Origin of the sequence: Roseiflexus sp. RS-1, from assembly GCF_000016665.1 — a bacterium.
In the GTDB taxonomy this organism is placed as follows: Bacteria; Chloroflexota; Chloroflexia; order Chloroflexales; family Roseiflexaceae; genus Roseiflexus.
This window is the reverse complement of record NC_009523.1, coordinates 2189400-2304742: the sequence shown is the minus strand read 5'-3', so window position 1 is coordinate 2304742 and position 115343 is coordinate 2189400. Positions and strand designations below refer to the sequence as shown.

Annotated in this window: 92 protein-coding genes, 3 tRNA genes and 1 pseudogene (2 of these 96 cut by a window edge); 59 read left to right on the top strand and 37 right to left on the bottom strand. The window is 59.6% G+C overall.

All coding sequences use genetic code 11. The features are described from left to right. The 8 genes from ROSERS_RS09650 to ROSERS_RS09615 all read left to right on the top strand — a co-directional run. Nucleotides 1-40, top strand: partial view of a CRISPR-associated ring nuclease gene (locus ROSERS_RS09650; protein ID WP_011956599.1) — the 3' portion only. 854 nt of this gene lie to the left of the window's left edge; only the last 40 of its 894 coding nucleotides appear in the window; the start codon falls outside the window, past its left edge; its stop codon occupies nt 38-40. Nucleotides 41-213: 173 nt separating this feature from the next. Next, nucleotides 214-1971 (top strand): hypothetical protein, encoded by a 1758-nt coding sequence (locus tag ROSERS_RS09645; protein ID WP_011956598.1) that lies wholly within the window; start codon nt 214-216, stop codon nt 1969-1971. Between the two features lie 21 nt (nt 1972-1992). Further along, the gene (locus ROSERS_RS09640; protein ID WP_011956597.1) at nt 1993-3630 is read left to right on the top strand and encodes a Cas10/Cmr2 second palm domain-containing protein; all 1638 of its coding nucleotides are present in this window, start codon (nt 1993-1995) and stop codon (nt 3628-3630) included. Further along, the gene (locus tag ROSERS_RS09635) at nt 3627-6092 is read left to right on the top strand and encodes an RAMP superfamily CRISPR-associated protein (RefSeq protein WP_011956596.1); all 2466 of its coding nucleotides are present in this window, start codon (nt 3627-3629) and stop codon (nt 6090-6092) included. The genes ROSERS_RS09640 and ROSERS_RS09635 overlap by 4 nt, the downstream gene beginning before the upstream one ends. 2 nt (nt 6093-6094) lie before the next feature. Next, nucleotides 6095-7879, top strand: coding sequence for an RAMP superfamily CRISPR-associated protein (locus ROSERS_RS09630; protein ID WP_011956595.1), 1785 nt, complete (start codon nt 6095-6097; stop codon nt 7877-7879). Continuing rightward, nucleotides 7876-8463: a type III-D CRISPR-associated protein Csx19 gene (gene csx19 / locus ROSERS_RS09625; RefSeq protein WP_011956594.1), complete on the top strand. Its 588-nt coding sequence runs from the start codon at nt 7876-7878 to the stop codon at nt 8461-8463. The genes ROSERS_RS09630 and csx19 overlap by 4 nt, the downstream gene beginning before the upstream one ends. A gap of 1 nt (nt 8464) precedes the next feature. Further along, nucleotides 8465-10600, top strand: a complete 2136-nt coding sequence (locus tag ROSERS_RS09620) for a TIGR03986 family type III CRISPR-associated RAMP protein (RefSeq protein ID WP_011956593.1) — start codon at nt 8465-8467, stop codon at nt 10598-10600. A gap of 4 nt (nt 10601-10604) precedes the next feature. Continuing rightward, a complete protein-coding gene (locus ROSERS_RS09615; protein ID WP_011956592.1) occupies nt 10605-12743 on the top strand; it encodes a TIGR03986 family type III CRISPR-associated RAMP protein in 2139 nt (712 codons plus the stop codon). Nucleotides 12744-13156: 413 nt separating this feature from the next. Here ROSERS_RS09615 and ROSERS_RS09605 read toward each other — a convergent pair whose 3' ends face one another. Further along, a complete protein-coding gene (locus ROSERS_RS09605) occupies nt 13157-13660 on the bottom strand; it encodes a ferritin (RefSeq protein ID WP_011956591.1) in 504 nt (167 codons plus the stop codon). A 238-nt stretch (nt 13661-13898) separates the two neighbouring features. On the opposite strand from ROSERS_RS09605, the gene ROSERS_RS09600 reads away from it, so the two are divergent. The 4 genes from ROSERS_RS09600 (at nt 13899) to gap (ending at nt 18194) form a co-directional block, all read left to right on the top strand. Beyond that, the gene (locus ROSERS_RS09600; RefSeq protein WP_011956590.1) at nt 13899-14780 is read left to right on the top strand and encodes a hypothetical protein; all 882 of its coding nucleotides are present in this window, start codon (nt 13899-13901) and stop codon (nt 14778-14780) included. 215 nt (nt 14781-14995) lie between these two features. Then, complete coding sequence (locus ROSERS_RS09595) at nt 14996-15955, top strand: GDP-mannose 4,6-dehydratase (protein ID WP_011956589.1); 960 nt, start codon at nt 14996-14998, stop codon at nt 15953-15955. Beyond that, nucleotides 15952-17064: a sugar phosphate nucleotidyltransferase gene (locus ROSERS_RS09590; protein WP_011956588.1), complete on the top strand. Its 1113-nt coding sequence runs from the start codon at nt 15952-15954 to the stop codon at nt 17062-17064. Before ROSERS_RS09595 ends, ROSERS_RS09590 begins: the two co-directional genes overlap by 4 nt. Nucleotides 17065-17150: 86 nt before the next feature. Then, entirely contained in the window at nt 17151-18194 is a 1044-nt protein-coding gene (gene gap / locus ROSERS_RS09585; RefSeq protein ID WP_011956587.1) for a type I glyceraldehyde-3-phosphate dehydrogenase, read from the top strand. A 56-nt stretch (nt 18195-18250) separates the two neighbouring features. On the opposite strand, the gene ROSERS_RS09580 is transcribed toward gap, so the two are convergent. The 4 genes from ROSERS_RS09580 to ROSERS_RS09565 all read right to left on the bottom strand — a co-directional run bounded on the left by ROSERS_RS09580 (nt 18251) and on the right by ROSERS_RS09565 (nt 22714). Then, complete coding sequence (locus tag ROSERS_RS09580; protein WP_011956586.1) at nt 18251-19045, bottom strand: sigma-70 family RNA polymerase sigma factor; 795 nt, start codon at nt 19043-19045, stop codon at nt 18251-18253. 212 nt (nt 19046-19257) lie between these two features. Then, nucleotides 19258-19797, bottom strand: a complete 540-nt coding sequence (locus ROSERS_RS09575; protein WP_011956585.1) for a hypothetical protein — start codon at nt 19795-19797, stop codon at nt 19258-19260. 226 nt (nt 19798-20023) lie between these two features. Continuing rightward, nucleotides 20024-22006, bottom strand: a complete 1983-nt coding sequence (locus ROSERS_RS09570; protein WP_011956584.1) for an AAA family ATPase — start codon at nt 22004-22006, stop codon at nt 20024-20026. 63 nt (nt 22007-22069) lie between these two features. Next, on the bottom strand, nt 22070-22714 hold the full coding sequence (locus ROSERS_RS09565) for a hypothetical protein (RefSeq protein WP_011956583.1): 645 nt from the start codon (nt 22712-22714) through the stop codon (nt 22070-22072). Between the two features lie 192 nt (nt 22715-22906). Between ROSERS_RS09565 and ROSERS_RS09560 the strand changes: the two genes are divergently transcribed. Further along, a complete protein-coding gene (locus ROSERS_RS09560) occupies nt 22907-23740 on the top strand; it encodes an ABC transporter substrate-binding protein (protein ID WP_011956582.1) in 834 nt (277 codons plus the stop codon). 270 nt (nt 23741-24010) lie between these two features. On the opposite strand, the gene purQ is transcribed toward ROSERS_RS09560, so the two are convergent. Further along, nucleotides 24011-24817 (bottom strand): phosphoribosylformylglycinamidine synthase I, encoded by an 807-nt coding sequence (gene purQ / locus ROSERS_RS09555; protein ID WP_011956581.1) that lies wholly within the window; start codon nt 24815-24817, stop codon nt 24011-24013. A 3-nt stretch (nt 24818-24820) separates the two neighbouring features. Further along, nucleotides 24821-26209 (bottom strand): protein kinase domain-containing protein, encoded by a 1389-nt coding sequence (locus tag ROSERS_RS09550; protein WP_041333403.1) that lies wholly within the window; start codon nt 26207-26209, stop codon nt 24821-24823. Nucleotides 26210-26517: 308 nt separating this feature from the next. On the opposite strand from ROSERS_RS09550, the gene ROSERS_RS09545 reads away from it, so the two are divergent. From ROSERS_RS09545 to ROSERS_RS09535, 3 genes are all read left to right on the top strand, one after another. Then, on the top strand, nt 26518-27780 hold the full coding sequence (locus ROSERS_RS09545; RefSeq protein ID WP_011956579.1) for a vWA domain-containing protein: 1263 nt from the start codon (nt 26518-26520) through the stop codon (nt 27778-27780). A 104-nt stretch (nt 27781-27884) separates the two neighbouring features. Beyond that, the gene (locus tag ROSERS_RS09540) at nt 27885-28175 is read left to right on the top strand and encodes a putative quinol monooxygenase (RefSeq protein WP_011956578.1); all 291 of its coding nucleotides are present in this window, start codon (nt 27885-27887) and stop codon (nt 28173-28175) included. A 44-nt stretch (nt 28176-28219) separates the two neighbouring features. Continuing rightward, a tRNA-Ile gene (locus tag ROSERS_RS09535) sits at nt 28220-28294 on the top strand. 154 nt (nt 28295-28448) lie between these two features. On the opposite strand, the gene ROSERS_RS09530 is transcribed toward ROSERS_RS09535, so the two are convergent. The 10 genes from ROSERS_RS09530 to ROSERS_RS09485 form a co-directional block, all read right to left on the bottom strand. Then, nucleotides 28449-29966, bottom strand: coding sequence for a glycosyltransferase family 39 protein (locus ROSERS_RS09530; RefSeq protein WP_011956577.1), 1518 nt, complete (start codon nt 29964-29966; stop codon nt 28449-28451). A 55-nt stretch (nt 29967-30021) separates the two neighbouring features. Then, nucleotides 30022-32514 carry a hypothetical protein gene (locus ROSERS_RS09525; protein WP_011956576.1) on the bottom strand — a complete coding sequence of 831 codons (2493 nt, stop codon included), beginning with the start codon at nt 32512-32514 and terminating at the stop codon, nt 30022-30024. A 28-nt stretch (nt 32515-32542) separates the two neighbouring features. Beyond that, complete coding sequence (locus ROSERS_RS09520) at nt 32543-33331, bottom strand: hypothetical protein (protein WP_011956575.1); 789 nt, start codon at nt 33329-33331, stop codon at nt 32543-32545. 383 nt (nt 33332-33714) lie between these two features. Further along, nucleotides 33715-35853 carry a hypothetical protein gene (locus ROSERS_RS09515; RefSeq protein ID WP_011956574.1) on the bottom strand — a complete coding sequence of 713 codons (2139 nt, stop codon included), beginning with the start codon at nt 35851-35853 and terminating at the stop codon, nt 33715-33717. A gap of 9 nt (nt 35854-35862) precedes the next feature. Further along, a complete protein-coding gene (locus ROSERS_RS09510) occupies nt 35863-36654 on the bottom strand; it encodes a class I SAM-dependent methyltransferase (protein ID WP_232282806.1) in 792 nt (263 codons plus the stop codon). Nucleotides 36655-36857: 203 nt separating this feature from the next. Then, the gene (locus ROSERS_RS09505) at nt 36858-38180 is read right to left on the bottom strand and encodes a DUF58 domain-containing protein (protein WP_011956572.1); all 1323 of its coding nucleotides are present in this window, start codon (nt 38178-38180) and stop codon (nt 36858-36860) included. 632 nt (nt 38181-38812) lie between these two features. Further along, nucleotides 38813-39760 carry an AAA family ATPase gene (locus ROSERS_RS09500; RefSeq protein WP_011956571.1) on the bottom strand — a complete coding sequence of 316 codons (948 nt, stop codon included), beginning with the start codon at nt 39758-39760 and terminating at the stop codon, nt 38813-38815. A 60-nt stretch (nt 39761-39820) separates the two neighbouring features. After that, a complete protein-coding gene (locus tag ROSERS_RS09495; RefSeq protein ID WP_011956570.1) occupies nt 39821-40795 on the bottom strand; it encodes a hypothetical protein in 975 nt (324 codons plus the stop codon). A gap of 21 nt (nt 40796-40816) precedes the next feature. Beyond that, nucleotides 40817-41980, bottom strand: a complete 1164-nt coding sequence (locus ROSERS_RS09490) for a DUF4350 domain-containing protein (RefSeq protein ID WP_011956569.1) — start codon at nt 41978-41980, stop codon at nt 40817-40819. Further along, nucleotides 41977-42957 (bottom strand): DUF4129 domain-containing protein, encoded by a 981-nt coding sequence (locus ROSERS_RS09485; protein ID WP_011956568.1) that lies wholly within the window; start codon nt 42955-42957, stop codon nt 41977-41979. The genes ROSERS_RS09490 and ROSERS_RS09485 overlap by 4 nt, the downstream gene beginning before the upstream one ends. 345 nt (nt 42958-43302) lie before the next feature. Here ROSERS_RS09485 and ROSERS_RS09480 point away from each other — a divergent pair, with 345 nt between their 5' ends. From ROSERS_RS09480 to ROSERS_RS09470, 3 genes are all read left to right on the top strand, one after another. Continuing rightward, nucleotides 43303-44460, top strand: coding sequence for a 6-phosphofructokinase (locus tag ROSERS_RS09480; protein ID WP_011956567.1), 1158 nt, complete (start codon nt 43303-43305; stop codon nt 44458-44460). Between the two features lie 12 nt (nt 44461-44472). Then, on the top strand, nt 44473-45513 hold the full coding sequence (locus ROSERS_RS09475; RefSeq protein WP_011956566.1) for a tagatose 1,6-diphosphate aldolase: 1041 nt from the start codon (nt 44473-44475) through the stop codon (nt 45511-45513). 210 nt (nt 45514-45723) lie between these two features. Then, complete coding sequence (locus ROSERS_RS09470) at nt 45724-46842, top strand: 6-phosphofructokinase (RefSeq protein WP_011956565.1); 1119 nt, start codon at nt 45724-45726, stop codon at nt 46840-46842. Nucleotides 46843-46868: 26 nt separating this feature from the next. On the opposite strand, the gene ROSERS_RS09465 is transcribed toward ROSERS_RS09470, so the two are convergent. After that, nucleotides 46869-48200 carry an amylo-alpha-1,6-glucosidase gene (locus tag ROSERS_RS09465; protein ID WP_157041022.1) on the bottom strand — a complete coding sequence of 444 codons (1332 nt, stop codon included), beginning with the start codon at nt 48198-48200 and terminating at the stop codon, nt 46869-46871. 134 nt (nt 48201-48334) lie between these two features. Between ROSERS_RS09465 and ROSERS_RS09460 the strand changes: the two genes are divergently transcribed. From ROSERS_RS09460 to ROSERS_RS09390, 16 genes are all read left to right on the top strand, one after another. Continuing rightward, nucleotides 48335-48709, top strand: coding sequence for a hypothetical protein (locus ROSERS_RS09460; protein WP_011956563.1), 375 nt, complete (start codon nt 48335-48337; stop codon nt 48707-48709). Nucleotides 48710-48738: 29 nt separating this feature from the next. Beyond that, a complete protein-coding gene (locus ROSERS_RS09455) occupies nt 48739-50121 on the top strand; it encodes a site-specific DNA-methyltransferase (protein ID WP_011956562.1) in 1383 nt (460 codons plus the stop codon). A gap of 538 nt (nt 50122-50659) precedes the next feature. Continuing rightward, nucleotides 50660-51391, top strand: coding sequence for an alpha/beta fold hydrolase (locus ROSERS_RS09450; RefSeq protein WP_011956561.1), 732 nt, complete (start codon nt 50660-50662; stop codon nt 51389-51391). Beyond that, nucleotides 51388-51993, top strand: a complete 606-nt coding sequence (locus tag ROSERS_RS24095) for a magnesium transporter MgtE N-terminal domain-containing protein (RefSeq protein ID WP_049767498.1) — start codon at nt 51388-51390, stop codon at nt 51991-51993. The genes ROSERS_RS09450 and ROSERS_RS24095 overlap by 4 nt, the downstream gene beginning before the upstream one ends. A 3-nt stretch (nt 51994-51996) precedes the next feature. Further along, nucleotides 51997-52752: a magnesium transporter gene (mgtE, locus tag ROSERS_RS24090; RefSeq protein WP_049767497.1), complete on the top strand. Its 756-nt coding sequence runs from the start codon at nt 51997-51999 to the stop codon at nt 52750-52752. A gap of 162 nt (nt 52753-52914) precedes the next feature. Continuing rightward, nucleotides 52915-55506, top strand: coding sequence for an FHA domain-containing protein (locus ROSERS_RS09440; RefSeq protein ID WP_011956560.1), 2592 nt, complete (start codon nt 52915-52917; stop codon nt 55504-55506). Nucleotides 55507-56060: 554 nt separating this feature from the next. Continuing rightward, nucleotides 56061-56798, top strand: coding sequence for a gamma-glutamyl-gamma-aminobutyrate hydrolase family protein (locus ROSERS_RS09435; protein WP_011956559.1), 738 nt, complete (start codon nt 56061-56063; stop codon nt 56796-56798). 21 nt (nt 56799-56819) lie between these two features. Next, a complete protein-coding gene (gene purE, locus ROSERS_RS09430; protein WP_011956558.1) occupies nt 56820-57317 on the top strand; it encodes a 5-(carboxyamino)imidazole ribonucleotide mutase in 498 nt (165 codons plus the stop codon). 8 nt (nt 57318-57325) lie between these two features. After that, a complete protein-coding gene (locus ROSERS_RS09425) occupies nt 57326-58441 on the top strand; it encodes a 5-(carboxyamino)imidazole ribonucleotide synthase (protein WP_041333397.1) in 1116 nt (371 codons plus the stop codon). After that, nucleotides 58435-60150, top strand: coding sequence for a signal peptide peptidase SppA (sppA, locus tag ROSERS_RS09420; protein WP_011956556.1), 1716 nt, complete (start codon nt 58435-58437; stop codon nt 60148-60150). The genes ROSERS_RS09425 and sppA overlap by 7 nt, the downstream gene beginning before the upstream one ends. Before the next feature lie 37 nt (nt 60151-60187). Beyond that, nucleotides 60188-61069: a tetratricopeptide repeat protein gene (locus ROSERS_RS09415; protein WP_011956555.1), complete on the top strand. Its 882-nt coding sequence runs from the start codon at nt 60188-60190 to the stop codon at nt 61067-61069. Nucleotides 61070-61076: 7 nt separating this feature from the next. Further along, nucleotides 61077-61730 carry an ABC transporter permease gene (locus tag ROSERS_RS09410; RefSeq protein WP_011956554.1) on the top strand — a complete coding sequence of 218 codons (654 nt, stop codon included), beginning with the start codon at nt 61077-61079 and terminating at the stop codon, nt 61728-61730. 30 nt (nt 61731-61760) lie between these two features. Then, on the top strand, nt 61761-62711 hold the full coding sequence (locus ROSERS_RS09405) for a glycine betaine ABC transporter substrate-binding protein (protein ID WP_083763282.1): 951 nt from the start codon (nt 61761-61763) through the stop codon (nt 62709-62711). A 4-nt stretch (nt 62712-62715) separates the two neighbouring features. Then, on the top strand, nt 62716-63696 hold the full coding sequence (locus ROSERS_RS09400; RefSeq protein ID WP_011956552.1) for an ABC transporter ATP-binding protein: 981 nt from the start codon (nt 62716-62718) through the stop codon (nt 63694-63696). Beyond that, nucleotides 63680-64321 carry an ABC transporter permease gene (locus ROSERS_RS09395; RefSeq protein WP_011956551.1) on the top strand — a complete coding sequence of 214 codons (642 nt, stop codon included), beginning with the start codon at nt 63680-63682 and terminating at the stop codon, nt 64319-64321. The genes ROSERS_RS09400 and ROSERS_RS09395 overlap by 17 nt, the downstream gene beginning before the upstream one ends. Nucleotides 64322-64587: 266 nt before the next feature. Next, entirely contained in the window at nt 64588-65451 is an 864-nt protein-coding gene (locus ROSERS_RS09390; protein ID WP_011956550.1) for an alpha/beta fold hydrolase, read from the top strand. Nucleotides 65452-65898: 447 nt separating this feature from the next. Here ROSERS_RS09390 and ROSERS_RS09385 read toward each other — a convergent pair whose 3' ends face one another. After that, complete coding sequence (locus ROSERS_RS09385; protein ID WP_011956549.1) at nt 65899-67443, bottom strand: hypothetical protein; 1545 nt, start codon at nt 67441-67443, stop codon at nt 65899-65901. A gap of 266 nt (nt 67444-67709) precedes the next feature. Between ROSERS_RS09385 and ROSERS_RS09380 the strand changes: the two genes are divergently transcribed. Next, nucleotides 67710-69185 carry a phytoene desaturase family protein gene (locus tag ROSERS_RS09380; protein WP_041333394.1) on the top strand — a complete coding sequence of 492 codons (1476 nt, stop codon included), beginning with the start codon at nt 67710-67712 and terminating at the stop codon, nt 69183-69185. A gap of 890 nt (nt 69186-70075) precedes the next feature. Continuing rightward, nucleotides 70076-70999 carry a hypothetical protein gene (locus ROSERS_RS09375; RefSeq protein ID WP_011956546.1) on the top strand — a complete coding sequence of 308 codons (924 nt, stop codon included), beginning with the start codon at nt 70076-70078 and terminating at the stop codon, nt 70997-70999. A gap of 61 nt (nt 71000-71060) precedes the next feature. On the opposite strand, the pseudogene ROSERS_RS27360 reads toward ROSERS_RS09375, so the two are convergent. Both ROSERS_RS27360 and ROSERS_RS09365 read right to left on the bottom strand, forming a co-directional pair. Further along, a pseudogene (locus ROSERS_RS27360) lies at nt 71061-71886 on the bottom strand (IS5 family transposase). A gap of 267 nt (nt 71887-72153) precedes the next feature. Further along, nucleotides 72154-72903, bottom strand: a complete 750-nt coding sequence (locus ROSERS_RS09365) for an SDR family NAD(P)-dependent oxidoreductase (RefSeq protein ID WP_011956544.1) — start codon at nt 72901-72903, stop codon at nt 72154-72156. Between the two features lie 256 nt (nt 72904-73159). Between ROSERS_RS09365 and ROSERS_RS09360 the strand changes: the two genes are divergently transcribed. Continuing rightward, nucleotides 73160-73699 carry an RNA 2'-phosphotransferase gene (locus ROSERS_RS09360; protein ID WP_011956543.1) on the top strand — a complete coding sequence of 180 codons (540 nt, stop codon included), beginning with the start codon at nt 73160-73162 and terminating at the stop codon, nt 73697-73699. Nucleotides 73700-73930: 231 nt separating this feature from the next. Here ROSERS_RS09360 and ROSERS_RS09355 read toward each other — a convergent pair whose 3' ends face one another. After that, entirely contained in the window at nt 73931-74707 is a 777-nt protein-coding gene (locus tag ROSERS_RS09355) for a transposase (RefSeq protein WP_232282803.1), read from the bottom strand. A 112-nt stretch (nt 74708-74819) separates the two neighbouring features. Continuing rightward, nucleotides 74820-75095 carry a helix-turn-helix domain-containing protein gene (locus ROSERS_RS26780; protein ID WP_041333390.1) on the bottom strand — a complete coding sequence of 92 codons (276 nt, stop codon included), beginning with the start codon at nt 75093-75095 and terminating at the stop codon, nt 74820-74822. Between the two features lie 135 nt (nt 75096-75230). On the opposite strand from ROSERS_RS26780, the gene ROSERS_RS09345 reads away from it, so the two are divergent. The 9 genes from ROSERS_RS09345 to ROSERS_RS09305 all read left to right on the top strand — a co-directional run bounded on the left by ROSERS_RS09345 (nt 75231) and on the right by ROSERS_RS09305 (nt 84599). Next, a complete protein-coding gene (locus ROSERS_RS09345; protein WP_011956541.1) occupies nt 75231-76574 on the top strand; it encodes an apiosidase-like domain-containing protein in 1344 nt (447 codons plus the stop codon). A 631-nt stretch (nt 76575-77205) separates the two neighbouring features. Further along, nucleotides 77206-78072, top strand: coding sequence for a transporter substrate-binding domain-containing protein (locus ROSERS_RS09340; RefSeq protein WP_011956540.1), 867 nt, complete (start codon nt 77206-77208; stop codon nt 78070-78072). Between the two features lie 6 nt (nt 78073-78078). Continuing rightward, complete coding sequence (locus tag ROSERS_RS09335; protein WP_011956539.1) at nt 78079-78729, top strand: amino acid ABC transporter permease; 651 nt, start codon at nt 78079-78081, stop codon at nt 78727-78729. A gap of 31 nt (nt 78730-78760) precedes the next feature. Further along, nucleotides 78761-79513 carry an amino acid ABC transporter ATP-binding protein gene (locus tag ROSERS_RS09330; RefSeq protein WP_011956538.1) on the top strand — a complete coding sequence of 251 codons (753 nt, stop codon included), beginning with the start codon at nt 78761-78763 and terminating at the stop codon, nt 79511-79513. Nucleotides 79514-79543: 30 nt separating this feature from the next. Beyond that, complete coding sequence (locus tag ROSERS_RS09325) at nt 79544-80218, top strand: amino acid ABC transporter permease (RefSeq protein ID WP_011956537.1); 675 nt, start codon at nt 79544-79546, stop codon at nt 80216-80218. 283 nt (nt 80219-80501) lie between these two features. After that, entirely contained in the window at nt 80502-81818 is a 1317-nt protein-coding gene (locus ROSERS_RS09320) for a DUF362 domain-containing protein (RefSeq protein WP_011956536.1), read from the top strand. A 122-nt stretch (nt 81819-81940) separates the two neighbouring features. Next, nucleotides 81941-82747 (top strand): molybdate ABC transporter substrate-binding protein, encoded by an 807-nt coding sequence (gene modA / locus ROSERS_RS09315; protein WP_011956535.1) that lies wholly within the window; start codon nt 81941-81943, stop codon nt 82745-82747. Continuing rightward, the gene (gene modB / locus ROSERS_RS09310; RefSeq protein ID WP_011956534.1) at nt 82744-83421 is read left to right on the top strand and encodes a molybdate ABC transporter permease subunit; all 678 of its coding nucleotides are present in this window, start codon (nt 82744-82746) and stop codon (nt 83419-83421) included. Before modA ends, modB begins: the two co-directional genes overlap by 4 nt. Then, nucleotides 83418-84599 (top strand): ABC transporter ATP-binding protein, encoded by a 1182-nt coding sequence (locus ROSERS_RS09305; RefSeq protein WP_011956533.1) that lies wholly within the window; start codon nt 83418-83420, stop codon nt 84597-84599. The genes modB and ROSERS_RS09305 overlap by 4 nt, the downstream gene beginning before the upstream one ends. Here ROSERS_RS09305 and ROSERS_RS09300 read toward each other — a convergent pair. The 4 genes from ROSERS_RS09300 to ROSERS_RS09285 are packed head-to-tail and all read right to left on the bottom strand — an operon-like array spanning nt 84568 to nt 91211. Continuing rightward, on the bottom strand, nt 84568-85188 hold the full coding sequence (locus tag ROSERS_RS09300) for an FmdE family protein (protein WP_011956532.1): 621 nt from the start codon (nt 85186-85188) through the stop codon (nt 84568-84570). The two genes, ROSERS_RS09305 and ROSERS_RS09300, sit on opposite strands and share 32 nt — an antisense overlap. A gap of 45 nt (nt 85189-85233) precedes the next feature. Further along, complete coding sequence (locus ROSERS_RS09295) at nt 85234-86406, bottom strand: TorD/DmsD family molecular chaperone (protein ID WP_232282802.1); 1173 nt, start codon at nt 86404-86406, stop codon at nt 85234-85236. 19 nt (nt 86407-86425) lie between these two features. Further along, the gene (locus ROSERS_RS09290; protein WP_011956530.1) at nt 86426-89470 is read right to left on the bottom strand and encodes a molybdopterin-dependent oxidoreductase; all 3045 of its coding nucleotides are present in this window, start codon (nt 89468-89470) and stop codon (nt 86426-86428) included. Between the two features lie 43 nt (nt 89471-89513). Next, entirely contained in the window at nt 89514-91211 is a 1698-nt protein-coding gene (locus tag ROSERS_RS09285) for a 4Fe-4S dicluster domain-containing protein (RefSeq protein WP_011956529.1), read from the bottom strand. 174 nt (nt 91212-91385) lie between these two features. Here ROSERS_RS09285 and ROSERS_RS09280 point away from each other — a divergent pair, with 174 nt between their 5' ends. Beyond that, nucleotides 91386-92258, top strand: coding sequence for a LysR family transcriptional regulator (locus tag ROSERS_RS09280; RefSeq protein ID WP_011956528.1), 873 nt, complete (start codon nt 91386-91388; stop codon nt 92256-92258). Nucleotides 92259-92288: 30 nt separating this feature from the next. Then, entirely contained in the window at nt 92289-94319 is a 2031-nt protein-coding gene (locus ROSERS_RS09275; RefSeq protein ID WP_011956527.1) for an alpha-L-rhamnosidase-related protein, read from the top strand. Between the two features lie 186 nt (nt 94320-94505). Here the strand turns inward: ROSERS_RS09275 and ROSERS_RS09270 are convergent, their stop codons facing one another. The 4 genes from ROSERS_RS09270 to ROSERS_RS09255 all read right to left on the bottom strand — a co-directional run bounded on the left by ROSERS_RS09270 (nt 94506) and on the right by ROSERS_RS09255 (nt 97784). Next, nucleotides 94506-95684 carry a M24 family metallopeptidase gene (locus tag ROSERS_RS09270; protein WP_011956526.1) on the bottom strand — a complete coding sequence of 393 codons (1179 nt, stop codon included), beginning with the start codon at nt 95682-95684 and terminating at the stop codon, nt 94506-94508. A 207-nt stretch (nt 95685-95891) separates the two neighbouring features. Then, a complete protein-coding gene (locus ROSERS_RS27170) occupies nt 95892-96104 on the bottom strand; it encodes a type II toxin-antitoxin system HicA family toxin (RefSeq protein WP_011956525.1) in 213 nt (70 codons plus the stop codon). Continuing rightward, nucleotides 96101-96307, bottom strand: coding sequence for a type II toxin-antitoxin system HicB family antitoxin (locus ROSERS_RS09260; protein ID WP_011956524.1), 207 nt, complete (start codon nt 96305-96307; stop codon nt 96101-96103). Before ROSERS_RS09260 ends, ROSERS_RS27170 begins: the two co-directional genes overlap by 4 nt. Before the next feature lie 88 nt (nt 96308-96395). Further along, the gene (locus tag ROSERS_RS09255) at nt 96396-97784 is read right to left on the bottom strand and encodes an alpha/beta fold hydrolase (RefSeq protein ID WP_011956523.1); all 1389 of its coding nucleotides are present in this window, start codon (nt 97782-97784) and stop codon (nt 96396-96398) included. 322 nt (nt 97785-98106) lie between these two features. On the opposite strand from ROSERS_RS09255, the gene ROSERS_RS09250 reads away from it, so the two are divergent. Beyond that, nucleotides 98107-99099, top strand: coding sequence for a dihydroorotate dehydrogenase-like protein (locus ROSERS_RS09250; protein WP_011956522.1), 993 nt, complete (start codon nt 98107-98109; stop codon nt 99097-99099). Nucleotides 99100-99214: 115 nt separating this feature from the next. On the opposite strand, the gene ROSERS_RS09245 is transcribed toward ROSERS_RS09250, so the two are convergent. Beyond that, entirely contained in the window at nt 99215-102211 is a 2997-nt protein-coding gene (locus ROSERS_RS09245) for a hypothetical protein (RefSeq protein ID WP_011956521.1), read from the bottom strand. A gap of 495 nt (nt 102212-102706) precedes the next feature. On the opposite strand from ROSERS_RS09245, the gene ROSERS_RS09240 reads away from it, so the two are divergent. The 4 genes from ROSERS_RS09240 to ROSERS_RS09225 all read left to right on the top strand — a co-directional run bounded on the left by ROSERS_RS09240 (nt 102707) and on the right by ROSERS_RS09225 (nt 106824). Next, a complete protein-coding gene (locus ROSERS_RS09240; RefSeq protein ID WP_011956520.1) occupies nt 102707-104431 on the top strand; it encodes an IS1634 family transposase in 1725 nt (574 codons plus the stop codon). Nucleotides 104432-104548: 117 nt separating this feature from the next. Further along, nucleotides 104549-105493: an alpha/beta hydrolase gene (locus ROSERS_RS09235; RefSeq protein ID WP_011956519.1), complete on the top strand. Its 945-nt coding sequence runs from the start codon at nt 104549-104551 to the stop codon at nt 105491-105493. 105 nt (nt 105494-105598) lie between these two features. Next, nucleotides 105599-106324: an FhaA domain-containing protein gene (locus ROSERS_RS09230; protein ID WP_011956518.1), complete on the top strand. Its 726-nt coding sequence runs from the start codon at nt 105599-105601 to the stop codon at nt 106322-106324. Beyond that, complete coding sequence (locus tag ROSERS_RS09225; RefSeq protein WP_232282801.1) at nt 106321-106824, top strand: FHA domain-containing protein; 504 nt, start codon at nt 106321-106323, stop codon at nt 106822-106824. The genes ROSERS_RS09230 and ROSERS_RS09225 overlap by 4 nt, the downstream gene beginning before the upstream one ends. A gap of 86 nt (nt 106825-106910) precedes the next feature. On the opposite strand, the gene ROSERS_RS09220 is transcribed toward ROSERS_RS09225, so the two are convergent. Both ROSERS_RS09220 and ROSERS_RS09215 read right to left on the bottom strand, forming a co-directional pair. After that, a complete protein-coding gene (locus ROSERS_RS09220) occupies nt 106911-107378 on the bottom strand; it encodes a hypothetical protein (protein WP_011956516.1) in 468 nt (155 codons plus the stop codon). Nucleotides 107379-107489: 111 nt separating this feature from the next. Then, the gene (locus ROSERS_RS09215) at nt 107490-108914 is read right to left on the bottom strand and encodes an MFS transporter (protein ID WP_011956515.1); all 1425 of its coding nucleotides are present in this window, start codon (nt 108912-108914) and stop codon (nt 107490-107492) included. Nucleotides 108915-109064: 150 nt separating this feature from the next. Between ROSERS_RS09215 and rpe the strand changes: the two genes are divergently transcribed. From rpe to proS, 3 genes are all read left to right on the top strand, one after another. Then, nucleotides 109065-109757, top strand: coding sequence for a ribulose-phosphate 3-epimerase (rpe, locus tag ROSERS_RS09210; protein ID WP_011956514.1), 693 nt, complete (start codon nt 109065-109067; stop codon nt 109755-109757). A 53-nt stretch (nt 109758-109810) separates the two neighbouring features. Next, nucleotides 109811-110599 carry a hypothetical protein gene (locus ROSERS_RS09205; RefSeq protein WP_011956513.1) on the top strand — a complete coding sequence of 263 codons (789 nt, stop codon included), beginning with the start codon at nt 109811-109813 and terminating at the stop codon, nt 110597-110599. A 201-nt stretch (nt 110600-110800) separates the two neighbouring features. Then, on the top strand, nt 110801-112243 hold the full coding sequence (proS, locus tag ROSERS_RS09200; RefSeq protein ID WP_011956512.1) for a proline--tRNA ligase: 1443 nt from the start codon (nt 110801-110803) through the stop codon (nt 112241-112243). Nucleotides 112244-112969: 726 nt separating this feature from the next. On the opposite strand, the gene pcp is transcribed toward proS, so the two are convergent. Next, complete coding sequence (pcp, locus tag ROSERS_RS09195) at nt 112970-113581, bottom strand: pyroglutamyl-peptidase I (RefSeq protein ID WP_011956511.1); 612 nt, start codon at nt 113579-113581, stop codon at nt 112970-112972. A gap of 116 nt (nt 113582-113697) precedes the next feature. Between pcp and ROSERS_RS09190 the strand changes: the two genes are divergently transcribed. Continuing rightward, a complete protein-coding gene (locus ROSERS_RS09190; RefSeq protein ID WP_011956510.1) occupies nt 113698-114297 on the top strand; it encodes a disulfide oxidoreductase in 600 nt (199 codons plus the stop codon). 44 nt (nt 114298-114341) lie between these two features. Here the strand turns inward: ROSERS_RS09190 and ROSERS_RS09185 are convergent. Next, nucleotides 114342-114418 (bottom strand) — tRNA-Pro (locus ROSERS_RS09185). Nucleotides 114419-114439: 21 nt separating this feature from the next. Continuing rightward, a tRNA-Leu gene (locus ROSERS_RS09180) sits at nt 114440-114525 on the bottom strand. 169 nt (nt 114526-114694) lie between these two features. Here ROSERS_RS09180 and ROSERS_RS09175 point away from each other — a divergent pair. Continuing rightward, a protein-coding gene (locus tag ROSERS_RS09175) for a hypothetical protein (protein WP_011956509.1) crosses the window boundary here: on the top strand, nt 114695-115343 show its 5' portion. The gene runs 47 nt beyond the window's last position; the window shows 649 of its 696 coding nt (coding positions 1-649); the start codon lies at nt 114695-114697; the stop codon falls past the right edge of the window.

Below are 115343 nucleotides of genomic sequence, written 5' to 3'. Positions count from 1 at the left end.
CCTGCGCGAGCGTTTTGCCGGTTTCCTTGAGCGAGTATAGCAGAGCGCACGAGACGCACAATCACAGGAAGAGGTGATTGTTCTTCAGCAGCGGTGGTGAGGTGTATGGTGAGGGGATGGGGTAGGATGGGGAAAACTCGTGGTACACCAGTTGTATTGGTGCGTAACAAAGGTGTATTGCGAAACCTTGCTGAGAAAGAGGGGAGTGGGGAGATGACCACACGACTGACGAAACAAGGCTTGAAAGAACGTACACAAGAGTACTGGAAGGAGAAACCAGGATTTGAAGTCTATATAAACGAGTTGTTGGGGAGAGAACTCCAAGCTATCTCACAACCAAATGGCTCGACACGTGTGCGAGGAGCAGGCAAGCCGGTGCATACGCTTGCGCTCACTGTCGGCGAGTCGTTTGAACCGCTACTTCAGGTTATCTGTGTGCTACGCCCCAGGCGTGTCGTGTTGATCCTGAACCAGTTCTACAGTGGAACTCCTGGCTACGATCATGGTCGTGAGTTGCAAGATTTGATCGAGAAACTCCCTCATGTTCCCGATCTGCCTCAGGATGTGCGCCCTGAAGTGCAGGACGTTGAGCTTATCGAGCTCAAGAATGACTCTCCCACCCAAGTGTTCCGTGCGCTACTTGATACAATGCGGAAGCCTGAGGCTCAGCCGCCGGACGGTCACGTCAATGTGGTGGACATTACCGGCGCCAAGAAGAGCATGGTGGTGGGTGCGTTCCTGTATGCAGCCCATTCGGGGTTGCCCATTACGTATGTGGACTTTGATGAGTACGACAAAGATTGGGGCAAACCTTACGGCTATACCTGTCGGATCGGCGAGATTGCCAACCCATATGAAGCGTTCCGCCTGCGTGACTGGGAACAGGTACGGCGATTGTATGAGAGTTACAACTTTCGCAGTGCACGTGCGTTGTTGGGTCAGGCTGGCAATAGTGGAACGTCAGGTTCTGGCATTCTCGGCGCAATGTCGCAAACTATCGACAATGCCGACGATGGAGAAACGCTGTACGATCAGCGGGATATTAATAAAGTACAACGTCTGGCAACCCTCTTCGAGATGTACGAGGCATGGGAGAATGGCGATTATACCCACGCCAGAGCGATTGCCGATGGACTTACCCCGCCACTGCCTGACGATGCTATCCCCTGGAGTGTCGTCGAATTGGGCGATGTCTGGCCAAGCGCGGCACATATCTCTAATGCTCGATCTGCCGCTGATAGCTTGCTGAAGGCGCATATGGCGCTCAAGCAGGGAACCTCGCATCCGTCCGACTCGCTATTCACACATCCCACGAAGCTGCTGGCATATGTGCGTGATGAACTGGCGAAAATCGAACGCCTCATCGACAAGAACGAGGACTATCGTTCGGCTTATTTGCGGGCAGCCGGACTTCACGAGTTTCTGCTCAAAGCACGCCTTGCGCTATGCTGGCTACATAATGCCCTTGAGGCAAAGCCCAAAGGCGGATCGACGTGGCAGTCGGTGGCTACTGCGTTTGGTAATACGGAAAGGGATGCCTTCGCCTCTCTGATGGACGAGTCGAGCGAAGGGAAGTTCAGAAGGGCATTGCAGAACCAGGAAGAGATGAATGTCAGGGGAGGTAACGTCCGTCGCTCCAGTACAGCACCCTCATTGCAGCCCTATTACGACAACTTATCACTAGATCTGGCAGGAGCGGTCTATACCGATGCCAGCGGCAACACGACACCGCTCTTTGTGAAACTCCGAGGTGAAGCCATCCACACCCATCTGTACATCCCCAGAAATGTAGCAGAGGCGGCGTTGGAATTGGTGCAGGCTGCCGTCAAAGAGTTCGAGACCAACTGGCTGGAACATTTCCATCCAGGCATCTGCGCTCAGGCTGAGGGCAAGCGGGTGGAATCGCCATCCTGGTCTCGTCTGTGCGAAATCTGTGAGCTCGATTTTCTGCCGCCCAGGTTGCGCGAGTGATACAACTCAGGAGGTCTGACCATGCCCTATTTGCTGGCTGCTGAAGCCGACAAAATCCAGGATTTCATCTTCCGCTCCTCTCGTCTGCGCGAAGTGGTGGGCGCCAGCCAGTTGTTAACGCGCTTTTGTCGCAGTATTGACGATACACTGGCAAAGAAACACGGTGGTCAAGTTGTGGTCAACGACGGCGGCAGTTTTCGCGTGATCTTCGACGACCTGGCAAAGGCGCGCGCCTTTGGCGCCGATCTGGCTGAGCTCTATCGCCTGGCGTTGGGTGGAAGCCTGACTGTAGCCGAGCCGGTTAGGCTAGACGGCGACTTTCGCAAAGCCAACGAGCAGGCAGGGGAAAGGCTGCGCTGGGCAAAAAGCCGCCGACAGGGCGCAATCGCCGAAGTGCATATGCCGTATGTGGCGTTCTGTGCATCGTGTGGAGTGGCGCTTGCCAGGAAGCGTGAACGACTAACAGGAAGGCGCGCTACAAACCGGTCTTCCTACATATGTGAAGCATGCCGGGCGAAGGCTGCGGAGCGTGATCGGAAACCACGCGCAATCCTCGATGAGTTGTATGAAGCATATTGCACGTCGCTCGGAACTCAACCGACAATAAATCTCGATTGGCCCGAAGATGCCGATGATATTGCCAGGTTAGATTTACGCCAGCGCAATTATGTCGCCTATCTCGTCGCCGACGGCAATGGCATGGGTCGCACGTTCGGCATGTGTGGTCAGGAGCAGCTTACAAAGCTTTCCGAAGGGTTATCGCCCATTCTGCAGGACAGCCTGGCAGCGGCAGCAGCCAGTTTTCGGAACGTTGTTTCAGAACAGGCGCACATGATCCCCATGATCCCGCTCATCCTTGGCGGTGATGACTTGTTTGCTCTTATCCCGGCGCCGTATGCTCTCGACTTCACCCGACGATTCTGTCTGGAGTGGGAGCGGCGTATGAAGAAACTGGCGGATGAGATTGGACTGACTGACCTTCCGCGCCCCACTGTGGCTGCCGCTGTCGTCATCTGCAAGGGAACATACCCATATGCGCTGGCGCATCGTCGGGCTGAAGCGTTGCTTAAGGAGGCGAAGCGCCAGAGCAAGCTGCTGGCTGCAGAGACGGGTGAGCATCTTTCCGCTGTCAACTTTGAAGTCATCCTGGGGAATCGCCTGGCTGGTCAGGAAGATGACGACGCTGAACACTCTAGGATCGTCCGTCTCACGCTGCGACCGTACTGGGTGTGTGATGGCGACCTTTCTCAAAACGCAAAAGAACGAGGGTTGGAAATCAAAACCCTTCTCGATCAACGTCTGACTCTTAAGGATATTCCGAGCAAGCGTCTGGCGGAACTGCGGCGCTGCTTTGAGGATGTGCCGACGTCGATAACCATTCGAGATCGCAATCAGACAATGCAAACCTGGACGAACCGCCAGCTGGATAACGTGCTGCAGCGGCTCAGCACAACATCAAGAGCAAAACTGGAGACAGCCCTGACAACGCTGGGCAAGTCCAGAAACGACAGCAACAGTGACCATCACTGGCGAGAAATCCGTCGGGGCGACGCCACACCGTTTGCGCATGGCATGCTGGATCTCCTGGAGTCCTGGGATTTTGCTCAGGACCTGGAGTATCGTCCGGATGATTACGAGCCGCAGGAGGAAGAAGCATGAGCATCCGCCTCGAATTCGACATTGCATTCAAGAGCGACTACCACGTCAGTGCCGGGCATGGTCTCGGATTGCAGGTGGACTCGGCACTATTGCGTGACCCCGACAACGTGCCGGTGATCCGTGGCACGGTGCTGGCTGGTCTCCTGCGTGAAAGTCTGGCGAACCTGTTATCACTCGATCCCTTCGCTGGCGAACAGCGCTGTCAGGCTTCCGGCGGCGACGCATCAAAGCCCGTGTACTGTGGCCAGTTTGCAACAAACCATGGTTCCGAATGCCCGGTCTGCACTATCTTTGGGTCTACCGGGCGACGAAAACGCTGGCGCATTGCATCGGCTCGACCAGCGGGACTGACAACACCTCAGACATCATCTCGTGAGTGGCGGGCAGGCGAAACAGCTGCACAGATCACAACACGCGTGCGCGTTAATCCTCGCACACGCCGTGCCGAAGAGAACAAACTCTTCACCCGTGAAGAAGGGGACGGTAGCCTCCATTTTCGCTTCATCGCCGAATGTATGGATGAGAGTGAGGATGCCTGGCGTGAGGCCGAGTGGCTGGTGGCGGCGGCACGGCTGCTGCGCAACCTGGGCGCAGGCAAACGTCGGGGCTATGGTGAATGTGAGATTCACCTGGCGGACCTCTCACAAGAGAACAGACTGCTTCAGCGGCTGGAACAGCGATTGAAGAATGAGCCAGTCGCGTCTGCAGGCGCCGCTCAGAGAGCAAACATTCAGCCACTGACGCTTCCGGCAGATCCAGGCCAGCACACCTATCGCCTTCAGGTGCTTGTACGCCTCGACGAACCGCTGCTCGTCGCCCGTCGCGCCGAGGCGGGCAACCAGTTCGAGACGCTTGAAACCATCCCTGGCGCTGTTCTGCGCGGTGCGCTGGCCTGGCGCATTGCCCAGCATCTGGGCGCCCAACTCGAAGATCACAGCAGCACAGCGTATCGGAACTTTGTCAACCTGTTCTTTCACGATACTGTGCGCTTTTCGATGCTCTTGTCTGTAGAAATACAGCGAGAGAAGTCTGGCTATCCAACCATTGTTGCCCCACGCGACCTTTTCACCTGCGAATTGTATCGCGGTTATGGGACGCAGAGCCAAGATCAAGGGCGGGCACAGAGCAAAGAAGGGCATGGCGTATGGAGTCTCCTCCAGGACAACGCGCCGCAGGAATGTCCAATCTGTGCCCAGCCTGATGCCGTCAGCGGAAGACAGGCCGCGTCGGTGAAGCTGGAGACGTTGAGTGGGTTTATCTCGTTAGTGAAGGACGCACCACGGTCGAAGCACAAGCCGAAGCAGACTGTAGAAATGCACATCCGCATCGATCCGAAGAGCGGCCGCGTGCGCACTGGCGACCTGTTCGGTTATGTGGCGCTGGAACCAGGTCAATATTTCCTGGGTGAGATCACGTGCAGCAATGAGCAAACCTGGAAGACGTTACAGACAATGGCCAATCTTCGTCCAAACGGCGATGTAAACGAGCTGACGCTCGGTAAGGCGGGTCAACGTGGCTACGGTGAGGTCAGTGCTGTCTTTCGACCACAGTCAACGCCGCACCTGCATTTCAGCAGTGTGCAGAAGCGGGTTTCAACAACAGAACGAATCACGCTGCTGCTGCTGAGCGATGCCATTGTGCCGGATCCGTGGGGCCGTTTCTGGCGTGGGTTCGATGCCGACTGGCTGAAGCAGGAACTGAAGTTGCCGAAAGGCGCCAATGTAGCCATTGATCGCAACCAGCATGGCGAGCTTTTGGCTTTCTCGACAACGCGGGCGGTGGATGCCTTCAATGCAAAGCTGGGGTTGCCACGAGCGCGCGACATCGCCATTGTGGCCGGCTCCAGTGTGCGCCTGACCTTCACCGGCATTGCGTTGCGAGACCTGTTGTCGCTGCTGGAGGCCGCAGAAGCGCAGGGTATTGGTCTGCGTCGTGATGAAGGGTTCGGTCGCGTGGCATTCAACCATCCGATCTATCAACAGCTTGACCGACAACTGCTTGATGTGCAAACCACCGCTGCCGAACTGGCGCCGCTTGCCTTGAGTAACGCGCATACCGCACACTTCTCTGCCCGCGTGTTGCAATTCTGGTTAGAATGGGCCAGGAAACTTGACGAAGAGTTCCAGACAGAACTGATAAGAGACGGACGCTTCGAGGCAGTTGCTCGCCTGCTCTTCACATCGCAGCAGACCTCGCTGGAAGCCATCAAGAGCGATCTGCAACGGATGGGACGGCAAGATACATTGCTTAGCGCGCCATTGTCGGGCCGCGATAAGCCAAACTTCTTCGAAACCGATGGAAAGCAGGGCCTGGAGATGATTCAGCGCATGCTCGATGCCCTGGCAACGTTGCTCAAGGAGAACGAGCTAGAGCAGGAAGCACAAGCGTGGTGTGTCGGGCTGCGATTGCTGGCTGATCGCATCGCCGGTCCCGCCCGTCAGAAAGCCATGGAACGGAGGTAGTCATGACATTTCGAGCAGTTACGGCCACTCTGAGGCTGCGCACGGCGCTGCACATTGGCACGGGTCAGGACAGCGAAACCACTGATGACCTGCTGCGCCGCGATGCACGTGGTCGCCTTCTCATCCCTGGCACGGCTATTGCCGGTGCACTGCGTAGCCTCGCTACCCGTCTGGCGCCACGTTTTAGGGGCGAGCAGCTTTGCCAGGCGCTGAAAGGCCCAATGACAAACCAAGCATGTCAGTGCCTTGTCTGCCGACTGTTTGGTGATGTGAACCCCAGCGAGGAGAACGAAGAAGCCAGCGCTGCCCGCGTTCTTGTGTACGACGCAGTTCTGGCGGATGTCCCCGGACTGCAGATCCGCGACGGCGTTGGGATAGACCGCGTTACCGGCGCGGCAGCGCGACGAGAGCGTATTAAGTTTGATTATGAGGTGTTGCCGGCGGGAACGATCTTCAAACTGCGTCTGGAGATTGACCCTCGACTGCCTGATGAAGAGAAGACATTGCCGCTCCTTGCATCTGTTCTTGCCGAGTGGGAACAGGGGCGTGGCGTGGTTGGCGGACGTGTCGGTAGAGGATTGGGCGCGTTTGATTTGACCGACGTGCAATGGATCGAACGCGATCTCAATCAGCCCAACGTGCTGATCGATTTCCTGCGCAATGGACCACCCTGGGACACAACGGACGGCGACCGCAACTGGCTTCGTAAACAGGTCGAGGATGCACGACAGCGTGTGACCACAAACCATCGAGACCTGTCAGCAGTTGCACGCTCCTGGGCGCTGGCTGAGTTCACTCTGGCTGCGACCGGACCCTTTCTCACCCATGACCTGATGCAGGCGGGACGCAGCGGCTTCGACCATGCGCCGCTGCTGGCAACCTATGACAGGGGGGCAAAACCGGTGCTGCCCGGCTCCGGCTTGCGCGGCGTGCTGCGCAGTCAGGCTGAGCGCATTGCTCGCACACTGGCGACGCTCAAGGCGTGGGATGACGGTCATGATAGCCAGACCAGGAAGGAGAAGTTTCTTACTACATGCCCTGCCTGCAATCCATTGACAACCAGAACCGATGATCCAGTGGCAAGTTGCAATAGCTTTATCAAGACACTTCCCCGCGCTGAGCGCACGACACTCGAGCATGAAGGCGCCGACGACAAACTGTGTCTTGCCTGCCAGCTTTTCGGCAGCCCCTGGAACGGAAGCCGATTGCGGGTTGAAGATGCACCCTTTGTCGGTGAGAAGGTCGAACTCAAAGCACTCGACTTCCTTGCTATTGACCGCTTCACCGGCGGTGGCCGCGATACCGCCAAGTTTGACGCTGTGGTGCTATGGAAGCCGAAATTCCGTGTGCGACTGTTTCTGGAAAACCCCGAACCCTGGGAGTTGGGCTGGCTGGCGCTGGTGCTGCGCGACCTGCACGATGGACTGACGACCGTGGGATTCGGCGCCGCGAAAGGTTTCGGGCGGTGCGTTATCGAGAGTCCCAGATTAACCTTCGGTATCCTGCACGACGACGACTTTCCTCTGCCCGATAGCAATACTCACAACCAGGCTGTCGTCGCCGGACGACGATTGTTACAATCCAAAAACGGTTTCAGCGGCATCTACCATACGTTAGTTTACGAACAGGCTACCAATGAATTGAAAACCCTGGCTGAGGGTTGGGTGAGAGCGTTCAACAATCTCGTTGACGAGCACCGGCATCGCTTTACGTTGCAACGCGACAGTTACTTCGAGCAGGTCAACGGTTCCTGGCTATCTGATCTGTATCCTGCGAGGGTCTCATGAGCGACAACAGCATAAACTTCGACCAACTGATTGAGAAAATGCAGAAGGCACAGGTGACCGACGCTGACCGACCTACAATTCTGGGTGGTCAATTCGCTGCCGACCGTTTGACGGACTTCCTGAAGACCTGGCAGAACCAATGGAGCCAGATGCCATTTCGCCTGTGGGAACACGTCAGCCACATTGAGTTCGCCGATGCGCCTGGTGAGCCAGAGTTTCTCCAACGCGCCGAGATCTTTGGCAAGGGCGGGCATCTCTCGCTGCGCCGTGACGCTGGACGCTGGTTGTGGCATTACGTGGGTGAGAAGATTAATGTGTCGGTGGATGATTTTGGCGCAAAGGACTTCTGGGCGGCTCATCCTGGCTGCACACTGCGGCGCTATGAGGAATCGGTGATTCTGTGGGGTGAACGCAAGGAGGGTCACAAACTCTGGTTTGATGACCGCGTCGCAGCCGCCCGACTGGACTATCCCGTCAATGCTCATGGTCGCGTCTACCTCCATTTCTGGCGCTACACCGAAAACGGGCAGACGGCGTTTGTCTGGTATCGCGAGTTGAGCAATCAACCGTTGCAGGAGCATTAAGATGGGCAAAGCAAAACCCAAACGCAAGATGGCGTCACACTCATCACAGAGAGGGTATCGCTTCCTCAACCCCTATAACTTTGTGCGCACGCTGGAAGTCCGTCACCTCCACGCCGCACCGTTGCTGGGCCGTTGTGCACCGCCGCCGCACGACCGTTATGTGGGATTGACGGGACGCATTCGCTGTTGTCTCACAGCGACGACACCGATCTTCGTTTCGGATAGCGAAGGGATTAAAGAGGATACAGTCAACAGCAAGGTTCATCGCCACTATCGCTTCTTCCGCGACCCCAACGGCAATGTCGCCATTCCTGGTACAAGCCTGCGCGGAGCAGTGCGCTCAATCTTCGAGGCGGTGACCAACTCGTGTTTTGCCCATTTCGCAGGTGAGAAACGATTGAGTTATCACCTGCCAGCAGGAGACGCCAGCAAGTTAATCCCCGCCCGCGTTCGCATAACTGAACAACAGGAGTGGGTGCTTGACTTGCTTCCAGGCACCAAGAAGAACCCTTTAGACGGTCTGGAACCTGATGATCGAATGTATGCAGCCTGGATCAAGCGATATGCCCCATTGCGTTCAAGCCCTACCGAACAAGCAAATCCTGGCTCTCCATACGCCCGACGAACGAAGGTTTCTTTGCCCCAGTCGAAAGGGCATGGAGATAAATGCTGGGCTCTTATCGAGGAGATGGAACATCCTCCTCGCAGGGTTCGAGGACGTGAACAAGGGTATTTCCTCTTTTGGAATGTGATTCAACTCGCCTCACAGAAAGATGACCTGCCATCTCCTAAAAAGGGACAAAAGATAGTAGAGGGCTATCTATGCTTGACTAATCAAAACATCGAAAACAAGCACGACGAGCGCTTTTTCTTTGCTGAGCATCAGGTAACGTCAATTCAGTTACCAGCGGATGTTCGTAAGCATTACGAAGAACTGATCGCCGACTACCAGGAGCGCCACAGCGACGCGGTGCGCAAGCGCCAGCATCCTGATCAACCCCAGGGTGGAGAACCTGCCTTCAGTCGCTTTATCCTGGAGCGCACTGGCCGCAACGAGGCAAAACTGCGGGATGGCGATCTGGTGTATGCGATGTTGGAAAGCGCTTCTGGAGGCTACCGCGTCAAATTTATCGTGCCGGTCTCTGTTCCGCGTGTAGGCTTTGAGCGCAAGATCGGTGATCTGCTGCATCCGTCTGATCTGGCAAAATGCGAAGACTACGACAGGCTCTGCCCCGCCTGCCGCACCTTCGGTTGGGTATGGGGCGATGATCTAGAGCAACAGCGCCCTGAGCTATCCAAACCCACTGCCTGCGCCGGCCGCGTGAGGTTCAGTCATGCCCGATTGACACACGATGCAGGCACGTTCGACGCCACACTGGCGATCCTGTCTACACCCAAGCCAACGACCTATCGCTTTTACCTGCGGCCTCGTAGTGGCAAACCTCAGGATGGATTGTGCGATCAGCAGGTAGGCTACGACAACCCCGCACAAATCTTGCGTGGTCGCAAAGTCTATCGGCATCACGGCAGCCGTCTCGATCCGCAGGAATACCAGAGTGTAAACGGGAACAAGAGTGACCAGAACCGAACTGTGCACGGCGTCCAAAAGGCAGGCAGCCGCTTTGAATTTACCGTAGAATTTGAGAACCTGGCGCCGGTGGAGTTAGGTGCGCTGCTGTGGAGTCTGCGCCTGGAGGGATGGCATCATCGTATCGGCTATGCCAAACCCCTGGGCTTCGGCTCTGCCCGGATCGAAGTTCTGTCGGTCAGCATCCTCAACCCTGAGGTGCGCTACGCCTCGTTGTCTGATACAGCCGATGGCTGGATTGATCGAACCGACCAGATAGATGTCTGGATCGATAATTTCAAACGGGCAATGGCAGCGCGCTACGGCGCCGCGTTTGATCAACTGGCAAACATCCGCGACCTGAAAGCGCTGCTGGCTGATACGCCGCCCCTGCCTGTCCACTACCCACGTCCAACACGACAACCACAGGCACAAGGAAAGCAGTACGAGTGGTTCGTCGGCAACAAGCGCGGCGGTCAGAGTCCAGCACCAAGGCTTGCCCTGTCTCTTGCCGACGACGATCAGACAGGTCTACCGTTGATTGACAAAGATGGCAACGTCGTGGAGTAAAGCAATGGCGAAGCACAAAGGCAAACCCAACAACCAGAATCGTCAGCGCCAGAAAGAAGCGGCTCAGAAATTCAGACTTCCAGAGGTGGCGAAATCCGGACACACCAGAGAACATCAACGCCAGGAGGCAGTGTCCAAACAGGCTCAGGCCGTCAAAGCACAGAAAACGCTAAAGATTCCCTGGCCCGCGCCCCGGCAACCGACTGAGACAAGAGAGAACTATCGCTTTCTCAACCCGTACAACTTCGTGCGTTACTTGCCCGAACCAGCTATCCCCCCTGGCGATGTCGATGCTCAGTTGCTCGGTCGCTGTGCACCACCGCCCCATGATCGCTATATTGGCTTAACGGGGCGCATCGTTTGCACACTGGAGGCGGTGACACCGCTGTTTATCTCTGATAGTCACGATATCAACGTGACTACCACTCTCCGTGATGGCAGAGAAGTCCAGTACAAAAGCTACCGCTTCTTCCAGTACGAGGGCAGAGACGCTATCCCGGCCGCCAGTCTGCGCGGGATGATCCGCTCCACGTTTGAGGCTGTTACCAACTCACCCTTCGGCGTCTTCAACGGTGACGAACGTCTGGAGTATCGCATCGACCCGGCCGAGGCGCGTCGCTTCAGGCCAGGTATTGTGGAGAGTCTGCCAAATGGTGATCAGCCGGGCGTCATTCTGCTCTGTGAAGAGGCGAAAATCGGTGCGTATTATGAAGACAGAAAACTCAATGTTCTCAAAGGAAACTGGCGGTGCGGTGAGGAGGCGTATGCGATCATTACAAAGAACAATACAGCAAAGGTCAAAGCGCTTGCCCGTCGACCCGAAGATTTGCCTGCTGATGGAGAAATATATCACGGCTGGGTTAAAGTCACCGGTCAGACCATTGAAACGAAGCGCAATGAAAGTTTCTTTTACTTCAAACACGGCGACCGCACGAAAGCGCAGAGAGTTTACTTCGACGTTGAACGGGAAGCCGACTTCAATGCTGTGCTTCACGCCCAACTGTACGAACGCAGAGAGAATTTCCACAGTCAGGTGCAGAGCGAAAGACTGGAACCGAACAATCTGGTCTACGTCGAGCTTGAGCCAGAGGATGCCGGTCGCGTGCGCAATATCGCGCTGGCACGGGTAGCACGGCTGCGCTACCGTAACGCTATCGGCAATTTGCTGCCCGATCACCTGAAGCCTGGTGAGGACTATGAACACCTGGATATTGCCTCGCGCGTCTTTGGCTGGGTCAAGGCTACACCAACCGAAGACTACAAGGTGCGCATTGCTTACGCCGGGCGAGTGCGCTTCAGCCACGCTGTGCTGACAGAGGACGGAGATAAGGGCGTCTATGATGGTGAGATGCCGCTGGCAATCCTGGGATCGCCCAAGCCAACGACAACCCTCTTCTACCTGCGCAAGCGCGAAGGTGAATGGAGTGAAGCGGAACGTAAGCAACCCGGCGCTGCCACCACAATCGGCTATGATGGTCCCAACATACTGCGTGGGCGCAAGTTCTACCGCCACCACGGAAAAGCCCTCAACCGTCTGGAATATGAGCGTGCTGGACGTCGCCAAGATCACCAAAACCGCACGGTACGCGGAGTGCGGGCGCCGGGAAACGTCTTCGAGTTCACCATTGACTTCCACAACCTGGCGCCGGTGGAGCTGGGAGCACTGCTATGGACACTCAATCTGAGCGACAACGAACAATGTTTCTTCCGGTTAGGATACGCCAAACCGTTGGGATTTGGCAGCGTCAGGCTTTCCGTGGTTCAGGTTGAACTGCTCGATCCAGGTACTCGCTACCGATCATTGCAAACATCTGGCTGGCGTACTGCTACATTCTCAGAGCGTAGTCGGTGGCTGGAGCGTTTCGCAACGGCAATGCGACGTTGCTACGGGAAACCACTCTATGAATTGCCCAATATCGTCGACCTGATCAAACTGCTCAGGGGTCCTGAAAAGGGTCAACCGCAGCATATCCACTATCCGCGTACCAATCTGCAACCTGATCCAGACGGAAAGAACTTTGAGTGGTTTGTGGCGAACAAAGCCAAATCGACCAAAGTGGATCAGGCCGGACCAAACTTAACGCTGGAAATGCCGGATGTGGAAAAAGGACTGGTATTGCTGGAAAAGGACAGACAGGCATAATAGAGCTGTGGCCTGTTTGCGTGTGGTTAAGATATCCAGCTAAAGGGGGGCTATTACGGTAACTTCGAAGCACGCGATCAGTCGGTGACTCCAAATCAAACACCGGTTATCGATCTGACACACTTCGTAGATCTGCTTGACTGGACAGTGGGCGCTGACCACTTCGTGCGCTTTGAAGATGCAAGCGAATGAGCACGGTTGTTAAGGTTTTTTGGCAATCCCCTGCATGCTATCTCTCGTTCCAGCCATCAGGACGCCCAAACTCCCCCTTCTCCCCTTGTGGGAGAAGGGGGCAGGGGGGATGAGGGGGCAAAGGGCAGGTTCTCCCCTTGTGGGAGAAGGGGGCAGGGGGATGAGGAGCAACAGCGCGTCAGAACACACCAGGGGGAGCAGCACGAGCATCACCCCCGCACCTACTCCTCCTCTTCCTCCTCGCGCTCCGCCAGACGCCGGTCGAGCGCCAGCAAGCCAGGACCATCGTCGCCGATGAGTTTCAGGTGCTGGATGATCTCCTGGGCGCTCTTCTCCTCTTCGACCTGCTCATCGATGAACCACTGAAGCATGCTGAGGGTGGGGTAATCATTCTCCTGCGCAGCGAGGGCGTAGATGGCATGAATGGCGGCAGTGACCCGCTGCTCGTGCGCCAGCGCGTGCTCGAACACGTCGAGCGGCGATGCGAACTCGTTCTGCGGCTCGTCGATAGCGCCGAGGGTCACGCGCCCGCCACGGTCGTTCACGTAGTCGAAGAAGCGAAGGGCATGTTCACGCTCCTCCTCGCTCTGCAACCGAAACCAGTGGGCAAACCCGGTCAGTGACAGCGACTCGAAGTAAGCCGCCATTGCCATGTAGGCGTGGGATGCGGAAAACTCGTAGGTGATTTGCTTGTTAATCGCCTGCTGAATGCTCTCGCTGAGCATATGGATACTCCTTTCCGCTACGGCATGGTAGCATTATATCAGGTTCCGACTGGAACATGGGTAGGCGGCAGGTTGGGGGCGACAGACGGTGCGCAGGTCGCTCCTGGCGGACGCTGCGGTTTGAACAAGGCTGACACCCTTGCATCCGCTGCTTGACGATCTGTGATATACTGAAAATATGACGCACCGCGTTACACCTGCGACTCGTGCGCAGGAGGAGCATACAGGAGGCATACATATGCTCGATACAACCCGCGATGTCGTGCGCAAGAGCCTGCTGGCGATGCTGGGCGCCATCACGCTGGCGGATGATGAACTGGAGCAACTCCTTGATCGCCTGGCAGCGCGTGGCGAACAGGTTGCGCGCGACCGCTTCAGTCATATCGAAGCGTTGCGCAACCGGTTGACCGGGAGCGAAGGAGCGGCTCGTGAAGGGCTGTACGAAGGCGCGCTGCTCCGGCAGACGCTTCGGGAAGAGATTGAACGGCAGGGGCGTTTGCTCGCCGCAGCGCTCGATCTGCCGACCCGTGATTCGATCAATCTTCTGCGTGAGCAGATTGAACAGATCAGTCTGGCTATCGACCAGATCGTCACACAGCACACGCCGGTTATCGCCCCGATAGACAATGGACAGACGCCTGCTCCAACGCCCGCTGCCGCTGTCCCCCAACCCGATGCGGTCGAAGCGCCCGCCGCCGCTGTCCCCCAACCCGATGCGGTCGAAGCGCCCGCCGCCGCTGTCCCCCAACCCGATGCGGTCGAAGCGCCCGCCGCCGCTGTCCCCCAACCCGATGCGGTCGAAGCGCCCGCCGCCGCTGTCCCCCAACCCGATGCGGTCGAAGCGCCCGCCGCCGCTGTCCCCCAACCCGATGCGGTCGAAGCGCCCGCCGCCGCAACCGCTGTCACTCAACCGGAGGTGAGTGAGCCGTCTGCATCCACGATGACTGCCCCGGTTGCCGGGTACGACGCGCTCAATGCAAAACAGGCAGCTGCAATTGTCGCCGAACTTGAGGAAGCCGATCTACTCGCACTTTATCAGTATGAACAGGCGCATCGCAACCGCATCACCGTGCTGCGCGCTATCGAAGCGGCGCTTGCCCGCCATCGCGGTGAGTCGTAACTGCCTGCCCCTACTCGCAGGGCGCTCTTCCTGTTGTCCGTCTCCAGAGATCACCGCAGTATCAAGCCCCCAAACCTGGGGGCTTGATGTTGCCTTCCCCAGGCTTACCAACGTGTCATCACCGGATGACAGGATTGCTATCCTCGCATCTTGCGCGATACCGCGCCTTCCGCTATAGTAGCGCAAGGAGAAACCATTGAGCAGACTCTGGTCCTATGCGCGCGCTGATCACCGGCATCAATGGATTCGTTGGCGGGCACCTGGCTGAGCATCTCCTCTCCAGTGGCTTGTGGGAGGTCGCTGGCATTGCGCGGCAGCCAGCGCTCGCCCTGGAAACCCTCACCGGACGGGTGACCTATGTCGCCGCCGATCTCAGCGACCGCGAACAAACCCTGAGAGCGCTTGCCAGTATCCGACCCGACGTCATCTTCCACCTCGCCGGTCAATCGAACGTCCCGCACGCATTCGCCGACCCGCACACCACGGTTCAGATGAATATCGGCGCACAGCTCAACCTGTTTCTCAGTGTGCTGCAACTGCGGATCGACCCGCTGATCATCGTTGCCAGCAGCAACGAGATCTATGGGTTGGTGCGCCCTGAAGACCTGCCGGTCAACGAACAAACGCCGCTGCGCCCGGTTAACCCATATGCCGTGAGTAAAGCGGCGCAAGACCTGTTTGCCTACCAGTACCATATCAGTCACCGGATGCGCACCGTCCGCCTCCGACCGTTCAACCATATTGGTCCGCGTCAGACGGAAGCGTTCGTTGTACCGGCGTTCGCCGCGCAGATCGCGAGGATCGAAGCCGGACTGCAACCACCGGTGCTGCGCGTCGGCAATCTGGCGGCGGAACGTGATTTCAGCGATGTGCGCGATATTGTCCGCGCCTATGAACTCGCTGCACTGCACGGCGAAGTCGGCGCGGCGTACAACGTCGGCAGCGGGCAGGCAGTCGGCGTGCAGCGCATTCTGGACATTCTGCTGACCTTCAGCACGCACGATATTCAGATCGAACCGGATCCATCCCGGATGCGCCCCTCCGATGTGCCGCGCGTGGTGTGCGACGCATCGCGATTCCACGCCGATACCGGATGGACGCCGCGCATTCCGCTGGAACAGACCCTGTTCGACACGCTTGAGTACTGGCGTTTCCGGGTACAGGAGCAGTTATGAAGGCAGTCATTCTGGTTGGCGGGCTTGGCACCCGTTTGCGACCGCTCACGTGCAACACACCCAAGCCGATGATCCCGGTGGTCAATCAACCGTTCATCGTCCACGTCCTGGAAAATCTGCGCAATCAGGGGATTGAAGAGGTCATCCTGTGCGTGCAGTACCTCGCCGGGCGGTTCCGTGAGGCGCTTGGCGATGGTTCGGCGCTTGGTCTGAGGATCCACGTGATCGAAGAACCGGAGCCGCTGGGGACTGCTGGCGCAGTGAAGAATATCGAACACATGCTCGATGGATCGACCTTCGTCTTCAACGGCGATGTGCTGACCGACCTCGACCTGCAGGCGATGATGGCGTTCCACCGCGAGCGCGGCAGCAAGTTGACCATTGCGCTGACACCGGTCGAAGACCCGACGGCGTATGGTCTGGTCGAAATGGACGAAACGGGACACATCCGCCGGTTTACCGAAAAACCGCGCGTCGATGAAGTGACCTCGAACCTGATCAACGCTGGCACCTACATCATCGAGCCGGAACTGTTCCGCTATGTGCCACCCAAACAACACTACATGTTCGAGCGCGGGTTGTTCCCTGTCGTCCTCCAGACCCGCGATCCCATGTACGGCTACCCGTCGTCCGCCTACTGGACCGACATCGGCACACCGTCGGCATATCTGGAGGTGCACCACGACATCCTGGTCGGCAAGGTGCGTTACCGCTTTCACGGCAAAGAGATCGGCAACCGGGTATGGCTGGTCGGCGATGCCGACATTCACCCGCGCGCCCAGATCATCGGTCCTGTCGTCATCGGTCCGGGAGTGAAGATCAGCGCTGGCGCGCAGATCATCGGACCGACCGTTATCGGTGCAGGATGCATCATCGGCGCGAATGCGCGGATCGAGGGTGCCGTCCTGTGGGAAGAAAACCAGATCGAAGAAGGGGTCGCGTTGCGGTCGTGCGTTGTTGGCAGTCGCAATCAGATCGGCGCGCGCACCCACATCAGCGACGGCGCAGTCGTCAGTGATGCGTGCACTATCGAAGCCGACAATCGCCTGGAGCGCGGCATCCGCGTCTGGCCCGAAACCCATCTGAAAGAGCGCTCGATCTCCTTCTGAAAAGGCATGGCGGGAGCCATGCTATAATGACACGGCGCGCTCCGAACGCCGGAGCGCACCGGTACAGATGCGGAAGGAGCACGACGATGGCACGTGTCGCAATCAACGGCTTCGGTCGGATCGGCCGCCAGAGCTTCAAAGCAATGCTCGAGCACTACCCGGACGACCTGGAGATCGTGGCAATAAACGACCTGACCGATAATGAAACACTGGCGCATCTGTTGCGCCACGACTCGACGTATGGCGCGTTCGATGGCGATGTCAGCGTAACCAGCGACCGGATCAGCGTAACGTTCTACAGCGAAGAAGGGGATGAACGTCAGATCGACATTGTGGCGCTGGAGGAGCGTGACCCGGCGAAACTGCCGTGGCGCGACCTGGGCATCGACATTGTGATCGAGTCGACCGGGCGCTTCACCGAGGCGGAGAAGGCGCGTGCGCACCTCCAGGCGGGCGCGCGCAAGGTTATCATCACGGCGCCTGCTAAGGGCGAGGACATTACCATCTGCCTGGGCGTCAACGAAGATCGCTACGATAACGCTGTCCACCATATCATCTCCAACGCCTCCTGCACCACCAACTGTCTGGCGCCGGTGGCAAAGGTGCTCAACGACAATTTCGGCATCCGTCGCGGGATGATGACAACGGTTCATTCCTATACCATGGATCAGAACCTGCAGGACAATGTGCACAAAGACCTGCGACGTGCGCGGGCGGCTGCAATGAACATCGTACCGACAACTACCGGTGCAGCGCGGGCGGTGGCGCTCGTGATTCCCGAACTCAAAGGCAAGTTCGATGGGTTTGCCGTGCGCGTGCCGACGCCAACCGTCTCAATGATCGACTTCGTGGTCGAACTGGAGCGCACCGTCTCGGTCGATGAAGTGAACGAAACGTTCCGCGAAGCGGCGCAGAGTAAGGAACTGGAAGGCATTCTGGAAGTGACCGACGAGGAACTGGTATCGAGCGACTTTATCGGCTCCACTGCGTCGGCGATTGTCGATCTGCCGCTCACAATGGCGCTGGGGGGCAATCTGATCAAGGTCATTGCCTGGTACGATAATGAGTGGGGGTACGCAACCCGTGTCGCCGACCTGACAGCGTTCATCGCCGATGAAATGGAGGTGTAGCGGCATTCCCGCAGAAAAGGGAGAGACATTGCACGGCAACGTCTCTCCCCCGACCCCTACGAAGACGCTGGCATCCCCGCCAGGCGACGCAGCTCACGATTACGGCTCAGGCGCCCCAGAATATTCCGCTTGACGTTATACACTTCTGCAACGCTGCCGAACAGATCACGGCGCATCTTGTAGATTTCCCCCGGTTTGCGCCCCATAATGAACGAGTGGTAGAGCACGAACCGCTCGGCGTCGCACATCAGCAGCGCGTCGATTGAGCGCCAGAACTCCTCGCGCGTTACCCGGTTGATCGCCTCCTCGTCCGGCGCATCGAGCATCTGATCTCGGGCGCGTGCACGCTCGTCCGGCACGATCTCTGCCCAGGACTGTGCGCGTGCGCAGTCGATCACCACGCACGTGGCGCAGAGGTGCAGATAATGCAGCAACGATCCAAGCGTCGGAAATGCAGCAAAACGCTCTGGCGTGATCGCCTGCCAGAAACGGGCGAATACCGAACCAACGAAGTATTCGCTGCTCTCGCCAGTGCTGCTGAATGCACTGCTCCGCCGCACCCAACTCTCGACCAGCGCGCGGTACTGGTGAAACAGGTACTCCCACGCCGCGTCGCACCGTTCTACCAGCGCCCGCCGGAACAGTTCGTAGGCAAAGCGTGTGTCGTGCGGTTGACCTCGAAAAAAGCGTTCACTCTCGATTCGACAGTGCCGCTGGAGTGTCGCAAGATCCATGCCGACAATCGTCTGCGCGTCGATGTTCGCATGCTCATACGTGGCAGACTGTCTGCGGATGCTGCGTACCGGCGCATCCGGCAGCGGACGAGGAATGTCCGTATGGCTCTGCTGCATTCATGCCTCCTCGTAGATCGCTGGCTTCCGTAGACTATTCTAGGCGGTAGCCCGCCCGGCGAGAATGACTCCTGGATGAGAACCGGATGACAGGCTTACGATTCACAGTGGTAATACCCGAATAGAATAAAGAAATCCTTAACCGAGGTGTAATGCGTTTTAACTTTTTCGACGGACGACAGCACCCAGACACAGTTTCACCTTTGCTGAAATCAGTCGGCGAAAATACCTCGTGCGGCATTGAGGAGCGCCACCAGTTCAGCCAGCGTGAGCGCCGGACCGATATTCTCGGTCGAGTCACTCCAGCATCCCCAGTACCCCTCACGATCGACCCGCCAGAACGCACGCCCCAGGTAGTGACCGGTGCGCGGATCATGGACAGGAACGCTATCGCGGATGGAAGAAAGCGGAGCACGCGGCGGTCCCCAGACCACCAGCGTGTCGGGACGAGCCTGACGTGGATGACGTTCGGGACGAATAAGACCGGTAAGGTGCGGGTACCAGAATTCGCGTGGTCGCGCAATCAGCGGCAGCGGACGCTCCAGCGCGTCAAAGAAAGACAGCGGCTGTTCGACGTTCAGTCGACCAATCGACAGGGCGCCAAAATCCGGATCGATACTGACGCGCGCATAGATCGTGAAGGCGCGCAGTGGTTGAGCAGCGCGCAGGATGTCGGCGATCATCGACCGGTGGGACTCGGCCATGCGCCACATCAGCGCGTGAGCGGTTGGGGCGTAGATCAGCGCTTCCATAGTCTGTTGACGCCTGTCTGCTCCGATATCCTTCGCGGAAGAATGCGTACCGATCCGAGGCTGGTCAACGTTGTGTGCAGCAGCGCGCCCCTCTCTGTATCATACAGTCTGTCGGCGCGAAATGCAGTAGGAGAAGAGTCCTTCTTTTTTGTGGAACTTCGAGACGACAACAAAAAAACCGCACGAGTCGCATTGACTCGTGCGGTCTTCTACCGGTTCTGTAAGGCTACGATTGGTCGTCGGTCTGATCGGTCGATGCCTGCGGCTTCTGCGATGATGGTGGTTGGTTGGCGGCAGGCACATTGATCGCGTCTGAGGGACGGCGGGCACCGGGGAGACGGCGGCTGACGCTGACCGGCTCCGGAAGCGGGCGGCTTGTGACAAAGCCGAACTGCTGACGCTGCACGGTGCGCGGATCAGTGAATGGATGCTCGGCTTCAACACGCGCCAGGATCTCATTCACGTCGATGTCGGTCAGTTCGTTACGCAGGATCAGCGCCTCGGCAATCGCAATCACTGCTTCCTTATTATTTTCGAGCAGTGACTTCACCTGCCGGTACTGCTCGTTCAGAATAGCCTCGACGCGCACTTTGATGTCGGGGCTTGCCAGCCCTTGCATACCGAACGTCAGATGCGAATACAGACTGTTGTCCATTCCATACGCGCCGACCATGAAGGTTGCCAGACCGGTGGCGCTCTGCAGGTCGCTCGTTACGCCGCTCATCTGGATATTGAGGAAAATTTCCTCAGCAGCGCGACTGGCGAGCGAGATTTTGATCCGGTCGAGGAGTTCGTCCTTTGTGCGCGTATGGATCTCCTCTTCCGGTTTCCAGGCGGCGAAGCCAAGCGCCGAACCGTGGCGCACGATTGTCACCTTCGTCAGGCGCTCCTTGCGCAGCAGTTTGACCGCAGCGTAGGCATGACCCGCTTCGTGGTACGCAAGGCGGCGGCGCTCTTCATACGACATGTTGCGGATCGGCTGGCGCAGACCCCACTCGTGCGTCTCACGGGCGCGGGTGAAATCCCAGTAGTTGATCGATGATCGACCATCGAAATGAGCGTGAATGACCGCTTCGTTGATCACAAACTTGATCGCCACCGGGGAGTAACCAATCGTATCGGAGACCATGCGATCAATCGGCATTGGCTCGTGCTTCACCTTTGCCAGGTAGTACTCGATAATCTCTCGACGCCCATCGGCATCAGGCAGATCGACCACGATCTTGCGGTCGAAGCGTCCTGGTCGCAACAACGCCGCATCGAGCGTTTCCGCCAGGTTGGTCGCCGCCATAGTGAGCACTGGCGGCATTTCCGCCTTCTTGCGGCGCAGACCGAAGAAGCGCAGGATTTTACCGGTCAGCGACTGCTCGTGCGGCGGCGGGTCCATCTGGATAAGCAGTTCATTGAGCAGACCACTCCCCGCACCCATCCCCATGCCCATCCCCATCACCACATTGGCGCGACCGCCATGGTTCGGATCGGGAGACATGCCCATCGCACCCTGACCGGCAAGGTTCGGGCTGCGCGCCATGCCAATTGCATCGATTTCGTCGATGAACAGGATGCAGGCGCCATACTCACGCGCCAGTTTGCGCGCCTTGCGGTAGAGCAACATGACCTTCATGTTGCCCATGCCCATCCAGGCGGATGTTAGCGACGGGGCGCTCAGATACCCAAACGGCACACCCGCCTCGGTCGCCACTGCCTGCGCCATATAACTTTTGCCGGTTCCGGGCGGACCGATCAGGAGCACGCCACGGGTCACTTCGCCACCCATCTCTTTGAACTCTTTAGCGCCCTTGAGCAGCGTCACAATCCGGCGCGCCGCTTCCAGCACCTCCGGGTTGCCTTTATAGTCTTTGAAGCCGATGCCCGTCTCACCCGGTTTGAGCCAGTAGATGCGGGTGCGGCCCATAAAGTAGAACATCAGGAAGAACTGGAACCCGATGAAGAAGAACAGATAGGCGCCGATCAGCAGCACCTGAATGATTGCGGCGCCCATATCATTCGTCATAACGAACTCAACGGCGCGCGGCGCCAGATTGATCACCAGCCAGACGGCGGCGACGGCGATCAGGATGCGCCAGATGAAGCGGCGCACCTTCCAGGGCCAGCGGTGGAACGCCTGATCGATTTTCTGGTCCAGTTCGCGATCGAGTTCGTCGCGATAGTGTGGATCGACACTGGGACGATACGGTTCAAGTGCCATGCTCAACTCCCATCTCAGGCGCGTGTGCGCCGCTCACTGTTACGCTTCTCCAACATCCATCCATCAGTTGTTCTGTGAAAGCCGATCAAGGGGCGAGATGATATTGATAATCTTGCCGTCTGGATTGGCGGTGATAATGAGCGGAACTTTGGCTCGCTGACTCTGGAGCGACACCTGGACGGCGTAGAAGTACATCGAACCACCGTCATCGAGCGGAATGCCGCCGATATAGTCGTAGCGATTGTACACCAGCCCCATATTCTTCTCGATATTCGCCTGCGATTGCAGCGTCGCTTTCGATGCGCCCGCATTGAGACGCGCCGTCTGATACTCGGTGCTGAATGAATCCCACATCAGGTCGGCGTTGAATGTCTTGCGCCCCTGAAGGTAGTTGAGCACCGCTGGCGCAGGCGGGATCGACTCGGCGCGGGTGAAACCGGGATCGCCCGGTTTCGGTCCCCACAGTTGCCAGCTCATCCAGCCGATGACACTCAACAGCACGAATGCAACAACAAGGGTCAGGGCATACGGTCGCAGCGAACGCCCAAGGAGAACCATCCCGTACAGGACGCGCCGCAGCAGCAGACGCATCAATCGCGCGAAGCGCCCGGCCGGGCCCACCCGCGGCGGTTGGGCATAGTATGGGTACGGCGATTGCACGGGATATGACGGCGGCGCAGGCGTTTGCTGAGCCGGAGGTTGCGACATATGACGCGGGTCCTGCATAGGTGTCACCACATTTCCCTGAAACTGGCGCCCATATTCGGCGGTTAGCGCCAGGTTTCGTCGATATAAACACTCACCAGGAGAATTTGGCGCATGCGTGAAGGAATTGTATCAGGATTGGTTAAAGTATACTTGAACAAAGACATGTGATCAAGCCATCTGTATGAAGATACGATGAGAGAGATACACCGGATGTGGCAGCGATGGGACGCCGGATTGCGCTGGCTCGACAAAGTGGCGCTGCTGGTGATCATCGGGTATGCGGCGCTCGCAGTGAGCGCTCAAACGGGGTTGAACGTCGCCGGGCAGGGTCTCGACCCGGTGTGGGCAGCGGCGCAGCAGCGACGCACGCTGCGGGTGGCGGTCGATCTCGGTTTCTACCCGTTCACCTGGATGGAGGATGGGCAGCCAGCAGGGTACGACATCGACCTGGCACGCGCAATTGCGACACGTCTGGGCATGCAGGTCGAATTCGTGCCGGTTGGACTGGACTCAATCTATGATGATCTGGCGGCACGACGTGCTGATGTTGCGATCTCCGCACTCCCCTACGCGCCGGAACTCGGCTGGCGCGCGCGCTTCTCGCAGTTCTACTTCGACGCCGGGCAGATGCTGGTTGTCAGGAGTGATACGCCAATCGCCACAGAAGCCGACCTCGCCGGGCGCGTGGTTGGTGTGGCGCTCGGTTCCGACGCCGACACCTGGGCGCGACGACGCCTGATGGAAGGGGCGTCGTTTGTTCTGCGCGCCGACTACGATACGCCGGACGAGGCGCTGGCAGCGTTACGGCGCGGCGACGTGGACGCCGTTGCGGTCGATCATGCTGCGGCGCTGATCGCTCTGGCGCACGCGCCAGAGTTGCGCATCGCACAGGCACTGACGTTCGAGCCGTATGTCATCGCAATTGCGCCGGAGGCGTACCGACTTCACGAGGCGGTCAATCAGGCGCTGGATGATCTGCGCGCTGAGGGATTCTTTGATGCGTTGCGGGAAAAGTGGTTCAGGTAGAGAGGGTTTTTGGCGTCTCACGCCTCGCCCCACGCGCCTCGTCCCCTCGCGCCACCTGCCCGGCGCCCCAGGAGAGACGTTGCAGTGCAACGTCTCTACAGCAACCCACGCGCCTCGTGCCTCTCTCGCCCAAGACCCTTGAGGTCGGGCGGGATCCCCGGTGCGGGCGCACACGCAGGTGCGCCCCTACACGTTGCCATCCCACGTTCAACGTGCAACCTTCAACTCCTCGCGCCCTCTCGCCTCACGCCTCATCCCCTTGCGCCTCGCTCATATCCCGGCGGCATATCGGATCGCGCTGCGAAAGATGACCAACCCATCCCCCTCCTGCCGCAGCGGTTCGCGCGTCCAGCGCGGGTGTTGATAGGGGAACACAGCATTTTCGGGGTGAGGCATCAACCCAAGCACATTTCCGCCAGGGTTGCAGATCCCGGCAATATTGTCCTCCGAGCCGTTCGGGTTCTCCGGGTACGACGGCGGACTGCCATTGGCGGCGACGTAGCGCAGCGCGACCAGTCCGGCGGCGCGCAGTGCCGCGAGCGCGGCAGCGTTCCGGGTCACAAAACGTCCTTCGCCATGAGCAACGGGTACTTCGATTGGGCGATCAATGCTGCGTGTAAAAACGCACACGCTGCCAGGGTCAGCAGCCAGGCGCACCCAGCGGCACTCAAAGCGACCGGACGCATTATCGGTGAGGGTGACCGACTGTGCAGGTGACGGGGTGGATGCTTCCGTCAGAGGCGTGCCAGGCAGAATGCCAGCCTTCACCAGCGCCTGGAAGCCGTTGCAGATGCCGATGACCGGGCGACCGTCGGCGATAAAGCGTGTGATCTGATCGCCCAGACAGTGGATGAGATCGACCGCGAGCAATTTCCCTGCGCCGAGATGGTCGCCATACGAAAAGCCGCCGGGAACGACCAGCATCGCATAGTCCATCAGGCGTCGATCACCGCTGATAAGCCGGTTGATATGCACCACCTCCGGGCGCCCGCCCGCAAGTTCGATGGCGGTAGCGGCGTCGCTGTCGCGGTTGATACCCGCAGCGCGCAGAATAAGAACGCGCGGCGTTTTCTTCATAGGTTATCCCCAACGAAATTCAATCTCCACCTCGCCAATCTTGATCCGGTCGCCGGAGCGCAGATGATGCTTCTGGTGAGGAGGGAGCGGTGATCCATTGACCAGCGTACCATTTGTTGATCCGAGGTCAACCAGCGTATAGTGATCGCCGTTCCGGTCGATCATTGCGTGGTGGCGCGACGCAATGCCCCGGTCGTGCTCCGCCAGGTCGAGTTCGGGGTAGTGATGCTGGCGCGGGTCACGGCGACCGATGCGGAGCGGCGTGCGTTCGATCTTCTGCTCGAAGGTGCTGCGCGGTGACACAACGATCAGGCGCGGCACGGTCAGCGCAGCGCTGAGCGGCGCACCGCATCCGGCGCAGAAGCGTGCGTTCGGTTTGTTGATCCGCCCACAACGCGCGCATGCCGCCCCCGACGCTGGAACATCGGTCGGAGGTGCAGGAGGTGCAACCGGCGCTACAGGGGCGGATGGCGCCTGAAGGATGATTTCCGGCGACGGGATTGACACGACGGGCGGAATGATCGGCGGGGGCGGCGTGGCACGAGCGACCGGATCGACATAGGGCGCATCCAGGCAACGGTGGAGCGCCTGCTCGAACTCGAGCGCACTGCTGAACCGTCTGGACGGTTCCAGGTTCATTGCTTTGATGATCACCTCCTCGGTACGGGCATCGACCGAGGGGTTGAGTTTGCGAATGCTTCCTTTTGCCGGCGTCTGCAACGGGATTGGCGGCAGGTTGGTCAGCAGATGGAGCAGTGTTGCGCCCAACGCATAGACATCGGACCGCGCATCGGTTTGCCCTTTGCCATACTGCTCCGGCGGCGCATAACCCGCCGATCCCATCGCAATCGTGTCTTTCGCCTTGCGCGCCTTGTACGTCCGTGCAACGCCGAAATCGATCAGTTTCAGCACTCCTTCCGGCGTCAGCATCACATTCGACGGCTTCAGATCGCGATAGATGATCGGCGGGGTGCGCGTATGAAGGTAGTGCAGAATGCGTGCAATCTGAATGCCATACCCGATCACCTGCTGCTCTAGCAGCGGGGCATTGGCGTCGCGGATGCGATGCTCCAGCGTCTGACCCGGCACGAACTCCATGATCATCACCGGGCGACCCTGGTACTCAAACAGATCGGCGACGACCGGCAGACCTGGATGGCTGAGCTTGCCGAGCAGTTCGGCTTCCTGCAAAAAGAGACGCCGGTTTTCTTCCAGTTCGCCTGGCGGCACATCTTCCGCCGGGCGCATCTCCTTCAACGCCCAGATTGTCGAGTCGGCAACCCGAAGCGCACGATAGACCGCACCCATCCCGCCGCGACCTATCAGTGAGATAATACGATATTCGGCGTGTGTGCCGTGGATGGTTGTTTCCGGAGCCAGCAGATCAGACATACGGCGCCGAGCGTGCACTCCGTGCAGCGGAATCGCATTTCGCCGCAAATTGTACCACAGGATGCGCATCGATGGCGCTGTGCTATACTTGATGCACGTGATACGGTTGTTTTCGCGGAGTCATTGTCTCCGCACAAAGCGATCACGTGTCGGAACGATGCTGCCGATACCGGCGTCAGAGCAACAGTTGCACGATGCGCTTCGTCCATTATGAATGAATGCCGGGCATGTTGCGCATTCGAAAGAGAAAACGACGACCTCACGCAAAACCAGGGTCTGATGCAGAACGTTGCAGAAGGAGTATTCGTATGGCAGGCGAGGTCACAATTCGCGCGTCGCTGGCGCGCCCATACATGGCAGCAGCGGCGACGCCGCAGGTTGCCTATATGCTGATCGAAATCACGCCTGGTCAGGTGATGACGCAGGTGCGTGCACCGGTCAATGTCTGTTTCGTGATTGACCGGAGCGGCTCGATGAAGGGCGAGAAGATCGACCGGGTGCGACGGGCGACGATCCGCGCCATTGAGATGCTCGATGCGCAGGATGTCGTCTCGGTGGTCATCTTCGATCATCGAACCGAGGTGCTGATCCCTGCCACGCCGGTGACCAGACCTGCCGAACTGATCGACCGTATCAATCGTGTGCGCGACAGTGGCGGCACCCGGATCGCACCGGCCATCGAAGCGGGATTGCGCGAGATCGAGAAGGGACCGCCACAGATGGTGCGGCGGCTCATTTTGCTCACCGACGGTCAGACCGAGAACGAGTCCGACTGCCTGCGCCGTGCTACGGATGCCGGGCAACGCAATGTGCCGATCACGGCACTCGGTGTGGGCAAGGATTGGAACGAAGACCTGCTGATCGAAATGGCGAACCGTTCAGGCGGAACTGCCGATTACATTGATCGTCCGGAAAAGATCGTCGAGTACTTCCAGAGCACCATCCAGCGCGCCCAGGCGACTGCGGTGCAGAATGCAAACCTGACGCTGCGACTGGTGCAGGGAGTGCTGCCACGCGCAGTATGGCAGGTCTACCCGCTGATCAACAATCTCGGCTACCGCCCGATCTCCGACCGTGATGTCAGCGTGCCGCTCGGTGAACTGGAAACCGGCAGCGGTCGCACCCTGCTGATCGAAGTGCTGGTCGAGCCGCGCCCGGCAGGTGAATATCGCATCGGGCAGGCGGAAGTGAGTTACGACATTCCGCTGCTGAACCTGCGCGATGAAAAGACCCGCGCCGACATCATGCTCACGTTTACGACCGACGCTGCGCTTGCGAGTCAGGTAAATGCCAGCGTCATGAACATTGTTGAAAAGGTCAGCGCCTTCAAACTGCAAACGCGAGCGCTGCAAGACCTGGCGGCCGGCGATGTCACCAGCGCGACGCAAAAATTGCAGAGCGCCGTGACCCGTCTGCTCAACCAGGGCGAAGTCGAACTGGCGCAGACGATGCAGCGCGAAATCCAGCACCTGCAACAGACAGGCAAACTCTCCAGCGAAGGACAGAAGACGATCAAGTTTGGAGTACAGAAAACCGTTCGCCTGAGCGACATCAAGAAAGATGAACCCTGACATGGGCGCCGTAGGGGTACAGCGCCGCTGCGCCCCCCACGGCGCGCTGTAAGGGCGCAGCGCCGCTGCGCCCTCCTATAGCGCCGTAGAAAGGAACAACATCTATGATCGTGCTGGTTGCCCGCTATGTATGCAAACCCGGACTGGGTGACGCCGTCGAAGAGGCGTTACGCCGTATGGCGGCGCTGGTACGGCGCAATGAGCCGGGATGTGTGCTCTATCAGTGCTGCCGCTCCCAATCGAACCCGGATGTTTTTCTCCTGTACGAGCAGTATGAAACCCACGCAGCGCTGGCAGCGCACCGCGAAACGCCATACTTCCAGGCGATTATCGAAAGGGAAATCGTTCCGATGCTGGAGCAGCGCGAGCGCGAGTTCTACTCGCTCGTCGCCTGATCCGCTTGCATCAGAGCGCCGTGCGTGGTACCATATTCGCCAGCGGGCCGCTAGCTCAATGGCAGAGCGCGTCGCTCATAACGACTGGGTTCCAGGTTCGAGTCCTGGGCGGCCCACCACCTCGCAGGTCTCCGGTCTGCGAATAGTGAGTATCCTGCAAAGAGATCATTTCATTGCAGAGGCGTAGCGTGCGATTGACGGCAAACTCCGCGCTTCTGGCATCTCTACGGTGCGTTTTTGCAGCGAAGTCGGCATGTTTCCGCAGGTTCGCGTTCAGTCACACCGCTGGTTCTCAAAAAAACGGCAACGCCGAAACAGCAGATCGCCCGCCTTCTCAACCACACGGAGCGGCGCTTCCATCTGCCAGCGCCACACATCGGGCCAGGTCAACCCGCGTCGCAGGTTCGTCTCGGCATTGAAGACCGTCGCATTCAACACCAACCCAGCGTTCCACCCGATCAGCACAATGGCAGGAATGATCACCCCTACCCTTCCGATCCGTTTGATGAGATAGTCATTCACCAGCGCCAGACCAACGACGAAGATCGGCGTACACTCGATCAGGCGACGAAATCCAAACGCCCCGGTCAGGTGCCACGTGGTGCCAAACGCGCCATTAATCCACGTCTGCGCCAGAAACGCCGTCAGCAGCACCATCGTCAGCAGACGATCGCGCCGCCAGAGCAGCGCCAGCCCGATCAACCCCAACCCCAGCGCCGGACTCCAGACCAGCGCCCCACGACTGAACGGCGGAAAGGTCGCTGTGAAGTCACTGGCGCCGGGGCACCAGAAATCGGGCGCAGGATCAACGTCAATCAGGGTATCGAGAAAATGCGGGCTGCACCAGTTCAACTTACCGCTCACCTCGCTCGCCGGTCGCGGCTCACCGTTGAGAATCTGGTACACGATCAGTTGCGGCGTCAACGCAACCACGAACGCCCCAACGAAGAGCGCATGACGCACCGCCAGTCGCCCGACAGCGCGCGGCAGTCGCACCAGGCGCGCGTAGCGCCAGAGCGCCTCGATCGCTGGCGCCAGCAGGAACAACCCCAACTGCTCGCGGGTGATCGTCATCAACCCGCCAATCAACCCCAACGCCAGCCATGCCCGCCAGCTGCGTTCAGCGTGCCCTTGTGCGTCATCGCGCCCCCATTCCCGCGTTTCATACCAGATCGTCAGGAACAGCGCCGTCAGGAACAGGCCTGTCGCGTGCGCAAAGGGCATCTGAACATACATATAGAACACGAGCGGCGACGCCAGCCAGATCGTGACGCTGGCGAGGGTTGCCGCAAAGCCTGAAGCAAAACGGCGCGCCAGCCGATACGAGAGGATCACCCCCAGCAGACCGTAGAGCGCCGAAGCGTAACAGACGGCATAGATATACGGCGCCGAAAACCCATCCGCTGGAATACGCATACCAGAGGCATTGGCAATACGCACCAGCGCATCCGCCAGCAAAAAGAACGGCGCCCACATGATCGCAGCGCCAACCGGAGCGATATTGCCATACCGACCGGTTTTCGGACGGATGCGGTTGGGTTGAAGCAGGCTCCCCTCGATGCCTGAACGCGGGTTCAGTTCAGCGAAGCGTTGATAATCGTTGGCGAAATCGAGATCGCCATCGAAGCGGAGCGAGCGCAGATAGACGTAGTACTGCACCTCATCGGTCGCATAGACCCGAGGCGTCGCCAGAGGCAGCAGCAGCACAAACAACGCCATGATCACGATCAGACCGCGATCACCGCGCAGATGCGCTGCCGCCAACCGCGCATAGATGACAGGCGCTGACATGCATGCAACCCGGAGCGTTGAGGAGCGGATTCCTCAACGCTCCGGCCAACTCCCGTTATCTTCTGATGATCGGCAGCCGAATCGTCACCACCTCATACCCCGGATCGAGGCGCAGAGTCGTGCTATAGGTCGCAGTGCTGGCATTGCCGGCGCCATCGAGCGCCTTGACATACACCCGATAGGTTCCATCCTTCGTCAGGTCTGGTCCGAAACCATTCGTTGGCGATGACGCCGTCCGATCCAGCACGCCCTCGAACAGGTTGAACCGCACACGAGCGCCAGCCGCAGCATTCGGCACTTCAACTGGCTGCCAGCGCAGATTGTCGAACGTCAATCCACCGGCAGGGAGCGGCGGGCGCAGGGTTTCTGCATTCGCCTCTTTCCCGAGATACTCAACCGCAATCCAGAGCCCCCAGAACTGTTTGGTCGCGTCGCTGGAGTTCGGCGGCGTCTGATTGTTCGTGTACCCGCGATCCGGAACCGATTCGCCCCGACGATAGAGATTGTCGGTCACAACAATCGTATTGATGATCAGCGAGCGCAGGATCGTCAGCGTATTTGTATCAGTCGTCAGATTGGTCTGACTCAGATCCATCACCGGGCGTCCTTCGCCATTCGTGCCGGGTGGGTCGTACACCATGCGGCGCGGCAGCGTCACACTGTTCCCGGCGCGGTCGAACACCTGAATCCTGAAGAGCGTCTCGCCGACCTGGAGCGACTGGTCTTGTACCTGCGGCGGCAACGGCAGATTGCTGGCGAACGTGCCGGTGATCGTCCCGCTCTGGAACAAAGCGTCGTTGTCGAACCGCACTTTATACTCGATGATACCGGTGCAGTCGCCGATGTCGGCAATCCGCATGTGCATCTGGGGAATCCGTGTGTAACCTGGATCGCCGTTCGACGCTCCTCCTTCACTCATCATGTCACCTGCTGGTGACACCGGAGAAAAGACCGGCGGAATGAGACCGAACATCTTCGGATTCATGACCTCGACAGCGGCATCAACCGGCGTATCGGCAGCCTGCGGATCGGCGATAAAGGTGACGCTGCGCCACTGCGGGTCGAACTGCGCGCGATTATTGGCGCGCAACTGCACATGGAGCGTCTGCACGCACTGTTCGAGATTCGTGATCGGCACATTGTACGTTCCGCTCCACGGCGCCGCTGGCGCATTTGCATCCTGAGCATTGAGAACCACCCGCTGTTCGGCTGGCGTACATCCAGTGGACGGCGTTATCGTCCCGACAACCGACGAATCACGCACAACGAGCCGATCCACGACGGTAATCGCATTGCCAATCGTGATCGTCTGCGCGACACAGTTGTCGCCCGGAGTACGGAACAGGTAGTACCGCATGATTTGCCCGCCGGGGACAAACGCTTCGAGGGCGCCATGCCCGTAGGACCAGTCCGAGAGGGTTCCAGTCACCATGCCGTTCGCGATGAAGACCGGACTGCTGCCGATGTAATTGTTCGTAAACCCGCCGTCCGGCAGGCGTTTGGTATAGAAGTACTCGTTGGCGCCGTCGCGCGCACGCACCCAAAAGAAATGGAGGTTGCCGATCGGATCGGTCGCAACGGCAACCGTGCCACGGGACTGCACATTGCTGATCCGTGAACGCGGCCAGGAGTTGAACCCTGTCCGCCGTGAGAAGAACACGTCACCCTGATCGGCGCCGCCGGTTTCCAGTTTGCGATCAAGACGACGATAGGCGACAAAGATTTCGCCGTTCCGGTCAATTGCCATCGTTGTGTCGAAGTAGCGATCGATGGACCCATTCTGGGCGGCGACGGTTTCACGCGTCGCCAGCGCCTCCGCTCCGCTCTTCGTCGCATCCCAGATGCGTGCATAGACCGTGGCGCCGGTGACATATGCAATACCCAGGGCGCCGTTCGGTCCGACTGATATCGCTGCCTGACCATACGCTTTCGCCCGATTGTCGCCGTCAAGGTACTGACGTCCGATACATCCCTCACCCTGGGCATTGCAGATCGTATAGAAGAAGGACTCGGGATCGCGCCACGTGATGACCACCTCGCCAAGTCCGCCGCCGGGGAAGGAACGAATGCCAACTTTCGGCGTCACCGGAAAGCCGCCGCCCTGATGGACGACGCGCGTGCCGCCCCACGTCTGACCGCCATCATCACTCCTTCGAAAGTAAATCCGATCCGTATCCTGATCGAGCCAGACCGCAACCACCACATTCTGATTATGCCAGGCGGTTGCGACATCGGCGCCGGTATAGTCGGTCTGCCCGCCAGCATCGCCAAGATCGACCGGTTCGGGGAACGTGAGCGACGAGTCAGACTTTCGCCAGTAGAACGTATCGTTCTTGCGATTATCACCGTTCACCGCAATAGCGTGCACGGTATTGGTATTCCACGACGCGGCAAGTTCACCATATTTGGTGTGCCGACTCCGTGGAAGATCGGCAGTTCCAACCAGGACAGGATTAACTGATTGCGCACGCACCGGCGGCGCGGAGGACGTCACGGTCATGGACGTCAGCAAGAGACCGATCAGGAAAAAATTGAGAATGCGCAGCATGCCAGAAACCTCCATTGTCGTGGATGCGCTACGGCGTGGTCACGCGAACATCATCGAAGAGCAGTCCGCCAAGCGCATAGGTGAAAAGCCCGGCCTGACCGCTCGTGAGAGTCGAGTCGCTGGCTTCCAGCATCGGAACGCCGTCAAGCGCAGCACGGATGTGGGCGCCATTCACGGTGAGGCTGATACGGTGCCAGCGCCATCGATCATACCCTGGCGCCTCACGCGTCGCCAGGACGGTCGCCTGACCATCGACCACGCGCTCCAGGATCATGTGCGAAGCGACGGGGTAGTCATTCGCGATGATCATGAAACGGTAGAAACTGTTTCCCTGCCGACGCGCAACCAATCCCGCCGCTGCATTGAACCGATCGTAAAACCATGCGCTGACCGTGTAATCCGTCCAGTCCGGTGATCCAACGAGCGCCAGCGTCTCGTTCGGGCGCGGATCGCCTGTCGGACCCGCGGTGCCGTTTTGAACCAACCGTCCATCGCGGACGACCCAGGCAGCGCGATCTTCCGGCAGAACAACCCCGACATCGACGATGTCCCATGCCGGACCGGTTTGGGTTCCGTCGCCATACGGCGTCTCGAACGAATCGGCGAAGAGCAGAGCGCCGCTCTCCTGCGTTCCTGCAAGACCAGACGGCGCTGGCAGGGGTGCAACCGTCGGCATTGGCGTTGGCGGCGGGTCGAAGAAGATCGGCGCCTGTTCTTCGGCGCGACTGCGCGTCCCTGGCGCACTCATGACCAGGAAGATGACAAACGCGCACGCCAACGCGCCTGCGAGGAACAAAGAAATGCGTTGTGATTTCATACCTGTCTGGTGAATCGCTCCGCCTGCATCCCAGGTACGAAGCGCTTCACGCTCCTCCTTTCACTCGTTGCCGGGTTCGCATTGGAAGGTGAGTCATTGTGCCAGCAATGCAATCGATGCAGCATATGCATCACATCGTTGCTTCTTATGACGTAAAAACGCACGACGAACGTGCCACATTAGAGCAACTCTCAAGCGCAAGCGGACATCGTGTGGTCAGGTAAACCTGATGATAAGAAACAGCTCCAGACCGGACGATAAAAAATGTTTGAACATTTGATCATTATTGCTCTCGCCAGCATGCCATTGTATCGTATTCGTTTCTTCCTGGCAAACAGCAGACGCTTTTTTCAGAAACATATCAGGTTGAGACTCATCGCACGTCAGGGCACGATTGGGAGAAGTGACCGCTGGATGCGTTCCACCTCGGCAGATGTAAACAGACGTGCATCGAAAACCGCAATACTCACGCTGCGATCTGGCACGTTTGGATCCACATCAACGGATGCACGCAGAACAAGACGATGTTCACCGGGCGGTATGAGCAAACGCAGCGCTATGCCTGACGCTTTCGGCAAAACCAGGAGCGAACCTGCCGATTGCTGATCGAACATCACGGTTGCGTGACGCGGCGCCCGATAGGATTGCAGGTAAAGGAGGATGTGTGCCGGTATGTCCTCCTGACTGGTGTTGACCAGCACAATCTCTCCTTCTTCGCCCATCCAGCGCCATCGATGATCACCATCGTACTCTTCGGGATGCCAGCCTTTGCCGAAAGCAGGATAGACAAACGGCTGTGCTTCACGATATGGAACAACATATGCGCTCAGGTCTTGATCGACATAGATCGGTGACAATGATCCGAGAACCTGGTGCAGCGATTCTCTCACTTCTGTATGGCGTTCAACAGGAATTCGACCCCAGTGGACAATAATGTGACGAATCCCGTAAGCATTCAGTTCCAGCAGGCGATCGTCTGCGGGGTTGACAAACAATCGGGTCGTATCTGGACGCATCCGCCACAACTGCCGCACACCTGGCGCCTGCTCGACAAACGGATACAGCGGAATACGCGACACAAATCCGCCTATCAACGGCTGACCATGGATAATCTGCGCCATAAGCGGCTCACTTTCTTCAAATGGCGGCGGCAGTTCCATCACAGCGCCGGGTTGCCCGGCAATGCGCTCATAGTACGGATGCACCCGGAATGGATGCAGCGACCAGCGCGGCGGGGCGAATTCAACCGCGATCAACGCTGCGCATATGCCGATAATCGCATACCCCTGTCGCGGCGGCACTCGCCTCCGCAACTCCCGGAGACCAAGCGCCGCCAGCGGCGCCAGCATCAGCGTGGTGATAACAATGAAATGGCTGGGACGTCGCGCGAGTTCCAGCCCCGGGATCGCCAGAATCATCTGATACGGCAGCGGTATCGACGTTCGCATCACGCCGATCTGGACAATCGGACCTAACGAGAGCACGATCGCTATCAATCCGATGACTGCCCAACACCACGCTTCACGGCGATTCATGATCAATGCGACGATGGACAACGCCAGCGCAACATACCCCGGTGCAATATTCCACGCGCCAATATACGGGTGCCAGGTGCGCACCAGCATCTCCACTGCGCTTCCCCAGAGTGGATGCAGACCATTGGGAAGAGCAAGATCATACACATTGGCGGAGCGCGTGAGTATCTTATCGAGCGGATGAGCGGGATCGAACCACGGACTGCTGATCACCAGCATTGCCTGTGCTGCTCGTGGCGCCGCTATAAGCAGCGGCGCCAGGAACAATAGCCCACACGCTGCTACAGTTACGAACTGACGCATCATACCCCATCGCTGCCAGGGTTGCACTCGCGCCAGCCAGATCGCCGCGAAAAGCACACTATAGACGCTAAAGAAGAACAGGTAGTACCAGCTGGTGTACCCGATCAGCGCCAGAAAGACCCCGGCGATCAGCGCGTCGCGTCGCTGCGCCTCCTCCACAGCGCGCAGCAGGAAGAACGCATACAGTGCGACCCATTGCAGGGCGATAAGCTCCAGTTGCCCGTCCCACACTTTGGTCAGGTGAAACGGCGAGAAGGTAAACACGGCGCCGCCAACAAATGCCGCCAGGCGGTCGCCGCTGACCCGCAACGCCAGGGCGTACCCGCCAATCCCCGACAGAGTCAGCGCGGTTATGACGGCGGCATTGTATGCAGCAATGGGACCGGCAAGCGCCGTGATCGGGAGAAAAAGGATGCCATTGCTGATGTTCAATGTTTGCAGCGTCAGATCGACACCCTGCGGATAGAACAGCAACGGCGTGAAGAACGGATTCGTGGCGGTCGTCACTGCGCGGTGCACCCACCACAGATTCCAGACATTTTGCCATCCATCGACGTCGGCAATCGGACCGCCCGGAAGGGCAGTGGTGAATACCGGCAGCACCGGCGCCATGACGATCAGGCTGAGTGCAAGATAGCCAGACAGCGGTAGAATATATGCGCTCTTTTTGAGAAATTGCCACATATCGCGCCTTCACCCTGTCGGACGCTGCGCGACGACCAGCAGCATTGATCGCGCTGGCGGAATCGCGCGTGTTGCGCTCCAGAGCAATGCCTTGACCAGCCAGCGATGGGGGTGGCGCAACAGACGCTGCCATTCCAGACCGACACGCTCCCATGGATCGCCGTATATGCGTCTCTTGACGATGAAACCTGCCTGATCCAGCATCCAGCAGAGCTGATCCATACTGTACAATCGACTGTGGGTGTAGTAGCGCGCTTCTGCCTTGAGACTCGCCCAACGGCGGAATTCATCATCATGCTCGAAGGGACGCAGCAGCAGAATGTCTGCCAGCACACGCAACCGGCTTTTCAGATAGAACTGGTTCGGTGTCGAAACCAGGAGGTATCCTCCTGGAACAAGCAGTTCTCGCATTGCCGCCAGCGCATCCAGCGGCGGATTCACAAGATGCTCAATGACTTCCGAGAAGATAATGAGATCGAATGATGCAGGCGGGTATGGCGGCGGTTCAGTATCAATATTCCAGCGCCGCACGTCAACCCCCAGGTCGCGCCACAATGATGCACGATGTTCCGGAAACAGGTCGGTGCCGCTGACCCGATACCCGGCGCGAACGAGCGCCTGTGTGAAAAGACCCGGATTGACGCCGATTTCGAGCGCGCGATTGCCAGCATCCGTCGGTAGCGCGGCGAGGATCATTGCAAAACGATCGCGGTGCAATCGGAAGTAGTCATGCTTGCCATCCGGCGGAATGGCAGCTCCGACATCGGCAAGGATCCGGTTGATGTGGTTTCGGACGATCACGGCAGGGATTGTACCATATCTGAGTCCACTGCAAGAAGGTATGTCACCGCAGCGGCGCAGCGTTCGCTGAGGCAGATTCCATAGCGCGTCACGCACACGCAACGCATGCTTCGCCATCCATAAACATGGTTGGCTTTTGGATCTCTCTGTGCGCTCGACGTCTCAGTGGTGCGTTTGTGCAGCGAAGTCATATCGTGAACAATTTAGATCATCCCCCGCCCCTTAAGTTCCAGATATTTTTCGATAACCGCCACGCTCAGACGATCGGCGGGAACGTCAAGGGTCAGGACGCCATTGCGGTGCAGGGTTTCGAGCACAACCCGTCGTTCTGCCAGAAGCATTTCAGCCACACCACGCCGGTAAACATCGGTCGCTTCGGTTGGCGCGCGCCCGGCAAGCCGGGTGATATTCGGGTCGGACAGAACGACGCACAACGGCAGATGACGCCGCGCCAGACGCGCCATGTGCGCGATCAGATCGCGTGCGGCGTCGAGCGTGACGAGATCGGTGAAGACGATGATCAACGAACGGCGTTTATGCCTGGCGCTCAGATAGGTGAGTGCGCGCGCATAGTCGGATTCGACCGGCTCGAACGGTACGTTGTACAGCGTCTCGAGCATGCGATAGAACTGGCTCTTGCCGCGCTTCGGCGCCAGATAAGTGCGAACATCATCGGCAAAGGTCAAGAGACCGGCATGATCCCCCTTGAGGGTGACCACGTAGGAGAGCAGCAACGTGGCGTTGATGGCGTAATCGAGCCGGGCAAGTCCTCCCGCACTACCATCCGCCGGCGCGCGCATGAGGCGACCTGTATCGATCACGCTGACAACGTACTGGCTGCGTTCGGTCTCATACTCGGCAGCGATGGGCTTGCCCCGTCGGGCGGTCGCTTTCCAGTTGATACGACGAAACTCGTCGTCGGGACGGTATTCGCGTAGCCGTTCGAACTCGACCCCTTGCCCAAAGATGCGCGCCGGACGTAACCCCATTTCGAGCAGTAACCCTTTGCGTGCGAACAGGTCGTATTTGCGAATATCCAGCACATTCGGATAGACCTTCACCGGCGCGGAAGCCGGATAGCGCGCCTGTTGCACGAATGTGCCAAAGGCGCTGACATAGCGCAGGTTGATGTCGCCGAACATATAGTCGCCGCGACGGAGCGGGCGCAGGTGGTAGCGCACTTCAAGCAGCGCAAACGGATCGACTGCTCCGCTCAGAACTGTGACATCAGCCGGGATTTCATCGGGATGCTCGTCACGGATCTGGAGTATCAACCGACGACGGGCGCGACTGGCGATGAGGATGGTCACCGGGTTACTGGCGCCCAGTGAGAGGCGCGAGTCGTTAATGCGCTCGACATCGAGGACAGTCGGACGGTCAGTGAGCAGGAAATCGGCGCTTGCCAGCACAGCGACAACCGTCAGGTACGCAACGGCAATCCAGATCATCAGCGGCGTGATCGCTGCTCCGGCGATCAGCACAGCGCTGGCGAGGAGTATGAGATAGAGGCGCAGTGTCGGGATCATGTGTTGTAGATTTCAATTCAACAGGTTGACGCATCACGAGTGGTGACAAGGTTATACCTGACGAGCAGAACGGCGCCAGAGCAGTGCATCGCAGCAGATCTTACAGCGGTTAAAACCTCCTCGGACGACCACAATCAACATCACGCTCCCAACGCGGCGGCCGCGATGAATTTCGGTCTACCTTCTGGCGCGCCCCACGCGGCGACCGAAATGATGGTCGTTGAGTAAATAATCCGCTACAGCCCGCGCAGGCGGGCTTTGCATTCCATAGCCGAGGGCTTCAGCCCCACGGCAAGGGCGCATACCGGATGTATTTCTCAATCTCCATAATTTCGGTCTACATTCTGGCGCGCCCCACGCGGCGACCGCGATGAATTTCGGTCTACCTTCTGGCGCGCCCCACGCGGCGACCGCAATGAATTTCGGTCTACGATCTGCCAAAAACGGGCGCCTCGTGCGACACGGCAGACCCGCACGAAGGTCAATGTATTCGAGAACTGCTGTATTTAGTCGAAGACCATAATGTCGGTCTACGAGCAGCAACCGAGGTCAGGCAACGCAAGAACATGCTCAGTCGCTCACAAGCAGCATCATTTCCCGATCCTCAGTTCTCAGTTCTCGGTTCTCGGTTCTCACCTCGGCACCTCCACCCGCGCCAGAATGCGCGCCATTGCCGTATCTGGCGTCAACCCCTCGATCTCGGCTTCCGGCTTGAGAATGATCCGGTGACGGTACACCGGTCGCGCCAGAAATTTGACATCATCGGGTGTGACATATGCGCGATTCTGCATCGCCGCCCAGGTTTTGGCGGCAAGCAACAGGCTGATCGACGCGCGTGGACTGCCGCCCAGGATCAGATCGAGACTTTTGCGACTCGCCTGAGCAATGTCGGTGACATATTTCAGAATGCCATCGTCCACCTGCACCTGACGGATCTCAGCGCGACACTGCGCCAGGATCCCAGGGTTCATCACCGGACGCAACCCGACCGTCTCCAATCGGTGGGCATCGAAGCCAGCATGATAGCGACGCAGCACTTCGATCTCGACCTCTTGCGGCGCGTAATCGACGATCACCTTGAAGAGGAAACGGTCGAGTTGCGCTTCTGGCAGCGGATAGGTTCCTTCGTATTCAACCGGGTTCTGCGTCGCCATAACGAAGAACGGCTCCGGCAACGGCAACCGCTCGCCTTCAATGGTCACCTGGCGCTCTTCCATCGCTTCGAGCAGCGCGCTCTGCGTCTTCGCCGGGGCACGATTGATTTCATCACCCAGCAGAATGTTGGTGAACACCGGACCTTTGCGAAGGCGGAACTGCCCGGTTCCCATCTCGAAAACCTGCGTGCCGATCACATCAGAAGGCATCAGGTCGGGTGTAAATTGCACGCGCTTGAACTCCACGCCGGTCAGCGCCGCCAGCGTCTTCGCCATCAGCGTCTTTGCCGTGCCCGGCACGCCTTCGAGCAGTACGTGACCGCCGCTGAACAGCGCGATCAGGATCTGCGTGAATGCCTCTTCCTGCCCGACGACCGCTTTCGACGCCTCGGAGCGCATAGTCTGTGCAATATCATGGGTCAGCATAGCATTCCATTTCAGTTCCCGGTTCCCGGTTCTCAGCTATCGGCTATCGGCTATCGGCCATCAGCCATCGGCTCTCAGCTCTCGGCTCTCGGCTCTCAGTTCCTGCTTCTCCCGCCACGCCTCAATCCGCCGCGCCAGGTCTGCGCCGCTGCGCGCCGCCAGATTCCGCCGGTACAGCAACGTCATCGAGATGAGCCAGGGTGGCAGCACCAACGCCAGACCAAGCAACCACGCAGTTCCAGCAATCCCCTGGGCAAACAACGACTCCTCGCCGAGCAGGAGCAGCGCCGGCAGCGGAATCAACACACCAACTGCCAGACTCACCGGGATGCCCACGGCAAACACCAGCAGCGCGCTCAGCCCCCAGGCAAGCAGATTCCTGCGCAGGCGAAACCGGATCAGATCGACACTACGCTCCATCGCCTCACCAAAACGCAACCGCTCGATCAACCATGGTTGCAGCGCATACAACAGACTGCTGTACCCTATGCCGCCAATGATAAACCCGAGCAGATACATACCCGTGAACAGCAAGCCGATGACTATCAGCAAAACTGCCTGCACCACGCCACTGCTATCCGGTGCTGCAACCAGCGCTACCGAAGCGATCCCTCCCATAACATAGAGCGGACAGATGCACACAATGCCCAGTAAAGATGACACGAACTGCATCAGAATACCGTAGGTAACGGTAAAACATCCAGCCTTCGCAACCACGCCAGGATGGAGCGCCAGCGCTTCGTGCAGATCGATAGGACGCCCCTCGATTGCCGCATTCGCCGCGCGTGACAATCCGCCGATCAGATAGATCAGCAGCGGCAGCATCAGGATCAGACCCGCCAGAAAGATGACGATGAACCAGCCAGGACCGAGTCGTTCCGCATTTGCTATCAGCAGACCTGTCGCAATTGCAATCGGGGTCAACCATGCGAGTCCCACCAGGACAAAACTGGTGAACGAGCGACGGTAGAGAGCAAACCCTTCATCAAGCAGATCGAGGGTGGCGTGCAGGCGCCCGGCGATGTTCGGTTTCACACACTCCTCCCCTTGTTGGCTTTATCCCCGCTCGTGGGTCTGCGCCTGGATGAACGCATCGGCAGCGGCAACCACGCGCAGCAACTCAGCATCCGAAGCGGGAGTCGCCCGCAGTTGCGCCAGCAACGCCAGCAACGCCGCTTCATCGATTGGGCGCAGCCGCGCCAGTTGATACACAAACTCGCGATCATCCGCCTGCGGGTTGATGCCGTATGGTTGCGCCAGGCGACGTTTGAAACTGGCGTAAAAGTGACGCAGCATATACGCGCGTTTGCCGCCGCGCTGATACAGATCGGCGATGCTCTCGACATACTCCGCACTGCTGCGACGTTCGACCTCTTCCCTCAGCGGCACAGCTCGCCCGAAGCGTCGCCCGCCCAGCAACAAAAACAGCGCCGTCACGGTCACGGCATAGATCCCTGCCCATCCCCATGGCGTGCGCAGCAACCCATCAGTCGGCGCTGGCGGCGCGACCAGTCCGTGATGGTACTCATCGAACAGAACGCGACCGCCGGGCGGCGCGCGCCGCAGCATATTCAGCACCAGCGCGGCGTGCTGCCGATCGCGCAACCCCCTATTCGTAAATGGGTGCGTGGTTGCACTGATATACACATACCCCTGACCGATTCGGACGCCCGCGATCAAGATCTGATCCGCTGCGCCAAACAGTGGTGCATAATCGTTGCGCTGCGGCGCGAGCGCGCGCCGTGGACGGACATTCAACTCACGCACCGGCGGTTGATCGAAGACCGGTTGCAGCGCTGGCACACGCTCGATCTCCTGGGTGCCGGTGATGACGGTCATTCGCATCTGCAATTCATCAAACAACGCATCGGATATGCTGAATAGATGCGGCGTGTCTTCTGCGAAGATCAGCGTCCCCCCGCGCTCGACCCAGGTCCGAATGTGGCGGGCATGATCCTTGCTGATCGCAGCGCTGGGATTGAGCATCACCAGCACAGCATCATCATCGGTCAACTCGAAAGGGCGATATTCGAGGCGACGCGCATCGTACCCCATAGCGCGCGTCCATTCGTACAGCGCCAGCGCTCCCGTCGGCGCGCTCGAGTAGGTCGTCGGAGTATCCGGCGCCAGCGATGGAGCGCGACCCGGACTGACAACCACAAAGGCGATCAAGACCCCAAAAAGAGTGGCTATCAGCAGCAGATCGCGCAATTGCCTCATATGCGCTTCGCTCCCATCTCGCGCCGCAACGTCTCGATCTGTTGACGGTACGCAGCGAATAGGGCAGCGTCAACCGGGGCATGACCGTACCAGACCTGATCGAACGTTTCGATCACCGGCTTCAGGCGCCGCAACAGGTCAGGATGACGCTGCGCCCGTTCCAGATGTTCACGGTTCGTCAGCGCGCGATCATAACGCAGCAGGTTCTGTTCATCGAGCCAGAGGAGCGCCGAGAGATAGAGGCTGCGCACGGCGGCGCGATAATCGCCATTGTGCGCCAGGACGCTGGCTTGATCGAACGCTTCGGACGCGGTCGGCACATGGTCGTCACCTTCCGTTGCGATCCGTGCATCGCGTACAATGCCGCGTCGCACATTGATTGCCAGATAGATGATCACCGCCAGCAGCAGCGCAACGCCGACCAGTATGATGATCCAGGCGACCACATTCGTTGCCAGCGGCGCTACGGTTCCAACCGGACGGGTGATCGTTTCGATCACCTGTGCCAGCCAGTCAAGCGCATCGATCAACCATTGCGGCGGCTCGAACGTCGGACGATTGAACGGTGGCGCATCGAGGATACGTTCCAATCGATCCAGCGCATCTGCCGGCGCCGATGACGGCGGTTGCGCCAGCGCATCGATCAGCGCACCGAGGTGCGCGCCGATCCCTGCGAGATCGGGAGCAGGCAACGCGAGCGCCGCGCGCAACCAGGCGTTGTCCACCGGCACAACCGTCCCATCAGGGAAACGAACCGCCGTCACTGCCGTCAGACGACCGGCGACCTCTTCGAGACCGATGCGGTCGCCGCGCTGAGCGGCAGCAAATGCCTCGCGCAACCAGGACTCGTACACTGACAGGTCAGGGGGATCAGACTGAACCGTGGCGGAAACCAGGGAAACGTCCAACCACAGGCCAATCACGATCAAGAGCAGAACATGCAAGACCGTCTGACAGATGTATAATAGTCGGTGCATAGCAATCCTGCGCGACGACTCCTGTGCTATTATATCAACGGCATCCGCCAACCGGCAAAGGTTGTGATATATTTACGCGCTGTTTGGAACCTGATAACCGCAGATGGTTAAGCCATGGATACAATAGTGGCAGGATCGCACTGCACACACAACACGTTATCAGCCAGATCGCGCGACTGTGACATTGCTCCGCATCATCGCGGCATGCGCCGAACTTACTTAAGACTTTGGGTTGATTCCTGTTGATCTCCGCGCGGATGTGCGTAATCTGGCAAGCGCTGTGAATCACACACCGTCCATAACTGGATGTGAAAGGCACTGCTTGGTTTAGCGAGGAGAAAGGCTATGCGCATTGGTATTCTGACCGGCGGCGGTGATGTTCCCGGCTTGAATCCATGCATCAAGGCGGTAGTAAATCGCGCAAACGACGCCGGGATCGAGGTCATCGGCATTCGGCGCGGGTGGGCCGGTTTGCTGTACTACAACCCGGACGACCCGGAGAGCGCGTCGGAATGGGTACAACCGCTCACCAAGGCGGATGTGCGCACGATTGACCGGTACGGTGGAACGCACCTGCACACATCACGCACGAACCCGCAGCGGGTGCGCGAGAAGGAGATGCCCGAATTTCTCAAGGGCAAGTTCGAACTCACCGGCGAAAAGAAAACCGCTGACTGCACGCCGCATGTGTTGCGTGTGCTGGAGCATCTCGGCATCGACACGCTTGTTCCAATCGGCGGCGACGACACGCTCTCCTACGCAGTTCGCATGCACCGCGAGGGAGTGCGGGTCATCGCTATCCCTAAAACGATGGACAACGACGTGTTCGGCACTGACTACTGCATCGGGTTCTCAACCGCGGTCACCCGCAGTGTTGACTTTCTCAACGCCCTGCGCACGCCGACCGGTTCGCACGAGCGGATTGCCGTGATTGAACTGTTCGGGCGCAATTCGGGGGAAACGGCGCTGATCTCGGCATACCTGGCGGACGTTGATCGTGCTGTCATCTCCGAAGTGCCGTTCGACGTTGAGAAACTGGCGCGCTTCCTGGTGGAAGACCGCCGACGCAACCCCAGCAATTATTCGATCTGCGTCATCTCGGAAGGCGCGTCGATGATCGGCGGGCAGGTGGTCGAATATGGGCAGGAAGACGCCTATGGGCACCGGAAACTCGGCGGCATCGGCATGATCACCGGTGAGGCGATCAAGAAGATCACCGGCATCGACATCGTCTACCAGCAACTGTCATATCTGATGCGCGCTGGCGCACCCGACTCGCTCGACCGGATGGTCGCCATCTGTTACGGTAACCTGGCGGTCGATCAACTGCTCCAGGGACACAGCGGGCGCATGGTGGCGCTCCAAAACGGGCAGTACACCACCGTCCCGGTCGATACCTGCGTGCAGGGAGTCAAACGGGTTGATGTCGAAGAGTTATACGACGCAGAGAACTACCGGCCGCGGGTCAAACACCCGCTTGGCAAGCCGATGTTCTTGTACTGAAGGAGGTTGACAATGGCCACGGTCACAATGACACGCGGCAAATTCAATGGCATCAATAAGTGTGCCAATGAACGCGGCGTCATCGCAGCAGCGGCGATGGACCAGCGCGGCTCGCTCAAGAAGGCGATCGCCAAAGCGCGCGGTGAAGGCGGAACGGCGACCAGCGACGATCTGACCCTGTTCAAAACAGCGGTCACGAAGGTTTTGACGAAGCACGCTTCAGCGATCCTGATGGATCCGGAGTACGGGTTGCCTGCCCTTCAGCACAAAGCGCCAAATGCTGGCGTGCTGATGTCGTATGAGAAGACCGGGTATGATGCTACGATCAAGGGGCGCCTGCCAGACCTGCTCGACAACTGGAGCGTCTACAGCCTGATCCAGGCCGGTGCAGATGCCATCAAAATCCTGATTTACTACAACCCGTTCGACGAGCCGGACATTCTGGCGCGTAAACATGCGTTCCTCGAGCGCGTCGGCGCGGAGTGCAAGGGGCTTGATGTTCCCTTCTTCCTCGAACCGCTGGCATACGATGACAACATTGGCGATGAGAAGAGTTTCGAGTTTGCCAAAGTCAAGCCAAAGTATGTCGCCGCCTATATGGAAGAACTCTCCAAGCCGAAATACGGCGTCGATGTGCTGAAAGTCGAAGTGCCGGTCAACATGAAGTTCGTGTCGGGCACCAAAGCCTTCGGCGGACAGGAAGCATACACTCGCCAGGAGGCGCTGAAACTGTTCCGCGAAGCGTCGGATGCCGCCACCAAGCCGTTCATCTACCTGAGCGCCGGTGTGACCGATGAGGTATTCCGCGAGTCGCTCGAAATGGCAGCCGAAGCCGGATCACGCTTCGCCGGGGTTCTGTGCGGACGTGCAACCTGGCAGGATGGCATCCCTGTCTATGCACGCGAGGGGTATGACGCGCTCGAGGCATGGCTCAACGACCGCGGTGTGCAGAATATCACCGCGCTGAATGAAGTGCTGGACAAAGGCGCGAAACCCTGGTGGGATATGTATGGCGGCAAAGACGCCATCAAGGTGGTCGATCTGCCGGTCTAACCATACGTTTGCACCCGATGTCCGTACCCGGGGATGGGGCGCGCCTCATCCCTTGACCGGTGTAAGCGCCGAGGCATGTATGCCAGAGAAGGCGGGGCACAGGGTCGATGCCGTCTACGCGCTGTCGCGTCTCAGGTGCGACGGCGCGTCGTATTTTTCAGGTCATGCTGATGGGCAAACGGGTTCAGGAGAAGAGAGGAACGCAACACTATGACGATCCCTTCGACCTCACGATTGCGCATTGCCATCTGCACTGGCGGCGGTGATGCTCCGGGGCTCAACGCCGTTATCCGCGCGGTTGTGCTGAGTGCGCTTCACCGCGGCTGGGAATGCTATGGCATCCGCGATGGCTTCAACGGCATTCTCTCACCGAAAGAATATCCACGGGGCGGCGTGATCCCGCTGACCCGCGAAACGGTGCGCGGCATTACACCCCTGGGCGGCACGATCATCGGAACAACGAATCGTGGGAATCCCCTGCGCTATCCTACAAAACTGCCTGACGGCGCCGTGATCGAGCGCGACCGCACCGACGAGATTGTGAATGGTCTCGCAGTCTACGGTATCGATGCCCTGATCTCGGTCGGCGGCGACGGCTCGATGGAGATCGCAGCGGCGCTGGCACGTAAAGGGGTGCGCGTGATCGGCGTCCCCAAAACGATCGACAACGACCTGGACGGAACGGTGGCGACCTTCGGGTTCGATACGGCGGTCGCCTTTGCGACGGAAGCGATCGATCGCCTGCACACAACCGCCGAAGCGCACCAGCGAGTCATGGTAGTTGAGGTCATGGGGCGTTATGCGGGATGGATTGCGCTCAACGCCGGGGTTTCCGGAACGGCGAATGTTATCCTTATTCCCGAAATTCCCTACGACATCCATAAGGTTGCCGCTAAGATCAAAAGCCGTGAAGCCGAAGGGCGACCATACTCGATCGTCGTCGTCGCTGAAGGCGCCCGTCCGATTGAAGGCAGCGTCTCGCTGATTGCCCCTAGAGAAGCCGGTCGCGCCGAGCGTCTGGGAGGCATCGGCGAACGAGTGGCGCGTGAGATCGAGGCGCTGACCGGCAAAGAAACGCGCGTTGTCGTTCTGGGGCACCTGCTGCGCGGCGGCACGCCAACCACATTCGACCGCCTGCTGGCGCTGCGCTTCGGCGCCGCTGCCGTGCGCGCGCTCGAAGAGGGGCAGTCTGGCGTGATGGTGGCGCTCGACCCGCCGACGGTGCGGTATGTGCCGCTCGAAGAAGCGACCCGGCGTATGAAAACCGTTCCGCTCGACTCGGATACCATGCTGACAGCGCGCGATCTGGGGATTGTCTTCGGCGACTGAGGCAACGGTTCACTGCCGGAACATCTTTAGACCGGTCCCCCGCCAGGGCGGACATAGGCGTCGTTTACCTCCGCCGACACTGCTGCTGCTGGCTTGACCGCCAGCAGTTGATCAAACAGCGGCATCCGCCCGGTTCGCACCGTGTTGTCGGCGTACAGATACATTGCAGCCGACCAACCCTGCTGCGCATACCCCATCGGATGACCGCTTTCTCCGTGCATCCATTCGTTGAACTCCCAGTCGCAGTGCAATCCCTGATAGACGCACTCTGCCAGCGACCGGAGCAATCGCTCCGCCTGATTGTGCCAGCGATGGCGCACCAACGCCGCCACGTGGAAGCCGCCGATCATGGGCCAGATGCCGCCGTTGTGGTACTGGTGCGGCAGATTGAGCGTCCGACTGCGGTAGTACTCGCGCCAGTGCGCTTCGCCCGGATAGATCGGCGGGTGAATGGCTTTCGTCGGGTAGGGTTCCGCCATGCCGACCTGGTACATGAAGCGCAGAATGTGTTCCGTGCGATGCCCATCCGCCACGCCGGTCAAAATGGCGAGCAGATTGGCGAGACTGTCGCACCAGTCGCCAAATTCGCGGAAGGCGACCCATGGCAGATAGAACGGTCGGCTGGAGATCATGCCGATATTGTGGTACAGCATGAACCATTCCAGCCGCATCGCCTTGAGACGTTCGAGATGAGCGGCAAAATGCTCGGCGACCCAGCAGCGGTCGATCCAGAACAGCAGATTGATGCGTTCGTGAATACCAGCAGCGTCAATCGTCAACCGATGCGCCGGCATCTCCGGCGCCACCAGGGTGCGGAGTTGTTCATGCGCCAGCGCCGCTGCGTAGTACAGCACATTGTCGTACAGCGTGTTGTAACGCACCGCCAGCAGGTCCATCCAGTTGCCCGCCTCCGGAATTTCGATCAACCCGCACTCGTTCATATCCTGGTATTCGAGCCATACCATCGCCCTGTCGATCTCCTTCCAGTGCGCCTGCACGAAAGCAGCGTCACCGGTGGCGCAGTAGTGCAGGTAATGCCCCAGAATGAACCACAGATTCGAGTCGGCTGCACCGGCGTTCTCCGTGCTGATATAGCCGGTGTCGGGGTTAATATTGAGCGGGATAAGCCCACGCCGCGATTGCGCTGCGCCCAGGGTTTCGAGCGCTGCGCGACTGCACGCGATCAGGGCGGGATCGCCGCTGGCAACGACGCCCAGCATCATGATGCCGTTGTCGCGCGCCCAGATCTGCGGGTAGCCCGCCGCGAGCGCCGAAGCGCGAAAGCCATGCGGTGTGTAACAACGGGAGAGCACGTCCATTGCGCGGTTGCGCGCTTCATCGATGAGATTGGAGTTCATAAACTTCTCTACTGTTCGTTTGCATCCGGTCGCGTTTTGATCCATCGTACCGCAACAACCTGCAATCGTATGCTGCTGTCTATCGGTACAATAGAATTGCCTGTGCGATCTATCTAGGGTACAATCCTGGCGCTATGGAACATATTCTGCGTTTGCATGCGAATCTGCTCTTTACCATTCTCCTGGTCTTTAGCGTGCTGGCGCTTTGGGCGCTGATCCTGGGTCTGTTGCGGCATCCGGTTGGAGTATGGCTCCGCAGTGGCATGGCGATCGGGGTGCTGCTCGTGCTGTCGGAATGCGTCCTCGGTGTGATACTGCTGGTACGTGGGCTGCTGCCGCTCCGCCCGGAAATGCATATCCTCTATGGCATTATCGCACTGCTTACCATTCCGATTGCCCACTCCTCGGCGCGCAACCGTGAGCCGCGATCCCAGGGATGGATGTATGCCTTCGCCTGTATGTTCGTGTGCATCATTGCGCTGCGTGCCGTTGAGATGGCTCGACCATAGCGCGGCTCGCGCCTGACCACGGTTCTGCTATGGACACACCACCCGTTATCCGCCTGTCGCCGCCTGCGGGACGCGCCCTGCTCACATGGAACGGAAAGCGATTGCCAGCGCCGCTCACCGTCCCGCCCGCTATCGAAGTGGAACGATCGGGTGCAACCGGTCCGAATATGTTGATCCACGGCGAGAACCTCGCCGCGCTGACCTGGCTTCTGGCGAACGGGTATCGACAGCGCATCAATCTGATCTACATCGACCCGCCATTCGGCGCCGGCATCGACCGTGTGCGCCGCATACGCCTGCGCGGTTCCGATTCTGCGCGGCTCATTCCTGTTCCCAATGCTGAATACCGCGATACCTGGGACGACGACGCCTATCTCCAGTTTATGTACGAACGCCTGATCGCACTGCGCGACCTGCTCGCCGACGATGGCAGCATCTACCTGCACTGCGATTTTCGCAAGGCGCACCTGCTGCGCTGCCTCATGGACGAAGTCTTCGGCGCCGAACGGATGCTCAACGAAATCATCTGGTTCTACCCAAGCGGCGGCGATGGCGAACGCCAGTTCAACCGCAAGCATGATACCATCCTGCTCTATGCCCGCAGTGATCGCTGGACGTTCAATTACGACCAGGTGCTCATCCCCTACACGCAACAGCAACTCGCCCGTTTTCGGCAGGCGGACGAGCATGGACGCTACTACTGGAACGTCAACCCGCGCGGTGAGCGCGTCAAGACCTATCTGCGCAAACCAGGCGTCGGCGCCTATGATGTCTGGACCATCCCGATCAATGCAGCGCTCGTGCGCGACCTGGGGTACCCCACCACCAAACCACCGGCGCTGCTGGATCGCATCGTGCGCGCTTCGTCCCGTCCAGGCGACCTGGTGCTGGATTGCTTCGCCGGATCGGGCACGACGGCAGTCGTCGCGCAGCAGTTGGGACGACGCTGGATCGCCTGTGATGTCAATCCCGGCGCCATCCAGATCACTGCCCGTCGGTTGCGCCGCATGCCTCAACCGCGCGATCCGGCATCCGATGGCTTTACCATTGTGCAGATCGGGGAAACGACGCCAGCGCCGCGCGGCGAGGCGACCGTTCGTATCGTGCGTACCGATGCGCAGATCACGATCACGGTCGAGGGATACATCAATCCCGCATTGACAAACGTCTCAGGCGATCTGACCGATTGGCGCTGTATGGTTGATGAGATTCTGATCGATCCCGCATACGACGGGAGACTGTTTCGCCCCACGATTGTGGATGCGCCACTGCGTCGCAGGACGCTCGTCAGCGGCGTCTACACCCTGGATCGGCACGCCACTGGCGCACTGCTTGCTGTGAAGATCATCGACGTGACCGGCGGTGAAGCGTGGATGGTTATGCTAACAGACGGTGAAACTTTGACATTTTGACAACTTGACGCGCTGCACACAAAGGTGTATACTTGCTCAAGCCGGTTGTGACCGGTCATATGGTTGTGCTCTTTCGCCCAAATACAGCGCTCGCATGCTCGCCAGGTTCACCAGGTTCGGTCACGAACATACGGTGAATATGCAGGAAAGAACCTGCAGCGATTGTCAAAGCGCAGAGTTGCGTCAGGAAACAACACGTTTTCCAGCCGGCTCAGGCGAGAGAGTGTTCTATTGAAGGGATATGGACGCTAACTCTGGTCATAGTTGCGCGCGGCAGCACAATGATATCTGCGCGTCAGTCACCTCATACGCTGCGGGGAAGTGCAGCGCAGGCGGTCGCATATAAGCGGTACGCCCCCCTTTGGTTATGCGCCCCCGCAGTCTGAGGCTGTGGGGGCTTTTTAGAGCGAGACACCTCACGCTCCAGTCCTCCTGACACTGGCGGCTTATCGCGTGCCACGGCGATTGCGCCGCTCACTGCCGCGCCTTCCGATCGACAATTGACAATCCGCCTGTACTCTGTCAACGGAGGACTGCCATGACTGCGCTCACTCTGCGCGCCATTCCTGCAACCAGGCGCGCATCCGCGCTCTACTGCGCAACCGGCGGCAGCGGGTTTCCGCTACTGTTCATCCATGGCTTTGGCGCCTGTGGTGATGTGTTTCAACCGCTCGCCAGCAAACTTGCCAGCCGGTATCAGACCATCGTGCCAGACCTGCGCGGGCATGGTCGGAGTCGTCGATTGCCGCTCGCCGATAGCATCGAGCGTCTGGCAGCTGATGTGTGCGATCTGCTCGATCTGCTCGGCGTGTCGCGCACCGTCATTATCGGTCATGCAGGCGGAACGGCGGTTGCCGCCCACCTCGCCGCCGACCAGCCGACGCGCGTGTCCGGGCTGGTGCTGATCTCGCCACCTGAGATCCTGCCGTGTGGACGGCGGTCTCTCGGCGCGCGCCTGCGCGATGGGTTGAGCGCAGCGTTCAGCCGCTCAACCAGTGCTGGCGACCACGACGCACAGGCATGCCAGCGTCTGCTCCAGCATACCGATTACCGCACGCAACTGCGCTCGATAACCGCGCCAACGCTCATCATCGCCGGGGATCGCGACCCCGCCCCGATCCTGCGTCAGGCGCACGAGATAGCGCAGACCATTGGACATGGCACACCGGCGATCGTCAGTGGAGGAGGCGTCAGCCTGCTGCACACCCACGCAGACGCACTGATCGACGTGCTGACGCCATGGCTCGATCAGCAGGAGTGCGCCGCATGACCGCCCCCCTCGATCTGGATCTGCTCGAATCACAGGTGCGCGCCGCCCTGGAAGCCGACGACATCGCAGCCCTCCGCGATCTGGTGGCGCGCATCTACCCTCCCGATCTGGCGGACATTATCGAACGGCTCGACGATGAGGATCAGCAGCGCGTTTTCAGCCTGCTCGAACGACAACAGGCGGCTGATGTCCTCGATGAAGCCAGCATCGACACCGCCCGCGAGTTGATCGGTCAGATGCCGGTCGAACAGGCTGCCGATATTCTGGAAGAACTCGATAGCGACGATGCCGCCGCCATTCTCACCGAAGACGTTCCAGAGCGTCAGCACGAATTGCTGGCGGCAATGGCGCCAGAGGAGGCCGCCGATGTTCGTGAACTGCTGCGCTATCCGCCGCAGAGCGCCGGTCGTCTCCTGAACGATCAGTTCGTCGCACTGCGCGAAAGCGATACGGTTGCCGACGCGATGGCGCGCCTGCGGAGCATTGTTCACGACGCAGCGGTTATTGTCTATCTATATGTGCTCGATGTGCGTGATCGATTGATCGGCACAGTCAGCCTGCGGCGTCTGCTGGTAGAGAAACCGGATCGACCGGTCATTTAATTGATGCGCCCATCACCCATTGCGGTTCATCCTGAAACCGATCAGGAAGAGGTGGCGCGCATGGTGGCGCGCTACGATCTGGCAGCGTTGCCGGTCGTCGATGATGCGGGGCGCATGCTCGGCGTCGTTACCGTTGATGATGTGATGGACGTGCTGGTCGAAGAAGGCGCGGAAGATGTGTTGAAGTTCGGCGCTGTGGCGCAGGGACAGGCGGACGAAACCTACTTCACGACACCGATCACGGCGTCGGTGCGCCGGCGTATCGTGTGGTTGCTGTTCCTGTTCGTCGCCGGATCGATCACGGCAAATGTGCTGCGGCTCTTCGAGGCGGAGCTGGAACAGGTCGTTGCGCTGTCGTTCTTCATTCCGCTGCTGATCGGCACCGGCGGCAATACCGGTGCGCAAACCGTTTCGACCCTGATTCGCGCTATGGCGCTCAATGAAGTCCGTCTACGCGATGTATGGCGCGTGCTGGCGCGTGAATTGCTGGTGGGCGTCATTCTGGGCTTTCTGCTGGCGATTATCGCATTCGGGCGCGCGTTCCTGGAAGTGCCGATGGCGTCGCTGGCGATCACGGTGGCGCTATCGGTGATGGCGATCTGCATCTGGGCGAATATTATTGGTGCGATGGTGCCGATGGCAGCGCGACGCTTCGGCATCGACCCTGCGCTGATCTCTGCACCCCTCATTACCACCCTGGTGGATGCCAGCGGATTGGCGATTTATCTCCTGATCGCCAAAGCGCTGCTCGGTTTGTAGCGAGATGGCGCGTCACTGTCGCGCTCCCGCACTCCCCGTCTTTATTTCGCACCGAAAAAGGATTGCGATTCCTTCACCGTCTCGCTTATAAAGGCATCTTTTCCCTATGACACTCCATCGGTACACTAATAACGAAACAGAGACCAACCAGGAGCGTCTGCCATGCCTCCACACCTTGCCAGCGTTCGCGGCCCCCTGATCGGACGCACTTTCGCTCTGGGAGACCAGCCGCTCACCATCGGGCGTGCAGCAGATAATGCCGTGGTGATCGCCAGTCCGCGCGCCTCGCGCCACCACGCCCATATTCGACGTGAAGGCGCGGCTTTCGTCATCTACGACCTGGGCAGCGCCAACGGCACGCTCGTCAACGGGCAGCGGGTGCAACGCGCCGTTCTGCAGCCCGGCGACCTGATCGATATCGGTGATGAAGTCTTTCGCTTCGAGGCGGGACACCAGCAAGACGCCACCCTGCTGAGTGCGCCGCAGGCGCAGCCGCCCGCCTACCCGTCACAACCGCCGACGGCGCCTGCCTACCCGCCGCAGACGCCCCCCCCTGCCTACTCGCCGCCGCCAGCGCCTGCCGCCTACCCGCCGCAGGCGCAGCAGCCCGCCTACTCGCCGCCGCAGGCGCCGCCTGCCTACCCGCCGCAGGCGCAGCCCCCCGCCTACCCGCCACAACCGCAGGCGCAGCCGCAGATGCGTCCTCCGGCGCCGCCCTATCCGCCCCAGAGCGCAGCGCCATCATATCCCCAGCAGACCCCGGCGCAGGGGTATCCAGGGTACGGTCCGCCCGCCGGTCACCCCTCCATGTATGCGCCGCCGCCGCCCCGGACGAAAAGCAGCGGACGGTCCTGCCTGCTGGTGATCATCATCCTGCTAGCGCTGGTCTGTGTGGCAGGCGTGGCAGGCGCCTTCGTCTTCCGCGATCGCCTGCGCGACATTCCGGGGGTCAGCGATCTGCCGGGCATCGGCGGCAATCCGTCGGGCATCGCTCCTCCGCCGGTGCATACCGGCAGCGCAACCGTCGGCAGCGGTCAGGCCGCCGCGATCTCGATGCCCAACGGACCGATGATCGAAGTGCCGCACGGCGCCGTGCCGCCCAACCCCGACGGCACGCCTGGCACGCTCACCTTCTCGGTCGCCCCCGCACCGGATCAACCGGTCAGTCTACCCGATGAGATGGCGCTCAGCGGATCGCTCTATCAGTTCGAGCCGGAAGGGGTGACCTTCGCCGTGCCGGTGCGCATCACGCTCCCGATCCCCGCCGGAACCGACCCGGCGCGGGTGATGGGGCTGGTCACGCGCGACGCCCAGAGCGGCGAATGGGTCACGATTGCGGGCACAGTTGACGCTGCTGCGCGTACCGTGAGCGCGGAAGTGACCCACTTCTCGCCCTACGGCGTGTACAGTTACACCGGCAGCGATCCGGGCGCCTGGCAGCGCAAAAATGGCGGCTGGTTCGTCCTCGAACATCCTGGAGTTCGGGGCGACAGTCCCTATCCGATGTGTAGACAACAGCCGCGCTCGCTGTACCTCAACGTCTGCATCCAGAGCGCGACATTGGCCGACCCAGGACTCGCCTATCTGCTGCCGCCCGATAATCTCCTTGCGATTGGACAGCGTTATGGTAGCGACCGACCGTTCGACCCGCTGAAAGTCTGGCTGCCTGCCGGAACCTACCGGGTAGTCCACTACATCTTTATGAGCGAGATCAACAACGACCCGCTCTATGTGCCGTGCCGGGGATGGTGGGTGAAACCGCCGCAGGTCATCAACCTTCAAGCGGGGCAAACCATCACGTTTGAGCGCTTCGCACCCGAAGATGGCGTGTATATGGACTCGTTCGACCCAGGCACGTGCACCGGCACGCCTGCGTCGCCGCCGGGAGTAACCCAGCCGCCGCATCAACCACCGGCTGACACCGGTCTCTGCCTGGCGAAAATGAACGGCGAGTGGAATGCCCGCCTGACGCTGCGCTCTACCAACGATCCAGATTCCCAGGATGAGATCGGCGATGTAGAAGAGGCAATTTTCGCGTTTCAGATCAACGGCACGGAAGCGCTGGTTCAACTCGTCGACCCAGGCGGGGAACGGAGCGATTTTGCCCGCGGTACATGCAGTGTGCAGAATGGACGCTACGTGATTGACCTGTCACAAACAGACGCGAATGCAGCCATGGTGTTCACGCTTCAATTCAGCGGCGACGACCGGATGACCGGCGATCTCAAGGTTTCTGAGGGTGATATGTACCTGATTGCCGACGCTGAATTGACCCGTCGGGCGGGATCGGGTCAGTCGCCTCCCAGTGATCAGCCTTCGACCTTCACCGACAGTTGCCCGGCGATGACCGGCAATTGGGACATGACGATGAACCTCGTTTCATCGACCAATCCCAACGTTCCGACCGGCGGGACCAGACAGGGGGTGCTGAGTCTGCGCGTTGAGAATGAGAAAGTGTATGCACAATGGACGGAGGGCGGTCGGCGAAGCCAGACTGCCGGGGGCACATGCACGGCGCAGGGCGATAAGCGTTACCAGATTGTTCTGCAGGAACAGATGCCCGAACTGCACCCGCCGCAGGTGCAGCCGCCACCCTCCGATCCAAACCAGGCGCCTCAGGTGCCGCTCGAAGAATTACTTTTCCCAATCACGTTCGATGTTCAGTTCGAGAACCAGAACCGTATGAGCGGCAATCTCACCGTCCTGGCGTACAACCACAAGTACGCGAGCAGTATCGTCATGTCGCGGCGTTAGCGCCATTCGCAGCACGTGACACAACGGTTCACAGGCGGACAGATGCGCTGTCCGCCTCATATTTTGTCTGTCAGAAGGGCGGGTGAAGACGGCGCCTCCGCTCATCCTGCAGCAGTTCTCAGATACGTTGATCCCTGTTCGGGTCTGCCGTGTAGCGCGAGGCGCCCACTTCCGGCGAAGTGTAGACCGAAATTCATTTCGGTCATCGCGTGGGGTGCGCCATTTCCAGGAGTGTTCAACCCTGTCCATGAGGGTCAACCTTTGTGAGAACTGCTATAAACTGTTCATACCTGGGGTAACACACGCATCTGGGAGCGAGGACCTCCCGCCTTCATCGCGTCTACAAGGGCAAGATGCCCTCGCTCCCAGGAGAAATGTGAACACTTCCCTTCACCTGTAGCAGGAACATCCCGGATCGGGAAAACGCGGTATACTTCTTTGCCGGGGATGGATGGGCGGCGGGCGGCGCAAACCTGTTCCGCTCGCCAGATGCAGGCGGAGAAGTCACATTCAACACGCGCCGCTGCCCAAACAATCGACGAAAGCGAGCAGCCATGACTCAACAGAAACGCCCAACCATCGGCGTTGTCGGCGCCCTGTTCGAGCGGAAGGGTGCCGCGCCGATCAGCGGCATCGGACGAACGTACCTGGAGGCAATTGAAGCCGGCGGCGGCATTCCGCTCCTGATCCACCTGACCGATGATCAGGCAGTGCTCGACACGCATTACCGACACTGCGACGGTTTGCTGTTTTGCGGCGGCGGCGACATCGCCCCAAAACACTACGGACATCCGCCACATCCGCTCCTTGGTCCGGTGGAGGAACTGCGCGACGAAGTTGAACTTACGCTGGCGCGGCGGGCTGTCGCTGATCACAAACCGGTGCTTGCGATCTGTCGCGGCATCCAGTTGATCAATGTCGCGCTCGGCGGTACACTCTACCAGGATATCAGCGATGAACTGCCGGGAACACTCGACCATCGCGCGTCGTCGAAGAGCGGCGACCGGGCGTACCTGGCGCATACGCTGGAACTTGACAGCGCTTCGTGGCTGGCGGAACAATTGGGAACAACCACGATTGCGGTCAATACGCTGCACCACCAGGCGTTGCGTGATGTCGCGCCAGGTTTGCGCGTGGTCGGATGCGCGCCCGATGGGATCATCGAAGCCGTCGAGGGCACAGGCGACACATTCATCGTTGGCGTCCAGTGCCATCCCGAAGAATTGTGGCGATCCGCCGAAACGCGCTGGGCGCGACTGTTCACCGGCTTCATCGCTCACGTTGCAGCGTAGCAGTGCGGAGGAACAACAGAGATGCAACCGCTGGTCGGCATCATTATGGGATCACAATCGGATTGGGAAACGATGCGTCATGCAGCGCAAACGCTGGAAGAGTTGCACGTCCCTTTCGAGACGCGCATCGTCTCGGCGCACCGCACGCCCGATCTGCTCTTCGAGTATGCTGCAGGCGCCGAAGAACGCGGCATCGAGGTCATTATTGCGGGCGCTGGCGGCGCAGCGCACCTCCCCGGCATGACCGCCGCCAAAACGGTTCTGCCTGTGCTCGGCGTGCCGGTCGAGTCGCATGCCCTTCACGGGCTGGACTCGCTCCTTTCGATTGTTCAGATGCCGGCAGGCGTGCCGGTCGGGACACTGGCGATCGGACGGGCGGGGGCGATCAATGCTGCGCTCCTCGCTACGGCAATCCTTGGCAACCGATACCCGCATATCCGCGATGCGCTGCGACAGTTCCGCGAGCAGCAGACCCGTCGCGTGCTTCAATACCCTGATCCACGTGAGCAGCACCAATGAACAATACTATGATTGGCATTCTGGGCGGCGGGCAGTTGGGGCGTATGCTGGCACTTGCTGGCTATCCGCTCGGTCTGCGCTTCCGCTTCTTCGATCCTTCCGCCGATGCGCCGGTTCGCTACCTGGCGGAACAGGTTGTCGCCCCCTATGATGACCATCTGGCGCTGGATCAGTTCAGCCATGGGTTAACGGTGGCGACGTATGAGTTCGAGAATGTGCCGGTAACAACGGCACGCGCACTTGAGCGGCGCATACCGGTGTTTCCGCCGCCGCAGGCGCTTGAGGCAGCGCAGGATCGTCTCCAGGAAAAACGCTTCTTCGCAAGCCTGAACATTCCAACCACGCCTTTCGCGCCGGTGGATGATCGCGAGTCGCTTGAGGCAGCCGTTGTGCATATCGGACTCCCTGCCGTTCTGAAGACGCGACGCCTGGGGTATGACGGAAAAGGTCAGGTGATTCTCCATACCCACACCGACGTTGATCCCGCCTGGCACGCACTCGGCGGGCAACCGTTGATCCTCGAAAAGTTCATCGCGTTCGACCGCGAACTATCGGTGCTGGCGGTACGCGGACAGGACGGCGGCATCGCGTGCTATCCGCTGGTCGAAAATGTTCACCGGAACGGCATCCTGCACCGCTCGATCGCGCCAGCGCCCGGACTTGCAGCCGAAACGCAGATGCTGGCAGAGACGTATGCGCGCCGTGTTCTCGAAGCCCTCGATTATATCGGCGTGCTGGCGATTGAACTGTTTGAAATCGACGAAACGAACGCGCGCGCAACAGGCGCTCGCCTGCTGGCAAACGAAATGGCGCCGCGCGTGCACAACTCCGGTCACTGGACGATTGAGGGAGCAGTCACAAGTCAGTTCGAGAACCATGTGCGGGCAATCGTCGGTCTGCCAACTGGCGCCACCTCAGCGCGAGGGTATGCGGCGATGGTCAATCTGATCGACAGTCTGCCCGATATAACCATGCTGCTGGCGCTGCCGGACACGCACGTGCATCTCTACGACAAAGCGCCGCGACCGGGTCGCAAACTGGGGCATGTGACCATCTGCGCCGGGGATGTGACACAACTGGCAGATCGATTGGCGGTTGTGGAACGGTATGTTCTGGCATGTTGAGCGTCTTCTTCATCTGGTTCATCAACCTGACGCGGCGCACCCGTAATCTCTGGCGTCGATTATTACGGCGCCGCGTGGCGTATGTACGCCTGTCAATCGGTGGGGCGCTCCCGGAATTCGCGCTGCCGCCACCCTGGTGGGCGCGGCGATTCCTGGGCGCCTCGATGCCGTTGAGCATGAGTAATCTGCGCCATCGTCTCGAATGGCTCGCCTCCGACCCGCAGGTACGCGGAATCGTGCTCGACATCAACACGCTGACCTGTGGATGGGCGACGATTGAGAGCCTGCATCAGGAGATCCGGCGCTTTCGCGAACGCGGCAAACGGGTTGTGGCGCGTCTGACGAATCCTGATACGAAAACGTATGTCGCCGCCTGTGCCGCTGATCTGATCGTTGCCCCCCCAGCAGCGCTGCTCAACGTTACCGGTCTGTACACGGGGGTGCGCTTCCTCAAAGACGCGCTGGCGAAAGTGGATCTGAGCGTCGAGGTGACGGCGGTATCGCCGTACAAAACAGCTGGCGATCCGCTGGCGCGCCCTGATATGTCGCCGGAAAACCGCGAGCAGATCGAACGTCTGCTCGACCTGCGCTACGCTGCAATCGTCGAAACGATTGCCACCGCACGACGCAAGACTCCCGATGAGGTGCGCGCGCTGATCGATACAGCGCCGTGGAGCGCCCAACGAGCACAGGAAGCCGGACTCATCGACGCAGTGCTGTATGAAGATGAACTCCCGGCATTCCTGGCGTCCCAGGCAGGGAAAGACGGCGGCGCCGGATCGGAGCCGCAGATCGTCGAATGGGCGCAGGCACGGCGCGCGCTCCGCCTGCCGATGTTGCGCCCCCACCGCCGACTGGTCGGCGTTATCACGATTGAAGGAACCATCGCCGCCGGTCCGAGCCGTCAGAACCCGCTGCCCATCCCGTTGATCGGCGAGCTGATTGCGGGCAGCGAGAGCATCATCCAGGCGTTGCGTCAGGCAGAGCGCAATCCACGCCTTGCCGCAGTCCTGCTGTACATCAACTCACCGGGTGGCAGCGCCTTCGACTCCGACCTGATCTGGCGCGAAGTGCGTCGTCTCGACCGCCGCAAGCCGGTTGTGGCGGTCATGGGCGATGTTGCCGCTTCGGGAGGCTATTACGTCGCGTCCGGCGCACGCACGATCCTGGCGCAACCCGGCGCTGTCACCGGCAGCATTGGCGTGCTGATCATTCGCCCGGTGATAGAAGGGCTGCTGAAACGGGCAGGGGTAAACACGGTTGCCATCGGGCGCGGTGCGAACAGCGCCTTCTTCGTCAGCGACGCGCCAGCTGAAGCGGAACGATCCGCCGTGCGCGCCCTGATCGACGACAGTTACGCCCTGTTCAAACAACGGGTCAGCACCGGACGCAACATTCCAGAACCGGCGCTCGAACCGCTGGCGGGCGGGCGGGTCTGGAGCGGACGCGAAGCATACGAATACGGATTGATCGATGCGTCCGGCGGGGTTCCGGAAGCATTGCTGAAAGCGCAGGAACTCGCCGGATTGCCGCGCGACCGGACGGCGCCGCTGATCCTGATCGGCAGTGGGCGCGGGCGCCTGCCACCCCAATCCTTCCCCAAAGATATGATGGAAGGGCTGATCACGGAACTGCGACAACCGCGCGTCTGGGCAATGTTGCCGTTCAGCGAGGATGAGAGTGTGGTACAATTGAGGGAGATCGCGTAACATTGCAGACCTTTCCAGGGTCATGGAGGATACGACTGTGTCTCTCGTCAACAAAAGCGCGAGCGGTTCTGTCATCGATGTCAACGAACGCACCTTCCGCGCCGAGGTGCTCGAACGCTCACGCACGGTTCCGGTTGTCGTTGATTTCTGGGCGCCCTGGTGCGGTCCCTGCCGCGTGCTGGGTCCCATTCTGGAACGGCTGGCTGCCGAGGCGAAAGGCGCCTGGATTCTGGCAAAACTGAATGTGGACGAGAATCCGCGCCTGGCGCAGATGTTCCAGGTCCAGGGCATCCCGGCGGTCAAAGCGTTTCGCGATGGCCGGGTGGTGGACGAATTTACCGGCGCGCTGCCCGAATCGCAGGTGCGCGCGTGGCTGAAGCGCATCATGCCGCCGCCGCCCGCTTCGCCTGCCGACCGTCTGGCGGCGGAGGCGGCAGCGATTGAGGAGCGTGATCCGCTCGGCGCCAAAGCGCGGTATGAAAGCGCACTCTCGTTCGATCCCAATCATAGCGCCAGCCTGTTTGGGTTGGGGCGCCTGATGCTCATGGCGGGCGACCCGGCAGGCGCCGAAATGTTGAAGAAGGTTCCGTCCGACGCGCCACAGGCGAAACAGGCGCAGGCATGGCTGGCGCTCGCCGATCTGATCGCCGAAGCGGAAGAGACCAATCCGTCAACGCTGTTGGAGCGCATTGAGCAGAATCCAGCGGATCTCGAGGCGCGCTGGTTGCTGGCGGCGCATCAACTGCGCGGGCAACGCTACGCCGATGCGATCCAGACCCTGCTGGCAATTGTTATGCGCAATCGCGCATTCCGTGATGACGGCGCGCGCAAGATGCTACTCGCACTGTTCACTGCACTCGGCGATCAGCACCCGCTCACCGTCCAGGGGCGACGCGATCTGGCGAATGCAATGTTCTAATGGATGAATGATCTCACTACTGTTTGAAGCCTACCAGTACTTTCTCGCCAATCAATCGCGTTTCTGGGCTGCCACAACCCAACACCTCTGGATCAGTTCGGTAGCGCTGGCGATCAGCACGGTCGCCGGGCTGCCGATCGGCATCTGGGCGGCACATCAGGTGCGCATCGGTCAGTGGGCAATCAATGCGTTTGGTGCGCTGCGTCTGGTACCGAGTCTTGCCATCCTCTTCCTGATGCAACCGTACCTCGGCATCGGCGCATTGCCAGCGCTGGTGGCGTTGACATTGCTGGCAATTCCGCCGATCCTCATCGCTACCTATGCTGGCATTCGCGCAGTCGACGGTGGCGTGCGCGACGCGGCGCGCGGCATGGGAATGACTGCCGCGCAGATCCTCTGGCGCGTGGAACTCCCGCTCGCACTGCCCTCGATTGTTGGCGGCGTGCGCACAGCAGCGGTTGAAGTGATTGCAAGCGCGACCCTTGCCGCATTTATCGGCGGGGGCGGGCTGGGCATTTTCATCACCCGCGGCTATGCGCTGTTCGATACCCGGATTATGCTCGTCGGCGCCATACCGGTCGCCCTGCTGGCGCTGGCAGCCGAATTGATGCTCGGCTGGACGCAGCGCCGCCTGGCATCCAATCTGGGCGCCGCAACGTAGGCATATGTGTTTATAGTCAAAAGGAGGTTCATGGTGCGATCAATCCGAATGTTGTTGGCGTTCACCACGCTGGTCGGTGTTCTCCTCGCAGCCTGTAGCGCTCCGGCGCAAACGACGCAACCAACCGCTGCACCGCAGCCCGCCCCCGCAGAAGCCGCACCGGTCCGCATTGGATCGAAAAACTTCACCGAAGCTATTCTGGTCGCCGAGATGTACGCGCTGGCGCTGGAAGACGCTGGCATCCGCGTCGAACGCAAGTTTAACCTCGGTGCAACACCGGTGGCGCACACGGCGCTGGTCAACGGCGAGATCGATCTGTACCCGGAGTATACGTCGACCGGTTTGCTCGAAGTGTTGAAGCAGGCGCCGATCGCCGATGCGAAGGGCATTCTGGAAGCAGTGCGCAAGGGGTATGAGGAACAGTTCAAACTGACCTGGCTCGAACCATCGCCGTTCAACAATACGAATGCCCTGGCGATGACCCGCCAGCGCGCCGAAGAACTGGGCATCCGCACCTACTCCGACCTGGTGGCGCGGTCGGGTGAACTGAAACTCGGCGGACCGCCGGAGTTCCCGGAGCGTGAAGATACCAAAGGGTTGATGGCAGCGTATGGGTTCGATCCCAAGTTCATCGGCGATAACTTTGTACAACTCGATACCGGCGCGCTGCGCTACGAGGCGCTCACGAAAGGCGATATCGATGTGGTCGTCGCCTTCGGCACCGATGGACAGATCAATGGACTGGGACTGGCGTTGCTGGAGGACGATAAGAACTATTACCCGATCTACCAGATTGCGCCGGTCATCCGGCAGGATACGCTCGCCGCAAATCCCGCCATCGCTGAGACGCTCAACAAACTGGCGCCACTCCTGACCAACGACGTCATGTCGGGGTTGAACTGGCAGGTCGATGGTCCGGAGAAGAAGGAGATCGCCGACGTGGCGCGCACCTTCCTGCAACAGCAAGGGTTTATCAAGTAGATCCATGGCATTCATTATTGCCGATCGACTGACGAAAACGTTTCCTGGCGAGACTCGTCCGGCAGTCGATCAGGTCTCGTTCGAGATCAAACAGGGTGAGTTCGTTGTTTTGCTGGGACCGTCCGGTTGCGGCAAGACGACGCTGCTCAAAATGATCAACCGCCTCTACGAGCCGACATCCGGACGCCTGTTGATCGACGGAGTCGATGTGCGTTCGATGCCGGCAACTGCGTTGCGCCGTCGCATCGGGTATGTCATCCAGCAGACGGGGCTGTTCCCCCATCTGCGCATCGAACAGAACATCGCCGTCGTTCCACAACTGCTCCGCTGGGATCGCGCGCGGATCGAGGCGCGGATCGACGAATTGCTCGACCTGGTGGAACTGCCGCGTTCCTACCGCCGTCGCTACCCGCGGCAGTTATCCGGGGGCGAACAGCAGCGTGTCGGTCTGGCGCGCGCACTTGCCGCAGACCCTTCGCTGATGCTCATGGACGAACCTTTTGGCGCGCTCGATGCGATTACCCGCGCCCGGCTCCAGGAAGAGTTGTTGCGCATTCAGCAGCGTCTCCACAAAACGATCCTGTTCGTGACGCACGATGTCGATGAAGCGCTGCGCCTGGCGGATCGACTGCTGATCATGCGCGCCGGGCGCATTGTACAGTTCGATACGCCGCTGGCAGTGCTGGCGGAACCGGCGGACGACTTTGTGCGTGACCTGCTCGGCGCCGACGATGTGCTGCGGCGTCTCAGTTTGCTCACTGTCGCCGATGCGCTTGCCAGCGACGGTATGAATGGCGATCACACCGCTCACGGGAGCCAGGAGACATTGAATCCTGGCGATAATCTGCGCGAGGCGCTTATCCGCATGCTGCGATCCGGCGGGCAACCGCTGCCGGTGGTTGACAATGGTCGGCAGTTAGGGCGGATTTCGCCCGACACGATCGCTGCCGCGCTGACGCGCAAAACCCATGCGCTACCTGATTGACAACTTTCCCTATGTTCTGAGCCTGATCGGGCAGCATCTGGTGATGTCCGGCTTGAGCCTGGCAATCGCGCTTGTGATTGCGCTGCCCCTGGGGATCGTCTGCGCGCGCGTGACGCGCCTGCGTAACCTGGTGCTGGGGATTCTGGGGGTGATCTACACCATCCCCAGTCTGTCGCTCTTCGTGCTCCTCATCCCGTTCACCGGTCTGGGATTGCGTCCGGCGGTCATCGCTCTGGTCGCGTATGCGCAACTTGTTCTGGTGCGCAATGTCGTCGTTGGTCTGACCGGGATCGATCCGGCGATTGTCGAAGCGGCGCGCGGCATGGGGATGACGGCAGCGCAGCGCCTGTGGCGGGTTGAACTACCGCTGGCGCTGCCGATCATTCTGGCGGGAGTGCGCGTTGCGATGCTGTCGATCATTGCCATTGGCACAATTGCGGCATTCATCAACGCCGGTGGGTTAGGATTACTGTTGTTCGATGGGGTGCGCAGCAGCAATCCTGAGAAGATCATCGCTGGCGCGGTGGCGGTCAGTGCACTGGCGATCAGCGCCAACGGCATCCTGTGGCTGATCGAGCAGCGTGTCTTCCAGGCGACGCAGGGGGTGACGGGGACTAAGAACTGAGAACCGAGAACCAGGAACCAGGAACCAGGAACCAGGAACTGAGAACTGAGAGCCAGAACCAGAGCGTGTGGCAGTCTGGCGGGCTGTTTTGATCACGAAGACCTGGAAACGCACAGGGTTCGGTCGATATTCTTTATCTTCGACATGGCCATTGCGCCGATGGCAGTGGCGTTGATCCGTCCGCACGGAGCGCCTGTCAACGCAGCGCCGGAAGCAGAGAGCATACCGGCGAGTGATCCTGTTAGCGATCCTGTCAGATACCCGCTATGGACAACTACCAGCACATCTGGCTGAACAACACCACGCTGACATACATCGATCAGGGGCATGGTGCGCCGGTGGTTCTCGTTCACGGCAGCGGACCGACCGATCTGCGCACATGGGAGCGGCAGATCGAGCCGTTCGCCGCCCACTTCCGCGTCATTGCCTACAGTCGACGATGCCACTACCCAAACCCGCCTGCCGGTGATCACGCCGATAGTGCTTCAACCCGCACCCATGCGCGTGATCTGGCTGCGCTGATCACTGCGCTCCAGTTGGGACGTGTCCACCTGATCGGCTTTTCGTTCGGCGCGGATATTGTTCTACGTCTGGCAGTGGATCGTCCTGACCTGGCGCGTACACTTACCATCACAGAACCGCCGTTGCACTCGTGGCTCGCCGCGCTGCCCGGCGGGATCGACCTCCTGGCGCAGCGCGCAGCAGCGATCCTTCCGGCGAAACGCGCCGTGCAGCAGGGCGACCTGGAACATGGCGCGCGGCTCTTTATCGACGGCATGATGGGGAACGGCGTGTTCGATCAACTGCCGCCATCAGCCCGCCAGCGTATCATGGACAATGCCCGCCTGATCGGCGCCGAGCCGACAGAGATCGACGCGATGGGAGCGGAGGACATCACCCGCAGCGAAGCAGCGACGATCCAGACGCCGACGCTCCTGCTCACCGGCGACGCAAGTCCGCCGATGTTCCTGCTCGTCAGCCGGGAACTGGCGCGCTACCTGCCGAACGTCGAACAGGTGCAGATACGTGGCGCCTCTCATCTCCTGCACGTCATGCAACCGCAGGCGTACAACGCGGTTGTTCTGGAGTTTCTGACCAGGCACGGGGGTCAGGGGTCCTCTCACGTGTAGAGTTTTTGGGAGAGATGCGCGATGTTCTGCATTCCCGTGCGCCGTTGCCCCTCATCCCCCCTGCTCTCAAGGGTAGATTTCTTGGGAGAGATGCGTGATTTTCCGCATTCCGGTACGCTTTTGCCCCTCATCCCCCCTGCCCCCTTCTCCCACACGGGGAGAAGGGGGAGTCAGGCGTCCTGATGGCTGAAACGGGCGATGGCACGCAGGGGTGTGCCAAAACATCTACCCCTGTGAGGGTCAGGGGTCAGAGGTCAGGGGTTAAACTGAGAACCGAGAACCAGGAACCGAGAACCAGGAACCGAGAACTGAGAACCAGGAACCAGGAACCAGGAACCAGGAACCAAAAACTGAGAACCGGGTTCAACCTTCAACCCTCAACCTTCAACCCTCAACCTTCAACCCTCAACCCTCAACCCTCAACCCTCAACCTTCAACCCTCAACCTTCAACCTTCAACAACATACACCACGAACTCGCCTGCTTCGATCCGTGTGGCGTGCTGGTCGAGGTATGCGCGCACATCCGGGGAAGCGAGCGCATCGCCATGCGCCGGCAACACAACGTAACGAATCGGGTGCCGATCCAGGTAGCGCGCGAAATGATCGGCATTCTCCATAATGTTCCGCTGAAATGTCTCATCGAACTCGAACCACGTCGCCGGTTGGCGCGCATACAAAATGGTATGCCAGTACGCCTCGGTCAGCACATAGCCGCGTGGTTGTTCGCGCAACACCTGCCAGACCGGCGCATACTCGCGGAGGCGCGCCCCCTCGACGGCATGGTATCCGATGGCAACCAGATTGATGACAGTAAACAGGGTGATCAGATAGAATGCAACCCGCCGACGCCAGGGGATCGTCAGGCGCGTGATGCCAGCGGCAAACAACAGCGCGAGTGGCGGAAGCGCGGGAATGACAACCCGCGGACTGTTTCCAGAACCAGGCGTCGCCGCATACACCAGCAGCACGACGATTCCCAATCCGAGCCATGCCAGCAGCACCGCCAGAATACCGGCAGGAAATCGTCCGCTGCGCGCACCGGAGGCTGCAACAGCACCGATGACCGCCAGGGTCAATAGTGCACCATACCACGGAATATAGAACAACAACTCGAGCATCTGCGGCGCCACCAGGCTGAACTGCTGTAGCGACAATCCGCCTGTCGGCGTGCGCTCACCCTGACCAAGATAGTGGTACCAGACCCATGGCGACGTTATCATCGCCGGAGTGATCAGCGCAGCCACTGCATGCGTTCCAGAGAACGGCACAGCGAACTCCTCACGGTGCAACCGTCGTGCAATCATCAACCAGAGAGCAGAGATGCCAATGATGCCAGAATAGATCAGCAGCAGGTCCAGTTTCATCAGGATCGCCAGAGAGCCGAGGATCACGGTTGCCACCGTGCGCCCGCGAACATGCGCCAGCACGGCTGCTGTCAGCGCCAGTGCGGAGAGCGCCTCGGTATAGGCAACCGTCGCATAATCTCGAAAGAGAGGGAAACAGGCAAGAAACGCTGCTGCAATCAACGCCTCTCGTCGTGTCAACCAGAGACCTGCCAGCCAGTAGGTGAGGATCACCACTCCGGCGCCTGCAAGCGGAACAACCAGATGCAACGCCGTGTACGAGCGCGTCATCGCCCAGGCAAGAGCAAAAACCAGTGGCGGAACCGGACCCCACCAGCGATGCAACCCTCCCTGCGGGAACCGATAGAGCGCCAGCGGCGCCAGCGAGGGCGGATCGGGCGGAAAACCCTTGATCCGTTCGTAGGTATCCGGCGCACCCAGGAGAAATGCCGGATTCTCAACGGTCAGGACTCCCCAATGCATATTCCGCGGCGCATCGCCATACTGCGGTCCCGTGAGCAGTTGCACCAGCGCGAATTGACCCGCCAGCAACGCCAGAATAACCGTGCGCGAACCGATTATTGCGCGAATGCGAACATACCAGGAATGGCCAACCTTATTCGATGGGGAAGAGCTGGCATGGTTCATTGTCGTTCATTTCCCCCAAGACCGCTAAGCGCTTGCATCGGGTATCGTTCCGCTCCCGCCGCCCCCTGTATGAGCGCAGCGCTGCTGCGCCTCTTCATCGCCCCGCGCCGCCGCCCCCTGTATGAGCGCAGCGCTGCTGCGCCTCTTCATCGCCCCGCGCCGCCGCCCCCTGTATGAGCGCAGCGCTGCTGCGCCCCTACGTCGCGCCCCACCTATGATACACTACTCATATCATGACCATTCTAGAAAAGGATATACCGATAGATATGGACCTCCCGATCATCATCATTGGCGGCGGGCTTGGCGGACTATCCGCCGCCATTCACCTGGCAGCGCGCGGTCGGCGCGTGGTTCTGCTCGAAAAAAACGAACGGGTCGGCGGCAAACTGAACCTGGTCGAGGCGGATGGATTTCTGTTCGATACCGGTCCCTCGCTGCTGACAATGCCCTGGGTGTTACGGTCGGTCTTTACTGCCGCAGGGCGACGCATGGAGGAAGCGCTGACCATTACGCAACTCGAACCCATCTGCCGGTACCGCTGGCCCGACGGTGCACGGTTCGACGCTCACCAGAATCTGCCACGCCTCATCGAGGAAATCGAACGGATCGAACCGGCGGATGTTTCGGGGTTTCTCCGCTTTCTTGCCTACGCTGAACGGATTTATCGGGCGGCGGAAGGACCATTTTTGCTCCGACCCTTCGACGGGATCCGAAGTCTGCTCACGCCTGAACTCTTCACCGGAACGTTGCAGATCGACCCCTTCCGCACGGTCGATCAGGCAGTCAGCAGTTTTTTCCGCAGCCGGTATCTGCGCCAGGTATTCAATCGCTATGCATCGTATAATGGATCATCGCCATTTCGCGCACCGGCAACGTTCAACCTCATTCCTTATGTCGAGTTTGCTCAGGGTGCGTGGCATGTTTCTGGCGGAATGTATCAGATCGCACGCGCACTCGAACAACTGGCGCGTGAACTGGGGGTCGAAATCCGCGCCTGCACACCTGTCGAACACATCGAGGTCAGCAACAATGCCGCAACCGGCGTCATCCTGGCTGGCGGTGAGCGACTTGCTGCCTCCCGGGTGATTGTCAATGCCGACCCACGCTACGCATATGCAACGTTGTTGCCCGGACATGAAAAAACCGCCGCACGCCTTGCACAGCTGGAACTATCGTACAGCGGATTCGTGCTATTGCTGGGGATCAATCGCATCTACCCCGACCTGGCGCACCACAATATCTTTTTCTCTTCCGACTATCGCGCCGAATTTGCCGCCATCGTCGATATGCAGGTTCCCGCACCCGATCCAACAATCTACGTTTGCGCAGCATCAGTAACCGATCCGCGCCTGGCGCCTCCCGGTCATATGAACCTGTTCGTTCTGGTCAACGCCCCGGTGCTCAATCCGCGGGTCAACTGGGCACGCGAAGCGCAGGGGTATCGCAATCTGATCCTGCACAAACTCGAGCGCATGGGACTGGAGAACCTGAGCCAGCATATCGTCATCGAGCAGATCTGGACGCCAGAAACGATCAATCAACGCTACAACGCGCCGGGGGGATCGATCTATGGACTGGCATCGAACAATCCGTGGACAGCATTCATGCGTCCGCCGCTGCGCGCCCGTGACGTGCGCGGCGTCTACTTCGTCGGCGGCGGGACCCATCCCGGCGGCGGCATTCCACTGGTACTACTTTCCGGGCGCGCCGTCGCCGAGCGTGTCATGGCGGATTCCGCCTGACATATCGTTAAGAAACGATTTAAGAACCTCTTGACTTATGGCGCATGAATGCTATCATGCAACCAACACCCCAGGGAACGAAAAGGATAACTGGACGTTGACAAACGGATCGATGATCCTGTACAGCAAGCGGCGCTTCCCACAGGTGTCGGGATGACGGGGGCGACCGTAAGTCGAGGGAAATGGCATAGTATCAGCGCCATGGAGATCGACAGGCAAGCGCCGGATGTTTGATGAAACACCGGATGCTGTGTGAGCTGGCACAGGATTCCAGCGGTAAAGCTCGCACCATCGCAGGGGGAATGAGAGGCGAGGTGCGTTGCGACCCCGACAGAGGAGCTGGCCGTCTGCAAAGCGCTGTCGCGGTAGCCGGGCGGTAGATCCAGGAGTTGAGAACCAGAGCCTTTTCAGATACCCTGGGGTATTGCTTTGCTCTCTAACCTGTGCAGCATCTGCTGTGCAGGTTTTTTTATTTTGCAGAGCGTTTCTCGTAAAGGTTGATTCGATGCTATAGCAATCTTTGTGAGAACTGCCATAGAGCCTATCCGAATTGGCGACGATGACCGCTATCGTCACAATCTCGGAGTCGGAAACCCTCGCTCGCACATCACTGCGATGACCCGGCCGTTCCATCAGCGCGTCAATCACGACAAAGGCGGTTATCATCCAAGTGGTGTCCATGTCTCGCTTCAACGGAGAGAGAAAGCGCGCACCGCGCCGACCGGTTTGTGCGCGCTGCGTGCTGCAAAGACTCGCCTCAATTCAGGGTTGTTCCCTGATAGACAGTGCTCTGCCATCGTTATAGACTCCGGGTGTCAGTGACGCTCGCAGAGAGCAGGGTGGCGACGGATGACGCCCTCTGTTCCCTGAGGGAGGAAAGGAGGCCTGTTGTGTCCGCTCAGCGAGCACATTACGCTTTGGGGATCGTACTGCTTATTGTTGCCACGATAGTAGCAGGCATTACTGCAACTGCAACCTCTGCTACAACTGAAGCCGAGCCATTTTATAATCGCCTCATGTTGATGGCTGCCCAGGGTGACAAGCGCGCCCAAGACTTTGTGCGGCTTGTAGATGCTCTTGTGACGCGTCAGGGCTCACCTGGCGTTGTGAATGAGCGACGGGTAGAACACGTCACTCGTATTGGGGACTTACAGATTGAGGCAGTTGGACTTGAACCGTTTTACTTGAAGCTCTACAACAATATAACATTTCAATCCCACGAGCAGATCCGCGAGTATATCGCTATGAGAGAGCAGGCGCTTGCAAACGTCGTTTCAAGCAATCCCTCTGGCACTATCGAGGTGTCAATCTCCCTTCAGGAGTACACCCCCTTAAGCGATGTACTGCAGTTGAAGCGCAAGTACAATCTCGATATCGATGAAATGACGCTTCATCTGTTTGTCGATGGAGAACGCCACAGCGTATTGTATGTGAGCGACCCGACAGAGCCAGATGATCGGCGCATCGTTGATTTCGATGCCTCTGTAGATCAGTTCGAGGAGCAATTGTGGCAACTACTTCCCGCACCTGTTTTGGAGAAGAAGGGAATTCATGCGCAAAACACCTCCTTCAAAGTCTCCTGGCTACGAGGTACTTTACCTGCAACTGATGCTTCACTGCTGAGTGATCAGCAAGCCATCATGCTTGTTGATCCGATAAGCGACATTCTCGATACGTATAAGGATCGAGCAGTAGAGGTTCGTGTGGTACAAGTCCCAAACTTATTAGCAGCTATTGAGACGGTTGAAGGACTTTCGCGACTGAGTCCCCAACTTCCTCAGCCTACACCTACGCCACTGAAGGATGAAAAGTGAATGTCTACACACAGTGCCATAACTTTACGAGGGGCTCGAACAGTAAGAGCGTGATCAAAAACTAAAACCTCGGATAAAGCCTATTCAGGAGCATTGCAATAGAACCGAGATAAAGAAAGGCTTCGCTTGATTCTGGGTTGCGGTTGTTGCGGCGAATAATTATTCGCCGCAACAACCGATTGCGTCCCGCCCACGCAATCGAGCGTTCTACCACCCATCGCTTCGGGATGACCGCACATCCCTTTTGTCCAGGCGGTTTTTCGATGACATTCAGGCGTATCGTCGTGTTCTGTTGCATCCATTCATTTAACCCTTGTTTGTAGCCTTCATCCACCCGAATTTCTTGCATCCGAGGAAACGATTGATGATGCGCGGCCAAAAGCCACTCCGCGCCTTCGGTATCAGAAATGTCTGCCGGATGGACGAGCACGCGCAGCAAGAACCCATTTGTATCAACCCAGCATTGCCGTTTGCGCCCATTGACCTTTTTTTCCCCCATCGTCGCCGCGTTCTCCGCCTGCTTCGGTCGTTTTGACGGATTGGGAGTCCAGGACGCTGATGGACGGCTCCGGGTCGCGATTCAACGCTTGTCGCGCCAGTTTGCGCAAGGTATTATTGATTTTGATGAATGTTCCATCACGATTCCATTTGTCGAAAGAGGAGCGAACCGAACTCATTGGCGGAACATCTTTTGGACGCATGCGCCATTGACAGCCCGTGCGATTTTTGGAGCGCAGCGCGTTGACGATCGCGCGGCGATCAATGTCGGTCGGACGCCCGCCGTTGGGCGACGGGGTGATGACGAGTGGCGCGATGGCGGCCCATTGCGCATCGGTCAGATCGGTCGCATCCTTGGTTGGATAGGATCGACGTGCACGTCGTGGCATACGAGATTGCTCCTCATCAGAACGGCATGGTCGCCATCATGATACCACAAATCCGGTTTTCTGATCGCCCTCTTAGCAGACACGAAGAGCGCGTGTTTAGCCTGTTCATGTCTGCTGTACTCTCGTCACAGACATTCCCCATCCTCGCATCCAACAGCTGAAAGGCCGCCCCGCATGGCGTCTATCGACCGCACGGCTTACTCCGTTTACCGCCGCACCCCGTCGCTCGTCGAGCTGGAGCGCCACTACATCCTCTTAATTTTTAATTTACGGCGCCATCCGCCATCCACCATCGACCACAAGTGTCTGCCCGGTAATGTACGACGCAAGCGGCGATGCCAGGAAGACGATCGCCGCCGCCACTTCCTCTGGCTTCCCGACGCGGCGCAACGCAATGACCCGCTCCCCCCAGGCGCGCATCTCCTCCGGGATTGTCGCCAGTTGCGGCGTCTCGATCAGACCAGGCGCGACCGCGTTGACGGTGATGTTCCAGGGCGCCGCTTCCCGCGCCAGCGTGCGCGTCAACCCCAGCATTCCGCCGGTTGCCGCAGAAAAATCCGCCTGGTGCGGACCGCCTGCCAACCCGTGGAGCGCCGCAACATTGACGATCCGCCCGTAGCGCCGCCGCATCATGCGACGCAACGCCGCACGGCACACATGGTATGCGCCGTCGAGATGCAGCATCAGCGTCTCGTTCCACTGCGCGATGCCGAGCGTTTCGACCGGCATCAGGCGCATTGCGCCAGCGCAGAACACGACAATATCCAGACGCCCGTGCTCCCCGGCGACGGTATCGACCAGTGCATCAACCGACTGCGGATCGCGGGCATCGACCTGGCGCGCCACAACGCTGCCACGCATCCCGCGGCATCTGGCAACGACATTCGCTGCCGCAGCAGCATTCCGGCAGTATCCGGCAACGACCAGCGCGCCACGTTCGGCGAGCATCGCCGCTACCGCTGCGCCAATCGCTCCCGATCCGCCAACAACAATTGCAACCTGATCGGTGAAATCCATCGCTGTCACTCTATGGGGTCTGGTGGAGACAGGAGTTGTACGGTTATCGATGCTATAGTACCACGTCCGATGTGTGCGCGATCATTCGCTCTCCGGTACAATCGGCAGATGGAGGCAGTTCACGAACCGCCTCCACCGGTGTGGAAGTGCAGCATGCGTCGGGCAACACAACACGCTCATCCCCAGGCGACGGTCCTCAGCGCCCCGGAGTTCTATGGTAGAATCAAACGGCTGACACGCATCAAGAGTATCGATCATGCCTGATCTTGTCAGAACGAGTAAATTCCTCAGTCTTATTCTGCGCCACAAGCCGGAGCGCATCGGATTAACGCTGGACGCGAATGGATGGGCAGATGTTGATGATCTGATCCGCCTCGCCAACCAGCACGGCTTTCCGCTAACCCTCTCGCTGCTCGAACGGGTCGTCGCCGAAAACGACAAGCGACGCTTTACGTTGAGCGATGATGGGCGCAGAATCCGGGCGAATCAGGGTCACTCGCTGAAGGTGGATCTGCAACTTTCTCCGTCCCCGCCTCCACACCTGCTCTACCACGGTACTGCTTCCCGGTTTCTCGAGTCGATCAGAGCCGAAGGACTGCGCGCTGGCAGACGTCAGCATGTCCATCTCTCAGCAGACATAGCCACGGCACGACAGGTTGGTCAGCGACACGGCAAACCGGTGGTGCTCGTCGTTCATGCTGCCAGGATGGCGGCAGCCGGGCATCGGTTCTATCTGTCTGCCAATGGAGTCTGGCTGACAGAACGTGTGCCGGTTGAGTTTATCGAGTTTCCGTAATGCTCTGGCTTCCGACAACAGAACCGTCGGTCAGCACCGGGAGAGCGAGACACGACGATACGTGAGGCGATCTGTAATGGTCTTTGAATAATCCGGTATAGCCCGCGCAGGCGGGCTTCGCCCTGGACAGCCGAGGGCTTATGGTCTTTGAGTAATTATTCCGCTCTAGCCCGCGCAGGCGGGCTTTGCCTTGCATAGCCGAGGGCTTATGGTCTTTGAATAAATAATCCGCTATCCGAGACCGACATACGGTACAAGCTTTGGCGAGCCGGTTGCAAATGACGCGAAGAAGGCATCCAGATGGCTGCGCAACTGATCGAGATCCGTCGCCCAGCGATGCACGCGGGTGACCTCCTGACGCATCCACCGCCACAGCTTCTCGATCGGGTTGCACCACGACGCATACGTCGGCAACGGCATCAGTTGGATGGGCCGGCGGACATCTCCAGCCCGGCGCACGGCCCGTCCACTGGGGGTGGCCGGCCCATTGCCAGGACGGGAAAACGCCCAGCGGGTCGTTTGCGGCTCAAGCGCCACCAGGACATCCGGATGACCATGGACCGGCCAATTATCCAGAATGACATCGATGCGCTCAGCCTCAGGATAGGCAGCGCGCCGGTCCGGGAAGAACGGCGCCAGCGTCGCCAGGCCCATCGTCTTCGCCCGCCGGGTGACCACTTGGCCCGTCACGACGTCCAAACTGCCCACGATGCGCAGGTCACCATCGGTCGCCAGACTCCGTTCCGCCCGCACCTGATCGGCGCCTGCCTGTCCATACCCGTTGGCCAGGGTCGGGCGCCGGGTGACCGTGACGTCATCCCGATCCACGGTCACCACCTGGTTGGGGTGCGCGCGGGCATCCTCCACCACGTCCGCAATCTCCTGCAGTTTGGCCTGATCGTGAGGATCAGGGCTAGGCCCATGACTGCGGGCGCGCTGCCAGGTGATGCCCAACCGATCCAGGATGCGGGCGATCCCGCGCAGCGCGGCGTCGCGTCCCCACCCCAACGGGCTGCGGATGGCGTCCAGGGTCCCGCGCGTCTGGGTCAGCCCGCACGGCCGCGGGTCACGGCGGACCAGATGCTCCACCTCAGGAGCCGCCGTCTCAGGGTCATGGCGGTCAGGGGGAACAAGCGGGCGTGCGCCCGCGTCCGTCCCGGATGGGGAGGCTATCGATGCCCTCGGCTTCCCAGCGATTCAGCCAGAGAGAGACGGTTTCCGGATGGCGCGGACGCAGCAAGCGTTCGCGCGCCGTGACAGCGGGCGGCACGCCGGACGCGATGAGCAGGAACGCTGCCGCCCGTTCACGCACATAGGGCTTGGGGGCGTGATCGCGCAGGTCTTCGAGGGTCTCCCGCTCCTCGACGGACACGTGAAGGGTCCGGCGTGCCGGCATCGCAACCTCCTGAGCAAGGCTTGACACGGATGGATATCAGTATAACGGAATATTTTTTCAAAGTCCATTAGCCCCACGGCTCGTTCGGTATAGCGGATTATATTCTCAATCTCCATTACATGGAGGAACCCAATCATGCCTTTACCCCGCATTCGCGTCAGCGCCAACCGACGTTTCCTTATGACTGAGCATGGCGAGCCATTCTTCTGGCTCGGCGATACTGCATGGGAACTCTTCCATCGCCTGAGTCTGCCGGAAGCGGAACACTATCTGGACGTGCGGCGCCAGCAGGGGTTCAACCTCATTCAGGCAGTGGCGCTGGCTGAACTCGATGGTCTGCACACACCCAATGCCAACGGGCACATCCCTCTGGCTGGCGATGATCCGACTCGCCCCAACGAGTTTTATTTCCGGCACGTGGACGCCATCATCCGCATGGCTGCCGAAAAGGGACTCTACATCGGACTCCTGCCCACATGGGGCGATAAGGTTCATGCCCGGTTGTGGGGGATCGGACCGGTCATTTTCAACACCGACAATGCGCGCATCTACGGTCGATTCCTTGGTGAGCGCTACCGAAACGACCCCAACATCGTCTGGATTCTGGGGGGAGATCGCCCTGCCGAAGGGTATGAAGCGATATGGACGGCAATGGCGCAGGGCATCACTGAAGGGTTGGGCTTCAAGCCCTTCTTCACCTATCATCCGATGGGGGGCATGAGTTCCTCGACCACGCTCCATACCGCCGACTGGCTCGATATGAATATGCTCCAGTCCGGTCACCATCTGATGGATGCGCCGAACTGGGAGATGATCCGCGCCGATTATGCGCGAACGCCGGTCAAACCGGCGTTGGACGGCGAGCCAAACTACGAGCACCATCCAGTCGACCCATATACCCGTCTCTGGAAGCCAGAGTATGGTCGCTTTACCGATTACGATGTGCGCAAGCAGGCGTATCGTTCGGTGTTTGCCGGCGCGTGCGGTTTCACGTATGGCAGCCATTCCGTCTGGCAGATGTATGCCCCCAAACATGAGCCGGTCAACCACCCTGCGCCGACGTGGGACGAGGCGATATTCGCTCCTGGCGCGCGCCAGTTGATCCATCTCAAGAATCTGATGCTCTCACGCCCATACTTCACCCGCATCCCCGCGCCTGACCTGCTGCCGGATGTGGCGCCGCTATCGACGCACGTGGAGAAAGATAACCGTGTCAATCCCTTTCGCGCCGCACACCCCGTCGCCACACGCGACAGCGAGGGCGCGTATGGGCTGGTGTACTTCCCGCTGGCGGAGCAGACCCTGACGGTAGACCTGCGCCCATTGCGCGGGCACATCAGGGCATCCTGGTTCGATTCCCGCAGCGGCGGAACCCACCCTATCGGTGGGTATGAACGGAACATCGTAACCTTCACCTCGCCCATCGCCGGACCGGACTGGGTCTTGATCCTGGATGCAGAATCAATGACCCAACTGTAAAGAGAAACGGTAGTTGCCCGGTAGCCCTGCGACTCGTCCGCTATACTGAACATCCCCGCCGTGGGGCCAATGGAGATTGAGAATTGCAGCATTTCTCAGATACGTTGACCGCCATGTCGCACGAGACACCCGTTTCCGGCGAAGTGTAGACCGAAATTATGAAAATTAAGAATATAAACCGGTATTCGCTCCTTGCCGTGGGGCTGATGGAGGTTGAGAATTTAATCCGGTATGCGCCGCGTGCCGTCGGGCTAAAGCCCCCGGCTATGCAAAGCGAAGCCCGCCTGCGCGGGCTATATCGGATTATTTATTCAAGGACCATAAGCCCTCGGCCAGGCAAGGCGAAGCCCGCCTGCGCGGGCTGGAGCGGATTATTTATTCAAAGACCATCATTTCCGGTCGCCGCGTGGGGCGCGCGATGTTCATTGCGGTCGTCCGAGAAGTGTTCAACCTCGTCTGACAGGGTCAACCCCTGTGAGAACTGCGATCATTCTTGAGGCTCCTGCAAAAAGCCATGTCACCAGCGGCGCAGCAGAGTGTATACCTGTGCTATACTTTTCGCACTATCAAATGCCCTGTTGTGTCCGTCATCCTGTGCAACACGCAGACACAACACGTCAGGAGGAGTGGTATGCAGAAGCAGACGCTGATCATGCTTGCGTTCATTGCCGCTTCACTGGTTATGAGCGCATGCGGTGGAGCACCCGCCGCACAACCGACCCAACCCGCTGCACAACCGACCCAACCCACAGCACAGCCAACCCAACCCGCCGCTCAGACCGATGGAAAACTGGCGCAGATCCGGGCAGCTGGCAAACTCATCGTCGGCACCTCAGCAGATTACCCGCCCTACGAGTCGATCGACGAAAATGGCAACTTCGTCGGTTTCGACATGGACCTCATTCGCGCCGTCGGCGAGAAACTCGGCGTTGAGGTCGAGATCCGCGATATGCCGTTCGATTCGCTGATTGCGTCGCTCCAGGAAGGGAAGATCGATGCCGTCATCGCCGCAATGCAGGCGACTGCCGAACGTGAAGAAAAGGTCGATTTCACTATTCCGTACCGCATGACGAAGGATGCGTTCATCGGCGCCGGTAACACGACAATTACCCTGAACAAGCCGGAGGACGCCGCCGGTCTGACGATTGGCGCGCAGACCGGTACAGTGCAGGAGGGTTGGATTCAGAAGAATCTGGTCGCTACGGGGTTGACTCCGGCTGATAAGGTGTTCAGTTATGAGCGCGCTGATCAGGCGGCGCTCGACCTCGCCAGCGGACGCCTTCAACTGGTGTTGATGGATGCCGAGCCTGCGCTGGAACTGGCGAAACAGAACGGCTTGAAAGTCCTGCTCATCACCGAAGAGACTGCCGAAGGCGGGAAGAGCATCGCCATCCCCGAAGGCGCCAGCGATCTCAAGGCGGAACTTGATCGGATCATCCAGCAGTTGATCGACGACGGTACGGTCAAGCAGTTGCAAGATAAGCACGGCTTGCCGTGACAGGCTATGGAATTCGTTCAGGATCTGCTGACGACCTTCAATTTCATCGTTCAGGGATTGTGGGTGACCATCAGCGTTACAGCGGTTGCACTGACAACAGGCGTCGTGATCGGCATCGTTCTGGCAATCGCGCGCGTCTACGGTCACCCCTCTCTCCAGGTCGCCGTCACCGTCTATAGCGTGGTCATCCGCGCTGTTCCGGTCATCGTTATTATTTTCATTCTGTTCTTTGTCATCTCCCGTTACGTCAATCTGTCGCCATTCTGGGCAGGTGCGCTGGCGTTGGGGTTTGCGTCCGGGGCGTATCAAACGGAAATTTTTCGTGGCGCCCTTCAAGCGGTGCAACCCGGACAGATGATTGCCGCACGCGCAATTGGCATGAGCCGACTCCAGGCGATCCAGAGCGTTGTCCTGCCGCAGGCGCTGCGGCTGGCGCTGCCAGCCTGGGGAAATGAGGCAACGCTGGTGCTCAAAGACTCGACGCTGGTGTTCGCCGTGGGTGTGCCGGAAATTCTGCGCCGCGCACAACAGGTCAGCGCACGCACCTTCGAGCCATTCCTCGCCTTTGGCGTTGCGTTGCTGCTCTACCTGGCGTTGACGATGATCACCACCCAGGCGCTGCGATGGCTCGAACGCCGGTATCGGCTACAGATGTGAATGGACGACGAAAGTACACACCAGAGGACCCATGACAGCCCCCATTCTCCGCATCGAAGATGTGCATAAGTCTTACGGCAACCTCCAGGTGCTCAAGGGGGTCTCGCTCACTGTGCAGCCCCAGGAAGTCGTCGTCCTGGTCGGACCCAGCGGTTCGGGCAAGAGCACGTTGCTGCGCTGTATCAACCTGCTCAGTCCACCAACGAAAGGGCGCATCTGGCTCGAGGATCAGGACATTACCGCTCCTGGCGTCAACCAGGATCGGGTGCGCCAGCGGATCGGGATGGTGTTCCAGGAGTTCAACCTGTTCACCCACCTGACCGCACTCGGCAATGTGATGATCGGGCTGACGAAGGTGCGCAAGATGCGCAAGAATGAAGCGCGCGACCTGGCGATGTTCGAACTCGAGCGGGTGGGACTGGCGGATCGCGCTCACTATTATCCGGCACAACTGTCAGGCGGTCAGAAACAGCGGGTTGCAATTGCGCGCGCACTCGGCATGGATCCGCACATTATGCTCTTCGATGAGCCAACGTCCGCGCTCGACCCGGAGTTGACCGGCGAGGTGCTGGCGGTGATGCAGAAACTTGCCAGCGAAGGCATGACGATGATCGTCGTGTCGCACGAAATGGGATTTGCCCGCCAGGTTGCCGATCGGGTCGTGTTTATGGAAGGGGGCGTGGTGGTGGAAGAAGGACCGCCGCAGCGCATGTTTGAACAAGCGGTTCATGAACGCACCCGCGCATTTTTGCGCACCATCGAATACATGCGGCATGCACCATAAGCGTCCGACGCTCATCTCTTGTATCATACGATGAACGATATTATCGATCTCCTGGGAAAAGTAACGCCCGACCTGTTGCAGGGCACCGTTGTCACACTCCAGATTGCGGCGGTCTCGCTGACGCTGGGGATGATCATCGGGTTGCCGGTCGGCGTTGGGCGGGTGTACGGACCGGGGTGGGTCCAGCGCATTCTTGGCGCATATGTGACCCTTTTTCAGGGAACGCCGCTGCTGATCCAGTTGTTCATGGCGTACTATGGTCTTCCCGATATCGGGATCACGCTGGGACGCCTGCAGGCGGCTTTTCTCACGCTGGGTCTCAACAGTGCCGCATATCAGGCGGAGTACCTGCGCAGCGCATTGCAGTCGGTCAGCGAAGGACAGATGACCGCTGCACGAGCGCTCGGTATGAGCAAATGGCAGGCGATCTGGAGCATCATTCTGCCGCAGGCGGTGCGCCTGGCGTTGCCTGCCTGGTCGAACGAAGCGGTTGCCATGCTGAAGTATACGTCGGTGGTGTTTCTGATCGCCGTTCCTGACCTCATGGGTCAGGCGAAGATTCTGTCGAGTCGCTACTTCGCTCCGATCCAGATTTACCTGATTGTGGCGGTGTTCTACATTGTGCTTGTCGGAATCACCTATCTGATCCTGACCTGGATCGAACGTCGGGTGCGCATTCCTGGATTGACCGGCGGAACGGAATAACCCCGGAGCCGGGATTGCATACCGACGCGCAGTATGATAGAGTAGAAATCGCAAAGTTCTTCCGCGCCCCATCTCACCAGGACGCTCTGCACGATCACCCCGTCACATAACGCAACGATAGCGATAGATTTGCTTTCGCGTTGCAGCGCAGTGCGCAGCGCTGGTATGTGGTTGCCAGCATATCCGTGCTGCGGGTCTCCGCCTGCTGCTCGCACAGAGAACTGTTGAGAACAGACCTGCGCTGGCACTCCTGGTTTCATGCTCTTTATTTAGGAGGAACATCATGCAACACGAACCGCGCATCTCCCGCCGTCAGTTCCTGATTGCCGGGATTGTCGCTGCACATGGATTGTTGATCGATCACGTGCAGCGCACAATTGGATACGCAGTACGCCCCTCAGACGCTGCTCCGGTGGTAACAGCGCGCGTCTACTGCCCGCTGATTGTCGTCGATAAGCGCGACACTCCCCTCACTTCGACGCTATCCCCCGCCGCCACGCCATCTCCCACCGCCACTCTATCCCCTACCGCCACGCCATCCCCCATCGCCACGCCATCTCCTACCACAACATCGGTTCCTCTGCTGCGCCACCACGTCGTCCACACCTACAGCTCACGCGCAACATTCTGGAATTACTCAACCGGCTGGTACGGCGACAGTGTTGACGCGCGTGTGGTTGCCGCCATGGTGGACGAAGGCGTTACCCGCCTGACGCGCACCGCGACGCGCGCTGATGCGTGGGCTGCCCTTCTGCCGCATTATCAACCAGGACAACGGATCGGCATCAAGGTCAATTTCAACAATGCCGACCGCAACGACAACGACAACCAGATCGACGCCCTGATGGACCCGATCAACGCGATTATTGCCGGATTGCTGGCAATTGGCGTTGCGCAGCAGGACATCTGGATTTTCGATGTATCGCACGGTGACCGGCAGGGAGTGATTCCGTTGCGTTTCAAACGACGTTGCGCCTACCCGGATATTCAGTACGCCTCCTATGCCGATGAACATCCCGAACTCGGCTTCAGCACAACCGAAAAGATTCGATTCAATGCCCCGCCGAACGCGCCAATCCCCGATCTGGCGATATGCAATGCGCTCGTCAATCTTCACTATCTGATCAATATGCCGATCATGAAACGTCATGTTGGCGCGGGCATCAGCCTGGGGTTCAAGAACCATTTTGGTTCGATTGATCGCTGCAACGTACTGCACAACTATACCGACATCGGAGCGCGCTTCTATTCCTCCACCTACAATCCGCTGGTCGATATCAACAACCATCCGCAGATCCGGGGGAAAACGGTGCTGACGATTGGCGACGGATTGTTCGGCGACAGGATCAACAATCTGAGTGTGCCGCAACGCTGGCGCACGTTTGGCAATGCTGCGCCCAACAGTCTGTTCTTCTCCCGCGATCCGGTCGCCATCGATTGTGTGATGGCCGATTTTCTGCGCGCCGAGAGCGGTGAAACCCCTTCTGCGGACGACTATCTCCGCCTCGCTGCCGAAGCCGGGCTTGGCGTCTATGAGCGGGGCGATCCCTGGGGAAGCGGGTATAGCCGGATCGTCTACGAGCGTGTCAACCTGACGTAACCGCAGTGCGATCAGGCGTTACCGATGCATTGACACATGCTGATATGTTGTATATCATTCCTCGAATGTTGAACGTTCAACGTTGAACGTTCAGCGCTTAACGTTCAACGTTAGAGTCTCATATGTATCATCGTCCTGCACTGATCGTGATCATCCCGCTCCTGGTCGCCAGCGCGTGTGGCGCATTACCCTTCCCTTCGTCGCCGTCAGGCGCTGCGGGTGATAGAGAACTGGTCGTTGCCGCTGCCGCTGATTTAACGCCAGCGTTCAATGAGATCGGCATGCTCTTCGAGGAGCAGACCGGTATCAAGGTTGTGTTCAACTTTGGTTCGACCGGTCAACTGGCGCAGCAGATCGAACGCGGCGCACCGTTCGACCTCTTCTATGCGGCAAACGAGTCGTTCATCGAAGCATTGAATGACAAGGGATTGGTGATTGCCGATACAATGGAGATCTACGCACAGGGGCGCATCACCATCTGGACACGCCCCGATAGCCCGCTACAACCGACGCGCGTGGAGGATCTGCGCGATCCGGTCTACCGGCGGATCGCGATCGCCAATCCTGAGCATGCCCCTTACGGTCAGGCAGCAAAAGAGGCGCTGGAGCGAGCTGGTGTCTGGGACGCAGTGCAACCGCGCCTCGTCTTCGGGGAGAATGTCGCCCAAACGCTGACCCTGGCAGATACCGGCAATGTTGATGCCGCTATTGTCGCGCTCTCGCTTAGTGTTCAAAGTAACGGCAAATGGAATCTTATTCCCGCAGAGTTGCACCCCGACCATCCACTGCTTCAGATGGCAGCGGTCGTTGCCGGAACGCAGCGTGAAGCGGAGGCGCGTCAGTTTATCGCGTTCGTCAACAGTGCACAGGGGCATGCGATCATGAAGAAGTACGGCTTCATTCTGCCTGGAGAGATCGTCAGTCGATGAACTGGCCCGCTTTCTGGTTGTCACTTCAGGTCAACGCGATTGCAAGCGTCATTATCCTTGTGGCAGGGCTGCTCATTGCCCTGATGCTGGTGCGCACCCGGTTCCGGGGAAAAATACTGGTTGAGACAGTCATTATGCTGCCGCTGGTGCTGCCACCCAGCGTTATTGGCTACTACCTTCTGCTGGCGTTTGGTCGAGGAAGCCCGCTGTTCGAGTGGTTCAATATCCGGATACTGTTCACATGGCAGGCAGCAGTTGCGGCATCGGTAGTGGTGGGCATCCCGCTCATGGTGCAGAGCAGTCGCGCGGCGCTCGCAAATGTCGATCCGGTGCTGGAGAACGCAGCGCGCACGCTGGGCGCAAGCGAACTGCGCATCCTCTGGCGTGTGACGCTCCCCTTAGCCCGGCGCGGCATCCTGGCAGGCGTGATCCTGGGTTCGGCGCGCGCGCTCGGCGAGTTTGGCGCAACATTGATGATTACCGGGAATATTCCCGGTCGCACCCAGACGCTGCCGGTCGCAATCTATGATGCGGTTCAGGCGCAACGCTACGCCGACGCCCATCTGATGGTGCTGGTGATGACCGGGCTGGCGTTTGCCGGGCTGCTGCTGGCGCGTCAACTGGAACCGGCGCCACAGTACCGGCGTGCTGATGATGCTGAGAGCAGCGTATGACTCCGCAACTCACCGTTGATTTCATCAAACGCCTGGGACAAACAACCCTGGAGATGCGCTTCGCGGCGGAGGCGGAAATCCTGGTGCTTTTTGGTCCTTCCGGCGCTGGCAAAACTCAGACGCTCCAGGCGGTCGCCGGTCTCTCGACGCCAGATAGCGGGCAGATTCGCTTCGATGATGCGATCTTCTTCCAGCGTATGCCGGGCAAACCGGTCGTCAACCTGCCGGCGCGAAAGCGGCGCATTGGCTATGTGTTCCAGCAGTACGCTCTGTTTCCACATATGAGCGCACTCGAAAACGTGGCGTTTCCTCTGGGAAGACGGCGTGATGCCAGAGACTGTGCGATGGAGTTGCTGGAACGCATGCATCTGGCGCACCTGGCGCACCGCATGCCGCACGAACTGTCGGGGGGACAGCAACAACGCATTGCCATCGCCCGTGCTCTGGCAACCGAACCGCATATCCTGCTGCTCGACGAGTCGTTCTCAGCCCTTGATCGTCCTGTCCGGGAGCGCCTGCACGAAGAGATTCGCATGGTGCAGGCGGAACGGCGCCTGGTCGTGCTATACGTGACGCATAATCTCGACGATGCCTTCGCCGTCGGGCATCGCCTGGCAGTGGTCCGCGACGGGCGCCTCGAACAGATCGGGCGCATCAATGATGTCTTTACCCGCCCGGCAAATCGTCACGTTCTTGACATTCTTGGCATTCCAAATGCGATGAACGCGCAGGTGATAGAAACCGGACCATCAGGATCGCTGCTCGATTGGGATGGAATCTTCCTGGAAGCGCCGCCGATCAACGCGCCTTTGGGAGCGGAGATCACCGCATACATTCGCCCGGAAGATATTCGCCTCGTCTATCCTGATCGTTCGCTCAGTCGTATGGTGATACACAATCATCTGGAAGGCATCGTGGTCGAGCGACGGCTGGAGCGCCATATGTATCGATTGCGAGTCGCGCTGCCCGACGGTCGTCCGATTGAAGTCATCTACCCGTCGTCGTTGTATGCAACAATGAACCTGACTCCCGGTGAACGTGTGCGCCTCGCGCTGCGGAAGGAAAGTATTGTGGTGATTGCACCGCGAGAACGAGTTTCGCCGCCGATCGGGACGATCCTTTCAGAGCGCGTGCCCGACACAGGTGTTATCGATCCGGCATCGTCGTCACTGACCTGACGTAGCGATCCTCCTCGAATGCGCATCCCCTGCACAGGATCGTTCCATCCAGCGTTACTTCGCGCTCATTGATGATCTCTTCGCCACACCCATGGCATACCGTTCGCGCTCCCGGACGACTGATCAACCGGTCGAGATCCAGGGTCAGTTCGACCCATTGCGCCTCAAGCAGCACATCATCCGGCATGATCCGATAGGCTTCGAGATAAGCGTGCCAGCGACTTTTTGCGCCCGGAGCGTAGTGCCGCGCTTCCGTTCGCGCCTGTGGATGCGGGCGAATTCGCACGGCGCGCCGGGTGCGCGTATCGACAAACGTTGCTGCAACCTTGCCGTGATCGATCAGGCGCATGGTGCGCCGACCCAGCCAGCATCCAGTTGCAGCGCCGACCCCGTCGGCAAAGCATCCATCAGTTTCGACGAATGTGTACAGCCGCTTGTTCTGCTGCGGCAACTCCAGGCCGAGCAATCGTCCCGCCAGAATGCCCATACGTGCACCCAGTACCTGTCGCGGACAGAGATGGCGGTGCAATGCCGCCGAGTGTTCGAGGATGTCATCGAGCAGCGAATTGTTGGGAATGGTCTCGATCATTATCATCACCACAAATATGTATAACCATCTCGAGGAGTGTGCAACTCACTGTGATTCCTGCATCTGATACGTCAGATACTGCGCGCGGAGGTCGCGCACCATCTCCCGACTCTGTTCGAGCCGGAAGAGCCAGTGGCGGGCATGTGCCGTCCACGCCGGATACCGTTCTGTCAGCACCGCCAGGCGCCAGAACTCAGTGGCGAAAAGTTCATCCAGGTGATCCAGGAGCGTCGGGACGAGATCAAACCGGGCGGCGACATCGAAGAGATCGCGCATCATCTGCTTCCGCTCGCGTATCGGCGCCTTGATTCGCAGGCGACGACCGAGCATGCTGATGTCATAACGACTGATGAACATTCCGGCAATATTGGGGATGATCAGGGAGCGCACAATCTGGTTGAGGTCACGTGCACTGTCATCGCCAGTATGCGCAGACAACGCGCCGGCGTCCTCATCCTGCACAGGAGACGGGGTCGGATCAGGGGCGACCCGACGTTCATCGAGCGGAATCCAGAGCGGCAGGCTGGCGCTCCGCTCGAGATCGTTCAGGATCAATTCGAGCGTTACCTGTGCAACAGTGCGGTACAGGGGATGATTCGCCACACGCTCAACCACTCCGAGGAAGACCGGCGCCCAGTGGGCGAGATGGTCGCTCAGGCAGCGGTGCTGATGCGCACGCGCCCATGTCAGTAACGCGGGGTTCTGCTCACGCAGTGCGCTGATCTCGATCGCCAGCAGATACGCCATAAGTCCCAACTGGCGCCCAAGGTGATCCGGCGCGCCAACCGGCGACTCTTCCGCAAACCCGCAATCCTGGCAGAGTTGCGCAAATCGGTTCGCGGCGGCGGTATTCAGCATCAGGTCGTGATCGACGTAGAGCGACTCGTAAGGATATGCGTTGCGCCCGAAAATGTATTCGTACTCGACCTGAAGCTGCTCGAGTCCATCAATCGTTTCAGGCGCTGCGTCCCCCAGACCAGGTATGGTCTGTAGCGTCGCCAGGGTTGACAGTTCTGGCGGATGCAGATAGAGGTGCGCCAGCAATCTGTAGAGGGTCTGTCTGGCTTCTAGAAGTTCTCCACTCTCCATACTCGTCCCTCGTGATATGATACTGGCGACGTATGGACGATATGCGCGTCGCCGGGTTGTTCGACCGGACAGATGCCAGGCTTCCAGAATGGGATGGAAGAGATGCAGCAATCGGCGCGATCGCTGCATCTCTTCGCAATACCTGAGCTCATTTCTTATGATCGGAAGCTGATACCGCATGGACGGCGATATGCCCGTTGCCGGGGTCTCGACCGGGAAGATAATAGGCTTCCAGATCGGGGCGGAATGGACGGAGCCACCAGTGCGGTCGCCGGAGACCGTTCGGTGATACCTGACTCGCCGGGCGGGTCATTGCCAGCCATTCCCGGTACACCTCGTGCGCGCGCCGGGTATCGACAAAAATGTCACCGTACCGGTCGTCCGGTCCTGCCCGCTCCAGACGCACTTTCTGATGCCAGCAGTGCATGCCGCTGACCGGATCCGGCTGAACGGCGAAGGTCAGATTCTGATGAACACCAGCATCTTCCCACCAGATGTGTTCGGTATCGGGGTCAGCGCTCGCATACGGTTTGATTCCGTGCACCTGGCGCATCTGCCACCGCGACTCACCCGCAGGCGCAAGTTCGACCAGCGCCGTCGAAAGTTTCCCCCCTTCATCCTCCCGGAGTCGCCAGCGCCCAAGATGGTGGGAACAGGCGATGACCCCCGGACGAATGCCTTCCGTCACCCAGACCCGATCGACAAAGTACCCTATCGAGGTGACGACTTTGATCAGGTCACCGGTCTGCACGCCAAGTCGCTGCGCATCGGAGGGGTGGATCCAGACCGGATTCTTGTGACTGATCTCATAGAGCCACTTCGCGTTACCGCTGCGAGTGTGGATCAGCGTCGGTAGACGGAACGTCGAGAGCAGAATCGCTTCGTTTCGCTCGCGGTCGATCTTGCTGGGATGCACGTGGCTGTGAACGTATGTCGGGATTGCATATTCGGGCCATCCCCAATGGCGCATGGTGGTGGAATAAAACTCCAGTTTGCGTGACGGCGTAGGGAAGCCAGACACGAGTGAGCCATCTTCGAGTTGCACCCCAATCGGACGGCCACGCTCCGGGTCCGGCTGGAAGTATGGCACCGGCGTGATGTTCGATGAGGGAGCAGCCGGCTTCTTTGTATAGACCACGCGTGTTTCCGGATCGACCGTTACACCTTCCACTTCCGATTCAGCCAGGGGTTGATCATAGGTCGGCTGAACGCCTTTGCGTATTTCAAACGCACCATAGCGACGCATATATTCCAGCGGCGTCAACCCTTCCTTCGCCGCCGCTTCGGGCAATCCGGGCACATGGTTCTCGAACATCCAGCCGTAGAGTTCATCCACGGTGATCTTCTCGCCGGGTCGATACGGGCTTTCGAATGTTTTGCGAATTCCCAGACTGCCGTCCGGGTCAATCCGCCACGACAGTTCGATCCAGAACTCGGTCTCTTCCCATACTTCGCCGGGATTCGCCTTGCGCGTGTCATCGACCGGTCTGCCCAGACGGCGCAGCGCCTCGCGGATCACTGGCTGGCGAAATGCGATCCAGCAACCGCCATGGGTTTCCTGACTCATCATATCGTGGCGCTCGGCGCCATGACCCATCGGCAGAATATAATCGGCGAACAGACCCGTCTCGCTCCAGCCCGGCGAAAGGTGTACATGCAACCCGATCTTCGACTCGTCGGTCAACACTTCCATCCAGCTCATGCCGTCGGGATTGGTCCAGAGCGGGTTGTACACACGGGTGAAGTAAACGTCGATCTTGCCGCGCTGTTCTTTGAGAAAGTGCGGGAGAAGATAACTCAGTTCGTAGAAGCTGAGCGGGTATTCCTGGGGCCAGGTCAGTTCGTTCCACACTTTGACGTGCGGCGCCATATTCGGATGGCGCGGAACCCATTTGTCCCACACGTTCGCCGATGTGCCGCCTTCCTTGCCTATCGATCCGGTCAGCACATTCAGGAACCAGAGACAGCGAGCGACCATCCATCCACCCAGATTGGCGCTGGTGGCGCTCCGCCAGGTATGGGTCGCAAGGCGACCATCGCACTGCGCAATGTAATCCGCTACCCGCGCGATCTGCTCGACGCTCACGCCGCTCTCCTGCGCCGCAAACTCGAACGTGTAGCGGGCATAGAGTTCTTCCAGTTTCGCCTCAAACGTCTCGAAACGCAGCGGCAGATCGGGATGCTCGTGGCGCAGGTATTCTTCCCAGTTGACCCAGCGACGCACAAAGGTGCGGTCATATTTCCGGGTGACGATCAGATGCCGGGCGATCGCCAGCAAAATCGCGGTTTCACTGCCGGGCCAGGGGGCGATCCACTCATCAGCCAGCGATGCGGTGTTCGACAGGCGCGTGTCGAAGACAATCAGTTTCGCGCCTGCCATTTTCCCTTCCATAATGCGCTGCGCGTGCGGGTTGAAGTAGTGTCCGGTCTCCAGGTGCGAACTGATCAGCAGAATGACTCGTGCGTGCGCATGATCGGGCGAAGGGCGATCATACCCCATCCACAACGCCTGTCCACAACGCGCACTCGACGAGCAGACATTCGTGTGCGAATTGTGGGCATCCACCCCCCAGGCGGGCAGTACCCATTCCATGATGCCATCGTGCCCCGGACGACCGACGTGGTACATGATTTCGGTCAGGCGTTTTTCGACGATGGCACAGCGGATGCGCGCCGCAATATCATCGAGCGCCTCGTCCCAACTGACACGCTTCCATTTCCCTTCGCCACGCCGCCCGACTCGTTTGAGCGGGTAGAGAATGCGATCCGGGTCATACACCTGATTGAGCGTTGCCGGTCCTTTTGCGCAATTGCGACCACGACTGCCGGGATGTAATGGATTGCCCTCGAATTTCTGAATCTTGAGCGTGGATGTATCGACATACGCCAGGAGTCCACAGGCGCTTTCGCAGTTGAAGCAGATCGTCGGAACCAGCGTATAGGAACGCGAGATTTTCTGGGGCCATGCCTTCGGGTCATACTCCGTCCAGTGCTGCCAGCGCTCAACCGGCGGGTAGCCGCTCAATTCGGCAGTCGCTCCTTGCACGGCATGCGCTGGCGCCGGTTGTGGCACACTCCGTTCGACGGCGCCGGGCTGTGTCGCCGGTTGGCGCGCAACGACTTCCTGTTGCGCTTCCGCACGCTGCCGCTGCGCCAGTGTGCGCAGGATGTTCTTCACCAGTGAGTCAGCCATGGGAGTATCCTTTGCAATTGGATCAGCATCACATTGCCGGAGATCAACTGTTCGGCACCTCCTGCGGCGCCATCACAAAAGCGTATTCGAAGGCGTACAATCCAATGATCGCCGCGACACCCGCGAGTGCCAGCGCCATACCGCCGGTTGCTGGAAATGCGACTGCCAGAGCAATGAGCGCCAATGGCAGCAGATGCCCCAGCAGAATGCTCCCCTGCCAGAAATAGCGACGGTAGTGACCGTGGCTGATAGCGTGAGCGGCGCGCGCGGCAACTTCGCTGGCGTGAGGGATGCCAGACTCGCCGAGAAGGGTAACGAACAGGTCGAGCGCCAGGCTCACCCCGAAAAGCCAGACAATGAACGTATCCATCCCCGCTGGCAACGGCAGCGCCAGTCCAGTTGCCAGAAGCGTTCCTGATCCAACCATCAATGCCTGGATCAGCAGATGAAGGGGGAGCAACGGGCTTTGCCAGAGATCGCGTCCTTCCGCCTGGGCAAAGAGGAACGCTGTGTAGATAGCTGCCATAACTCCTGACGGAAGGCCAACCCAGGCAAAGATCGAACGCAACGCCATTCCTGTCGCCTCGGACAACATACCGGCAGCCATGCCCGCCTCAACCAGGAACCACACTCCAGCAACCGCTGTGAAGGCGATCAGAAGGAACGCACCGCGCGTCAACCAGCTGCGCCATTGCGGGCGCGTGAGGATGGTCAGGAACATACGCGGTTTTTCGAGATCATAGACCAACAACGCTGTTGTGATGCCGGTGAACAATAGCGCAAGGAAGAGTGCCACGGCGGTAAAGAACGGCGAAAGCGACGCGATGCCCAGACCAATGGTTAGCGCCGTCGCCATAAATATGCCGCTCCCAATGCCTTTTGTCACCAGGTACGCTGGCACGGGCCAGTGCCACGGAATCTTATGCTGCGCATTGTATGCGGTCTGAACCATCTGACCGGCAACACGCGCCGGGGCGAACGCATTGCCGCCATATCCCAGACCCTGAACGCCAGGAATGCGCAGCGGGACACCGCTGGCTGCATGGTGCGCTGTGCGCCCGTTGGACGACCCGGAATGCGCCGCTTCCAGCGGAATGATGTCGCGCTGCGTTGCCAGCGACCGCGCCTGATCACTGGTCACATCAGCCCAGACAAACGTCGCATGGTGTGACGATGTCGTTGGCGTGAGCGTCACCTCGTTCGCATCGATATAGAACAACTTTGGCGCCGTTCCCTGCTCAGGTTTGCGCACCGTCACCGGCTCACGGGCGATCAGGCGCCGGATCAGGCTGTTGGGATCATCGAGGTCGCCAGAAATGATCGCCTGCTCTGGACAGACCACCTCGCATGCCGGTTTCAACCCCAGCTCGATCCGGTGTGAACAGAAGTGACATTTGGCGGCGCTGCGCGTTTCCGGATCGATGTAGATGGCATCATACGGACATGCCTGGAGGCATGCCTTACAGCCGATGCAGACGCGCGGATCGAACTCGACGATCCCGTCCGATCGCTGATACATCGCCGTCACCGGGCAGATGCGAACACATGGCGGGTTCGCACAGTGATTGCAGCGGGTAACCTGAAAGTAGCGGCGGGTGTCAGGAAAGGTTCCTGCCTCGACATACTTGACCCACGTCCGGTAGACGCCAAGCGGCACTTCATTTTCCGATTTGCACGCAGTGCTGCATGCATGGCATCCGATACATTTGCGGTGATCGATGAGGAAACCATAGTTTGGCATGTCCGGTCTTCCTTGCTTCAACATCAGCGTTGCCGCCAGAGATCTGTTGGATCTGCCAGGGTTGAGTTCGGGAGATTCTGGTATGCGGAGAAATTGTGGTTGATATTGTAATAGAGAGTATACTATGCAACAAGCATGTCTTTTCGATAGCAGCTATAACATTCGATCATACCCATGCTGAACCTGCACCTGGTGCGTATCTTTACAGCGGTTGCAACGCAGGGAAGTTTTACCGGCGCAGCCGAAGCGCTCCATATCAGTCAGTCGGCGGTGTCGCGCGCGGTGCGTGAACTCGAGCGACAGGTCGGCATGGCGCTGGTTGAGCGACACTCACGCGGTGTGATTCTGACAGAAGCTGGAAAACGGCTGGTTCTGCACGCCCGGCGTATCTTTGCTCTCGAACGCCTGGCGGAACTATCGCTGGAGGAGTTGCAAACCCTGCAGACAGGGCATCTGGCAATTGGCGCCAGCACAACCATCGGCATCTATATGCTGCCCGTGCTGCTTGGCATCTATCATCGTCGCTATCCCGGCATCGAACTGTTTCTCGACATTGGCAATACACAACAGATCGTCAGGCATGTGCTGGATCATCGCCTGGATGTGGCATACGTTGAAGGACCGGTTGAGCAGAGCGATCTCGTACTTACACCGTGGCGCGAAGATGAACTGGTCGTTATTGCATCTCCCGACCATCCGCTGGCGCAACGACCTTCACTGACGGCGCGTGATCTCCACATGGCGCCTTTTATTATCCGCGAAGCCGGATCGGGAACGCGCGAGACGACGGAACAGGCGTTTGCCCGCTGCGGGATCGCCATGCGGGTCGTTATGGAATTGGGAAGTACGGAAGCGATCAAGCAAGCGGTCGCTGCCCAACTTGGAATCAGCGTCGTCTCGCGTTTTACAGTTCAACTCGAACTGGAAACGCGGCGACTGGTCATTTTGCGGGTTGAGGATCTGACGATCCGCCGTTCGCTCACCTGCGTGCGCCATGTTGATCGTCCGATGAGCCATGCGCTCGATGCATGGCTCCGTATGGCATAAGCCGTTGTTGATGGAAAGGATAGAGGTTCTGTGACACTTCAGCGCTATTTCATCGATGATAATGTCTGGGAGTCGGAAGCAACGCCGACCACGCCGGTCTTTATCAGCGGGCAACGTATCTACGCCATCACAACGATTGGCGGGGAGCGACATCCGTTTGGCGAATGGCATCTGCGCGACACCATGGGGGGTGTCTGGGCGCATCCGCTGCGGATCATGGACGGATGGGCGCTGGCACTGGAAATGGAAGGCATCGTAACCCCGCTCGATCACGCCGTCCGCTGTGATCTGTTCGGTGCATACGTTACCCGCCACTTTACGGTCGGAACTCTGACGCTCGAATGGACGGAATTCGCGGCTGATGATCAGCCCCACTACTACGCAACCCTGCTGGCGCGCAACGACGGCGCCGCACCGGTAAATGCAACCGTGCTGCTGCGCGCCGAAGCCGACCTGCGCTTCTGCTGGTTCGGCGGCGTCGCGCCTGCCGAACCGGAGATAGATACCATCCCCGGAGGCGTTGCCTGGCGCGCAACAGGCGCGTATGCTGGCGTCACCGTGACACTGGTCAGCGCATCGCCATCTGTGTGGGAAATCAGCGGAAGGATGGCGCAGGCGCGCTTCCCGCTGATAGTGCAGCCCGGCGAGGCGCTGGCGCTGCAATGGCGGCTTGCCGTGCAGCGCAACGATGATCCGTTGCCGGGGAATGTGCTGCGCGCCGCGGTGGATACTCTTTCGTCAAAGATTGCTCTCTATCGCACGATTACCAGTGCGATACGCCTGGAAACCCCCGACCGGGACATCAACCGCTACTGGCAGGTGGCGCGGCAGAATATCCACATGCTCAGAGCCGACTATCGCCCGGCGCTTGCGCCATACCTGCTCGCGGGACTGCCGGAGTATCCGCAACTCTTCGGTTGTGATACAACGTACAGCGTCCCTGGCGTCGTCGCCAGCGGGTTTGCCAGTACCGCGCGCAGTGCACTCGAGGAACTCGGACGGTATGCCTGGCGCGCATGCAGCCGCGTTCCCCATGAAATCACTACGAATGGGCGTGTCTACCATCCGGGCAACATTCAGGAAACGCCGCAGTTTGCCGTCGCCTGTTGGGATTATGTGCGCTGGAGCGGCGACCTGGACTTTCTAGAGCGGATGTATCCGCTATGCGTCGAGGGTTTGGAGCATTTCAGCGCAACACTCGAAGGACGCGGCTACCCGATTGGCGACGGCGTTGTTGAAGTTCCCGGTATGGGCGCATGCAAACTCGATGTGGTGTGCTACCTCTACCAGGCATTGACGACGTTGCGCGATATGGCGCTGACGCTTGGACGACCGGGTGATGCTGTCCGGTTCGCCGGATATGCCGGTGAACTCACGGCACGCTTTGAGTCCGACTGGTGGATTGAGCAGGAGGGAATGTACGCCGACTCGTTGCACCTCGACGGTCGGCAACAGTTCGACGGGCACTGGACTGTCCTGCTCCCCGTGTTGACCGGTATTGCTGCACCGGAACGGGCTCAGCGGGTGCTGGATCGGATCGTGCGTGAGTGGGTCAACGAATGGGGCATGGTCCATACCCGCGGCGCTGACATGCGTGTGTGGACACTGCCGACCGGACTGCTGGCACTGGCAGCCTTCCGCCACGGCGACGCGGATACCGGCATCCAGTTGCTGCGCAATATCGGCGTCACGGCGCGTTACGGGACGCTCGGAACGCTGAAGGAACTGATACCGCAGGGGTTGTGCTTCATTCAACTCTGGTCCGCCGCACTGTTCGTGCAGGGTATTACCGAAGGGTTGTTCGGACTCAGTCCGCATGCTCACCGCCACGAACTGATCATCGAACCTCGCCTGCCGTCGGGATGGAGTGAAGCGACGCTGCACGGTCTGCGGGTGGGCGATCAGACCCTCGACCTGCACGTGACGCCAGAGTATGCTGAAATCCGCCTTCTGAAAGGTGATACGCCACTGCTCGCGCGCTACCGCGCCGCCGCCGATCAACCATGGCGCGAAGCTCGCATCACACCGGGTGGTCGGGCGTTGTTGAAGCGGGAGGAGTGAGAGCGCCTCATCCCTGCGCGCCACTGCCCTCGCTGCCGGTACGGGCGCAGCGCTGCTGCGCCCCTCCGTCGCCCCCGCCACAGCCCCCGCTGCCGGTCCGGGCGCAGCGCCGCTGCACCCCTCCACGTTGTCCTCCCACGTGCAACGTGCAACGTTCAACCTTCAACCCCTCGCGCCTCGCGCATCCTACACCTCCCGCAGCGTGCGCTGGAAGCGCGAGAGAAACTCAACGCCGTGATCGGTCACCAGCACATCTTCTTCAATGCCAATGTACCCGGCGGAAGTGGTAACGCCGAGTTCGAGGGTGTACACATTGCCCGCCTCGACCTGCATCTCCGGGGTGCGACCATAGCGGGGCCAGCGCGGACCGAGCAACGGACCGCCGTCGTGACATGCACGTCCCAGACCATGTCCCAGCGCGTGTTTGTACTCGTCATACCCGGCATCGACAATAACCCGACGTGCAGCGGCATCAACTTCGTAGCCGTACACGCCGGGGCGTAGCGCCGCTGCGCCCGCCTCGATCGCTCGAATGACCGTCTCAAACGCGCGCTGCACTTCTTGCGGCGGCGCATCTTCGCCAGCGCGACGGACATACCACATGCGCTGAATATCCGAACAGTAGCCATCGAGCTGCACGCCAAGATCGATATGCACCAGATGACCCGGCTGCACCAGAATATCATCACGCGGACCGCCATGACCGGCTTCCGATTCGGGACCGCTGTTCACGATCGGGCAGGCATCCCATGCCCATGCGCTCCCCAGATGGCGACGCCGAAACTCATCGTGGATGAAAGCCGCGATCTGCGCCTCGCTGACGCCGGGCCGGATCTGTTGCTCAACCAGATCGACAATCTCTTCGGTGACGGCAACTGCTGCGCGAATGCGCTCAATTTCGGCTGGCACCTTGCGCGAGCGCAGTTTTGCCAGCAGCGGCGCCGCGCTCACGAAACGCGAAGGAAAGGGCGTATCCGCCAGCAGATCGCAGAGATGGAGAAACATTCCGTATGTCAGTCCATCAGCAGTTGGATCATCGAGGCTGTAATTCAGACCGATCGTGAGCGGATCGAGGCGTCGCAGAGCTTCGATCAGGTATTCCCTGATGCTTTCGTCGTAGCCGACAATCGTATCGAACAGACCGGACGCGCGTACACCGGCGACATCATAGCGCCCGACAATCGCAACCCGCTGCCCGTTGCGACCAAACACAAACGCCGAATCCCATGTGACATCGACGCCAATCGCAAGTTCGATGCCGGGATCGGGTCGAATGGCGCTTTCGCGGACAAAAATCAACCAGGCATCGATACCGGTTTCAGCGAGCAATGCCTGCGCCTGAGCAGCCTTCTGGTGGTAGAGCATAGTTGTAACCTGATGCATCGTTAGAGAACCGCAAAACACTACGACCAACTCTAAATAAGTTCCATCACCCCCTTAAGAGTCTCCACAAATCCTCAACAAGAAACTTTTGAAAATCACCTATATAGTACAGCCGCTACGACCGGGGTGAGCGAAGCGAGCCGAGGGAGCAATCAGCCAGAGCGAGTTGTCAGGCGCTTCTCCAGATTGTTATAGATCTTCCGGCCTGAGTCCTGTATGCTTTGCAATGCGTGCCAGCATGCGTGGTCCGATCTCCTCGTTATCGTGAAAGGCGAAGACGTAATCGGGCCAATTGGAGCGCGAGAGAATACGATGTGAACCGCTTTGCCGCTTGATGTTCCATCCAATCTGCAACAGCGCTGCCAGGACATATTTTGCTTTAGTGGCCGTCCATTTACTCATGCCATGACCGAAAAGACATCGCTCATTTCAGGAACGGGTTCGCCGTGCTCGAGACGATCAGCCAGCACGCGCAGAGCCAAAACCTTCACTCGAGCAATCGCTTCTTCACGTGTTTGCCCATATGCGAGCACACCGGGAAGATCAGGCGCTTCTGCGATCCAGCGTCCATCTTCCTCTTGCTCGACTTCGATAGTCACATGCATTGTATTCCCTCCTCTACTCTGCGGAGTGAGATGTCCGGTTCAACCGCACGGATTATACCACGCTGCGATCGTGACAGGTGAACCTGGATCACTCCAGCAACCGCGTCACGCTGCCACCCAGCAATGAGCGCTGTTCGAGGCGCTGCGCCAGCCAGTTCTGGTGGCGGAGGCGACGTCCAAGCGAGACTGCCAGATTCTGCATGAGGCGCATCCCCAGCGCCGGATCATCCTCAGCCAGCGTATGCAGCGCCTCACGAGTCAGCACCAGCACAACCGTTGACTGATCACCGGCGCGCAGGTCGGCGCTGCGCTCTGCATCTTCGAGCAACCCCAACTCTCCGGCAACCTGACCGGCTTGCATGAAGGCGATCCGTACCGGAGGCTGGTGTACCCCGCCGATCTGAACCGGATTGATCCAGACTTCGAGCAATCCGTCCTGAACGATATACATCTCTTCGCTGCGCGAACCGGCGGCGGCGAGGCGCTCGCGCGGCGCAAGCACCCGTCGCTGGAGCAGTGATGCAACGCGCATGCGCTGCGCTTCGTTGAGGTGACTGCCGATCTCCGAGTTGTTGAGGAATTGGGCAATCGCCCGCAGTTCATCGATATTGCGCGCATCGGCTGGGAGCGCCGCACCCGCAGGCGGCAAGCCCAGGAAGAGCGCAATATGCCGCAGGGTTGCATCAGGTTGCTCGAATTGGGGCCAGTGACCGGCGTTTGGGACGATCCGCAGGTCGGCGGCGGGCCACTCGGCAGCGACAACTCCCGCATCGCGCAGCGGCACAATGTTATCCTCAGCGCCCCAGATCACCAGAGCCGGCGGTTCGACTGCTGCCAGCTTTCCCCGCAGATCACCCTGTCGCATGGCTTGAAAGCAGGCGGCGCGCATTCGTCCCTGACCGGGACGACGAGCGTCGGCGCGAATACGTTGATAATCCTCGTCTGAAACCTGTGCGCGCTCGGCAAAGTTCGATGGCTTGAGCAGATAATCGGTATAATCGAGCGGTGTTCTGGCGAGCAGGTGCAATAACCACTCAAGCGGAAGGAATCGTTCCGCCAGGACATGCGGACCGATCAGGAGATTCACGCGGGTTGACAGTCGCCCGCTGAGCGCCGGGTTGAGCAGCACCATGCGTTCGACGATCAGCGGATAGTGCAACGCCAGGGTTGCCCCGATCTGCCCGCCCATCGAGTGACCGAGCAACAGCACTGGTTGATTGGGACTGAAATAATCGATCAGGCGCGCAACAAGGTCTGCATACCACGGGATTGTCGGCGGATGCAACGGTACGGGCGAACGTCCGAAACCCGGCAGATCAATTGCAATGCATCGATAGCGGCGACTCAAGGCGGGCAGGATCGGTTTCCATGTGTATGACGAACTCGCCCATCCATGGATGAGAAATGCATATGGTGCATTCTCCGGGCCGCTCTCTTCAAGATAGATTGCCTGATGATCAATGGTGTAGAGCGCCATCGTACCACCCTGTTTTCTGCTGATGACAGCCGGAACATATCGTGCCGCCGCTAGAGCGTCAGCGTTGCGTGTTGCACTGCGCTCCACGGGTTGACGGATACGCCCGCAAGAGCGCGTCTGCACGGCATCTCTCATCGATTGTAGGAAATTGCGGCTGCGGGGTACAGGGTATCGGCTTACAGAACGATTGCAATCACGATGCAAATTTGATCGTGTTGTCGTTCACTAACGACAAGGAAAGCAATTATGACTTGAAGGCGATCACGCGATCACGCATACTGAAGCCACCGATCCGCGTATGGCTTAGATCGAGGGGTTGACCATGACTGATCTCCGGACCACCTATCTCGGACTGTCCTTGAAGAACCCGATTGTTGCTTCTTCCTCTCCGCTATCAAAGCGGATCGACAATGTGCGACGCCTGGAGGACGCTGGCGCCGCCGCCGTCGTGCTCTTCTCGCTCTTCGAGGAGCAGATCACCCACGAGGCGCGCGAACTCGACTACTACCTCGACCGTGGCGCCTACAGTTTCGCCGAATCGCTCACCTACTTCCCCGATTTGGAACAGTACAACCTTGGCGTCGAGCCATACCTGGAGCACGTCCACGCCCTGAAGCAACGGGTCAGCATCCCGATCATCGCCAGCCTCAACGGTCCCTCGGACGGCGACTGGGTCGAGTATGCGCGCAAGGTAGAGCAGGCGGGCGCCGACGCGCTGGAGTTGAATCTCTACTTTCTGGCGACCGACCCGGATATTACCGGCGCAGCGGTTGAAGAACAGTACCTGCGGCTTGTCCGCGATGTGTGCAGCCGGGTAACGATCCCGGTAGCGGTAAAGATGAGTCCCTTCTTCAGCAGCATTGCGAATATTGCGAAACAGTTCAGCGAGGCTGGCGCAAGAGGGTTGGTGCTGTTCAACCGTTTCTACCAGCCCGACTTCGACCTGGAGGCGCTGGAGGTGGTGCCGAACCTGAAACTGAGCACTTCCGATGAATTACGCCTGCCGCTGCGCTGGATTGCCATTCTGTACGGACGCATCAAGGCGGATCTGGCGCTGACCAGCGGCGTGCACACGGCGGAAGATGTGCTGAAAGCGATGATGGCAGGCGCACGTGTGGCAATGATGACGTCCGAACTGCTCGCGCGCGGCATCGACCGCATCCCCGCAATCTTGCAGGACATACGCACCTGGATGGAAGAGCACGAGTATGAGTCGATCGAGCAGATGCAGGGGAGCATGAGCCAGCAGGCGGTCGATAATCCGGCAGCGTTCGAACGGGCGAACTATATCCGGGCGCTGGGGTCCTTCGGGTAAACTCCACGGCCGGAGCGCCACGACAGCAGCACGCTGCGAGGCAGGGTATGCTGATCCTGACAGAGAACGGGAGGTTGAGACGCCTCCCGTTCTTCTGGTATATGTCTCGTTCACATCACTCCCCAATTGCCACAGGAACCCGGAAGACCGCTTCGGGAAGCAACTCATTTCCCTGCACCAGCGGCAGGCGTTCGAGCGAGGGCCAGCGGTACATCCCCACCAAAAGCGTATAGTCGCCGGATGGCAGATCGACCGGGAGGGTGAGGCGCCGCGCATCAACAATCGTCAGTCCGGCGCGCCATTTCCCGGTTGGCATCGTTCCTGCGGCAGGCGGACCGTCCGCTTGCGCACGTTTCGTGCCGGCGGCATCAACAAGATGCACGAGCACGCTGCGCTCATCCAGACCATCGCGCAGTGAGCGCCACCAGATGATCAGGTCGACTGTATCTCCCGGTTTGGGGCGCGCTGGCAGCAGAGTGTATCCGACCATCGCCACGTCATCGGCAACCCGGACATTGATGAACGTCGTCGGATGGATCGCGCGGATCGCCTGCATCTGATGATCCCGTGTCCATACATTCGTCATTGCGCGATCAGACGTGATATCAAATCCAAACAGATCGATTGGCTCACTCACCACCTGAGCACTGGCAGCAAGATACAGGCGGGCGGTGTATCGTCCAGGTTGCAACCCGGCAAAATACGCGCCCAGCGGCACGTCGCCGCCCTGAGCGGATACTCCGCGCATCTGTCCATCAGCAAGCGACAGGAACAGTGAGAAACGCTGCACCTCCGGCTCAGGCATAACAAGCAGCCCATACCATCCATACTGGACGCCCCGCTCAACATCCCAGATATCGAGCGCCACGTTCAGCGGTCCAGCATCCGGCAGAAGCGCTGCCAGAGTCATCAGGATATGCGTATCAGAAGCAACCGCCGATGCCTGGACCAGAGCGATCCCTGTCACCTCCCGCATCAGAGGGCCGCCTGTCGGTTGAGTACTGTGAACGACTCTCATAGCCTGGATCGTGTTCGGATCAGGATCTGCCAGCAGCGTGATCGTCTCGATGAGAGGCAGGGCGCCATCAACGTGACGAATCCTCACTTCCTGGAAGGGCGGAACAGCAAGGGTCATCGTATGGCGTCCTGGAGGTATTGCTATGGGAATGCCATTGATCTCGATGGCGGCGGGCGCAAGAGAAGCGACCATCAATCGCAGTGAGCGAAAAGCGGAACCGGTGACGGACGACGCCTCCCATTGCTCGACATTCATACGCAGCGTCAGCGTTTCACCTGGCACCAGCGGTTTCAGCACGCGAAGATGGCGCTGCACCTCCGGCGGGCGACGATAGAGCGCATACGAACCGCCGCGCCAGATTGGAGGCTGCGTGTACCCCCATAGCAGAGGATCTTCAGAAGCATAGAGTAACCCATACTCACCAATAGCATCGATATCGCCTGTTTGAGACCTGGTGTATCCCGTGCGTACATGCCCCCACACCACCGTATGGTCGAGCGCATACGCAGCAAACCCACTGATAACGCCCTGTACCCGTTGATCAGACGTCAGCGTGACCGTGCTTCCGGGCGGGATAATCTGACGCAATGCGAGCAATGTTGGAGCGTCGTCAGGGTAGAGACCGGGTTGATCGAGGTGAGCAACCACCACCTGCGCTTGATTGACCCCCATAAGCGCACATAAACCTGTCGCAATCACGATCAACGCGGTGTGAGCGCCGACCCGCTGAATAATGTTGTTGTTCCATCGTTCTGCTATCCACCTGCGGAGCCCCTGGATTCCGGCTGCCGCCAGTGCGGAAAAAACAAAACCAACATACGCGGCGCCTTTCATGTAGCCGTATGGATATGCCTGCCACCACCGCAACCAGGCCAGATAGACGATCCCTCCGATGAGCAACCCCGCCAGTCGCAGGCGAAGTGGTCCGAACGCGAGCGCACCCGCCACAAGCAGGCCCAGCGCCAGACCGCCAGCATACACCACGCTGTCCGGCGCAACCGATCCGCTGCGACTCAGAAGAAACGGTTCCAATCCAACAATAACGCTGACCGGAATATAGTCGAATATGCCAAGCGATGTCACCTGATGACTGTAGCGAAATCCAAAACCATTGAGATAGTCTTCGACCGTTGGCGCAGCGATCATGAGGGTCAGTACCAGCAGTGCAGCGGCTGCACGTATCAGCATCCACGGCGACGGCGCCTCGGCAGGTTTCCTGCGCGCTTCGATCAGACGCACCACGCCCATCCCCGCTGCCAGCGCCGCCCACACCGTGATCGCCGGATAGTAGGTGACCGGCAGAGCGGACAGGACTACGGCCGCCAGGAATGCGCTTCGCCACGCTGCCAGACGGTAACGTGCGATCTCTTCAACCGCAGCCGCCCCAATGACCAGACCCAGCGGGATCAACGGAAACCCGGCAAGTTGCTTCTCGAAGTTGAAATAGGACACCCAGAGAAGGAGCGCATTCAGGCTTGCCAGACCGGCGCCAGCCAGCGCTGTCCAGGCTGGCAATCCAAGCCAGATGCGCAACAGCGCATAGATCGCCAGAATGCCCAATCCCCGCAACCAGGCGATCAACGGAGTAAACGAGACGAACGCCTCAAACCCTCCCAGGAGATCGACATACCCCTGCCAGATGGCGAACCCGATATTATGCGAAATTCGAGGCGGATGGGCGACCAGATCACGCAGCGGGTTATCGGGCATTGTCGCAATCGCTGCGACCGGGACGCGCTCCAGATAGCGCGCTATCGGCAGTGCCACCTCGATATCCCACCCATCGCCGATCGCAGCAGGCTGGTTGTAGTGGATCAGCGGGAACACCCCCACGCCAATCGTCGCCAGAATCAGAAGGAACAGCGCCACTCCTTCGCTGCGCGTCATCTGAACCGGCAACCGACAAGACCACGGAGAACCGGTGCGACGCCACGCCAGGATATTGACCATAGTGCAGAAGATAAGAAGCACCGGCAGCGCACTATTCAGTCCGACAACTGTGCGAACACTCCAATAACCGGCAACAACCATCATTGCGTAGCCGACGAGCGGGGCAAGCAACCGACGAAACGGCAGTAATGTCGTCGGGAGCATGAGACACGCAAAACCCCACCCGCACCACCACGCTAACGCAGGGGCAACAACGACGACGAGGGCGATGGACGCGATAAGCATTGAGTAGAAACTGATGCCAGAGAGAGCCTGCTATAAATAATAGCATAAAATGGAATCGCCTTTTCAGTTGTCTGGGTCTGCCGTGTCGCGCGAGGCGCCCGCTTCCGCTGCGCTCCCCATCTCCGCGCCTCCGCGTGAGCCGGTCTGATGCACACAGAGACGCGGAGCACGCGGAGGGACGGCGCACACGGCGTCTGCTTTCGATGGCGGGTGCAACCCTGCCCAACCAGACCAATCTTTGTGAGAACTGCTATAAATCCGCTATCCCGCGCTAGCCGTCGGGCTGAAGCCCTCGGCTATGGAATGCGAAGCCCGCCTGCGCGGGCTGTAGCGGACTATCTATTCAAAGACCATCAACCCTTCTTTCGTGCAAAACGAAAGGCCAAAAACCGAATTTATAGTATACTCGGCCGTATGGCCGAGAAACTCACCTTAACCCACGAGCGAGTTGATGACATCCCTCTGCTGATCGGGCTTGCGCAGAAATTGCACCTTCCCGAAGTTCTGGACCGCCACCTGGGCCACCACGGCAACCACCAGGGGCTGAGGAACGGCTGGCTGGCAACGGTCTGGCTGGCCTCTATCCTCTCGGAAAGCGACCATCGCACGTCCAGCGGAGAAGAGTGGGCCGGGCAGCATCGCCAGACGCTGGAACGGTTGCTGGGGCAACCCATTCGCCGTACCGAATTCAGTGATGACCGGCTGGAGATCGTGCTGCGCCGCCTGAGCCAGCAGGCCGCCTGGGAAGCCCTGGAGGCCGACCTGTGGCAGGCAACGGGAGACGTCGATGACCTGGACGTGACCAGCGTTCGCCTGGACAGCGCCACCACGTATGGCTACCATACCCTGACGGAAGACGGGGTGATGCAATACGGGCATAGTAAAGACCGCCGTCCCGACTTGCCCCAGTTGAAATTGATGGCCGCCGCAGCCGAGCCGTGGGGTCACCTGCTGGCCTGCAATGTCCACCCCGGCCAGACCGCCGACGACCCGTTGTACCGCCCCCTCATCGCTCGGGTGCGCCAGATGCTGGGCCGGTCGGGGCTGCTGTATGTGGGCGACAGCAAGATGGCTGCTCTGGCAACTCGGGCGGACATCGTGGCCCACGGGGACTCCTACCTGATGCCCCTGCCCCTGACCGGCGAGACCGCCCAACAGGTGGAAGCGTGGATTGACGCCGTGGTGGAAGGGGAGCAGACGGTGACCCTGATCTGGGATGAGCAGAGTCTGTTGGGCGGCGGGTATGAGTTTGAGCGGCCGATGAGCGCTCGGGTGGACGGCAAGCCCGTGACGTGGACCGAGCGGGTGCAGGTGGTCCGCTCGTTGGCGCTGGCGGAGCGGGAGAGCCAACCGTTGGAGCAGCGCCTGGCGAACGCGGAGGGTGCTCTGCGGGCGCTGACACCGCCCCCCGGTCGGGGCCGACGACCGTATCGGGACGAAGCGGCCTTGCAGACAGCGGTATCCCAGGTGCTGGAGCGATATGATGTGACGGGCTTGCTGCAGGTCACCTGGCGACGGGAGGAAGAGACCGTCACGCGCTCCGTGGGACGCGGACGGGGAAGCCCGAAGCGCCCCGTCCGGACGGAGGTGCGCGTGCGTTGCGTCATCGCCGAAGTCCGGCGGGACGAAGAGGCGATTCAGCGCCGGAAATATCGTCTGGGATGGCGGATTCAGGTGACCAGCCTGCCGTTGGCCCAGATGTCGCTGGCCCAGACGGTTGTCCATTACCGGGGTGGGTGGTGTCTGGAAAGAGATTTTCACCTGGTGAAGGATCGTCCCATCGGCATCCGCCCGTTGTATGTGCGGCGGGATGATCAGATTATCGGTCTGACCCGCCTGCTGACGCTGGCGTTGCGGCTGTTGACGTTGATAGAAAGCCAGGTACGGCGTGGGCTGGCCCAGGCGGGTGAGGTCTTGAGCGGGCTGTACGAAGGTCAGCCTCGGCGGACCACCGACCGGCCGACGGGCGTACGCCTGCTGAAGGCGTTTGCCCGGGCAGAGATTACCCTGACCCGGATTGAGATGGAGCCTCAGGTGATGTGGCATATCACGCCGCTCTCTGGTTTGCTGGAACGAATCCTGGCGTACCTGGGGCTCTCGGCAGTGCTCTACCAGCGCCTGGCAGAAAATTCATCATAGGTCCCTTCCAATTGCACGAAAGAAGGGATCAACAGTTCTCCCCAAGCATTTTCAGGGTACAATTTGTCAGATGCAGTTTTACTGGAACACCGGTACACAACCAGAAGGAGGGCACGTATGGAGACAACGGCGTCTGCTGCCACACACCGGCGTGTTGGTCGTTTGCGCCGGATGGCGATCTCTGCCACAGCAACGCTCATCATGCTACTGGTAACGATCTACCTGGGAATTTCGACCTACGCCGCCAGCGTGGTGACGTTGCCCCAGCGTGATGCGATTGTCAGTACGCCGGCGGATTTCGGCGCTCGCTTCGACGAGGTACGCTTCCCGGCGCGTGGCGGGGATGTTGAGATTGCGGGATGGTATCTGCCGCAACCGGAGACCTCGCGCGCCGTCATCCTTGTGCACGGCAAAGACAGTAGCCGCTCCACCGAGTTTCAGGGACGTTTCAGCGAATTCGCCGCCCAACTGCACAAGCGAGGCTTCGCAGTGGTGATGATCGACCTGCGCGGACACGGCGCAAGCGGCGATGCGCGCTTCAGTTTCGGTCTGGCGGAACGGCGCGACATTCTTGGCGCAGTCGACTGGTTGATAACGCAGGGATTTCGTCCCGGAAGCATCGGTGTGCTCGGCGTATCGATGGGCGCGGCGTCCGCAATCGGCGCGACTGCTGAAGAGCCAGCGATTGGCGCGCTGGTGGCGGATTGCAGTTACGCCGACATCAGACCTCTGATGGAACGCCACTGGACAAAAGCCAGCGGATTGCCGGACATCTTCCTGCCATCGACGCTGTTCATGGGACGGTTCGTGCTGGGGATGGATCTGACAACGGCACAACCGGTCAGGGAGATCGATGATATTGCGCCACGACCGGTGCTGATCATCCACGGTGACGCCGACGCCTTTACGCCGGTGGATCACGGTCGTGCGCTCGCTGCTGCTGCGCCAGAAGCGGAGTATTGGGAAGTGCCCGGCGCCGGGCATGCCCGTTCCTATGAGGTCGATCCACAACGTTATGTCGAGCGTGTAGCCAACTTCTTCGCACACCACCTGGGCAGATAGCGTACGGTGCTGCATACGATGATTGACAACGGTTGCCGCTGACGCACAACTCCTGTACAATATCAAAAGTGTGTACATCGGGATACCTGCGCGGTAGATCAGCCTATGTCAGCACTCAGCCGTTTTGAAGCCTTTATGGAAAATATCGTCGAAGGGTCGGTTGCGCGGTTATTCCGCAGCCCGGTTCAGCCTGCCGAGATCGCCAAACGTCTCGAACGCGCCATGGAATCCAACCAGACGGTCAGCGTGCGGCGTATTCTGGTGCCCAACTACTACCGCGCATTCCTGAATCCACAGGATTTCGAGACCTTCAAGCCGATCCGCGCCGACGTGGAGCGCGAGATGGCGACCTATCTGGCGGAACTGGCGCAGGAGCGCGGGTTCAGCATGGTCGAGCATCCGCGCGTCGAACTGGTCGCCGATGCCGGTGTGCCGCGCCGGACAATCCAGGTCGTGGCGGAAACGCAGGCTGCGCCGGCGGTAAGCCAGTCCGGTGATACCCAGGTCATCCCGGCGCAGGCGGCGGCAGCGCCAGCAGCACGGGCGCGCCTCCTGTTGACGACATCCAGCGGTACGCACGTTATCCCCCTCGACAGCACGCTGATGACGATTGGACGCGGGCTGAACAACGATATTATCCTGGAAGATTCGCGCGTCTCCCGTAACCATGCCCAACTCCGCTATCGATCTCGCCGCTTCTGGCTGACCGACCTCGGCTCGACCAATGGCACCTTCGTCAACGGCGAGCCGGTGACTGAACGCGCATTGCGTGATGGCGATGTTGTGTCACTCGGCGGACTGGAGTTGACGTTCCGGCAGACCGACCGTTGACGACACCGCTCATCCTGCTTCCCAAATGGGATGGTATGTTCGACTTCGCCAACGCTTCTCTTGACGCTGTGATGCTGGTACTGCGCGTTGCCGTGGTGCTGCTGCTCTATTTCTTTCTCTGGCAGGCGGTGCGCGTCATGATCCGCGAACTTGCAGCAATCGGTCAGGCAGGGCTGACTGCCCCGTCATACAACCCGTATGGGCATCTCGTCGTGCTGCGCAGCGGGCAGAGCGGCGTCGCGGTCGGCAAGATGTTCCCGCTCAGTCCAAGCACGATTATCGGGCGCAGCATGGAACACTGCGAAATCGCGTTGAACGACTCCTTCCTGTCGCAGCAGCACGCCCGCCTCGAATTGCGCGGCAATCAGTGGGTGCTGGAAGATCTCAACAGCACCAATGGCACATTCGTGAATGACATAGAGGTGCGCGACGCGACTGTGGTCGAAGAAGGTGACATCATTCGCGTGGGGCGCATCGAGTTGCGCCTGGTGAAAGGGTAGACGAAAAGGAAACGCCGCCCCCGAAAGACAACCGCGTTGGCGTTTCCCGTTAGGGCGGCGCGTGCTTCCGGCTACAATTCAAGTGCTCAGATTCGGAAGAGCGGACGGGGATCGGCGCCGCTGAAGGGCCAGGGGATCGCCAGCAGCACCGCCAGCATCGTCAGGATGGTGAAGATGGCATACCGCCGGTAGCGTTTCTCCTCAGGCAGGCGCTTCGCCGTGACATGACCGACATGCGCCAGCACCACCGCCACCACCATCACCAGAATATGTTCAACCGCCCAGAAGCGCAATCGCGCATCAGCCATGGCGCCGCCAAAATCGTCGAGGGCGCGCTGCACCGCAGGACTGAACACCCCGTACAGCAACAGACCCAACAACAACTGAATATCCATTGAAATACTGAAGAACGAGCCGAGTCGTCCCACCGACGCATCCCACGGACGTTTCCCCAACCAGCCGATCAGCGCCTGCACCAGGAGCAGCGCGCCGAGAATGACCACTGCCCAGCGTACATATGAGTGTGCATAGAGTGTTATGCTGTATGGATTCATTGCACATTCCCTTATTGAGAAATAGTCTGATTCTGGTCACACACGGACATCTTACCCGAGAACCTGCACCGGATCAACCGGCGACGATTGCCTTCACCTGTCAACCATCGTTCATGCCGCCGAAGCTCCGCTCTGCCATTGCTGGCGGGTCGCCAGTTCCTCGGCGCGACTCTTCAAACCGAACGAAGCGATGAAGAGCGCCAGCATCACGACGCCGACAACCAGAAACGCCGCTGCGTATCCGCCGACATCGCTACCGCGCGCTGCTGCAACCGCGCCGAGCACCACCGCGCCGATCAACTGACCAATGCTGATAAATACCGTCAGCACCCCTTGCGTCGCGCCACGTTCCGCAGCTGGCGCTTCGTTCAACAGGATGTACCGGAGCGATGCGCCGAGCAATACGCCGATACCAATGCCAAACAGCGCAGCAAAGCCGTAGAACGCGACGAGAGAGGTTGCCAGCATCCCTTCCAGCAGCAAACCTGTTGCTATCAACGCCGTACCGGTCAGCACCACAATTTTCGAGCCAATCCGGTCAAGCATGCGCCCCGACAGCGGTGAACCGACCGCCATCGCCAGCACCATCGGCACAAGCATAAAACTCGCAGTTGATGGCGTGACGCCAAACGCTGCGACAAGCAACGATGGCACGAACAACGTTACCGCCTCGCTCAAGCCTGCGCCAAAGGAGAGTGCGCCAGCCAGCGCAATCTGCCAGTTGCGGAACAGATTCAGGTCAAGCACCGGGTCATCCGCACGACGCTCGATCTGCAAGAATAGCGGGATGAGCGCCAGTGCCAGCACCAGCAGGAACCAGGTCGATGATGCACTGATTGCATTCACCAGACCGCTCACACTCGCTTCGTCGAGCAGGTAGGCAAGATCGCTCAGCGCCACAGCCAGCGATGCCAGGATCACCCCAAGCACGACCGTCCCGCCCCAGTCGAAGGGACGCGGCGTTGCCGCGCGGATGGCGGGCAATAATTTCACGCCAAACCCGATCAGCGCAAGTGCAATCGGCAGATTGATCAGAAAGAGCCACTGCCATCCAAGCAGGAGCAGCACACCGCCGATGATCGGTCCGATCAGGAATGCAATACCAAACACCGCGCCGATCAGTCCCAGCGCGCTGCCGCGCTTCTCCGGCGGAAATGTATCACCGATCACCGCACTGGCAACCGGGAAAATGCCACGCGCGCCCAACCCCTGGATAGCGCGACCCGCCAGCACCAGCGCATACGTCGGCGCCGCCACGACGATCAATGACCCCAGACCAAACAGGGCAACACAGGCAGTGTAGAGCGTGCGCCGCCCCAGCCGGTCCGACAGTTTGGCGATGAACGGCGTTCCAACCAGGTTGCAGAGCACGTAGACGACGAACATCCACGATGCCGCACGCGCGTCGATTCCAAAATGCTCGCGCAACGCCGGCAGCGCTGGTCCAACGATGGCAATATCAAGCGCTGCCATCAGAACACCAACAAACAGCACAAGCAGGATGCGGTTCCGGGTACGTTCTTCGTTGCGAGTCATGGCACACCTCTTTCCTTACCGGTCGGTAGAATAGTGTACCCGAAACAACGCAACGTGTCAAGACGCCGGAATTGAGCCATCGTTCATCATCTCTATGCCGGTTCGATGCTATAATTATGCGGTGATCATCCGTTCGTGCGAGGGATATTCGTGCCGGTTATCGCCGCCAACCAGCGTTCAATACGTCTCATGCCGTCCATCCTCGCCGCCGATTTTGCGCGCCTCGGCGAGCAGGCGCGCGAAGTTGCCGCAGCTGGCGCCGATGGGTTGCACATCGATGTGATGGACGGCATGTTCGTGCCGAATATCAGCATCGGGATACCGGTGGTCGACGCGCTGCGCCGCACCGTTGATCTGCCGCTCGACTGTCATCTCATGATCGTCGAACCAGAGCGCTACATTGACGCATTCGTTGCTGCGGGCGCCACCCATATTACGGTGCATGTCGAAGCCTGCCGTCATCTCCATCGCACCATTCAACAGATCCACGCGCTGGGCGTCACCGCTGGCGTGGCCCTCAATCCGGCTACTCCGCTGACCGCTATCGAAGAGATTCTGCCCGACCTCGATCTTGTCCTGATTATGAGCGTCAATCCTGGTTTTGGCGGGCAGACGTACATTCCGGGCAGCACGGCGAAGATTGTTCGCCTGCGCCGTATGCTCGACGAACACGGGCTGCACCATATCGAACTTCAGGTCGATGGCGGCATCAGCGCCGCCAATGTCGCCGATGTCGCCGGCGCTGGCGCCACCAGCATCGTCGCCGGAACCGGCGTGTTCAACACCCGTCCCATATCCGAAACGATCCAGGCGATTCGTGATGCACTCCAGAGCAGAAACTGATCCGATGCGCTGGAGAGCCGACGTCGGCGCCTGAGCGATGTGAAGGGCGTTGTATGAGCGAAAGCGTGACGCTTGCCTGCGTCCACCACGATCCAGACGGCTTGCTCCGCTCTCAGGCTGAGCGGGTTGTGACAGCATTGCAACGCATTTTTCCAATGATCGTCGTGCGCACAACCGACGAGACGCCTGGCAGTGCCATCGAGCCGCTCCTGGCTGCTGGCGTCTCGATCTATCGCGCACCGTCGTGCGGTCATCTGAAGCTGGGACGCGCGCGACGCGAAGCCTTACGTCTGGGTATCGAGACAGGCGCGCATCACGTGCTCTTCTGCGATTTTGATCGCGCACTGCACTGGGTCGAATACCATCCTGCCGAACTCGCATCGATTGCCGGTTTGATCCTCGCCTATGATTTTACCGTCCTCGGACGCACACGGCGCGCGTTCGACAGCCATCCCCGCGCCCAGTGCGCTACCGAAGCGATCGTCAACCACGTCTTCGCACAGGTGAGCGGGCAGGAATGGGACGTCACCGCAGCCGCACGCGGCGTCTCGCGTCGCGCCGCCGCTGCGATCCTCGATGGCTGCCCGGACGAAACGATTGGCACCGATGTTTCCTGGACTCTCTTCCTGCAACGCACCGGTCGGTTTGCTATCGGCGCTATCGAAACTGAAGGTCTCGAATACGAAACTGCTGATCGTTTCCCTGAAGCGGTCGCCGCAGCTGGCGGCATCGACGCCTGGAAGGCGCGGATCGACGCCGACCCGCGCGAGTGGGCGCTGCGCCTGGAGATCGCGCGCCTCGAAGTCGAAGCAGCAGGAGCGTATGCGCATATGGTACAATAACAGCTCTACAAGGCGCGGCACACTCGCAGGGCTGTCCACCTGCGAGCGTTTGCGACGTCGGGAATGCCAGCACGATGATCGCTGCGGTGCGTTCCCGCTCACTGGCGGACAGTAGTTCCCGGATGTATCGCAGCCCGACGACGCGCCCAACCATGACAGAAATCAGACATCTCTTCTGGAACGCAGAAAGGTGTAACCAACGTGCCGAAAGAAGGAATTACGCCGCGCGCGCAGGATTATTCGCAGTGGTATCTCGACATTGTGCAACAGGCTGACCTGGCGGATTACGCCGAGGTAGTCAAAGGGTGCATTGTGTTCAAACCGACCGGCTACGCCATCTGGGAGGCGATCCAGCGCGGTCTGGACGACCGGATCAAAGCCACCGGTCATGTCAACGCCTACTTTCCGCTGCTGATCCCCAAAAGCTTCCTGATGAAAGAAGCCGAGCACGTCGAAGGGTTTGCGCCTGAAGTGGCGGAAGTGACCCGCGCTGGCGGCGAAGACCTCGCCGAGCCCTACGTCATCCGCCCGACGTCGGAAACTATCATCGGCTACTTCTATTCCAAATGGGTGCGCAGTTACCGCGACCTGCCGCTGCTCATCAATCAGTGGGCGAACGTGATGCGCTGGGAAATGCGCACCCGCCCCTTCCTGCGCACCACCGAGTTCCTCTGGCAGGAAGGGCACACCGTCCACGCCACTGAGGAAGATGCCGAACGCGAAACGCTCCTCATCCTCCACGAGGTGTATGCTGATTTCGTGGAGAAGGAGATGGCCATCCCGGTCATTAAGGGGCTGAAGTCGGAAAAGGAAAAGTTCCCCGGTGCGCTGCGCTCCTACTGCATCGAAGCGATGATGCAGGACGGTCGCGCGCTCCAGGCGGGCACATCGCACAATCTGGGGCAGAACTTCGCGCGTGCGTTCGACATTACCTATACCGACCAGCAGAACACCATCCAGTACGCCTGGACAACCAGCTGGGGCGTCAGCACGCGACTGATTGGCGCGTTGATTATGACCCATTCCGACGACGAAGGGCTGGTCATTCCGCCGCGCCTGGCGCCAACGCAGGTCGTCGTGGTGCCGATCTACCGAAACGATGCCGAGCGCAGCGTGGTGATGGAAGCGGTGCAGCGTATGACCGCAGAGTGGAAGGGACGCCTGCGCTTCAAGATCGACGACCGCGACAATCTGACACCGGGGTTCAAGTTCAACGAATGGGAACTGAAGGGGGTTCCGATCCGCGTCGAGATCGGACCAAAAGACATCGAAAAAGGGAGCGTAGCGATTGCCCGCCGCGACCAGCCTGGACGCGAAGGGAAATCATTCGTGCCGCAGGACGGGTTGACCGACCGGTTGACCGCGCTCCTGGAGGAGATCCAGCAGGCGCTCTACCGGCGCGCGTTGACCTTCCGCGAAGATCACACCGCCGACGTTGCAACCTACGACGAACTCAAACAACAGGTCGAACGCGGTTTCGCACGTTGCTACTGGGCGGGGACGACCGAAGACGAGAAGCGCATCCAGGAAGAAACGCGCGCCACTATTCGCTGCATTCCGCTCGATCAACCGCAGCAAGCCGGGCGTTGCGTGTATACAGGGAAAGAAACAACGCAACAGGTTATCTTTGCCCGCGCCTATTGATCGCCGCAACGGATGCTGCCAGACCACAGCGACAATGGCGACGCGCTCCGGTGAGGAGTGCGCCGCCATCGCCGCGCCATATGTGAATGAGTTGCGGTTTGCTGGAAAGCGCCAGGTGGAATCAGGGTTGTTGAATAATTACTCCACTACAGCCCGCGCAGGCGGGCTTCGCCCTGCATAGCCGAGGGCTTTAGCCCGACGGCTCGTGCCGCATAGCGGATTTATAGCAGTTCTCACAGAGGTTGAACCAATTGGACAGGGTTGAACGCTCCCAGAATCGCGCTCCCGACACGGTGACCGAAATGAATTTCGGTCTACGCTCTGCCGGAGACGGGCGCTTCGCACGACACGGCAGACCTCGACAAAGGTCAACATATCAGAGAACTGCTGTAAATGCTCAATCTCCATGAGCCCGACGGCTCGTGCCGCATAGCGGATTTATAGCAGTTCTCACAGAGGTTGAACCAATTGGACAGGGTTGAACGCTCCCAGAATCGCGCTCCCGACACGGTGACCGAAATGAATTTCGGTCTACGCTTTGCCGAAAACGGGGCGTCTCGTGTGACACGGCAGACCCGGACAATGGTCTACGTATCTGAGAACTGCTGTAAATGCTCAATCTCCATGAGCCCGACGACACGAGGCGCATACCGGAAATGCTCAATCTCCATGAGCCCCGCAGCAAAATACCGGGTTACATTCTCAATCTTCATTTCACCCGCTGGTTCACACCGACCGACAGGCATCGAGTGCGGCGTGCACGCCAGCACACATCGTCTCCAGCGCCATCGTCGGACCGGGGCGCGGATCGGCGCTTGACTGCGCCGGAAGCGACGGCAGGTGGATGAACAGACAACGGGTTGGCAGACGACGAGTCGCACAAACGTGGAGCGCCACATAGTACACCATATTGCACAGATAGGCGCCCGCCGACAGCGACAGATTGGCGGGAATGCCAGCCGTGCGGATTGCGTCAACGACGGCGCGCACCGGCGCAGTGGAAAAGTACGCAACCGGACCGTCCTGGACGATCGGTTCATCGATGGGCTGCATGCCAGCATTATCTGGAATACGAAAATCGCAGAGGTTGATCGCCACCCGCTCGACCGAAAGCGCAGCGTATCCATTCGCCTGACCAAGCATCAGGCACAGATCGGGTTGAAGATCGAGCAAAAGATCGGTTATCATGCCAGGGACCCGCGCCGCATCGACCGGCAAAATGGCGGTGACAGCGCCGGCAGGCTTTCCGTTGCTGGATAGACGTTTCACAACCTCTTGCGAAGGATTGACCGCAAAGCCACCGAATGGTTCAAAACCGGTGATAAGCAACGTTGCCATACAAGGTCCTGAACAGACAGCAATTCCGGATAACAGGTACCGTAGTATACCACAATCTGTATTAAGGTTTGTTTATCTTCCGCCTTTGCCCGGCAGTCACAGCCACCGAGTTGCGTATGAACACACCCAAAACCCAATCAGCCGGAACCATCAGCGAAGCGCAGACTGTACCAGAAAGCGGCGCCGAAGACCGCGTAGCCGCCTTTTTTGGGCGTTACGGACGGCACCTGGCGCTTTTGCAGGCGACCGTCGCAACGTGCGGCAGTCTGTTTATGAGCGAAGCGCTTGGATGGCCGCCATGCGTCCTGTGCTGGTATCAGCGCATTCTGATGTATCCGCTCGTCGTCCTGATCCTGGTTGGCATTCTGCGCCGCGATCACGGGCTGCACCTGTATGTGCTGCCACTCTCGCTGTTCGGCGCCTGCGTTTCGCTCTACCACTATCTCCTTGTCAAAACCGACTGGTTGCCGCCGCCGCCATGCGTTGACGGAATCCCGTGCACGGTCGATTATCTCGACATTCTGGGGTTCATTAATGTACCGTTCATGGCGTTGACGGCGTTTCTGATCATCAGTTTTCTCATGGGCGCCACGGTGGTCAGCGAACCGGCCGACTCTGACGAATCGCCCTCGTTGCGCGACGGGCAGGCGCTCGCAGCCTACGCCATCATTGCACTTGTCGCGGTAGCCTTCATCGGTTGGGGTATGGTCATCTAAAAAAACATCGCCAGTCGTTGGCTGGCGATGTTCCTATGGAATTTTGGTCGGGGCGAGTGGATTTGAACCACCGACCTCAGCGACCCGAACGCTGCGCTCTACCAGGCTGAGCCACGCCCCGTCGCCGTCTGCCGCAGCGGAATGGTGCCGAAGGTGGGAGTCGAACCCACACGGAGTCACCTCCAACGGTTTTTGAGACCGTCGCGTCTGCCATTCCGCCACTTCGGCGCTGCGCACAGAAGTATAGCGCAATCTACCGCGCCTGTCAACCCAAAATCGTGCTTGCAAGAGTTGAACAGATGTGCTATACTATTCACGGGAACGAGTATATGCAATAAGGTACGAGCAACGCTCCACGCCGGCGACGCCCACTCCGGCAGGGCAGGAGGTAAGAGGTATGGCTTCCCCCCGCAAATCAGGCGAACCCGCCCGTCCCGAAGCGACTGTTTCACGCACCTATCGTGCGGCGATCCGCATTGGCGAAGACTATGTCACCCTCGAAGAAACAATCGTCCTGCCGCTCGACGCCAGCGACGAAGAGGTGGCAAAAGCCGTTGATCTCGGCTGGCGCATCTATCGCACCCAACGTGAGGCGATTGAAGCGCAGATCGCTGGCATCCGCGAAGCGCAACCCGCGCCGCCAGCGCCCACGATCCGCGACCCCGACGCTCCCGCGAGCGACCGTCAACGGCACTACATCGCCGCCCTCCAGGAAGACCTCGCCTGGACGAACGAGCAACTGGCATCCTACGCCCAGGAACACCACGTCGATCTGGTCACGATGACCAAAGGACAGGCAAGCGCCTTCATCGACAGTCTGAAAAAGATTGCCGAGGAACGTCAGGCATACGCAGCGGCTGCACGCAGCGCACACGCTGACGATGGCGCCATTCCCGCGCGTCCTTCCGATACGGCGCCTGCCCACGAGAAGCAGATTGCTGCGCTCAGGCGGCTGGCGCAGCAAAAGGGGTTCGATCTCGATGCCGAGATCCGGCAGCGCTTCGAGACCACCGTCGAGGAACTCACCAGCGGACAGGCGTCGGCGC

What these genes read in the sequence shown, in the direction of transcription:
- ROSERS_RS09575 (WP_011956585.1), bottom strand. Translation starts at nt 19,797, where the DNA reads ATGGAAGCGCTGATCTACGCCCCAACCGCTCACGCGCTGATGTGGCGC.
- ROSERS_RS09365 (WP_011956544.1), bottom strand. Translation starts at nt 72,903, where the DNA reads ATGGATTTCACCGATCAGGTTGCAATTGTTGTTGGCGGATCGGGAGCG.
- modB (WP_011956534.1), top strand. Translation starts at nt 82,744, where the DNA reads ATGAACTGGCCCGCTTTCTGGTTGTCACTTCAGGTCAACGCGATTGCA.
- ROSERS_RS09240 (WP_011956520.1), top strand. Translation starts at nt 102,707, where the DNA reads ATGGCCGAGAAACTCACCTTAACCCACGAGCGAGTTGATGACATCCCT.
- ROSERS_RS09220 (WP_011956516.1), bottom strand. Translation starts at nt 107,378, where the DNA reads ATGAATCCATACAGCATAACACTCTATGCACACTCATATGTACGCTGG.
- ROSERS_RS09640 (WP_011956597.1), top strand. Translation starts at nt 1,993, where the DNA reads ATGCCCTATTTGCTGGCTGCTGAAGCCGACAAAATCCAGGATTTCATC.
- ROSERS_RS09605 (WP_011956591.1), bottom strand. Translation starts at nt 13,660, where the DNA reads ATGCTCAGCGAGAGCATTCAGCAGGCGATTAACAAGCAAATCACCTAC.
- ROSERS_RS09465 (WP_157041022.1), bottom strand. Translation starts at nt 48,200, where the DNA reads ATGAACTCCAATCTCATCGATGAAGCGCGCAACCGCGCAATGGACGTG.
- modA (WP_011956535.1), top strand. Translation starts at nt 81,941, where the DNA reads ATGTATCATCGTCCTGCACTGATCGTGATCATCCCGCTCCTGGTCGCC.
- ROSERS_RS09540 (WP_011956578.1), top strand. Translation starts at nt 27,885, where the DNA reads ATGATCGTGCTGGTTGCCCGCTATGTATGCAAACCCGGACTGGGTGAC.
- ROSERS_RS09320 (WP_011956536.1), top strand. Translation starts at nt 80,502, where the DNA reads ATGCAACACGAACCGCGCATCTCCCGCCGTCAGTTCCTGATTGCCGGG.
- ROSERS_RS09285 (WP_011956529.1), bottom strand. Translation starts at nt 91,211, where the DNA reads ATGCCAAACTATGGTTTCCTCATCGATCACCGCAAATGTATCGGATGC.
- ROSERS_RS09340 (WP_011956540.1), top strand. Translation starts at nt 77,206, where the DNA reads ATGCAGAAGCAGACGCTGATCATGCTTGCGTTCATTGCCGCTTCACTG.
- ROSERS_RS09485 (WP_011956568.1), bottom strand. Translation starts at nt 42,957, where the DNA reads ATGCACCGACTATTATACATCTGTCAGACGGTCTTGCATGTTCTGCTC.
- ROSERS_RS09360 (WP_011956543.1), top strand. Translation starts at nt 73,160, where the DNA reads ATGCCTGATCTTGTCAGAACGAGTAAATTCCTCAGTCTTATTCTGCGC.
- ROSERS_RS09515 (WP_011956574.1), bottom strand. Translation starts at nt 35,853, where the DNA reads ATGTGGCAATTTCTCAAAAAGAGCGCATATATTCTACCGCTGTCTGGC.
- csx19 (WP_011956594.1), top strand. Translation starts at nt 7,876, where the DNA reads ATGAGCGACAACAGCATAAACTTCGACCAACTGATTGAGAAAATGCAG.
- ROSERS_RS09260 (WP_011956524.1), bottom strand. Translation starts at nt 96,307, where the DNA reads ATGCATGTGACTATCGAAGTCGAGCAAGAGGAAGATGGACGCTGGATC.
- ROSERS_RS09480 (WP_011956567.1), top strand. Translation starts at nt 43,303, where the DNA reads ATGCGCATTGGTATTCTGACCGGCGGCGGTGATGTTCCCGGCTTGAAT.
- ROSERS_RS09600 (WP_011956590.1), top strand. Translation starts at nt 13,899, where the DNA reads ATGCTCGATACAACCCGCGATGTCGTGCGCAAGAGCCTGCTGGCGATG.
- ROSERS_RS09505 (WP_011956572.1), bottom strand. Translation starts at nt 38,180, where the DNA reads ATGATCCCGACACTGCGCCTCTATCTCATACTCCTCGCCAGCGCTGTG.
- ROSERS_RS09245 (WP_011956521.1), bottom strand. Translation starts at nt 102,211, where the DNA reads ATGCTCCCGACGACATTACTGCCGTTTCGTCGGTTGCTTGCCCCGCTC.
- ROSERS_RS09635 (WP_011956596.1), top strand. Translation starts at nt 3,627, where the DNA reads ATGAGCATCCGCCTCGAATTCGACATTGCATTCAAGAGCGACTACCAC.
- ROSERS_RS09620 (WP_011956593.1), top strand. Translation starts at nt 8,465, where the DNA reads ATGGGCAAAGCAAAACCCAAACGCAAGATGGCGTCACACTCATCACAG.
- mgtE (WP_049767497.1), top strand. Translation starts at nt 51,997, where the DNA reads ATGCGCCCATCACCCATTGCGGTTCATCCTGAAACCGATCAGGAAGAG.
- ROSERS_RS09250 (WP_011956522.1), top strand. Translation starts at nt 98,107, where the DNA reads ATGACTGATCTCCGGACCACCTATCTCGGACTGTCCTTGAAGAACCCG.
- ROSERS_RS09410 (WP_011956554.1), top strand. Translation starts at nt 61,077, where the DNA reads ATGATCTCACTACTGTTTGAAGCCTACCAGTACTTTCTCGCCAATCAA.
- ROSERS_RS09190 (WP_011956510.1), top strand. Translation starts at nt 113,698, where the DNA reads ATGAACACACCCAAAACCCAATCAGCCGGAACCATCAGCGAAGCGCAG.
- ROSERS_RS27170 (WP_011956525.1), bottom strand. Translation starts at nt 96,104, where the DNA reads ATGAGTAAATGGACGGCCACTAAAGCAAAATATGTCCTGGCAGCGCTG.
- ROSERS_RS09565 (WP_011956583.1), bottom strand. Translation starts at nt 22,714, where the DNA reads ATGTCGCAACCTCCGGCTCAGCAAACGCCTGCGCCGCCGTCATATCCC.
- ROSERS_RS09255 (WP_011956523.1), bottom strand. Translation starts at nt 97,784, where the DNA reads ATGGCGCTCTACACCATTGATCATCAGGCAATCTATCTTGAAGAGAGC.
- gap (WP_011956587.1), top strand. Translation starts at nt 17,151, where the DNA reads ATGGCACGTGTCGCAATCAACGGCTTCGGTCGGATCGGCCGCCAGAGC.
- ROSERS_RS09325 (WP_011956537.1), top strand. Translation starts at nt 79,544, where the DNA reads ATGAACGATATTATCGATCTCCTGGGAAAAGTAACGCCCGACCTGTTG.
- ROSERS_RS09385 (WP_011956549.1), bottom strand. Translation starts at nt 67,443, where the DNA reads ATGAACCATGCCAGCTCTTCCCCATCGAATAAGGTTGGCCATTCCTGG.
- ROSERS_RS09335 (WP_011956539.1), top strand. Translation starts at nt 78,079, where the DNA reads ATGGAATTCGTTCAGGATCTGCTGACGACCTTCAATTTCATCGTTCAG.
- ROSERS_RS09645 (WP_011956598.1), top strand. Translation starts at nt 214, where the DNA reads ATGACCACACGACTGACGAAACAAGGCTTGAAAGAACGTACACAAGAG.
- sppA (WP_011956556.1), top strand. Translation starts at nt 58,435, where the DNA reads ATGTTGAGCGTCTTCTTCATCTGGTTCATCAACCTGACGCGGCGCACC.
- ROSERS_RS09455 (WP_011956562.1), top strand. Translation starts at nt 48,739, where the DNA reads ATGGACACACCACCCGTTATCCGCCTGTCGCCGCCTGCGGGACGCGCC.
- purE (WP_011956558.1), top strand. Translation starts at nt 56,820, where the DNA reads ATGCAACCGCTGGTCGGCATCATTATGGGATCACAATCGGATTGGGAA.
- ROSERS_RS09550 (WP_041333403.1), bottom strand. Translation starts at nt 26,209, where the DNA reads ATGTCTGATCTGCTGGCTCCGGAAACAACCATCCACGGCACACACGCC.
- ROSERS_RS09520 (WP_011956575.1), bottom strand. Translation starts at nt 33,331, where the DNA reads ATGAAATCACAACGCATTTCTTTGTTCCTCGCAGGCGCGTTGGCGTGC.
- ROSERS_RS09300 (WP_011956532.1), bottom strand. Translation starts at nt 85,188, where the DNA reads ATGATCGAGACCATTCCCAACAATTCGCTGCTCGATGACATCCTCGAA.
- ROSERS_RS09390 (WP_011956550.1), top strand. Translation starts at nt 64,588, where the DNA reads ATGGACAACTACCAGCACATCTGGCTGAACAACACCACGCTGACATAC.
- ROSERS_RS09475 (WP_011956566.1), top strand. Translation starts at nt 44,473, where the DNA reads ATGGCCACGGTCACAATGACACGCGGCAAATTCAATGGCATCAATAAG.
- ROSERS_RS09560 (WP_011956582.1), top strand. Translation starts at nt 22,907, where the DNA reads ATGAGAGAGATACACCGGATGTGGCAGCGATGGGACGCCGGATTGCGC.
- ROSERS_RS24095 (WP_049767498.1), top strand. Translation starts at nt 51,388, where the DNA reads ATGACCGCCCCCCTCGATCTGGATCTGCTCGAATCACAGGTGCGCGCC.
- ROSERS_RS09280 (WP_011956528.1), top strand. Translation starts at nt 91,386, where the DNA reads ATGCTGAACCTGCACCTGGTGCGTATCTTTACAGCGGTTGCAACGCAG.
- ROSERS_RS09595 (WP_011956589.1), top strand. Translation starts at nt 14,996, where the DNA reads ATGCGCGCGCTGATCACCGGCATCAATGGATTCGTTGGCGGGCACCTG.
- ROSERS_RS09305 (WP_011956533.1), top strand. Translation starts at nt 83,418, where the DNA reads ATGACTCCGCAACTCACCGTTGATTTCATCAAACGCCTGGGACAAACA.
- ROSERS_RS09630 (WP_011956595.1), top strand. Translation starts at nt 6,095, where the DNA reads ATGACATTTCGAGCAGTTACGGCCACTCTGAGGCTGCGCACGGCGCTG.
- ROSERS_RS09235 (WP_011956519.1), top strand. Translation starts at nt 104,549, where the DNA reads ATGGAGACAACGGCGTCTGCTGCCACACACCGGCGTGTTGGTCGTTTG.
- ROSERS_RS09400 (WP_011956552.1), top strand. Translation starts at nt 62,716, where the DNA reads ATGGCATTCATTATTGCCGATCGACTGACGAAAACGTTTCCTGGCGAG.
- ROSERS_RS09215 (WP_011956515.1), bottom strand. Translation starts at nt 108,914, where the DNA reads ATGACTCGCAACGAAGAACGTACCCGGAACCGCATCCTGCTTGTGCTG.
- ROSERS_RS09270 (WP_011956526.1), bottom strand. Translation starts at nt 95,684, where the DNA reads ATGCTCTACCACCAGAAGGCTGCTCAGGCGCAGGCATTGCTCGCTGAA.
- ROSERS_RS09450 (WP_011956561.1), top strand. Translation starts at nt 50,660, where the DNA reads ATGACTGCGCTCACTCTGCGCGCCATTCCTGCAACCAGGCGCGCATCC.
- ROSERS_RS09380 (WP_041333394.1), top strand. Translation starts at nt 67,710, where the DNA reads ATGGACCTCCCGATCATCATCATTGGCGGCGGGCTTGGCGGACTATCC.
- ROSERS_RS09290 (WP_011956530.1), bottom strand. Translation starts at nt 89,470, where the DNA reads ATGGCTGACTCACTGGTGAAGAACATCCTGCGCACACTGGCGCAGCGG.
- ROSERS_RS09425 (WP_041333397.1), top strand. Translation starts at nt 57,326, where the DNA reads ATGATTGGCATTCTGGGCGGCGGGCAGTTGGGGCGTATGCTGGCACTT.
- ROSERS_RS09590 (WP_011956588.1), top strand. Translation starts at nt 15,952, where the DNA reads ATGAAGGCAGTCATTCTGGTTGGCGGGCTTGGCACCCGTTTGCGACCG.
- ROSERS_RS09530 (WP_011956577.1), bottom strand. Translation starts at nt 29,966, where the DNA reads ATGTCAGCGCCTGTCATCTATGCGCGGTTGGCGGCAGCGCATCTGCGC.
- ROSERS_RS09525 (WP_011956576.1), bottom strand. Translation starts at nt 32,514, where the DNA reads ATGCTGCGCATTCTCAATTTTTTCCTGATCGGTCTCTTGCTGACGTCC.
- ROSERS_RS09295 (WP_232282802.1), bottom strand. Translation starts at nt 86,406, where the DNA reads ATGCAGCGATCGCGCCGATTGCTGCATCTCTTCCATCCCATTCTGGAA.
- ROSERS_RS09205 (WP_011956513.1), top strand. Translation starts at nt 109,811, where the DNA reads ATGAGCGAAAGCGTGACGCTTGCCTGCGTCCACCACGATCCAGACGGC.
- ROSERS_RS09580 (WP_011956586.1), bottom strand. Translation starts at nt 19,045, where the DNA reads ATGCAGCAGAGCCATACGGACATTCCTCGTCCGCTGCCGGATGCGCCG.
- purQ (WP_011956581.1), bottom strand. Translation starts at nt 24,817, where the DNA reads ATGAAGAAAACGCCGCGCGTTCTTATTCTGCGCGCTGCGGGTATCAAC.
- ROSERS_RS09440 (WP_011956560.1), top strand. Translation starts at nt 52,915, where the DNA reads ATGCCTCCACACCTTGCCAGCGTTCGCGGCCCCCTGATCGGACGCACT.
- ROSERS_RS09460 (WP_011956563.1), top strand. Translation starts at nt 48,335, where the DNA reads ATGGAACATATTCTGCGTTTGCATGCGAATCTGCTCTTTACCATTCTC.
- ROSERS_RS26780 (WP_041333390.1), bottom strand. Translation starts at nt 75,095, where the DNA reads ATGCCGGCACGCCGGACCCTTCACGTGTCCGTCGAGGAGCGGGAGACC.
- ROSERS_RS09230 (WP_011956518.1), top strand. Translation starts at nt 105,599, where the DNA reads ATGTCAGCACTCAGCCGTTTTGAAGCCTTTATGGAAAATATCGTCGAA.
- ROSERS_RS09490 (WP_011956569.1), bottom strand. Translation starts at nt 41,980, where the DNA reads ATGAGGCAATTGCGCGATCTGCTGCTGATAGCCACTCTTTTTGGGGTC.
- ROSERS_RS09345 (WP_011956541.1), top strand. Translation starts at nt 75,231, where the DNA reads ATGCCTTTACCCCGCATTCGCGTCAGCGCCAACCGACGTTTCCTTATG.
- ROSERS_RS09395 (WP_011956551.1), top strand. Translation starts at nt 63,680, where the DNA reads ATGCGCTACCTGATTGACAACTTTCCCTATGTTCTGAGCCTGATCGGG.
- ROSERS_RS09435 (WP_011956559.1), top strand. Translation starts at nt 56,061, where the DNA reads ATGACTCAACAGAAACGCCCAACCATCGGCGTTGTCGGCGCCCTGTTC.
- ROSERS_RS09405 (WP_083763282.1), top strand. Translation starts at nt 61,761, where the DNA reads ATGGTGCGATCAATCCGAATGTTGTTGGCGTTCACCACGCTGGTCGGT.
- ROSERS_RS09570 (WP_011956584.1), bottom strand. Translation starts at nt 22,006, where the DNA reads ATGGCACTTGAACCGTATCGTCCCAGTGTCGATCCACACTATCGCGAC.
- ROSERS_RS09545 (WP_011956579.1), top strand. Translation starts at nt 26,518, where the DNA reads ATGGCAGGCGAGGTCACAATTCGCGCGTCGCTGGCGCGCCCATACATG.
- ROSERS_RS09330 (WP_011956538.1), top strand. Translation starts at nt 78,761, where the DNA reads ATGACAGCCCCCATTCTCCGCATCGAAGATGTGCATAAGTCTTACGGC.
- ROSERS_RS09615 (WP_011956592.1), top strand. Translation starts at nt 10,605, where the DNA reads ATGGCGAAGCACAAAGGCAAACCCAACAACCAGAATCGTCAGCGCCAG.
- ROSERS_RS09500 (WP_011956571.1), bottom strand. Translation starts at nt 39,760, where the DNA reads ATGCTGACCCATGATATTGCACAGACTATGCGCTCCGAGGCGTCGAAA.
- ROSERS_RS09470 (WP_011956565.1), top strand. Translation starts at nt 45,724, where the DNA reads ATGACGATCCCTTCGACCTCACGATTGCGCATTGCCATCTGCACTGGC.
- pcp (WP_011956511.1), bottom strand. Translation starts at nt 113,581, where the DNA reads ATGGCAACGTTGCTTATCACCGGTTTTGAACCATTCGGTGGCTTTGCG.